Annotated in this window: 105 protein-coding genes, 3 tRNA genes and 7 pseudogenes (2 of these 115 cut by a window edge); 39 read left to right on the top strand and 76 right to left on the bottom strand. The window is 66.2% G+C overall.

Annotated elements, in window-relative coordinates; translation table 11 throughout:
- On the top strand, positions 1-445 hold the 3' portion of the coding sequence (locus M2352_RS24200; protein ID WP_264667090.1) for a hypothetical protein. Its footprint begins 1,151 nt before the window's first position; 445 of the gene's 1,596 nt are visible here — the last part of the coding sequence; its start codon lies beyond the left edge, outside the window; the stop codon is at positions 443-445.
- A 9-nt stretch (positions 446-454) separates the two neighbouring features.
- Here the strand turns inward: M2352_RS24200 and M2352_RS24205 are convergent, their stop codons facing one another.
- Together M2352_RS24205 and M2352_RS24210 are read right to left on the bottom strand one after the other, a co-directional pair.
- A complete protein-coding gene (locus M2352_RS24205; protein WP_264667091.1) occupies positions 455-817 on the bottom strand; it encodes an HVO_A0114 family putative DNA-binding protein in 363 nt (120 codons plus the stop codon).
- On the bottom strand, positions 814-1,101 hold the full coding sequence (locus M2352_RS24210) for a toxin-antitoxin system TumE family protein (protein ID WP_264667092.1): 288 nt from the start codon (positions 1,099-1,101) through the stop codon (positions 814-816). Before M2352_RS24210 ends, M2352_RS24205 begins: the two co-directional genes overlap by 4 nt.
- A gap of 128 nt (positions 1,102-1,229) precedes the next feature.
- Between M2352_RS24210 and M2352_RS24215 the strand changes: the two genes are divergently transcribed.
- The gene (locus tag M2352_RS24215) at positions 1,230-2,219 is read left to right on the top strand and encodes a glycosyl transferase family protein (protein ID WP_264667093.1); all 990 of its coding nucleotides are present in this window, start codon (positions 1,230-1,232) and stop codon (positions 2,217-2,219) included.
- A gap of 121 nt (positions 2,220-2,340) precedes the next feature.
- On the opposite strand, the gene M2352_RS24220 is transcribed toward M2352_RS24215, so the two are convergent.
- From M2352_RS24220 to M2352_RS24290, 15 genes are all read right to left on the bottom strand, one after another.
- Entirely contained in the window at positions 2,341-3,009 is a 669-nt protein-coding gene (locus M2352_RS24220) for a cytochrome c3 family protein (protein WP_264667094.1), read from the bottom strand.
- A complete protein-coding gene (locus M2352_RS24225) occupies positions 3,006-3,485 on the bottom strand; it encodes a nitrate reductase cytochrome c-type subunit (RefSeq protein ID WP_264667095.1) in 480 nt (159 codons plus the stop codon). Before M2352_RS24225 ends, M2352_RS24220 begins: the two co-directional genes overlap by 4 nt.
- Positions 3,486-3,505: 20 nt before the next feature.
- A complete protein-coding gene (gene napA, locus M2352_RS24230; protein ID WP_264667096.1) occupies positions 3,506-5,998 on the bottom strand; it encodes a periplasmic nitrate reductase subunit alpha in 2,493 nt (830 codons plus the stop codon).
- A 42-nt stretch (positions 5,999-6,040) separates the two neighbouring features.
- Positions 6,041-6,316: a chaperone NapD gene (locus tag M2352_RS24235; protein WP_264667097.1), complete on the bottom strand. Its 276-nt coding sequence runs from the start codon at positions 6,314-6,316 to the stop codon at positions 6,041-6,043.
- On the bottom strand, positions 6,313-6,843 hold the full coding sequence (gene napF / locus M2352_RS24240) for a ferredoxin-type protein NapF (protein ID WP_264667098.1): 531 nt from the start codon (positions 6,841-6,843) through the stop codon (positions 6,313-6,315). The genes M2352_RS24235 and napF overlap by 4 nt, the downstream gene beginning before the upstream one ends.
- Before the next feature lie 17 nt (positions 6,844-6,860).
- On the bottom strand, positions 6,861-7,070 hold the full coding sequence (gene napE / locus M2352_RS24245) for a periplasmic nitrate reductase, NapE protein (protein ID WP_264667099.1): 210 nt from the start codon (positions 7,068-7,070) through the stop codon (positions 6,861-6,863).
- Positions 7,071-7,366: 296 nt separating this feature from the next.
- Positions 7,367-7,933, bottom strand: a complete 567-nt coding sequence (locus M2352_RS24250) for a type 1 glutamine amidotransferase domain-containing protein (protein WP_264667100.1) — start codon at positions 7,931-7,933, stop codon at positions 7,367-7,369.
- A gap of 159 nt (positions 7,934-8,092) precedes the next feature.
- Positions 8,093-8,269 (bottom strand): hypothetical protein, encoded by a 177-nt coding sequence (locus tag M2352_RS24255; protein WP_264667101.1) that lies wholly within the window; start codon positions 8,267-8,269, stop codon positions 8,093-8,095.
- A 102-nt stretch (positions 8,270-8,371) separates the two neighbouring features.
- Positions 8,372-9,046, bottom strand: coding sequence for a deoxyribonuclease V (gene nfi / locus M2352_RS24260; RefSeq protein WP_264667102.1), 675 nt, complete (start codon positions 9,044-9,046; stop codon positions 8,372-8,374).
- On the bottom strand, positions 9,043-9,510 hold the full coding sequence (locus tag M2352_RS24265) for a DUF2948 family protein (protein WP_264667103.1): 468 nt from the start codon (positions 9,508-9,510) through the stop codon (positions 9,043-9,045). The genes nfi and M2352_RS24265 overlap by 4 nt, the downstream gene beginning before the upstream one ends.
- Before the next feature lie 17 nt (positions 9,511-9,527).
- Complete coding sequence (gene murA / locus M2352_RS24270; protein WP_264667104.1) at positions 9,528-10,814, bottom strand: UDP-N-acetylglucosamine 1-carboxyvinyltransferase; 1,287 nt, start codon at positions 10,812-10,814, stop codon at positions 9,528-9,530.
- A 46-nt stretch (positions 10,815-10,860) separates the two neighbouring features.
- Entirely contained in the window at positions 10,861-11,415 is a 555-nt protein-coding gene (gene dcd / locus M2352_RS24275) for a dCTP deaminase (RefSeq protein WP_264667105.1), read from the bottom strand.
- Between the two features lie 96 nt (positions 11,416-11,511).
- Complete coding sequence (locus tag M2352_RS24280) at positions 11,512-11,673, bottom strand: hypothetical protein (RefSeq protein WP_264667106.1); 162 nt, start codon at positions 11,671-11,673, stop codon at positions 11,512-11,514.
- A gap of 12 nt (positions 11,674-11,685) precedes the next feature.
- Positions 11,686-12,027 (bottom strand): hypothetical protein, encoded by a 342-nt coding sequence (locus tag M2352_RS24285; RefSeq protein WP_264667107.1) that lies wholly within the window; start codon positions 12,025-12,027, stop codon positions 11,686-11,688.
- Between the two features lie 85 nt (positions 12,028-12,112).
- Entirely contained in the window at positions 12,113-12,577 is a 465-nt protein-coding gene (locus M2352_RS24290; protein ID WP_264667108.1) for a low affinity iron permease family protein, read from the bottom strand.
- A 140-nt stretch (positions 12,578-12,717) separates the two neighbouring features.
- Between M2352_RS24290 and M2352_RS24295 the strand changes: the two genes are divergently transcribed.
- The 7 genes from M2352_RS24295 (at position 12,718) to M2352_RS24325 (ending at position 20,627) form a co-directional block, all read left to right on the top strand.
- Complete coding sequence (locus tag M2352_RS24295) at positions 12,718-13,704, top strand: NAD-dependent epimerase/dehydratase family protein (protein ID WP_264667109.1); 987 nt, start codon at positions 12,718-12,720, stop codon at positions 13,702-13,704.
- A 13-nt stretch (positions 13,705-13,717) separates the two neighbouring features.
- Entirely contained in the window at positions 13,718-15,928 is a 2,211-nt protein-coding gene (locus tag M2352_RS24300; protein ID WP_264667110.1) for a glycosyltransferase, read from the top strand.
- Positions 15,921-16,895, top strand: a complete 975-nt coding sequence (locus M2352_RS24305) for an NAD-dependent epimerase/dehydratase family protein (RefSeq protein WP_264667111.1) — start codon at positions 15,921-15,923, stop codon at positions 16,893-16,895. The genes M2352_RS24300 and M2352_RS24305 overlap by 8 nt, the downstream gene beginning before the upstream one ends.
- Before the next feature lie 34 nt (positions 16,896-16,929).
- Complete coding sequence (locus M2352_RS24310; RefSeq protein WP_264667112.1) at positions 16,930-18,852, top strand: polysaccharide biosynthesis protein; 1,923 nt, start codon at positions 16,930-16,932, stop codon at positions 18,850-18,852.
- A gap of 80 nt (positions 18,853-18,932) precedes the next feature.
- Positions 18,933-20,009 carry an IS5 family transposase gene (locus M2352_RS24315; RefSeq protein ID WP_264662801.1) on the top strand — a complete coding sequence of 359 codons (1,077 nt, stop codon included), beginning with the start codon at positions 18,933-18,935 and terminating at the stop codon, positions 20,007-20,009.
- 408 nt (positions 20,010-20,417) lie between these two features.
- A tRNA-Thr gene (locus tag M2352_RS24320) sits at positions 20,418-20,492 on the top strand.
- A gap of 60 nt (positions 20,493-20,552) precedes the next feature.
- Positions 20,553-20,627, top strand: a tRNA-Thr gene (locus M2352_RS24325).
- Between the two features lie 37 nt (positions 20,628-20,664).
- Here M2352_RS24325 and M2352_RS24330 read toward each other — a convergent pair.
- A complete protein-coding gene (locus M2352_RS24330) occupies positions 20,665-21,081 on the bottom strand; it encodes a hypothetical protein (protein ID WP_264667113.1) in 417 nt (138 codons plus the stop codon).
- Between the two features lie 253 nt (positions 21,082-21,334).
- Here M2352_RS24330 and M2352_RS24335 point away from each other — a divergent pair, with 253 nt between their 5' ends.
- The gene (locus M2352_RS24335; protein ID WP_264667114.1) at positions 21,335-22,756 is read left to right on the top strand and encodes a flagellar hook protein FlgE; all 1,422 of its coding nucleotides are present in this window, start codon (positions 21,335-21,337) and stop codon (positions 22,754-22,756) included.
- Positions 22,757-22,763: 7 nt separating this feature from the next.
- On the opposite strand, the gene M2352_RS24340 is transcribed toward M2352_RS24335, so the two are convergent.
- Positions 22,764-23,810 (bottom strand): asparaginase, encoded by a 1,047-nt coding sequence (locus M2352_RS24340; protein WP_264667115.1) that lies wholly within the window; start codon positions 23,808-23,810, stop codon positions 22,764-22,766.
- Positions 23,811-24,003: 193 nt separating this feature from the next.
- Between M2352_RS24340 and M2352_RS24345 the strand changes: the two genes are divergently transcribed.
- The 9 genes from M2352_RS24345 to M2352_RS24385 all read left to right on the top strand — a co-directional run bounded on the left by M2352_RS24345 (position 24,004) and on the right by M2352_RS24385 (position 32,495).
- Complete coding sequence (locus M2352_RS24345) at positions 24,004-25,179, top strand: M20 aminoacylase family protein (RefSeq protein ID WP_264667361.1); 1,176 nt, start codon at positions 24,004-24,006, stop codon at positions 25,177-25,179.
- A gap of 153 nt (positions 25,180-25,332) precedes the next feature.
- The gene (locus M2352_RS24350; protein ID WP_264667116.1) at positions 25,333-26,667 is read left to right on the top strand and encodes an NAD(P)/FAD-dependent oxidoreductase; all 1,335 of its coding nucleotides are present in this window, start codon (positions 25,333-25,335) and stop codon (positions 26,665-26,667) included.
- Positions 26,664-27,164 carry an L-2-amino-thiazoline-4-carboxylic acid hydrolase gene (locus tag M2352_RS24355; protein ID WP_264667117.1) on the top strand — a complete coding sequence of 167 codons (501 nt, stop codon included), beginning with the start codon at positions 26,664-26,666 and terminating at the stop codon, positions 27,162-27,164. Before M2352_RS24350 ends, M2352_RS24355 begins: the two co-directional genes overlap by 4 nt.
- A gap of 52 nt (positions 27,165-27,216) precedes the next feature.
- Positions 27,217-28,326 (top strand): ABC transporter substrate-binding protein, encoded by a 1,110-nt coding sequence (locus M2352_RS24360; protein WP_264667118.1) that lies wholly within the window; start codon positions 27,217-27,219, stop codon positions 28,324-28,326.
- Between the two features lie 261 nt (positions 28,327-28,587).
- Positions 28,588-29,502: a branched-chain amino acid ABC transporter permease gene (locus M2352_RS24365; RefSeq protein ID WP_264667119.1), complete on the top strand. Its 915-nt coding sequence runs from the start codon at positions 28,588-28,590 to the stop codon at positions 29,500-29,502.
- Positions 29,489-30,517 carry a branched-chain amino acid ABC transporter permease gene (locus M2352_RS24370; RefSeq protein ID WP_264667120.1) on the top strand — a complete coding sequence of 343 codons (1,029 nt, stop codon included), beginning with the start codon at positions 29,489-29,491 and terminating at the stop codon, positions 30,515-30,517. The genes M2352_RS24365 and M2352_RS24370 overlap by 14 nt, the downstream gene beginning before the upstream one ends.
- Positions 30,514-31,284, top strand: a complete 771-nt coding sequence (locus M2352_RS24375; protein ID WP_264667121.1) for an ABC transporter ATP-binding protein — start codon at positions 30,514-30,516, stop codon at positions 31,282-31,284. The genes M2352_RS24370 and M2352_RS24375 overlap by 4 nt, the downstream gene beginning before the upstream one ends.
- Positions 31,281-31,988, top strand: coding sequence for an ABC transporter ATP-binding protein (locus M2352_RS24380; protein WP_264667122.1), 708 nt, complete (start codon positions 31,281-31,283; stop codon positions 31,986-31,988). The genes M2352_RS24375 and M2352_RS24380 overlap by 4 nt, the downstream gene beginning before the upstream one ends.
- 18 nt (positions 31,989-32,006) lie before the next feature.
- The gene (locus M2352_RS24385) at positions 32,007-32,495 is read left to right on the top strand and encodes an L-2-amino-thiazoline-4-carboxylic acid hydrolase (RefSeq protein WP_264667123.1); all 489 of its coding nucleotides are present in this window, start codon (positions 32,007-32,009) and stop codon (positions 32,493-32,495) included.
- On the opposite strand, the gene M2352_RS26530 is transcribed toward M2352_RS24385, so the two are convergent.
- From M2352_RS26530 to M2352_RS24420, 8 genes are all read right to left on the bottom strand, one after another.
- A complete protein-coding gene (locus M2352_RS26530; RefSeq protein ID WP_319802068.1) occupies positions 32,456-32,704 on the bottom strand; it encodes a type II toxin-antitoxin system VapB family antitoxin in 249 nt (82 codons plus the stop codon). The two genes, M2352_RS24385 and M2352_RS26530, sit on opposite strands and share 40 nt — an antisense overlap.
- 232 nt (positions 32,705-32,936) lie before the next feature.
- A complete protein-coding gene (locus M2352_RS24390; RefSeq protein WP_264667124.1) occupies positions 32,937-34,766 on the bottom strand; it encodes a methyl-accepting chemotaxis protein in 1,830 nt (609 codons plus the stop codon).
- Entirely contained in the window at positions 34,751-37,678 is a 2,928-nt protein-coding gene (locus M2352_RS24395) for a chemotaxis protein CheA (RefSeq protein ID WP_264667125.1), read from the bottom strand. The genes M2352_RS24390 and M2352_RS24395 overlap by 16 nt, the downstream gene beginning before the upstream one ends.
- The gene (gene cheB, locus M2352_RS24400; protein WP_264667126.1) at positions 37,675-38,928 is read right to left on the bottom strand and encodes a chemotaxis-specific protein-glutamate methyltransferase CheB; all 1,254 of its coding nucleotides are present in this window, start codon (positions 38,926-38,928) and stop codon (positions 37,675-37,677) included. Before cheB ends, M2352_RS24395 begins: the two co-directional genes overlap by 4 nt.
- A complete protein-coding gene (locus tag M2352_RS24405) occupies positions 38,925-39,914 on the bottom strand; it encodes a chemotaxis protein CheW (protein WP_264667127.1) in 990 nt (329 codons plus the stop codon). Before M2352_RS24405 ends, cheB begins: the two co-directional genes overlap by 4 nt.
- Entirely contained in the window at positions 39,911-40,534 is a 624-nt protein-coding gene (locus M2352_RS24410; protein ID WP_264667128.1) for a response regulator, read from the bottom strand. The genes M2352_RS24405 and M2352_RS24410 overlap by 4 nt, the downstream gene beginning before the upstream one ends.
- 11 nt (positions 40,535-40,545) lie before the next feature.
- The gene (locus M2352_RS24415) at positions 40,546-42,171 is read right to left on the bottom strand and encodes a methyl-accepting chemotaxis protein (protein WP_264667129.1); all 1,626 of its coding nucleotides are present in this window, start codon (positions 42,169-42,171) and stop codon (positions 40,546-40,548) included.
- An 11-nt stretch (positions 42,172-42,182) separates the two neighbouring features.
- On the bottom strand, positions 42,183-42,572 hold the full coding sequence (locus M2352_RS24420) for a response regulator (protein ID WP_264667130.1): 390 nt from the start codon (positions 42,570-42,572) through the stop codon (positions 42,183-42,185).
- Positions 42,573-42,946: 374 nt separating this feature from the next.
- Here M2352_RS24420 and M2352_RS24425 point away from each other — a divergent pair.
- From M2352_RS24425 to M2352_RS24440, 4 genes are all read left to right on the top strand, one after another.
- Positions 42,947-43,020, top strand: a tRNA-Gln gene (locus M2352_RS24425).
- Positions 43,021-43,114: 94 nt separating this feature from the next.
- Positions 43,115-44,626, top strand: coding sequence for a site-specific integrase (locus M2352_RS24430; RefSeq protein WP_319802069.1), 1,512 nt, complete (start codon positions 43,115-43,117; stop codon positions 44,624-44,626).
- 513 nt (positions 44,627-45,139) lie between these two features.
- On the top strand, positions 45,140-46,267 hold the full coding sequence (locus M2352_RS24435; protein ID WP_264667132.1) for an SAVED domain-containing protein: 1,128 nt from the start codon (positions 45,140-45,142) through the stop codon (positions 46,265-46,267).
- Positions 46,268-46,272: 5 nt separating this feature from the next.
- The gene (locus M2352_RS24440) at positions 46,273-47,634 is read left to right on the top strand and encodes a nucleotide-binding domain-containing protein (protein ID WP_264667133.1); all 1,362 of its coding nucleotides are present in this window, start codon (positions 46,273-46,275) and stop codon (positions 47,632-47,634) included.
- Positions 47,635-47,847: 213 nt separating this feature from the next.
- On the opposite strand, the gene M2352_RS24445 is transcribed toward M2352_RS24440, so the two are convergent.
- From M2352_RS24445 to M2352_RS24475, 7 genes are all read right to left on the bottom strand, one after another.
- Positions 47,848-49,359, bottom strand: a complete 1,512-nt coding sequence (locus M2352_RS24445; RefSeq protein ID WP_264667134.1) for a DUF3732 domain-containing protein — start codon at positions 49,357-49,359, stop codon at positions 47,848-47,850.
- 150 nt (positions 49,360-49,509) lie between these two features.
- Positions 49,510-50,586, bottom strand: coding sequence for an IS5 family transposase (locus M2352_RS24450; RefSeq protein WP_264662801.1), 1,077 nt, complete (start codon positions 50,584-50,586; stop codon positions 49,510-49,512).
- Between the two features lie 39 nt (positions 50,587-50,625).
- Positions 50,626-51,105: a hypothetical protein gene (locus M2352_RS24455; protein ID WP_264667135.1), complete on the bottom strand. Its 480-nt coding sequence runs from the start codon at positions 51,103-51,105 to the stop codon at positions 50,626-50,628.
- Positions 51,102-51,653 carry a hypothetical protein gene (locus M2352_RS24460; RefSeq protein WP_264667136.1) on the bottom strand — a complete coding sequence of 184 codons (552 nt, stop codon included), beginning with the start codon at positions 51,651-51,653 and terminating at the stop codon, positions 51,102-51,104. Before M2352_RS24460 ends, M2352_RS24455 begins: the two co-directional genes overlap by 4 nt.
- Positions 51,650-52,906, bottom strand: a complete 1,257-nt coding sequence (locus tag M2352_RS24465; RefSeq protein ID WP_264667137.1) for a DUF4297 domain-containing protein — start codon at positions 52,904-52,906, stop codon at positions 51,650-51,652. Before M2352_RS24465 ends, M2352_RS24460 begins: the two co-directional genes overlap by 4 nt.
- A gap of 87 nt (positions 52,907-52,993) precedes the next feature.
- Positions 52,994-53,263, bottom strand: coding sequence for a sigma 54-interacting transcriptional regulator (locus tag M2352_RS24470; protein ID WP_319802072.1), 270 nt, complete (start codon positions 53,261-53,263; stop codon positions 52,994-52,996).
- Positions 53,217-53,387, bottom strand: a complete 171-nt coding sequence (locus M2352_RS24475; protein ID WP_264667138.1) for a sigma 54-interacting transcriptional regulator — start codon at positions 53,385-53,387, stop codon at positions 53,217-53,219. Before M2352_RS24475 ends, M2352_RS24470 begins: the two co-directional genes overlap by 47 nt.
- 217 nt (positions 53,388-53,604) lie before the next feature.
- Here M2352_RS24475 and M2352_RS24480 point away from each other — a divergent pair, with 217 nt between their 5' ends.
- The 3 genes and pseudogenes from M2352_RS24480 to M2352_RS24490 all read left to right on the top strand — a co-directional run.
- On the top strand, positions 53,605-53,898 hold the full coding sequence (locus M2352_RS24480) for a hypothetical protein (protein ID WP_264667139.1): 294 nt from the start codon (positions 53,605-53,607) through the stop codon (positions 53,896-53,898).
- Positions 53,899-54,017: 119 nt separating this feature from the next.
- Positions 54,018-54,452 (top strand): IS5 family transposase, encoded by a 435-nt coding sequence (locus M2352_RS24485; RefSeq protein ID WP_264663615.1) that lies wholly within the window; start codon positions 54,018-54,020, stop codon positions 54,450-54,452.
- Positions 54,392-54,808, top strand: a pseudogene (locus M2352_RS24490) (IS5 family transposase); the annotation flags it as partial. The gene M2352_RS24485 and the pseudogene M2352_RS24490, both read left to right, overlap by 61 nt.
- A gap of 228 nt (positions 54,809-55,036) precedes the next feature.
- Here the strand turns inward: M2352_RS24490 and M2352_RS24495 are convergent.
- The 8 genes and pseudogenes from M2352_RS24495 to M2352_RS24530 form a co-directional block, all read right to left on the bottom strand.
- Positions 55,037-55,723, bottom strand: a pseudogene (locus tag M2352_RS24495) (IS5 family transposase); the annotation flags it as partial.
- Between the two features lie 28 nt (positions 55,724-55,751).
- Positions 55,752-57,395, bottom strand: a complete 1,644-nt coding sequence (tnpC, locus tag M2352_RS24500; protein ID WP_264662671.1) for an IS66 family transposase — start codon at positions 57,393-57,395, stop codon at positions 55,752-55,754.
- A 79-nt stretch (positions 57,396-57,474) separates the two neighbouring features.
- Positions 57,475-57,822, bottom strand: coding sequence for an IS66 family insertion sequence element accessory protein TnpB (tnpB, locus tag M2352_RS24505; RefSeq protein ID WP_174471014.1), 348 nt, complete (start codon positions 57,820-57,822; stop codon positions 57,475-57,477).
- Positions 57,819-58,229 carry an IS66-like element accessory protein TnpA gene (gene tnpA, locus M2352_RS24510; RefSeq protein WP_264665766.1) on the bottom strand — a complete coding sequence of 137 codons (411 nt, stop codon included), beginning with the start codon at positions 58,227-58,229 and terminating at the stop codon, positions 57,819-57,821. Before tnpA ends, tnpB begins: the two co-directional genes overlap by 4 nt.
- A 272-nt stretch (positions 58,230-58,501) precedes the next feature.
- Positions 58,502-59,437, bottom strand: a complete 936-nt coding sequence (locus M2352_RS24515) for a hypothetical protein (protein ID WP_264667140.1) — start codon at positions 59,435-59,437, stop codon at positions 58,502-58,504.
- A 28-nt stretch (positions 59,438-59,465) separates the two neighbouring features.
- On the bottom strand, positions 59,466-61,013 hold the full coding sequence (locus tag M2352_RS24520) for an ATP-binding protein (RefSeq protein ID WP_264667141.1): 1,548 nt from the start codon (positions 61,011-61,013) through the stop codon (positions 59,466-59,468).
- Between the two features lie 5 nt (positions 61,014-61,018).
- Positions 61,019-62,725 carry a hypothetical protein gene (locus tag M2352_RS24525; protein ID WP_264667142.1) on the bottom strand — a complete coding sequence of 569 codons (1,707 nt, stop codon included), beginning with the start codon at positions 62,723-62,725 and terminating at the stop codon, positions 61,019-61,021.
- Between the two features lie 36 nt (positions 62,726-62,761).
- Positions 62,762-65,038, bottom strand: a complete 2,277-nt coding sequence (locus M2352_RS24530; RefSeq protein WP_264667143.1) for a DGQHR domain-containing protein — start codon at positions 65,036-65,038, stop codon at positions 62,762-62,764.
- A gap of 220 nt (positions 65,039-65,258) precedes the next feature.
- Between M2352_RS24530 and M2352_RS24535 the strand changes: the two genes are divergently transcribed.
- The 7 genes and pseudogenes from M2352_RS24535 to M2352_RS24565 all read left to right on the top strand — a co-directional run.
- Positions 65,259-65,414, top strand: a complete 156-nt coding sequence (locus M2352_RS24535) for a hypothetical protein (protein WP_264667144.1) — start codon at positions 65,259-65,261, stop codon at positions 65,412-65,414.
- Positions 65,415-65,603: 189 nt separating this feature from the next.
- Positions 65,604-66,848, top strand: a complete 1,245-nt coding sequence (locus tag M2352_RS24540) for a site-specific integrase (protein WP_264667145.1) — start codon at positions 65,604-65,606, stop codon at positions 66,846-66,848.
- Positions 66,805-67,338: a hypothetical protein gene (locus tag M2352_RS24545; protein ID WP_264667146.1), complete on the top strand. Its 534-nt coding sequence runs from the start codon at positions 66,805-66,807 to the stop codon at positions 67,336-67,338. The genes M2352_RS24540 and M2352_RS24545 overlap by 44 nt, the downstream gene beginning before the upstream one ends.
- A complete protein-coding gene (locus M2352_RS24550) occupies positions 67,319-67,543 on the top strand; it encodes a nucleotidyl transferase AbiEii/AbiGii toxin family protein (protein ID WP_264667147.1) in 225 nt (74 codons plus the stop codon). Before M2352_RS24545 ends, M2352_RS24550 begins: the two co-directional genes overlap by 20 nt.
- Positions 67,540-68,028: pseudogene (locus tag M2352_RS26650) on the top strand (nucleotidyl transferase AbiEii/AbiGii toxin family protein); the annotation flags it as partial. The gene M2352_RS24550 and the pseudogene M2352_RS26650, both read left to right, overlap by 4 nt.
- Before the next feature lie 229 nt (positions 68,029-68,257).
- Positions 68,258-69,526: pseudogene (gene tnpC, locus M2352_RS24560) on the top strand (IS66 family transposase); the annotation flags it as partial.
- A gap of 56 nt (positions 69,527-69,582) precedes the next feature.
- A pseudogene (locus M2352_RS24565) lies at positions 69,583-70,500 on the top strand (IS1380 family transposase); the annotation flags it as partial.
- Between the two features lie 30 nt (positions 70,501-70,530).
- Here the strand turns inward: M2352_RS24565 and M2352_RS24570 are convergent.
- From M2352_RS24570 to M2352_RS24580, 3 genes and pseudogenes are all read right to left on the bottom strand, one after another.
- Positions 70,531-70,949 (bottom strand): annotated as a pseudogene (locus M2352_RS24570) (transposase); the annotation flags it as partial.
- 513 nt (positions 70,950-71,462) lie between these two features.
- The gene (locus tag M2352_RS24575; RefSeq protein WP_264667149.1) at positions 71,463-71,801 is read right to left on the bottom strand and encodes a hypothetical protein; all 339 of its coding nucleotides are present in this window, start codon (positions 71,799-71,801) and stop codon (positions 71,463-71,465) included.
- Positions 71,798-75,328: a tetratricopeptide repeat protein gene (locus tag M2352_RS24580; RefSeq protein WP_264667150.1), complete on the bottom strand. Its 3,531-nt coding sequence runs from the start codon at positions 75,326-75,328 to the stop codon at positions 71,798-71,800. Before M2352_RS24580 ends, M2352_RS24575 begins: the two co-directional genes overlap by 4 nt.
- A 248-nt stretch (positions 75,329-75,576) precedes the next feature.
- Here M2352_RS24580 and M2352_RS24585 point away from each other — a divergent pair, with 248 nt between their 5' ends.
- The 4 genes and pseudogenes from M2352_RS24585 to M2352_RS24600 all read left to right on the top strand — a co-directional run bounded on the left by M2352_RS24585 (position 75,577) and on the right by M2352_RS24600 (position 78,367).
- On the top strand, positions 75,577-75,732 hold the full coding sequence (locus tag M2352_RS24585; protein ID WP_264667151.1) for a hypothetical protein: 156 nt from the start codon (positions 75,577-75,579) through the stop codon (positions 75,730-75,732).
- Between the two features lie 353 nt (positions 75,733-76,085).
- Positions 76,086-76,514 (top strand): annotated as a pseudogene (locus tag M2352_RS24590) (ISAs1 family transposase); the annotation flags it as partial.
- Between the two features lie 156 nt (positions 76,515-76,670).
- Positions 76,671-77,492, top strand: a complete 822-nt coding sequence (locus M2352_RS24595) for a type IV toxin-antitoxin system AbiEi family antitoxin domain-containing protein (RefSeq protein WP_264667153.1) — start codon at positions 76,671-76,673, stop codon at positions 77,490-77,492.
- Positions 77,489-78,367, top strand: coding sequence for a nucleotidyl transferase AbiEii/AbiGii toxin family protein (locus tag M2352_RS24600; protein ID WP_264667154.1), 879 nt, complete (start codon positions 77,489-77,491; stop codon positions 78,365-78,367). Before M2352_RS24595 ends, M2352_RS24600 begins: the two co-directional genes overlap by 4 nt.
- Before the next feature lie 284 nt (positions 78,368-78,651).
- Here M2352_RS24600 and M2352_RS24605 read toward each other — a convergent pair whose 3' ends face one another.
- The 11 genes from M2352_RS24605 to M2352_RS24660 all read right to left on the bottom strand — a co-directional run bounded on the left by M2352_RS24605 (position 78,652) and on the right by M2352_RS24660 (position 93,917).
- Complete coding sequence (locus tag M2352_RS24605; RefSeq protein ID WP_264667155.1) at positions 78,652-79,584, bottom strand: LysR family transcriptional regulator; 933 nt, start codon at positions 79,582-79,584, stop codon at positions 78,652-78,654.
- Positions 79,585-79,926: 342 nt separating this feature from the next.
- On the bottom strand, positions 79,927-80,853 hold the full coding sequence (locus M2352_RS24615) for an electron transfer flavoprotein subunit alpha/FixB family protein (RefSeq protein WP_264667156.1): 927 nt from the start codon (positions 80,851-80,853) through the stop codon (positions 79,927-79,929).
- A 1-nt stretch (position 80,854) separates the two neighbouring features.
- Entirely contained in the window at positions 80,855-81,604 is a 750-nt protein-coding gene (locus tag M2352_RS24620; protein ID WP_264667157.1) for an electron transfer flavoprotein subunit beta/FixA family protein, read from the bottom strand.
- Positions 81,605-81,816: 212 nt separating this feature from the next.
- On the bottom strand, positions 81,817-84,234 hold the full coding sequence (locus M2352_RS24625) for an efflux RND transporter permease subunit (RefSeq protein ID WP_264667158.1): 2,418 nt from the start codon (positions 84,232-84,234) through the stop codon (positions 81,817-81,819).
- Positions 84,231-85,289 carry a WD40/YVTN/BNR-like repeat-containing protein gene (locus M2352_RS24630; protein ID WP_264667159.1) on the bottom strand — a complete coding sequence of 353 codons (1,059 nt, stop codon included), beginning with the start codon at positions 85,287-85,289 and terminating at the stop codon, positions 84,231-84,233. Before M2352_RS24630 ends, M2352_RS24625 begins: the two co-directional genes overlap by 4 nt.
- Positions 85,290-85,369: 80 nt before the next feature.
- Positions 85,370-86,710 carry a DUF1329 domain-containing protein gene (locus M2352_RS24635; protein ID WP_264667160.1) on the bottom strand — a complete coding sequence of 447 codons (1,341 nt, stop codon included), beginning with the start codon at positions 86,708-86,710 and terminating at the stop codon, positions 85,370-85,372.
- A 15-nt stretch (positions 86,711-86,725) separates the two neighbouring features.
- Positions 86,726-88,411, bottom strand: a complete 1,686-nt coding sequence (locus M2352_RS24640; protein ID WP_264667161.1) for a DUF1302 domain-containing protein — start codon at positions 88,409-88,411, stop codon at positions 86,726-86,728.
- 45 nt (positions 88,412-88,456) lie between these two features.
- On the bottom strand, positions 88,457-89,578 hold the full coding sequence (locus tag M2352_RS24645; protein ID WP_264667162.1) for a DUF5938 domain-containing protein: 1,122 nt from the start codon (positions 89,576-89,578) through the stop codon (positions 88,457-88,459).
- 47 nt (positions 89,579-89,625) lie between these two features.
- A complete protein-coding gene (locus tag M2352_RS24650) occupies positions 89,626-91,242 on the bottom strand; it encodes an AMP-binding protein (protein ID WP_264667163.1) in 1,617 nt (538 codons plus the stop codon).
- A gap of 10 nt (positions 91,243-91,252) precedes the next feature.
- Complete coding sequence (locus M2352_RS24655; RefSeq protein WP_264667164.1) at positions 91,253-92,491, bottom strand: thiolase family protein; 1,239 nt, start codon at positions 92,489-92,491, stop codon at positions 91,253-91,255.
- Positions 92,492-92,612: 121 nt separating this feature from the next.
- Positions 92,613-93,917, bottom strand: a complete 1,305-nt coding sequence (locus tag M2352_RS24660) for an acyl-CoA dehydrogenase family protein (protein WP_264667165.1) — start codon at positions 93,915-93,917, stop codon at positions 92,613-92,615.
- A gap of 344 nt (positions 93,918-94,261) precedes the next feature.
- On the opposite strand from M2352_RS24660, the gene M2352_RS24665 reads away from it, so the two are divergent.
- Positions 94,262-95,038, top strand: a complete 777-nt coding sequence (locus tag M2352_RS24665) for an SDR family NAD(P)-dependent oxidoreductase (protein WP_264667166.1) — start codon at positions 94,262-94,264, stop codon at positions 95,036-95,038.
- Between the two features lie 82 nt (positions 95,039-95,120).
- Here M2352_RS24665 and M2352_RS24670 read toward each other — a convergent pair whose 3' ends face one another.
- Entirely contained in the window at positions 95,121-97,817 is a 2,697-nt protein-coding gene (locus M2352_RS24670; protein ID WP_264667167.1) for a helix-turn-helix transcriptional regulator, read from the bottom strand.
- A 70-nt stretch (positions 97,818-97,887) separates the two neighbouring features.
- Here M2352_RS24670 and M2352_RS24675 point away from each other — a divergent pair, with 70 nt between their 5' ends.
- Positions 97,888-98,775, top strand: coding sequence for an SDR family NAD(P)-dependent oxidoreductase (locus M2352_RS24675; protein WP_264667168.1), 888 nt, complete (start codon positions 97,888-97,890; stop codon positions 98,773-98,775).
- Positions 98,776-98,873: 98 nt separating this feature from the next.
- Here M2352_RS24675 and M2352_RS24680 read toward each other — a convergent pair whose 3' ends face one another.
- The 19 genes from M2352_RS24680 to M2352_RS24770 all read right to left on the bottom strand — a co-directional run.
- Positions 98,874-99,773, bottom strand: a complete 900-nt coding sequence (locus M2352_RS24680; RefSeq protein ID WP_264667169.1) for a TrbI/VirB10 family protein — start codon at positions 99,771-99,773, stop codon at positions 98,874-98,876.
- Between the two features lie 107 nt (positions 99,774-99,880).
- Positions 99,881-100,837, bottom strand: a complete 957-nt coding sequence (locus M2352_RS24685; RefSeq protein ID WP_264667170.1) for a TrbG/VirB9 family P-type conjugative transfer protein — start codon at positions 100,835-100,837, stop codon at positions 99,881-99,883.
- Positions 100,834-101,604, bottom strand: a complete 771-nt coding sequence (locus M2352_RS24690) for a hypothetical protein (protein WP_264667171.1) — start codon at positions 101,602-101,604, stop codon at positions 100,834-100,836. Before M2352_RS24690 ends, M2352_RS24685 begins: the two co-directional genes overlap by 4 nt.
- A gap of 6 nt (positions 101,605-101,610) precedes the next feature.
- Positions 101,611-102,918, bottom strand: coding sequence for a type IV secretion system protein (locus M2352_RS24695; RefSeq protein WP_264667172.1), 1,308 nt, complete (start codon positions 102,916-102,918; stop codon positions 101,611-101,613).
- 5 nt (positions 102,919-102,923) lie between these two features.
- Positions 102,924-103,100 (bottom strand): hypothetical protein, encoded by a 177-nt coding sequence (locus tag M2352_RS24700; RefSeq protein WP_264667173.1) that lies wholly within the window; start codon positions 103,098-103,100, stop codon positions 102,924-102,926.
- Between the two features lie 3 nt (positions 103,101-103,103).
- Positions 103,104-104,009, bottom strand: coding sequence for a hypothetical protein (locus M2352_RS24705; RefSeq protein ID WP_264667174.1), 906 nt, complete (start codon positions 104,007-104,009; stop codon positions 103,104-103,106).
- Positions 104,006-106,477 (bottom strand): conjugal transfer protein TrbE, encoded by a 2,472-nt coding sequence (locus tag M2352_RS24710; protein WP_264667175.1) that lies wholly within the window; start codon positions 106,475-106,477, stop codon positions 104,006-104,008. Before M2352_RS24710 ends, M2352_RS24705 begins: the two co-directional genes overlap by 4 nt.
- A gap of 3 nt (positions 106,478-106,480) precedes the next feature.
- Positions 106,481-106,801, bottom strand: coding sequence for a VirB3 family type IV secretion system protein (locus M2352_RS24715; protein WP_264667176.1), 321 nt, complete (start codon positions 106,799-106,801; stop codon positions 106,481-106,483).
- 2 nt (positions 106,802-106,803) lie between these two features.
- Positions 106,804-107,094: a hypothetical protein gene (locus tag M2352_RS24720; protein WP_264667177.1), complete on the bottom strand. Its 291-nt coding sequence runs from the start codon at positions 107,092-107,094 to the stop codon at positions 106,804-106,806.
- Positions 107,084-108,112, bottom strand: coding sequence for a CpaF/VirB11 family protein (locus tag M2352_RS24725; protein WP_264667178.1), 1,029 nt, complete (start codon positions 108,110-108,112; stop codon positions 107,084-107,086). Before M2352_RS24725 ends, M2352_RS24720 begins: the two co-directional genes overlap by 11 nt.
- On the bottom strand, positions 108,109-108,492 hold the full coding sequence (locus M2352_RS24730; protein WP_264667179.1) for a hypothetical protein: 384 nt from the start codon (positions 108,490-108,492) through the stop codon (positions 108,109-108,111). The genes M2352_RS24725 and M2352_RS24730 overlap by 4 nt, the downstream gene beginning before the upstream one ends.
- Positions 108,489-109,967 (bottom strand): type IV secretory system conjugative DNA transfer family protein, encoded by a 1,479-nt coding sequence (locus tag M2352_RS24735; protein ID WP_264667180.1) that lies wholly within the window; start codon positions 109,965-109,967, stop codon positions 108,489-108,491. Before M2352_RS24735 ends, M2352_RS24730 begins: the two co-directional genes overlap by 4 nt.
- The gene (locus M2352_RS24740; protein WP_264667181.1) at positions 109,964-110,323 is read right to left on the bottom strand and encodes a hypothetical protein; all 360 of its coding nucleotides are present in this window, start codon (positions 110,321-110,323) and stop codon (positions 109,964-109,966) included. Before M2352_RS24740 ends, M2352_RS24735 begins: the two co-directional genes overlap by 4 nt.
- A complete protein-coding gene (locus M2352_RS24745; protein WP_264667182.1) occupies positions 110,320-111,063 on the bottom strand; it encodes a hypothetical protein in 744 nt (247 codons plus the stop codon). Before M2352_RS24745 ends, M2352_RS24740 begins: the two co-directional genes overlap by 4 nt.
- Before the next feature lie 337 nt (positions 111,064-111,400).
- Positions 111,401-112,054, bottom strand: a complete 654-nt coding sequence (locus M2352_RS24750) for an AAA family ATPase (RefSeq protein ID WP_264667183.1) — start codon at positions 112,052-112,054, stop codon at positions 111,401-111,403.
- The gene (locus tag M2352_RS24755) at positions 112,051-112,284 is read right to left on the bottom strand and encodes a chromosome partitioning protein ParB (protein WP_264667184.1); all 234 of its coding nucleotides are present in this window, start codon (positions 112,282-112,284) and stop codon (positions 112,051-112,053) included. Before M2352_RS24755 ends, M2352_RS24750 begins: the two co-directional genes overlap by 4 nt.
- The gene (parA, locus tag M2352_RS24760; protein ID WP_264667185.1) at positions 112,281-112,919 is read right to left on the bottom strand and encodes a ParA family partition ATPase; all 639 of its coding nucleotides are present in this window, start codon (positions 112,917-112,919) and stop codon (positions 112,281-112,283) included. The genes M2352_RS24755 and parA overlap by 4 nt, the downstream gene beginning before the upstream one ends.
- Complete coding sequence (locus tag M2352_RS24765; RefSeq protein ID WP_264667186.1) at positions 112,916-113,932, bottom strand: replication initiator protein A; 1,017 nt, start codon at positions 113,930-113,932, stop codon at positions 112,916-112,918. Before M2352_RS24765 ends, parA begins: the two co-directional genes overlap by 4 nt.
- Before the next feature lie 12 nt (positions 113,933-113,944).
- A protein-coding gene (locus M2352_RS24770; RefSeq protein WP_264667187.1) for a helix-turn-helix transcriptional regulator crosses the window boundary here: on the bottom strand, positions 113,945-114,031 show its final stretch. 156 nt of this gene lie beyond the right edge of the window; only the last 87 of its 243 coding nucleotides appear in the window; the start codon falls outside the window, past its right edge; it ends in the stop codon at positions 113,945-113,947.

Genomic DNA, 114,031 nt, shown 5'->3' on the forward strand with positions numbered 1-114,031 from the left:
GCAGGAGTCGATGCACCTGATCGACCCCGGCAGCACCGTGCTGGTGGCCCACGCCGACCAGCCGGCGGGCAACGACATGACCAACCAGGCGCTGAGCCACGCGCCGTGCATCGCCATGATCGAACGCTCGGCGCTGGTGTCCACGGCGTTCAGCGTGCCGGGCAAGCAGATCCTGTCCATCCGCCCGGAATACCGCGGTCTGGTGGACGACAACGACGGCGACCCGCCCACCGTCAGCCAGCTCCTGGCCACGGCGGACGAGGGCGTGCCCGGCCAGCCCCGCTACTGGGATGCGTGGCCGGTGCGCTACGATTACCTTTACGTTCTGTTCACCGAGGGGAACCCCAACCCCGATCCGGCCCATCTGACCCTGCTGCACCAGGGGCCGCAGTTCCAGCTCTACAAGGTCCACCCGGACCTGAGCGACCTGCCGGAAAGCGAGTGAGCAAACGGGCTATGCTGCGTGTGGAGTGACGGAGATCGACGTCTGGATCTCGTCGTAACCGGCGCGCAGCATCCCATCCTCACGCTCGATCAGCCCCACCGCCTCCAGGGCTGTCACATCCTCGTGAACCCGCTTGACGTCCCGCCCCAGACTGCGCGCCAGGGCGCGGATGCTGGGGGAGGGGTTGCCGTGCAGATGGCACAGAAGGGCATGGCGCCGATCGGTCATCACCGACGCCAAGGATGACCACGTGAGAAAGGTGACGGTATCCCGCGGCTCGACGGCCTCCCCCCGTTCGGCCCGTTTCCACGCCTCGGCCACACGGGCGGCGGCATCGCGCAAGCTGCCGCCGACAACGATGGATTTCTTCATCGGCCCCTCCTGTACTCTTCAACGTCGGAAACGAACCGTTCCAACAGATCGTCCACCGACTGAAAGACGAACGGTTCCTCCCCGTCCACCGTGTGCCGGTGATCGCCCTTTCCACGCTCGTTGTCGTACCCCAGAACCCGCGTTCCGCCGGACACATAGACGAAACGGTATTTGAAGCCATGGGTGGTTGGCGGCACCGGGTCGGGCACACGCCACACCACCATTTCGGCCAAGTCGCCGTCGGGGTACGAAACACGTTCGCGAATCAGCAGCACGGCCTTCATGATGGCGTATCATGCCATCACGGTGAACCGCCATCAACACCCTCCCCCACGTGGCGGATGACGGGACGGCACCGGGTCTGGAATACTGCGCCGGCCATACCGTCCGCCCACCCGACAGGACCGCCGCCATGAGCCAGACCGAACATCCCTTCGCCCCGTACGTCCGCATCCTCGGCAAGGGGCCGACCCTGTCCCGCTCGCTGACGCTGGAGGAGACGGAGGCCGCGGTGGGCATGATCCTGCGCGGGGAGGTGGAGCCGATCCAGCTTGGCGCCTTCCTCTGCCTGATCCGGGTGAAGACCGAAACGCCCGACGAGCTGGCCGGTTTCACCCGCGCCTGCCGCAACGCCCTTCCCCTGCCCGCCGAACGCCCGGCGGTGGCTCTGGATTGGCCGGCCTATGCCGGGAAATCGCGGCGGCTGCCGTGGTTCATCCTGTCGGCGCTGCTGCTGGCACGCCACGGGGTGACGGTGTTCATGCACGGCACCGACGGCCACACCGCCGGGCGCCTGTTCACCGGCGCGGCATTGGAAGCGCTCGGCATCGCCCCGGCGGAGTCGCTGGAGGATGCGGCGGTGCGGCTGCGGCGGGACCGTTTCGCCTATCTGCCGCTGGCCCGGCTCAGCCCGGCCATGCAGGGGATCATCGGGCTGAAAAAGGTGCTGGGCCTGCGCAACCCCATGCACACGGTGGCGCGGATGCTCAACCCGTTCGACGCGCCGTGCCAGATCATGGGGGTGGCCCATCCCCCCTACCGCGACGCCCACCAGAAGGCCGCCGCCCTGCTGGGCCAGCCGCGGCTGGCGGTGTTCAAGGGCGAAGGGGGCGAGGCCGAACGGCGCCCGGAAAAGCCGTGCGAGGTGCTGACCGTCACGAATGGCGCCTTGGGGAGCACGGTGTGGGCACCGATGGCCCAGACACCCGCCGTGCGTCACGACACGGTGATGGATCTGGGCCGTTTCCGCGCCGTGTGGACGGGAGAGGCACGGGACGAAGAAGGCGAGGCGGTGGTGATCGCCACCGCCGCCGTCGCCTTGGTTCTGTTGGGGCGGGCGGCAGGCCAAGAGGAGGCCGAGGCGCTGGCGCGGGCTTTGTGGGAGAGCCGGCACGCCGGATGATTGGGCTACCGCCCAAACCCGTTCGGGGCGATGCCCCGAACCCCCTTTTCTTTTATCTATAAAAAAGGGGGAGGCTTGGAGGCGTCCGCCTCCAAACGGGGTCGGGGCGGTAGCCCCGCGCTCACTCCGGCGCCGCGGCCAGCCAATGCCCCAGGGTTCCCCGCGGGGTTGCCGCCGCCTCGCTCCAGCCGGGCGGGACGCCGTTCATGTCGGGCAACTGGTGGGCGATGCCCTTGTGGCAGTCGATGCAGGTGCGCTGCCCGGTGAACAGGTACTGCTGGTGGATGCGGGCCGCCCGCGCCCCCTGTTTGGTGATGTCCATGGATTCCGCCGAATGGCAGTTGCGGCATTCCAGGGAATCGTTGGCCTTCAGCCGCGCCCATTCGTGCTCGGCCAATTCGCGGCGCTTGGCGACGAACTTGTCGCGGGTGTCGATGGTGCCGAAGATCTTGCCCCACACCTCCTTCGAGGCCTGCATCTTGCGGGCGATCTTGTCGGTCCAGGGGTGGGGCACGTGGCAGTCGGGGCAGGTGGCCCGCACGCCCGAGCGGTTGGTGAAGTGAATGGTGGTCTTCAGCTCCTCATAGGGGTTGTTCTTCATCTCGTGGCAACTGATGCAGAAGGCTTCCCGGTTGGTGGCCTCCAGCGCCGTGTTGAAGCCGCCCCAGAAGATCACCCCCGCCGCAAAGCCGCCCAGCGTCAGGAACCCCAGGCTGAGCGTGCGGGCCGGGCCGGCAATGATCCGCCAGGGCCGCACAAGGAATCCCGGCAGTCTCCCCAACGGTCTCATGGCAGCCCCCCGCCGGGGGCGGGCCGGCTCAGCATGCTGTCGATGTCGGTGAAGGTGTTGGGCACCAGCGGCTGGGCCACCGTCTGCGGCACGTGGCATTGCAGGCAGAAATACCGCCGCGGCGATACCCCGCCCAGCGTCTGTCCCGCGCGGTCAACATAATGGGTGATGCTGATCATGGGGGCCTGCGACGCCGCCGTGTACTGGCGGCTGTGGCAGGTCAGGCAGCGGTTGGCGTTGATGGTGATCTGGTAATCGCGGATGTTGTGCGGAATCACCGGCGGCTGCTCGGGATAATTGCGGGCGACCCGGCGGTCGTCGGTTACGTCCGCCGGCACCGGCGGCGCCGGGTTGACGTCGGTGAAGGCCACCGGCGGGCGGAACGGGTCGTCACGCTGGGGCGTGGTCTGAGCCGTCAGCAGGGCCGGCGCGAGGAACGGCAGGACCGCAAACGCGGCATACAGGAACGGGCGCATGATGATGATCCTCCCCCTCGTCAGACCGGCACCACCTTGACGGCGCATTTCTTGAAATCGGTCTGCTTGCTGATCGGGTCGGTGGCGTCCAGCGTGCATTTGTTGATCAGGCGCGCGGAATCGAACCACGGCACGAAGACCACCCCGCGTGGCGGCTTGTTGCGCCCGCGGGTTTCGACGCGGGTGCGGATCTCGCCGCGGCGGGACACCACCGTGACCTCCGATCCGCGGCGCAGGCCGCGGGCCTGGGCGTCGTCGGGGTGCATGAACACCATGGCCATGGGCATGGCACGGTAAAGTTCGGGCACCCGCATGGTCATGGACCCGGAATGCCAGTGTTCCAGCACCCGGCCCGTCACCAGCCACAGGTCGAAATCCTTGTCCGGCGATTCCGCCGGCGGTTCATAGGGGAAGGCGAAGATGTTCGCCTTGCCGTCGGGATTGCCGTAGAATTTGACCCCCTCCCCCGCCGGAACGAAGGGGTCCAGCCCCTCGCGGTAGCGCCAGCGGGTTTCCTGCCCGTTCACCACCGGCCAGCGCAGGCCGCGCACCTCGTGATAGGTGTCGAAGGGCGCCAGGTCATGGCCGTGGCCGCGCCCGAAATCGGCGTATTCCTCGAACAGCCCCTTTTGCACGTAAAAGCCGAAATCCCTCGATTCATGGTTCCCGTACTGGGGGTTGAGTTCGGAGACGGGGAAACGGTCCACGGTGCCGTTGCGGAACAGCACGTCGAACAGCGTCTTGCCGCGGTAGCCGGGGTTGGCGTCCAGGATCTCCTTGGGCCACACCTCGTCGGTGGTGAAGCGCTTGGAGAATTCCATGATCTGCCACAGGTCCGACCGCGCCTCGCCGGGGGCGTTCACGAGCTGGTGCCAGAAATGGGTGCGGCGCTCGGCGTTGCCATAGGCGCCCTCCTTCTCCACCCACATGGCGGCGGGCAGGATCAGGTCGGCGGCCGACGCGGTGACCGTGGGATAGGCGTCCGACACCACGATGAAATTGTCGGGGTTGCGGTAGCCGGGATAGGTCTCGTTGTTGGTGTTGGGGGCCGCCTGAAGGTTGTTGTTCACCTGGATCCAGAAGGCGTTGAGCTTCCCGTCGCGCAGCATGCGGTCCATCAGCACCGCGTGATAGCCGATCTTGGCCGGCAGCAGCCCCTCGGGCAGCTTCCACGCCTTTTCGGCGTGGGCGCGGTGGGTGGGGTTGGCCACCTGCATGTCGGCCGGCAGGCGGTGGGAGAAGGTGCCCACCTCCCGCGCGGTGCCGCAGGCCGACGGCTGGCCGGTCAGGGAGAACGGGCTGTTGCCCGGCTCGGAGATTTTTCCGGTCAGCAGATGGATGTTGTAGACCATATGGTTGACCCACACGCCGCGCACGTGTTGGTTGAACCCCATGGTCCACAGCGACATGACCTTGGTCTTGGGATCGGCGTAGAGTTCGGCCAGGGCCAGCAGCCGTTCCTTCGGTATCCCGGTCAGTTCGGCGGTCTTCTCCACCGTGTATTCGCTGACGAAGGCGGCGAAGGCATCGAAGTCGATGGGTTTGGAATCGGTGGGATCCTTGGCGTTGGCCGCCCGCACCTCCAGCACGTGCTCGGGCCGCAGGCCATAACCGATGTCCTTCTGCCCCAGGCGGAAATTGCAGTGTTTGGCCACGAAGTCCCGGTTCACCCGGCCGGTCTGGATGATGTGGTTGGCGATGAAATTCAGGACAGCCAGATCCGTTCCCGGCACGAAGACCATGGGGATGTCGGCCAGCTCGAAACTGCGGTGTTCGAAGGTGGACAGCACCGCCACCTTGACGTGTGTGTGGGACAGCCGGCGGTCGGTGATACGGGTCCACAGGATGGGGTGCATCTCCGCCATGTTGGAGCCCCAGAGCACGAAGGCGTCGGCGTGCTCGAAGTCGTCATAGCAGCCCATCGGCTCGTCCATGCCGAAGGTGCGGATGAAGGCCACCGCCGCCGAGGCCATGCAGTGGCGGGCGTTGGGGTCCAGGTTGTTGGTGCGGAAGCCGGCGCGCATCAGCTTGGACGCGGCATACCCCTCCCAGATGGTCCATTGGCCGGAGCCGAACATGCCCACGGCATCCGGCCCCTTCTCCTTCAGCACCCGCTTCCACTGGCGGGCCATCTCGTCGAAGGCACGGTCCCACGACACCGGCTGGAACTCGCCGTCCTTGTGGTACTGTCCGTCGCGCATGCGCAGCAGCGGCTGGGTCAGCCGGTCCTGACCGTACATGATCTTGGACAGGAAATAGCCCTTCACGCAGTTCAGGCCGCGGTTGACCTCCGCCTGCATGTCGCCGTGGGTGGCGACCACGCGGTCGTTCTTGACCGCCACCATCACGCCGCAGCCGGTGCCGCAGAAACGGCACGGCGCCTTCGACCATGTGAGCGCCGCATCCTCGCCCGCGACCGCCGATGTCTGGGCCAGCGCCGGAAGGCTGATGCCGCCCGCCGCCGCCGCCGCCGCCACGGCCTGGGACTTCAGGAAATCCCGCCGATCCATCATGGGGACGTTTCCTTTCCTTGTTCGATTGTCTGTGGCGGCCCGTCAGGCCGCGTCCATGTGGTGAAACACCATCACCGCCGACAGCACGCCGGGCATCAGGTGGATGGCGGTCATGCGCTCGGCGATCCAGCCCTCGTGCGGGCCTTCCAGGGTCACCACCAGCTTGGAATCCTGCTCCAGATGCACTTCCACCCCGTCCAGGGCGGCCAGGGCGGCACGCACCCCGTCCACCATGCCGGGCCGCACATGGACCAGAAGGGAGGCCAGATGGATTTCCGCCGCCGCCTGGGGGATCGGGGGAACCGGGTCGATCGTCATCGTGCGAACCCCTCTTTCTGAACGGCCCGCACGGTCACCGCACCGGCGGGACAGGCGGACACGCAGGCCCCGCAGCCGGAGCAGGCATCCTGCTCCACCACAGGCAGCGCCGCCCCGCCGGGGGCGAGCCGGAAACGGATGGCCGATTGCGGGCAGACATCGCCGCAACTGCGGCAGAACACCCGCTGCACGGAGAAACAGGCCGGCTCGGCAATGAGCGCGGCCAGATCCCACGGCGCCCGCACCGCCCCTGTGGCCGGATCGGTCCGCTGGAACACCGGGTGGGAACAGGCATCGGCGCAGGCACCGCAAAAGCTGCATTCTCCCCGGCGGAAATCCACCACCGGAAAGCCGCCGTCCCCGATGGCCACGATGCCTTCGGGGCAGGCGGGAACGCAGGCGTTGCAGCGCGTGCAGGCGGCGGTAAAGCGCGTCTCAACCGCCCAGGGCGGCCGGATGGGGGATGGTCCGGGGCGGGGCCGCCCGCGCAAGAAGGCACGGCGGCCCGAATCCACGTCGTCGGGCATGGTGGCGCACCTCCCCGTCAGACCGGCGGCGGTCCCGGCGGGCCGAAGATCATCTGCCCGATCCACACGGCAAAGCCATAGCCGCCCACCACCGCCACCGCCAGAAACGGCCAGATGACGAAGGCCAGCAGCACGAACATGGACAGCTCCCGCCGCCGGTCGCCCGGTTGGGGAGACAGCGCCGAAGGGGGTACACCATTTGGGTGATGAGGAGAGGCTGTTTTCATGACGCCCACCGCACTCTGATGAAATTACAACCAACGGCACGCCTAAAGCGTGCGCGAATGGCTGTATTCTGACCAGAACCACTTTAGGAATAAGCCGAATAGGATCGTTTTTCCAGCCCAAACAATACTTTCATAAAGAAAGCTGCATTTCGATCATGTTCGAAATTATTCTGAATTCTGCGTTTTGATTTTTATCAAATCAGAAAATGCTTTTATAAAGCCATGCACATGCGGCCAGCCCCCATCGGAGGGGGCTGGCCAGAAAACAGGCAGCGGTTAAAGGGACCGATGGATGGCTATTCCGCGGCGTGGCGGTTGTGGGTGCCCTCGGCGAATTCCTCGATCATCTTTTTCACGAAGGCCGGCAGGTCGTCGGGCTTACGGGAGGTGACGAGGCCGCGGTCGGTGACCACCGGCTCATCCGCCCACATGGCCCCGGCGTTGCCCAGGTCGGCCTTCAGCGACGGCCACGAGGTCATCCGCCGCCCCGACACGCCGCCGGCGTCGATCAGGGTCCAGGGACCGTGGCAGATGGCGGCGATGGGCTTGCCCGACTGGACGAAGCTGCGCACGAAGGCGATGGCCTTCGGCTCCAGCCGCAGGGCGTCGGGGTTGATGACCCCGCCGGGCAGCACCAGCGCGTCGTAACGGCCGGGGTCGGTGGAATCGAGGGCGGCGTCCACGGGCACGGTCTCGCCCTTGTCGTGGTGGTTCCAGCCCTGGATCTGCCCCGTCTTGGGGGCGACGACGTGGACGGTGGCGCCGGCGTCCTTCAGCGCTTTCACGGGCTCGGTCAGTTCCACCTGCTCGAATCCGTCGGTGGCGAGAACGGCGACGGTCTTTCCGGTCAGCTTCTGGGCCATGGCGGTGTCTTTCACAGCGGTTGCAGGGATGCCCCGCCAACCGGACACACCGTCATCGGTTCCTGCGCACCACGGCTACGGCGAACGCATGCGCCCGCCACCGCGCCGCAGCCGCAACGGACAGGCAACGTCATCGCCCGCCGACGGAGGCCGGAGCTTCTATGCCATGTCCCGCATAAGCTGATCCGCCTCTTCGCTGGCCGCCTGAGCGTCGGCCTTGTGGGCCTCGCTCCCGTCCAGATGCTCGCAGTAATAACCATACGCCTCAGAGACCGTTGCCCGGCGCAGCCCATGGCGCGCCGATTCCAGGTGCCCGGCTTCCTTGAACGACAGCATTCCCGCCCCTTCCGCCCTTTGTGCAAGCATAAGGGATGAAGCAATCGCCGGACAAACGATTCCGCCGCCGGCAAGAATCCGCAGGAATTGCAGGCTGGCGGCTCAATGCATCCGCGACACCGCATCGGCCAGCCGGATCGGCTCCGACAGGCGCCATCTGGGGGAGAATCGCAGCACCAGCTCCACCGCGGATTCCAGCCCCACCCGGTGCCCCGCCGACACGAACACCGGCCGCGTGCCCGGCCGCGTGCGCAGAGCCACCCCCACCATCTCCTTGCGGTGGAACATGGGCGACACGGCGCCACGCTCCGGCCCCGGCTCCTCGTAGCGGCCCACCAGCCGCGATTTGGCCACGCCGATGGTCGGCAGGCCGGTCACCACCCCCAGATGGCTGGCAAGGCCGAAACGGCGCGGGTGGGCGATGCCCTGCCCGTCCACCACCACCAGATCGGGCGGGACCGGCAGCAGCGCCAGCGCCGCCGCCATGGCCGGCACCTCGCGGAACGACAGAAAACCGGGGACATAGGGAAAGCGCGTCGGCTGGACCAGCAGGACCGAGCGGGTCAACTCCAGCGTGTCCGGGTCCATCTCCGCCACCGCGGCCCAGGTGCAGCCGTCATGCTCGCTGTAATGGGCATCCACCGCGGCGATGCGGGTCAGGGGGGTGGGAAAATCGTCGCGGACCACCACCAGCCGGCGCAGGCGTTCCTGCACCGGCACCGCCTGTTCCGGGGTTTCCGGCCAGTTCTCAGGCTCGAGACCGGCGGGGCCGGTCATTCGGTGTCCGGGTGGCGGGGCTTGGCGGCGGTGGGCCAGGGATCGCCCAGATCCTCCGCCAGACAGGCCCAGCGGACCGCCTCCAGCCGGATGCCGCCGCCGCCGGCGAAATGCAGGGTCACGCCCGCGTCCCCCGGTTCCAGCGCCAGCAGTTCCAGCATCTGGTGGCGGTCGTTCAGGTCGATGCCGCGGGCCTTGACCGCCCGCACCCCCTCGAACCGCACGGCGCAGTGGGTGCGCTCGTACGGGTAGAGGCCATCGTCGTCGGCGGTGGGGCCGTTGATGGTGCGCGGCTGGTCCGCCGTTTCCCATTTGAAGCGGTTGACCACCAGAACGAACCGTTCCTCGTCCGGCTGGAAGGCCATTTCCGTCAAGGGAACGATCGCATCCTGCAAACAGGCAGAGATGACGTGCAGGCCGTCGGCATCCTCGGCCCGCAGGCGGATCGGCGTGGCAGCGGTCATGGCCCCCCTCAAAGGCATCAATCGTCGTCGGTCAACCGTTCGATGTCCGCACCGCAGGCGGCCAGCTTGGCTTCGAGCTGCTCATACCCGCGGTCCAGATGGTACACACGGGAGATAATGGTTTCTCCCGCCGCTGCAAGACCCGCCAGCACCAGCGACACCGATGCGCGCAGGTCGGTGGCCATCACCGGCGCCCCGGTCAGCCGCTCCCGTCCGCGCACCAGGGCGGACGCGCCGTGCACGGTGATGCTGGCCCCCATGCGCATCAGTTCGGGCGCGTGCATGAAGCGGTTCTCGAAGATGGTCTCGGTGATCATGGCCGCCCCCTTGGCCGTGCACATCAGCGCCATCATCTGGGCCTGGAGGTCGGTGGGGAAGCCGGGGAACGGCTCGGTCATCACGTCCACGCCGACCAGACCGCCGTTGGCCCGCGACACGATCATGCCGTCGGGGGTGGGGGAGAATTCCACGCCCGCCTGTTCCAGCACCGTCACCGCCGACTGGATCAGGCCGATGCTGGTGTTGGTGATCTCCAGCCGCCCGCCGGTGATGGCGGCGGCCATGACGTAGGTGCCGGTCTCGATGCGGTCGGACACGATGCGGTGGGTGGCGCCGTGCAGCCGTTCCACCCCGCGGATGCGCAGCGTGTCGGTGCCGATGCCGCTGATGTCGGCGCCCATGGCGACCAGGCAGTGGGCCAGATCGGTCACTTCCGGTTCACGGGCGGCGTTGATCAGCTTGGTCTCGCCCTTGGCCAGGGTGGCGGCCATCAGCAGGTTTTCCGTGGCGCCCACCGACACCTTGGGGAAGACGAACTCCGCCCCGCGCAGGCCATTGGGCGCGCGGGCGACCATGTAGCCGCCCTCCAGCTCGATCTCCGCCCCCATGGCCTGCAGACCCTTGATGTGAAGGTCCACGGGCCGGGCGCCGATGGCGCAGCCGCCGGGCAGCGACACCCGCGCCTGGCCGCAGCGGGCCACCAGCGGCCCCAGCACCAGCACGCTGGCGCGCATCTTGCGCACCAGATCATAAGGCGCGGTGGTGTTGGTGATGTCGCGGGCGGTCAGTTCCACCACCCGGCCGGCGCAATCGCCGCCGGCCCCTTCCATGCGGATGCCGACCCCGTGCTGGAGCAGCAGGTTGCACAGGGTGTTGATGTCGGCCAGGATCGGCAGGTTCTTCAGAACCAGCGTCTCGTCGGTCAGCAGGCTGGCCGTCATCAGCGGCAGGGCGGCGTTCTTCGCCCCGCCCACCGCGATGGAGCCATGAAGCGGGCGGCCGCCGCGGATGCGGATCTTGTCCATAAGGTCTGTCCCGAAGAGTGCGTGTTCTGGATAAGGAGCGTGCGGATCAGAGACGCGGCAGCGTCACGCCCTTCTGCCCCATGTATTTGCCCGATTTGTCGGCATAGGAGGTCTCGCACACCGTGTCGCCCTTGAGGAACAGGAACTGGCACAGCCCCTCGTTGGCATAGACCTTGGCCGGCAAGGGCGTGGTGTTGGAGATTTCCAGGGTGACGTGCCCCTCCCACTCCGGCTCCAGCGGCGTGACGTTGACGATCAGGCCGCAGCGGGCATAGGTGCTCTTGCCCAGGCAGATGACCAGAACGTCGCGGGGCACGCGGAAATACTCCACCGTGCGGGCCAGCGCGAAGCTGTTGGGCGGGATGATGCAGACGTCGGTCTTGCGGTCCACGAAGCTGTTCTCGGAGAACTGCTTGGGATCGACGATGGCGTTATCGACGTTGGTGAAGATCTTGAACTCGTCGGCCACCCGCGCGTCGTAGCCGTAGGAGCTGAGACCGTAGGAGATGACGCCCGAGCGTTCCTGGCGGTCCACGAACGGCTCGATCATGCCGTGAGACTCGGCCATTGCGCGAATCCAGGTATCCGGCATGATGCCCATCGCCGCACACTCCCTTTCCAAGAAAAAAGCCAAGATGAAAACGGAAAACCGCCCGCGTTTTAGCCGAGCGCGGGCGGTTACTCAAGCGGCCCGGACTCATTCCTGTCCGGCGTTTGTGCTGTCCGGTTCGGGGGGCGGGGGTGTTCCCTCCTCCTCGTCCGTCCGACGGCGGGCCTGTTCCTTGCGGCGCTTCAGGTTGGCGCGCAGTGCAGCGGCCAGGCGGTCGGCCTTGGCGTCGCTTCCCTTGCCGGCGGCCATGATCCCCGGCCCTCAGTGGTCCGAGCGGTGCAGGATGTCGTCGCGCAGGCCGGTGTCGTAGGCCATGCCGGCGGCGGTGACCACCGGGCCGCCCTCGCTGCGGGCGATCATGCCCTTGCGCTCCAGCACGGTCCAGACGGCGGGGTTGTTCAGCCCGGTGGCGTCGCGGCTCGACACCACGGCATCGCCCAGGTGGAAATGGTTGCCGTGCGCGTGCGGCAGGCTGGTGATGACGAAGGCCCCGTCACCCTCCGGCGCCGGGGTGCCGCCCAGACGCGCCACCTCCTGCAGCAGGGTCAGGGTCTTGAGCTGAAGCGGGTTCAGACCCGCCGGGTTCTTCTTGATGGGCGCCATGTCCGCAGTACCGTTCATGCGAAAGATTGGAAACGGCAGTAGATCGGTCCCGCCCGGGGGCTGTCAAGGCTTGGCGCGCGCGCCGTCACGCCTGGGGGCCGCCCTGCCCGAGGCCGCGTCTGGTCAGCGCCTGCGCCACCTCCTCCTCCACGGCCTGCTCCACCTTTTCGTCGATGGTCTTTTCCAGGCTGTGCGCGGCGGACTCGGCCAGACGGTCGAAGTCCCGTTTCACCGCATCCATTTCCTCGTCCGACCGCTCCTCCAGGTCGATCATGCCGTTGCGCGCGGTGGCAGCCACCCGGATCAGTTCGTCCAGCTTCAGGTGGATCGCCTCGGTGTCGCGGTTCTGGGCGTTCTGGATGATGAACACCATCAGAAACGTGACGATGGTGGTGCCGGTGTTGATGACCAGTTGCCAAGTGTCGGAGAAATGGAACACGGGCCCGGTTACCGCCCACACCAGAATGACGGCAAAGGCCAGGGCAAAGGCGGCGGGCCGTCCCGTCTGCCGTTCGACCCAGCGGGCGAAGCGCGAAAAAAACCGGTTCATTCTCACCTCCTGCCTCGTACCGGCCGGCGTATCCTCTGGAACAAGCGCTCTGGTGTCCTGTCCCTGAATCGGGCATAAAACGCACGCTGTTGGCGTGGTTTTCCAGACATGGGAAATCCCGGAGCATAAGGAAAACACGGATGACGATCGTCGTGACCGGGGTGGCCGGCTTCATCGGGATGCATGTGGCCGAGGCTCTGCTGGCGCGCGGGCAGCCGGTGATCGGCATCGATTCCGTCAACGATTACTACTCCGTGGCGCTGAAGGAGGCGCGGCTGGCCCGGCTGGCCGACAAGCCGGGGTTCCGGCTGGTGCGGGCCGACATCGCCGACCGCGATGCCATCCAGGCGCAGGCCCCCGCCATGGCCGATGCCACCGGGATGGTCCATCTGGCGGCCCAGGCGGGGGTGCGCTATTCGCTGGAAAACCCCTATGCCTACATCGACGCCAACGTCATGGGGCATACGGTGATGCTGGAGGCCGCCCGGCGGATGCCCAAACTGGAGCACGTGGTCTATGCCAGCAGTTCCTCGGTCTACGGCGGCAACAAGACCCTGCCCTTTTCCGTCGCCGACCGGGTGGACCGCCCGGTGTCGCTCTATGCCGCCACCAAGAAGGCGGGGGAGCTGATCGCCCACTGCTACAGCCACCTGTATGGCCTGCCGGCCACGGGCCTGCGGTTCTTCACCGTCTACGGCCCGTGGGGGCGGCCCGACATGGCCGCCTATCTGTTCGCCGACGCCATCATGGCCGGGCGCCCGATCCGGGTGTTCAACCAGGGACAGATGCAACGGGACTTCACCTACATCGACGACATCGTGGGCGGGGTTCTCGGCACCCTGGACAACCCGGCCCCGCCGGACGCGGACGGGGTGCGCCACCGGGTGTTCAACCTGGGCAACCACCGCAGCGAATCCCTGATGGATTTCATCGGCGTGCTGGAACAGGCGCTGGGCCGCAAGGCACAGATGGTGCTGGAGCCCATGCAGCCGGGCGACGTGGCCGCCACCTTCGCCGACATCGAGGCCACGCGCGCGGCCATCGGCTTCACCCCCCGCACCCCCATTGCCGACGGGCTGCCCCGCTTCGTCCAATGGTACAAGAGCTACCACGGCATCGCCGGGTAAGGATCGCCGCCTTATGCTGTCTCTGACTTCCGCCGCCGCTCCGTCGCTGGCCGTCCTGCCGCTGGTGGGGCTGATGCTGGCGGCGTTCGCCTGTTCCTGCGGCCTGACGCGGGGGGTGCTGGGCTATCTGCACCGCCGCGCCATCCTGGACCATCCCAACGACCGCAGCAGCCATTCCATCCCCACCCCGCGCGGCGGCGGCTGGGGGGTGGTGCTGACGTGGCTGCCGGCCCTGCTGATTCTGGGGGGGCTGGCCGGACGGCTGGACGCGGTGCTGCCGGTGCTGGCCGGGGCGGCGGCGCTGGTGTGGGTGTCGTGGCGCGACGACCGCGGCGGGCTGCCGGTGCGGGTGCGCTTCGGGGTGCAGGCCGCGGTGGTGACGGTGGGGCTGCTGGCCCTGCCCGATGGATTGATCTTTCAGGGCATCCTGCCGTTCTGGCTGGACCGGCTGGCGGCGGCCTTCCTCTGGCTGTGGTTCCTCAACCTGTTCAATTTCATGGACGGCATCGACGGCATCGCCGGGGGCGAGGCCGCGTCCATCGGGCTGGGGCTGGCGGCGGTGACGCTGCTGGCCGGCACCGACCCGCTGACGGCGGAACAGGGGGCGGTGGCGCTGGGGGCGGCCCTGGGGTTCCTGGTGTGGAACTGGCACCCGGCGCGGGTGTTCATGGGCGACGTGGGCAGCGTGCCGCTGGGCTATCTGTTCGCGTGGCTGCTGCTGGGGCTGGCGGCTCAAGGGCTGTGGGCGGCCGCACTGCTCATCCCGCTCTATTTCCTGGCCGACGCCACCTTCACCCTGCTGCGCCGGCTGCTGGCGGGCAAGAAGGTGTGGCAGGCCCACCGGGAACACATCTACCAGCGCGCGGTCCAGGGCGGGCGCACCCATGCGGCGGTGTCGGCCCGCGTGCTGACGCTCAATCTGGGGCTGACGGTGCTGGCGCTGGTGTCGGTGGAGGCGCCGTGGCGGGCGCTGGTGCTGGGGCTGCTGGTCACGGCGGGGCTGATGATCACCCTGTCCCGCCCGGTGGACGGTGCCGTCATCGCCCGGCCCGGCCGGCCCCGGCGGCTGTTGTACGTGGTGACCGAGGACTGGTTCTTCTGCTCCCACTTTCTGCCCATGGCACGGGCGGCGCGGGCGATGGGGCTGGACGTGGCCGTCGCCACCCGCATCAACCGCCACCGCGACCGGATCGAGGCGGAGGGAATCCGCGTCATCCCCTTCGACGCCGAACGCGGCAGCCTGTCCCCGGCGGAGGTGACGAAGGGTGTCGCCCGTCTGGTCGCCCTTTATCACGAGGAACAGCCGGACATCGTCCACCTGATCTCGCTGCGCCCGGTGATCGTCGGCGGGCTGGCGGCGCGGGTGGCCGGGGTGCCGGCGGTGGTGCTGGCGGTGACCGGCACCGGCTTCCTGGGCGTGTCGCGCCGCCTGAAGGCCCGCATCCTGCGCATGGCGATCGAGGTGCTGGTGGCCCGCGTCATCACCACCCGCCGCACCCGCTTCCTGCTGGAAAACCCCGACGACGGCGCGGCCCTGGCCCGTTGGGCGGGCGGGTGGAAGAACGCGGACGGGCTGCTGCCGTCCATGGTCATCGTCAACGGCGCCGGCATCGACCCCGATCACTTCACCCCCCTGCCCCAGCCGCCGGAAAACGGGCCGGTGCGCGCCGCCATCGTCGCCCGCATGGTGTGGAGCAAGGGCGTCGATGTGGCGGTGGACGCGGTGCGGGCGCTGCGGTCCCGCGGGGTGGACATCGAACTGCTGCTGGCCGGCGCCCCCGACCCGTCCAACCCCAACGCCATCACCGAAGAGACCCTGCGCGGCTGGTCCGCCGAACCCGGCATCCGCTGGCTTGGGCCGCAAAGCGACGTGCGCACGGTGTGGGAACAGGCGCACATCGCCCTCCTCCCCACCCGCGGCGGCGAGGGGCTGCCGCGCACGCTGCTGGAGGCGGCGGCCTGCGCCCGCCCGCTGGTCACCACCGACGTGCCCGGCTGCCGGTCGCTGGTGCGCGATGGGATCGAGGGGTTCGTGGTGCCCCCCGGCGACGCCGCCGCCCTGGCCGGGGCGCTGGAAACCCTGGCCGCCGATGCGCGCCTGCGCGCCCGCATGGGGGCCAGCGCCCGCGCGCGGGTGGAGAACGGCTACCGCGAGGCCGACGTGGCGGCCACCGTCGCCGGCCTGTACCGGGACATGCTGGCCGATGGGGCCGGTCATGGCTGACGCGCGGGTGCTGGTCACCGGGGCCACCGGCTTCGTCGGGCGGGTGCTGGTGCGCCGGCTGCTGGACCGGGGCGTGGCGGTGCGCGCCGCCGTCCGCGGCCCGGCGGAAGCCGCCCGCGCCGTGCTGCCGCCGGGAGCCGAGGTGGCGGTGGTGGGGGCCATCGGCCCGGACACCGATTGGACGAATGCCCTGGCGGGCGTGGACGCCGTGGCCCATCTGGCGGCCCGCGTCCATGTGATGCGCGACGCCGCCGCCGACCCGCTGGCGGAATTCCGCGCCGTCAACACCGCCGGCACCCGGCGTCTGGCCGAATCCGCCGCCGCCGCGGGTGCGCGCCGGCTGGTGTTCGTCAGCAGCATCAAGGCGGTGGTGGACGAGAGCCGCTCCACCCCCGTCACCGACGCCACCCCCGCCGATCCCCATTCCCCCTATGGCCGATCGAAGCGGGAGGCGGAAGAGGCGCTGGCCGCCGTGTCCGCCGCCACCGGGCTGGAAACCGTGGTGCTGCGCCCGCCGCTGGTCTATGGCCCCGGCGTGGCCGGCAACCTGCGTACGCTGCTGAAACTCTGTGCCCGGCGGGTGCCGCTGCCGCTGGCGGGCGTGCGCAACCGCCGCAGCCTGATCGGGGTGGAGAATCTGGCCGACGCCGTGGCCGCGTGCCTGTTTCACCCCGCCGCCGCCGGACATTGCTTTCTGGTGGACGACGGGGCGCCGCTGTCCACCGCCGATCTGGTCCGCGCGCTCAGCGCCGGGCTGGGGGTGAGGCCGCGGCTGCTGCCCGTCCCCCCCGCCCTGCTGGGGCTGGCGGCACGGCTGCTGGGACGGGCCGGCGCGCTGGACCGGGTGGCGGGATCGCTGGAACTGGACAGCCGCGGCATTCGCGGCACGCTGGGGTGGGCCCCCCCGCTGGATACCGCGTCCGGCTTGCGTGCCACCGCCGAATGGTTCAAAGCTTCCGGTGCTTGACGCACCACTGGTCTTTCTTCGTCAGGGTCATCCCATGCGTTTCCCGTCGCCGCGGGCGTCCATCGTCTATGTCCACGATCTCGTCATGACGGGGGCCGCCTTTGCCGCCGCCCTCTATCTGCGGGTGGGGGGACAGGCGTTTTCCACCTATGGCGAGGCGCTGCTGACCGGAACCCCGATCCTGATCGCGGTGGCGGCGGTGCTGTACCGGGTGTCGGGCCTGTACCGCGGCATCTGGCGCTACGCCTCCATGCCCGATCTGGCGCAGTTGCTGCGGGCGGTGACGGCGGTGGTGCTGGGATTCGTGCTGATCGGGTTCCTGTTCAACCGGCTGGATGCGGTGCCGCGGTCGGTGCCGCTGATCCTGTGGTTCGTGCTGGTGATCCTGCTGGGGGGGCCACGCTTCGCCTACCGCCTGATGAAGGATCAGCGCATCAGCTTCCGCGACGCCGGGGGCGGGGGCACCGGGGCCATTCCGGTGCTGCTGCTGGGGGTGGGCGACGCCGCCGACCTGTTCATCCGCTCCCAGGCCCACGGCGGGGAGGCGCTGTACCGGGTGGTGGGGCTGCTGGACGACAAGAACCGCCGCGTCGGCCACGCCGTGCGCGGGGTGCCGGTGATGGGGTCGGATGACGATCTGGCCGCCGTGGTGGCCGAACTGGACCGCCGCGGCCAGCGTCCGCAGCGGCTGATCCTGACCAAGCCCGACAACGAACTGCGCGGCGCCCCGGTGCGGGCGCTGCTGGACCGGGCGGAGTCGCTGGGGTTGACCCTCTCGCGCCTGCCGTCCATGACCGAATTCAAGTCGGCGCTGGACAACGGCAAGCTGGATCTGCGCCCCATCGCCATCGAGGATCTGCTGGGCCGCCCCCAGGCGGTGCTGGACCGCGGGGCCATCGCCGGGCTGATCGCCGGCCAGCGGGTGCTGGTCACCGGCGCCGGCGGCACCATCGGCAGCGAACTGGTCCGCCAGATCGCAGCGCTGGAGCCCGCGCTGCTGGTGCTGGTTGAGGCGTGCGAGTACAACCTCTACGCCATCGACATGGAGATCCGCGCCCGCCACCCCGGCCTGTCGGTCAGCACCGAACTGGCCGACGTGCGCGACCGCACGCGCATCCGCCGCCTGTTCGCCGGGCATCGCCCGGCCATGGTGTTCCACGCCGCAGCGCTCAAGCATGTGCCGCTGGTGGAAGCCAACCCCATGGAAGGGGCGCTGACCAACGTGGCCGGCACCCGCAACGTGGCCGACGCCGCGCGGGAGGCGGGGTGCCGCGCCATGGTGCTGATCTCCACCGACAAGGCCATCCGCCCCACCAGCGTCATGGGCGCCACCAAGCGCTTTGCCGAGACCTATTGCCAGGCGCTGGACCTGCTGCCGCCGCCCGATGGGGCCGGGACGGCGACCCGCTACATGACCGTGCGTTTCGGCAACGTGCTGGGGTCGTCGGGGTCGGTGGTGCCGCTGTTCCAGCGCCAGCTTGCCGCCGGTGGCCCGCTGACCGTCACCCACCCCGACATGCGCCGCTATTTCATGACGGTGCGCGAGGCGGTGGAGCTGGTGCTCCAGGCATCCGCCCACGGCATGGAACGGGCCGACGAGCGCGGCAAGGTACTGGTGCTGGACATGGGCGAGCCGGTGAAGATCGTCGATCTGGCCCGCCAGATGATCCGTCTGGCCGGTCTGCGGCCCGAGGTGGACATCGCCATCGACTTCACCGGCCTGCGCCCCGGCGAAAAGCTGTTCGAGGAAATCCTGTCGGCGGCGGAAGCCCCCACCCGCACCGAGGCCGACGGCGTGTTCCTGGCCGCCCCGCGGGTGGTCGATTACGCCGCCGTGAACGCCGCCGTCGCCGATCTGGAAGCCGCCGCCCGCGCCGGTGACCGGGAACGGGTGCTGGGGCTGATCACCGCCATGGTGCCCGATTACGGCGTGCCGGTGGACGCGCCGGCGCCCTAGCAGGGCGCGGAAAAAGGCTATGCCCGGCTGGCCGGTCGTGATTCTCTCATTTCGTAGAGAATGAGGCCGGCGAGGGGGCGATGCGGGGTTCGGACGAACGCAGCGAGGGTCTGTTCAGCTACGTGAGCTGTGAGGCTCGGGTTCCGGCCAACCACCCGTTGCGGGCGATCCGGGCCATCGTGGATGAAGCGCTGGAGGTGATGTCGCCAGCCTTCGAGGGTCTGTACTCGAAGATCGGGCGGCCGTCGATCGCACCGGAGAAGCTGCTGCGGGCGCTGCTGCTCCAGGCCTTCTACTCGGTGCGCTCGGAACGCCAGTTGATGGAGCAGCTTGATTACAACCTGCTGTTCCGCTGGTTCGTCGGGCTGTCGATGGACGCCCCGGTGTGGGACGTGACGGTCTTCACCAAGAACCGTGAGCGTTTGCTGGCGGGGGATGTGGCGGCCACGTTCCTGGCCACCGTGCTGGATCAGCCGCGGGTCAAGGCGCTGCTGTCGGACGAGCACTTCTCGGTGGACGGCACGCTGATCGAGGCGTGGGCCAGCGTGAAGAGCTTCCGGCCCAAAGATGGCAGCGGTGAGCCGCCGGGGCCGGGCCGCAACGGCGAGCGCGACTTTCACGGTGAGAAACGGTCCAACGAAACGCATGCCTCCACAACCGATCCCGAGGCGCGTCTCTACCGCAAGGGCAACGGGCAGCCGGCGAAGCTGGCCTTCATGGGCCACGCGCTGATGGAGAACCGCCATGCTCTGGTGGTGGATGTCCGGCTGACGGCGGCTACGGGCTTGGCCGAACGCGAGGCGGCGGTGTCGATGGTCGAGGCCATCTCCGGCTGCCACCGCATCACGCTGGGCGCCGACAAGGCTTACGACACCAAGGATTTCGTGGCGAACATGCGCCGCCTGGGCGCCACCCCGCACGTTGCCCAGAACACCAGCAACCGCCGCTCAGCCATTGATGGCCGGACCACCCGTCACCCCGGCTATGCCGTGTCCTTGCGCATCCGCAAGCGGATCGAGGAGGTCTTCGGCTGGATCAAGGGGGCGGGGCTGCGCAAGACCCGTCACCGCGGCACCGCCCGCGTCGGTTGGATGTTCACGCTGACTGCCGCCGCCTATAACCTGATCCGTCTGCCCAAGCTGCTGACAACGGCATAATCATCCCGGAGTCCGCCTGAATGGCGGCTCCAGGAGCCTGAGGGCGCGGAAAAAGGCGCCATCCAGACCAAAACAGGCCCCGAAAACACCATTTCCAAGCTTCAGCGGAGACAATGCCACCGCATCGGTCCGTTTTTCCGCGCCCTGCTAGGCTTTGTTTGGCCCTCGCCGGGCGGGCGCATCCGCGCCCTTGGCCGCGGCCTCAACGGCCGCCAGGAGCAGCGTGCCTCAGATTTGAAGCATGCCGCTCCTGGCACCAACGATGGGGGTACGGTGTGATTTCCAGCATATGTTCCTAGAAAAAGACCTTGCCAGCCCCCACGCCCTATGGCATAAACCGCGCCACCCCAGGGACGGCACGGGAACGTTGCCGCGCCGCTGATCGGAATAAAAACCGATGAAGCCGGGGCTGCTGTAGCTCAGTGGTAGAGCACTCCCTTGGTAAGGGAGAGGTCGAGAGTTCAATCCTCTCCAGCAGCACCATCCTCCCTGACGGCGCCAAGGCGCCACAGGCACCCCAGGGTGCCCATGGTGATACAGCGTGCTGCTGTAGCTCAGTGGTAGAGCACTCCCTTGGTAAGGGAGAGGTCGAGAGTTCAATCCTCTCCAGCAGCACCATCTCCCCCCTTCCCTTCAAAAACGGTCTGCAGCGGGTTCAATCCTCGCAATCCGGCTCGATCCCGGCGGCTTCGGCATGGACCAGGCGGGCCAGCAGGGTGATGCGGGCCATGGCCGCCTCGCTGGCGGCGCGCAGGCGGGCATCGCCGGAACCGTCGGCCTGATACAGGGCCGGGTCGGGCAGGCGCTGGCAGAAATCCCACACGAACCCATCGGCCCTGTGGTCCCACACCTCGAACACATCGGGGTTGGGACGGCGGGCAACCCAGGCACGGGCGCTGTTCGCTTCGGGCCGGAACCGCACGCCGAAATAACGGCAGGCGGCAAAGGCGGCCACCGTCGCCGCCTCGTCCCCCGTGGCGTCGGGCCAGCGGTGCGCCATCACCGTGCGGAAGGCGGCCAGGAAACGCTGGCGGTCGGCCAGCAGCGGAAGCCCGTCGGGATCTGTTCTCATGACAAACAGTTTATACGGCGCAGCAACCGCCGATCAACCCCGCCCCCCTGCGGCAAGAAGCGCCGGGTGACGCAGGCGCCGACCCGGCAGAGGATTCCGCCCCGCCACGGAAAAACTGCCGTTACCTCCCGCCAACTCATTGATTTTTCAAGAATGAAAGCCTTGGCACGGCGGCTGCATCGGTCGTGCCCGGATAAAGAGGGCCGCCGAAGACGGGTCAGGGCCGGCTTTGGGCGAGACGGGGGAGGCTGTCATGGGGTTCGGGCGTATCATGAGCAACGGGGTGATGGGCCTGACCGCCCAGAACCAGGCGCTCAACACCATTTCCCAAAACATCGCCAACGCCACCACCACGGGCTTCAAGCGGTCGGAAACCCAGTTCCAGGATTTCGTCGTCAACGACCGCTACGGCGTGCGCAACGACGGCGCGGGGGTACGGGCATCCGACCGGCTGCTGGCCGACCGCCAGGGCGACGTCACCAGCACCGGCATCGCGACCAACGTCGCCATCAAGGGCAACGCCTTTTTCCTGGTGCAGGAACTGGACAGCCGCACGGGCGAGGCGGTCTATGGCAACGACACCGCCGGCACCAGCGACCGCAAGCCCGAATTGACGCGGGCGGGCGATTTCCACCTGGACGCCTTCGGCCATCTGGTCAACAACGCGGGCCGCGGGCTGATGGGCATCAGCCTCGATCCCTCCCAGGCCACCCCCAACGGGCCGCTGAAGAGCACGGATCTCAAGCTGATTTCCGTCGGCGACGGCAACATGCCCAACTATTTCGAAGCGTCGAGGAGCGTCAGCCTTGCCGCCAACCTGCCCGACGACCAGACGGTCGCCACCGTCCCCAACGACCTGAACACCGTGACGCTGGGCGTCAAGGCGGTGGACACCCAGGGGCGGGAAGCCTCCATCTCCCTGGACTTCATGAAGGTGCGCAGCGGGGCCGACGGATCCGCCACCTGGCAGGTGTTCCAGAGCGGCGGCACCTATACCGACGACGGCAAGGCCATCAACGACGTCAGCCACGCCTATCCCGAAACCTGGCAATCCCTGGGCACCATCGAGATCGGAGCCAACCGGTTCCTGGCCGGGCAGGACGGAGAGGCCGTGACGCTGAATCTGAACCCCGGCGGAACGTTCCAGGACATGACGCTGAACCTGGGCACCGTGGGCAGCCCCTACAACAGCATCACCAGCGCGCCCGAATGGAGCTTCGGCGGCATCTCCACCAGCCATGACGGGATCACCAAGGGCTCCTACAAGGACATGGAGATCACCGACAGCGGGATCGTGCAGGGCGTGTTCGACAACGGGCAGCGGCGCGGCTTCTACCAGATCGTCAGCGGCACCGTGAACAACATCAACGGGCTGGACGAGGTGTCGGGCACCACGTTCCGCGCCACCGACGAATCCGGTGACGTGATCGTCAAGGCGTTCGGCGCCAACCCCGACAGCATCACGACGCCCAGCGACAAGGCCAAGAACGCCGTCAACAACGACATTCCCACCACGGGCGCGTTCCTGGTCGCCAATGCGGTGGAGAATTCCAACACCGACATCAGCAACGAATTCGTCAACCTGATCCAGACCCAGCGCGTCTATTCCGCGTCGTCCAAGATCATCACCACCGCCGACGAAATGACCCAGAACGTGATCGGCATCAAGAACTGATAGCCGCTCACACCGACCGCTCCCCGCATTGGCCGGCCAGAAAGTATGCGGCGATGTCCGGTTCCGCCACGTTGGCCAGCAGCCACATCAGCTTGGTCTGCGCCGCCTCGGTGGTCATGTCGCCGCCGGACAGCACGCCCGCCTCCGCCAGGCCGGCCCCGGCGGCGTAGAGCCCCATCTCCACCGCCCCTTCCGCGCACTGGGTCACGGTGACGATGGTCTTGCCGGCCCGCACCGCCGCGGCCAGCGTGTCCAGGAAATCCGCATCCTCCGGCGCGTTGCCGGCTCCGAACGAGCGCAGCACATATCCATGGATGTCCGGCAGCGCCAGCACCCCGGCGATCTGGTCCGCCGCCATGCCGGGATAGAGCGACAGCACCATCACGCGGCGGTTCAAGCGCCGGTGAACCGTAAACGGCTCCGGCGGCACCGGGCGGATCAGGCCGTTCTCGATGGAAATCCCCAGATCGAACCGCCCCAGCGGCGGCAGGTTGGGGCTGTCGAACGCCGCCCAGCGCGTGGCCGACACCTTGGTCGCCCGGTTGGCGCGCAGCAGCCGGTCGGCGAACGCGATGCACACCTCGGGCACGCACGGCAGCCCGGTGGCCTTGTACCCCGCCACCGACAGGGCGTTGATGAGGTTCACCACCGCGTCGGTGCGGGGGCGGAAGATGGGGATCTGCGAGCCCGTCACTACCACCGGCTTGCCCAGATGGCGCAGCAGGAACGACAGCGCCGATCCGGTGTACGCCATGGTGTCGGTGCCGTGCAGGATGACGAAGCCGTCGTAGCGGTCATAGGCCGCCGCCACCGTTTGCGCCATCCACACCCAATGTTTCGGCCCCACCGACGACGAATCCAGCGGCGGCACCGGCATGCCGGCATCGTCGGTCAATCCCACCAGATCCCACCCGATACCGTTCAGCGGGTTGGGAACGTACGCGGCCAACTGTTCAGGGTCCGCCGGGCGCAGCGGGCTCCTGGGATCGGCGGGATCGGACGGCACCGACCCGATGGTTCCCCCGGTGTAGATGACCAGCACGTTGGCCGTCATGGCCGTGTCTCCTAAGATTCCTCAGGATATCAGCCTGCCATGGCCGCGCCGTGTCCGGCAATGGGTGCCCGCCGCCGCCCGGGGGGCCGGGTTCCCCCTTTTCTTTTGGGAGTTTCCCCGGCACCCGTTTTGCGGTTTAGACTCAGACCTCTGCATTGCATCCACACGGGGAAGGACCAGGGATATGGTGATGATGGCCGAGGGGCTGGCCCAGGGGCTGGAAGCGCTGGCCGCGGACATGACCGCGTGGCGCCGCGACCTGCACGCCCATCCCGAAACCGCGTTCGAGGAACAGCGCACCAGCGATTTCGTGGCCGGGAAGCTCGCGTCGTTCGGGCTGGAGGTTCACCGCGGGCTGGCCGGCACCGGCGTGGTGGCGGTGTTGCGCAACGGCGACGGCCCGGCGGTGGCGTTCCGCGCCGACATGGACGCGCTGCACATCGCGGAGGAAACCAACCTGCCCCACGCATCGCGCCATCCGGGGCGGATGCACGCCTGCGGCCACGACGGCCACACCGCCATGCTGCTGGGGGCCGCCCGCTACCTGACCGAAACCCCCGTGTTCCAGGGCACCATCGTGTTCGTGTTCCAGCCGGCGGAAGAGAACGAGGGCGGCGGGCGCGTGATGGTGGAGGACGGGCTGTTCGACCGTTTCCCCGTGGATCAGGTGTTCGGGCTGCACAATTGGCCGGGGCTGCCGGTGGGCCGCATCGCGCTTCGCCCCGGCCCGATCATGGCGGCGTACGACGTGTTCGAGCTGACCCTGACCGGGCGCGGCACCCACGCCGCCATGCCCCATCTGGGCACCGACACCATCCTGGCCGGCACCCAGATCGTGAATGCCTGGCAGACCATCCCCAGCCGCAGCGTCCACCCGGTGGATTCCGCCGTGGTCAGCGTCACGCAATTCCACGCAGGCGATACGTGGAATGTGCTGCCCGCCACCGCCATTCTCCGCGGGACCGTGCGCACCTTCCGCGCGGAAGTCCAGGACATGGTGGAGCGGCGCATGGGCGAACTGGCCCGCGCCATCGGCACCGGCTTTGGGGTGGAGGCGGATCTGCGCTACGAGCGCCGCTACCCCGCCACCGTCAACACCGCCGAATCCACCGATCTCGCCCGCCGGGCGGCCGCGCTGGTAGTGGGCGAATCCGGGCTGGATCTCGACCCCATGCCCAGCATGGGGGCCGAGGATTTCGCCTTCATGCTGCAAAAGCGGCCCGGCTGCTACATCTGGCTCGGTGCCGGACCGTCGGACGGGGGCCGCAACCTGCACAGCCCCCATTATGACTTCAACGACGACATCCTCCCCATCGGGGTCAGCTATTGGGTGCGGCTGGCCCAGACGGTTCTTCCGCCGGCTGCATAGGGTTATTCCTGTACAAATTCCACGTACAACGGCGCGCCCTGTATAAATACGGATCTTTTTGCCGGATAAATTATGGGAATTGCGCAGCCTTTGTTTTTGCCCCATGATCCGGGCCGGATTTCACAGCCCGCAGCAGTGAGAGGCAAAGGCATCGTGGCACAGCAGACAGGCGCCGTTCCGGGGGGCAGCGTTCCGGGCCAGGGTGGTATCTGGCAACGCCCGGATTCCCTGTGGGAGGCGACGGCCCCGCCGCCGCCCGCCCTGCCGGTGCTCAATGGCGCCGTGGAAACGCCGCTGCTGGTGATCGGCGGCGGCTTCACCGGCCTGTCCGCCGCCCTGCACGCGGCGGAGGCCGGCACCCGCGCCGTGGTGCTGGAGGCGTCGGAGATCGGGCGCGGAGCGTCGGGCCGCAACAACGGGCAGGTGATCCCCACCCTGACCCGCCCCGACCCCGACGATCTGGTGGCCCGCTTCGGCGCGGATGCCGGCGAACGCTTCGTCGCCCTGGTCCGCGACAGTGCCGGCACCCTGTTCACCCTGATACGGCGGCTGGGCATCGACTGCGCCGCCGAACAGACCGGCTGGGTGCAGCCGGCCCACACGCCGGGCCGCATCAAAATCTCCGAACGGCGGGTGACGCAGTGGGGCAGCCGCGGTGCGCCCGTGGAGCTGCTCGACCGCGCGGCGGTGTCGGAGATCCTGGGCACCGACGTCTATTACGGCGGCTGGATCAACCGCAGCGGCGGCCATATCAACCCGCTGGCGCTGGCCCGCGGGTTGGCGGCGCGGGCGGTGGACGCCGGGGCGTCGGTCTATGTCAATTCCCCCGCCCTGTCGGTGGAGCGCCGGGGCGACCGCTGGGTCGCCCGCACGCCCTGCGGCACGGTGACCGCCGATGCGCTGGTGCTGGGCACCAACGGCTACGCCGCGTCCATCTTCCCCGACATCCGCACCGAGGTGGTGCCGGTGCTCTCCTGGCAGATGGCGACCGCACCGCTGCCGGAGGCGCAACGCCGCACCGTGCTGCCGGGCCGCCCGGCCATGTCGGACACCCACGGCGACCTGCGCTTCATGCGCTACAGCGCCGACAACCGGCTGGTGACCGGCGGCGGGCTGATCGTTCCCTACAACGGGGCGGAGCGGCTGAAACGCATCGTGGGGGCGAGGCTGGCGGCCATGTTCCCCGGCCTCGGCGGCATCACCTTCGATTATGTGTGGAACGGGCGCATCGCCATGACCACCGATTATGTCCCCCGCGTCCACCGGCTGGCGCCCAACGCCTTCGCCTGGGCCGGGTGCAACGGGCGCGGCGTGGCGCTGTCGGTGTCGCTGGGCCGCGAACTGGCCTATGCCGCACTGGGCCGCGACGTGACCGGTTTGGCCCTGCCCTTCAGCGATCCCACTCCCCTGCCCTTCAACGGCCTGCTCCAGCGCATCGGGCCGTTGAAGCTTCTGCAGTACCGCTGGAACGACCGACGAGAGATATGATGGCCGACACCCCCGATTACCCCACCCTGCTGCGCAACGCCTATGCCATGCGCGCCGCCTCCTACGCGCACATGTTCGACGTGCTGCGCGAACGCTACGGCACCGACACCGCGCTGGACATCGGGCGGGAAGCCACCCGCCGGCTGGGGGAAGCCATGGGCGTGAAATACGCCGCCCACGGCCCCGCCGACCTGACCGGCCTGTGCCATGCCTTCCTCGACGGCATTCCCAACCGCGATTCCATGTTCGCGCCGGAAATCACCCGCTGCGACGGCGAGGCGCTGGAAATCCATTTCCACCGCTGTCCGCTGAAGGAGGCGTGGCAGGCGCAAGGACGCTCCGAAGAAGATCTGGAGTTGCTGTGCCGCATGGCCGGCGCCATCGACGGCGGGCTGTTCGAAGCCGCCGGCTTCGTCTTTCAGGGTGAAACCTGGAAGCCGGGCGACGAGGGCTGTTGCCGGCTGAAGGTTCTGCCGGGGCCGAAGGCCGCCGGCTAAGCGCTTGACGCATTCCACAAAAAACGACACGCGAAGACAGGGATCGAGAACCATGAATCTGCGTCTGTCCGGCCTGCTGGCCGCCGCCGCGACCATCGGCCTTTCCGCCGCCGCCTTCGCCGACACGGTGAAGCTGGGCTATCAGCTTCCGCTGACCGGCGAGACCGCCCAGTACGGCCAGGATTTCCGCAAGGCCGCTGAAATCGCGCTGACCGAATTCAACGGGTCGGGCAAGCCCTTCACCGTCGAGATCATCTTCGAAGACAGCCGTTCCGACGCCAAGGAAGGCACCACGATCGCCCGCAAGTTCGTGGACAACAAGGAGATCGTCGGCGTTCTGGGCGATTTCACCTCGGGCGTGTCCATGGCCGCGGCCCAGGTCTACAAGGACGCGGGCCTGCCCCAGCTCTCCCAGACCGCCTCGCACCCCGACTACACCAAGATTTCCAAGTACCAGTTCCGCAACATCGCTACCCAGGCGCAGGAAGGCCCCTACAACGCCAAGTGGATGCTGGCCAAGGGCTATAAGACCATCGCCGTCATCGCCGAACAGACCGACTGGGGCCAGTCGGTGGTGAGCGGCTTTTCCGAGGGCGTGAAGGCCGGCGGCGGCACCGTCGTGTTCTCCGAATTCTTCAACCGCGGCCTGAAGGATTACCGCTCGCTCATCAGCAAGCTGGAGCGCGCCAAGCCCGATGCCATCTACACCGGCTTCTTCTATGAGGACGGGGCGCAGTTCCTGAAGCAGGTCCAGCAGTTGGGCATCAAGACGCCGGTCTACTCCACCTCCGCCGCCTACAGCCCCAAGCTGTTGGAACTGGCGGGCGATGCGGCGGAAGGGGTGCATCTGACCTCCAACTTCCTGCCCACCGACCCGTCGGCCGACGTGCAGCATTTCGTGACCGAGTGGAAGGCCAAGTCCGACGGCGCCGTGCCCGGTCAGTTCCCGGCCCAGGCGTACGACGCCGTGCGCATCATGCTGGCGGCGGTGGAAAAGGCCTATCCCAACCCGACCCGCGAAAAGGTGCGCGACGCGCTGGCCGAGACCAAGGATTTCCCCGGCGTGACCGGCAAGACCTCCTTCGGCCCCGACCGCGAGGCACAGAAGGAACTGGTCAAGGTGGAGGTCAAGGGCGGCGCCTTCGTGCCCGTGGCTGATTGATCCCCTCCTAGGGCAATCGCAGAGAGGACTTTATCTTCCCTATCAGGCATTATCGTCATTCCCGCGAAAGCGGGAATCCAGGTGTTGAGCCGCGGCAGCGGCGACATGAGTCTCTTGGCTCTCCAAAGTGTTGATGATGGAGATACCTTCTGGATCCCAGCTTTTGCTGGGATGACGATAAACCTAAAGAAGATCATAAGCGGCATATGCGGTTGCCCTAGCCCCCTTCCTGAACGCTGACAGGCCGGCAAAGACCTCCCCATGATTGATCCCTACTACCTCCAGCAGCTTGCCATCGGCTTATCGCTGGGCATGACCTATGCGCTGATGGCGATCGGCTTCACGCTGATCTTCGGCGTGCTGAACGTCGTCAACTTCGCCCATGGGGAGATCTACACCCTGGGGGCCTTTGCCGGTCTGGTGCTGATTTCCGCCGCGGCCCCGCCCGCCGCGGCGGTGATCTTCGCAGCCCTGGCCATCGGTGCGCTGGCCGGCTTCTCGCTGGAGCGGCTGGCCTTCAAGCCGTTCCGCCGCTTCACCGACGAGGCGTCGCTGAAATCGCGGGCCATGCGCGAATCCACCCTGCTGTCGTCGCTGGCCGTGTCCATCGTGGTGCGCGAGGGGCTGGAGATCGGGTTCGGGTCGCAGATGCAATCCATCCCCTTCGCCTATCTCATCAACACTCCCGTACGGGTGGGTCCGGTCATTCTGGTGACCGGCGACTTCATCATCTTCGGCGTGGCGGCGGCCATGCTGGTGGGTTTGCAATACCTGCTGACCCGCACGCGCACCGGGCTGGCGATCCGCGCGGTGTCCAACAACCCGCTGGGCGCCAAGTACGTGGGCATCGACACCGACCGCACCATCATCGTCACCTTTGTCGTGGGATCGATGATGGGGGCGGCGGCGGGGATCCTGACCGGGCTTTACTATGGCGCGGTGTTCCCGGCCATGGGCTTCATTCCCGGCATCAAGGCATTCGTCGCCATGGTGATGGGCGGGCTGTCGTCGATCCCCGGTGCGGTCATCTGCGCGCTGATCCTGGGCATCGCCGAGAGCATGGCGACCACCTTCGTGTCGTCGGGCTGGTCGGACATGGTGGCCTACGGCTTCCTGATCGTGACCCTGATCTTCTTCCCCAACGGATTGTTCGGAGCGCGCCGTGAACGGGTCTGAGCTTTTGCCGCTGCGGGGCGGGTGGAGCCGTCCGGTGCCGCTGCTGGCGGCACTCGTGGTGTTCGCGGTGCTGCCCTTGGTGCTGGCCGGGTTCGACCGCGGCTATCTCTACCAGATCGCCAACCTGTCGCTGATCTTCGTGCTGCTGTCGGCGTCCATGCATCTGGTGACCGGCGTGGCCGGGTTGCTGCATCTGGGGCACGCCGCCTTCTACGGGGTCGGCGCCTACACCGCGGCACTGCTGTCGTCCAAGCTCGGGCTGGGCTTCACCGCAACCTTGCCGCTGTCGGGGCTGACGGCGGCGTTGGTGGCCTTTCTGGTGGCACTGCCCACCATGCGGCTGGTCAGCATCTATTTCGCCGTCGCCACGCTCGCCATCGGGCAGATGCTCTATCTGGTCATGCTGAACTGGGTCGAACTGACCAAGGGGCCGAACGGCATCATCGTGACCAAGGGGCTGGAACTGTTCGGATTCGGCCTGTCGGGGCGGCTCGCCACCTATTACACGGTGGCGGTGGTGGTGGCGTTGTGCGTGGTCGCCATCGGGCGGCTCAGCCATTCCTACTACGGCAACACGCTGCGCTCGATCCGCGAGGACGACCAGTGCGCCGACGCCATGGGCGTGCGCACCGTGCGGCTGAAGATGGAGGCGTTCACCCTGTCGGCCTTCTTCGCCGGGGTGGCGGGCAGCCTGTGGGCGCACATGACCGGCTACATCTCGCCCGGCGACTTCAAATTCTCCGAATCCATCCTGATCCTGGCCATGGTGGTGGTGGGCGGGCTGGGCAGCCTGCCCGGTGCGGTGATCGGCGCCCTGCTGCTGATCCTGCTGCCCGAGGGGCTGCGGGGCCTGGGGGATTTCCGCAACATCATGGTGGGGCTGGTGATGTTCCTGTCGATCCTGCTGCTGCCCAAGGGGCTGTTCGGCGAGGTGTCGGCGCTGGATTTCGCCCGCCGTCACTGGGGGGCCGCGTGGCGGCGCACCCGCGGGGGTGAGGGGATCGGCTGGCAATGACCCATCTGCTTGAGATCAACCGCGTCAGCCGCCGGTTCGGCGGCGTGCTGGCGGTCAACGACGTGTCCGGCCATGTGGACGAGGGCGAACTGATCGGCCTGATCGGTCCCAACGGGGCGGGCAAGACCACGCTGTTCAACCTGATTTCCGGCTTCACGCCGCTGTCGGGGGGCACGGTCACCTTTGCCGGCGCCACCGTCAACGGGCTGAAGCCCAACCAGGTGGCGCGGCTCGGCATCAGCCGCACGTTCCAGAACCTGCGCGTCTTCCCCAACATGTCGGTGTTCGACAACGTGTCGGTGGGTGCGGCGGGCATGCGCCCACAGGGCGTGCTGGGCGCGCTGTTCGGCGGCCTCATCCCCGGCGGGTCGGCGCGGACCGACGACATCAGCCGCCGCACCTGGGACGCGCTGGACGCGGTGGGGCTGACCCATCTGGCCGGCGATCTGGCGGCAAACCTGCCCTATGGTCAGCGCAAATATCTGGAAATCGCCCGCGCGCTGGCCATGCAGCCGCGGTTCCTGATCCTGGACGAACCGGCGGCGGGGCTGAACGACACCGAAACCCGCGCGCTCGCCGATTTCATCACGCGGCTGCACGGGCGGGGCCTGACCATCATGCTGGTGGAACACGACATGACGCTGGTGATGGGCATCTGCCAGCGCATCATGGTGCTGGCCTCGGGCCGCAAGATCGCCGACGGCACGCCCGACGCCATCCGCCGCGACCCGGCGGTTCTGGAAGCCTATCTGGGGGTGGACGCATGACGGCGTTGTTGAGTATCGAGGATCTCCACGTTGCCATGGGGCCGCAGGAGATCCTGCACGGCATCCGCCTGACGGTGGACGAGGGGGCGATCGTCGCCGTCCTCGGCTCCAACGGGGTGGGCAAGACCACGCTGATGCGGGCGGTGTCGGGCATCTACCGCCCGCGCAGCGGCTCCATCACCTTCCGCGGCACGCCCATCGCCGGGCTGCCGGCCCACCGCATCGTGAAACTGGGACTGTCACAGGCGCCCGAGGGACGCCAGATCTTTTCCAACATGAGCGTGCGGGAAAATCTGGTGCTGGGCGGCGGCGACGTCGGTCTGGGCGAGCTGGAGCGCATGCTGACCCTGTTCCCCGTGCTGGGCGAGCGGCTGAAGCAGAACGCCGGCTCGCTGTCGGGCGGCGAACAGCAGATGCTGTGCATCGCGCGCGCGCTGATGCGGCGCCCGTCGCTGTTGCTGCTGGATGAACCGTCGCTGGGTCTGGCGCCCATGGTGGTGGCGCAGATCTTCGATCTGGTGCAGCGTATCCGCGGCGAGGGGGTATCGATCCTGATCGTGGAGCAGAACGCGCGCGCCGCCCTGCGCATTGCCGACCACGCCGCGGTGATGGAGGACGGGCGCATCGTCCTGAGCGGCCCCGCCGCGCAATTGCGCGACGACCCGCGCATCGCCGAAGCCTATCTCGGCGGCCACGCACATTGAGCATAAGGAGATCACGGAATGACCGAAGCCATGGGCATTCTGGAACGCCGCCGGATCGAAGCGGAAATCCTGAAGCCGGTCTATGAGGAAATGGCCGCCCGCCTGGGCGACGCCGCGGCGCAGGAGATTTTGGGTGCCGCCATCACCAAGGCCGCCCTGGCCGCCGCATCCTCCTTTGCCGCGTCGGAGCCGAACGGCACCAGCCTGCAAAGCTTCGCCGATCTTCAGCCCCTGTGGACCAAGGACGACGCGCTGCGCATCGACGTGAAGCGGCAGGACGCGACCCATTTCGATTACGACGTCACCCGCTGCCGCTATGCCGAGATGTATCGGTCCATGGGGCTGGGGCACATCGGGCACCTGCTGTCGTGCAACCGCGATGCCGCCTTCTGCACCGGCTACGACCCGCGCATCACCATGGAACGCACCCAGACCATCATGGAAGGGGCCGAGCACTGCGACTTCCGCTACACCTTCGATCCGGCGGCGGACAAGGACGCGGGGTGAGGGGAACGGCTTTCCTCCGCGTCCGGGCGCCGTGGGGGAACCGCTTCCAGAAAAGGCTCGCTACCACCCAACCGGGCGAGCCGCTTGGCGCTTTCGCGCTCGACAAGGGCCTTCAGCGCTTCCCCCACCAGCACGGACGTGTCTGTAAGGCCGGTCAACGCCTGTGCCTTGGCAAGCATCCGATCATCGAGTGCAAGCGTTATCCGCATGGGAACCTCTCTCAGGGCAGGGGCCGCATCAATCCCATATGGGAACGCGTCACGATAAACATTCACTCATCGTCATTCCCGTGAAAACGGGAATCCAGGCGCTGAGCCGCAATCAGCGGCAACATGAATCCCAAGATTTCCCCCTTGGAAACACCTTCTGGACCACAGCCTTCGCTGGGGTGACGATGAAAAATTGTTTGCCGCCGATCCACTGCAAAGATGTAAGTGCCCCCTACCCCGCCGCCTCGTCTCCGCGGGCGAGTGTCATTTCCGCGCGCTTGCGGGTGTCGTCGGTGAGCGAGGCCAGACCGTTCATGGTGGTGGCGATTTCCGCACTGGCCGCGGCGTTGGCCTGGGAAATGCGCGACAGCTCGCCCAGCGCCGCTTCCACGCGGGCGAAATCCTCCTGGCGGCGCTGCATCTCCGCCACGATGTCGCCGGCCAGACGGTCGGTGTCGCCGATGCCGTCCGACACCTCGCGCATCCGCCGTTCCACCTCGGCGGCCATGCGCAGGCCGTGGCCGATGTGGTCATCGGTGCGCCGCGCCAGATCGGCGATTTCCTTGGCCAGCGTCAGCGTCTGGTGCGCCAGCGATCCCACCGACACCGCCACCACCGAGAATCCCCGCCCGTGATCCCCCGCCCGCGACGCCTCGATGGACGCGTTCAGCGACAGGATGTTGGAATGGGCGGCCAGCTTGCCGATGGCCAGCGTCACGCGGTTGATTTCCTGGCTCATGCCGGCGATGGCGCGCACCGCCCCGGCCATGGCGTCGATGTCGGCCAGGCTTTCGGACAGCCGCTCGGCGGCCGTACGGGACCGTTCGCGCCCGTCGGCGGTCAGCGCCCCCACCTGCCCCATGGCCGCCTGCGTCTCGTGGAACGACTGGCGCAGCCGGGCCACGGATTCCGTTTCCGCCTGCACGCCGTCGGAAATGCGGCTGATGGTGGAGGCCGCCTGATCGGTGGCGACGGAAACCTGCAGCGTCGCCTCCACCACGCTTTGCGACAGGGCGCGCGATTCCTCCAGCGCCGTCTTGAACCGGCGCATGGCGTCGGCCAGTTCGGCGGTCTCGTCCTTGAAGCGGGCGGCGGGCACCTGGATGGTCATGTCGCCGTTGGCAAGCTGGCGCAGCGCCCCCGTCATCTGCCGCAACGGCACGATCACGCCGATGCGCACCAGGATCACCACCGCCAGGAACGCCACCAGCGACAGCGCCGCGCTGACCAGGATGAAGGAGGTGCGTTCCTGCTCCGCCGCCGCGATGCGCCGGGAAAGCAGCGCGGTGAACCGCGCCGACACCGCCTGGGAGAAACGGTCCGCCGCTTCCAGCGCCGGATCCATGGCGGCGGGGTCCGCCCCCTCGGTCTCCAGGGCGGCCTGAAACGTCTCCATGGCGTCGGCGAAGGGCTTGTAGATCTCCGCCAGCGGTTCCTTCAGCGCCGGGTCGCCCAGCGGCCCGCCCGCGGTCGCCACGTCGTCGGCGATGGAATTCAGCATGGCGCCGATGCGGCCGGCATAGACCGACACGTCCAAGGGCCGGGCCGAGGTGCCGGCGGAACGGGCCGGGCGCTGGCGCAGGTCGATGACCTGTTCGCGCAGGTCGGCAAGCTGGGACGCGAAGATGCTGCCCAGCGCCAGGGGTGCGATCTGCGGGTCCAGCAGGATGCCGCTGCGGGCGTGGACGTGGCGGGCGATCTGGCGCAGGGTGCGGCGGGTTTCCGCGCGCACCATGGTGCGTTCCTTGGAAATCAGCAGCGCCTCCAGCTCCTGGGCCAGCTCGGTGACGCCCATGGCGGCACCAAGACGCTGGCGCAGCGGCTCCAGCGTCTTGGCAAGCTCCACCCCGTCGATGGGGCGGTTGGTGACGATGCCGTGGCTGAGGGCGGCGTGGACGGAATCGATGGTCCGCAGATAGGCGGCCCCGTCCAATTCCACCCGCGACCGGGCGATGCGGTCGTTCAGCGATGCCACCCCCGTCCACACCCCGTACCCCACCGGCACCAGGAACAGCCCGGCGGCGCAGGCAAGCCGCGTTGCAATGCTTATCCGGCGAAACATGGCCGCTCCCCCTCTTCCCCGCCCAGCCGGTCCCCGGCCCCCCGCTCGACCACCCCCTGCTCCACCGCCAGGGCGATCAGCGCCTGGGTGTCGAGCGCGAACATGATCCCCCCGGTGCCGATCACCGCGGTGCCGGAAATCAGCGGGTTGCGTTCGATCAGCGGGTGCATCTGCTTGAAGAACACCTCGCGCCGCACCGGCTGGCTTTCGATGCGCAGGCCCAGTTCGGTTTCGCCGGTGTCCACCACCGCCACCAGAACCTTGCCCCCGTCCAGCGGCGCCGGTTCCCCCAGCCCCAGCAGCGCGGCGCAATCCACCACCGGCAGGAACCGCCCGCGCAGCGACAGCGCCATGCGCCGGCCCACCGGCTGCAGATGGCTGGCCGGCACCTCCACCACCTCGCGCACCACCCGTTCCTGCACCGCCACCGTCTGGCCGCGCAGCGTGATGGCGACCACCCGCTGCATGGCCGCCGACACCGGGAATTCGATCACCATGCGCGTGCCGGCACCGGGCCGGCTGGCGATGGTCAGATGGCCGCCCAGCTTCTTGATGGCGTTGACCACGATGTCCATGCCCACCCCGCGGCCCGAGGTGGCGGTCACCTCGTCGCGGGTGGAGAAGCCGGGCAGCAGGATCAGCCGCGTGGCCTCGTCCTCGCTCAGCCCGGCGGCTTCCGCGGCGGGGATCAACCCCTTGGCCACCGCCTTGTCCCGCACGCGGGCGGTGTCGATGCCGGCCCCGTCGTCCTCCACCTCGATCACCGCATGGCTGGTGCCCTGACGGGCGCGGATGCGGATGGTGCCTTCCCGCGGTTTGCCGGCGGCGGCGCGGCGGTCCGGGTGCTCGATGCCGTGGTCCACGCTGTTGCGCACGATGTGGGTCAAGGGATCGACCAGCATCTCGATCATCGCCTTGTCGATGCGCACATCCTCGCCGGCGGTGACCAGCGTCACCTCCTTGCCCACGGCCACGGCGGTGTCGCGGATCGGGCGCATCAGCCGGCTGAACAGCGTGCCGATGGGCACCACCCGCAGCGACAGCGCACCGTCGTAGAGCGAGCGCACCGTGCGGTCCAGCCGCCGCATGGTGTCCTGCACCATCCGCCCGGCGCCCTGCCGCCCGCCGCCCGGCCCCGCGGCCTTGCCATCCAGCAGCAGGCCCAGCGCCGTCAGCCCCAGCCGCAGTTCGCCGATCTGGTCCATGAAGGAATCGATGGCCACACTGGGCACCCGCACCACCGCGTCCGCAGCGCGCGGGGCCGTGCCCGCCGCCGGGGCGGACGGGGCGGCAGGCACGGGTTCCGCCGGCACGGGCGTGATGGGAACGGGCGCTATGGGAACGGACGGGACGGCAACCGGCGCCATGGCGGCGGAGGGCGCCGCCGCCCCGGCGGCGATGTCGGCCAGGGACGGCCCCGGTGCGTCATGCTCGGCCCCCTCCACCTGTTCCGGCCCCGCCGCCCCGCCCGGTCCGGCGGGACGCAGGGAGCGCAGGCAGCGGCGGTCCGGGTCGGCCCCGGCCAGATGACGGGCCAGGGACAGGGCGGTTTCCCCCGCATCCAGCACAACCAGATACTCGAACAGCCCGGCGCCGAGATCCAGGCGCGAGCGGTTGTGGAGGGCCGTACGGGCGAACACGGTTTCCGTCACCATGTCCACCGCGTGGGTGTCGCGTTCCAGATCCAGCAGGATCAACACCACGCCCTGTCCGGCGGCGATGACGGACCCCAGCCGCTCCAGCACGTCCGGCGGCCAGGGGCGGGCCATGTCCGTGAGGGTCAGCGGCAGCGCCCCGCCACCGGCCACCCCGATGCCGGCCCCGGCAAAGCACTGGTCGCGCAGCGCCGTGATCTCGTCGAACGGCATGTCCATGCCCGACGTAAGCGCAATGCCGATCAGGGCGAAGATGTCCGCCACCTCGTCCACCGGCCCGGCATCCTCGCCCAGCAGGCGGCGGGCGGCCACGAACTCGGCCAGTTCGGCGGCGGTGTCCAGTTCCATCCCCGCCAGCAGGCGGGCGGCGTGCAGCCACCCCGCCGGGTCGCCGGGCCGCGATTTCAAGGTGCCGGCGTGCTCCAGCAGCAACTCGGCAAAGGGGAACTCCAGCGCCGCCGTCAGCGCGAACACCCCCAGCGCCCCGCCGCTTCCCATCTCCGCCCCGCGCAGGCGGGTGATCAGGTCCAGCCAGCGCCAGCGGGGATCGCCGTCCCCCGCCGCCAGCCGGCGGGCCGCCACCACCACCCCGTCAAGCCCAGCCTGGGCCGCCGCATCCTCCAGCACCGCGGCGGCGTCGGTAACGTCGCCGTCGATGACGCCGATCAGCCCCAGCACCGCATCCTGAATCGCCAGCACCTCCTCGGCGCCGATGTCCAGCACCGACACGGCGGATGCGGGAGCCGGCGGCTCCACCGCCGGGGGCGGAGCCGGGGGCGGCAGGGGGGATGTTCCGGGGGGAACAGCCGGCGTTACGGACGGAACGTCCGCCGCCGGATCGGCCAGATGCGCCTTCAACCGGCGGACCACCGCCTCGTTCACCGGCTGGTCCTGGCGGGTGGCCATGGCGGTGTCCTGCAGCCGCCGCATCTCGTCCACCGCCTCCAGCAGCGCGCTGACCAGATCGGGCGTCAGGGTGCGGCGGCCGGCGCGCACCAGATGCAGCACGTCCTCCGCCGCGTGGGCCACGGTTTCGATGCAGCGCAGGGCCAGCGCCGCCGACCCGCCCTTGACCGAGTGGAAGGCGCGGAACAGCTCATCCACCCGCCCGGTGTCCACCGGGGAGGCCGCGAGGATGGTTTCCACCGCGGTCAGGTATTCGTCCAGTTCGACGGCGAACAGGGCCCAGAACTCGTCGAAGGGATCGTCCAGCCCCTGGTCTCCCCCCTCATGGCCCGTGGCGGTGAATCCGTTCATGGCAGCCCGCCTCCCCCGCCTTTGCCGGCCATGGCGGCCAGACGCTGGCCAAGGGCGGCGGCGCCGTGCACCTCCGACGCCAGCCCGGCGTCGATCACCGCCCGCGGCATGCCCCAGATGACCGCCGCCGCCGGATCCTGCGCCAGAACCGGGCAGCCGCGCTGGGCCAGCGCCCGCGCCCCTTCGCAGCCGTCGTTGCCCATGCCGGTCAGCACCACCCCCACCGGGCGGCGGGCGTTCAGCGCGGCGGAGCGGAACAGGATGTCGGCGTTCGGGCGATAGACCGCACCGCCGCCGTCCACCACCTTCACCGCCAGAACGCCGGGGCGCCGCCGCACCACCTCCGCGTTGTGGCCGCCGGGCAGGACATAGACGGTGCCGGCGGCCAGTTCGGCGCCGTCCGCCGCCTCCACCACCGGCACCTTCAGCAGGTCGGCCAGGGTGTCGGCCAGGCTGCGGCTGAACATGGGCGGGATGTGCTGGGCCACCACCACCGGCGCCCGGTACGGCACCATGGGGGCCAGCAGGTCGGGCAGGGTCTGCGGCCCGCCGGTGGACGCCGCCACCACCACGATGTCGGGCGGCCCGCCGTCGATGACCCGGGGGCGCGGCGGCGGGGCCACGGGCGCGGGCGGGGCCGGAGCCTTCACCGGAACCGGGGCCAAAGGCGGCACCGGCATGGGGGCCGACAGCTTGGGCGCCGGGCGCGGCACGGCGGCAGGGGACCGGGCCGCCACCGGAACCGCCGGCGGAGCCGGTGCCGGCGCCACCGCGGGCACCGGCGGCAGGGCGCTGCGCCCGGTGATGGTGGCCGCCGCCGCCAGCTTGGCCCGCAGCAGGTCGCCCACCTGGGCCAGATCCACCTGGAAATGCTCCGACGCCTTGGGCACGAAATCCATGGCCCCGGCCCGCAGCGCCGCCAGCGTCATCGCCGCCCCCTGGGTGGTGAAGGCGCTGACCATGATGAAGGCCGGCAGCGCACCGGGGCTGGGCCGGATCTCCCGCAGCACCTCGATGCCGTTCATCCGCGGCATGTCGATGTCCAGCGTCACGATATCGGGCGACAGGCGGCGGACGGTCTCCACCGCAGCCACGCCGTCGCCCGCCTCCCCCACCACCAGGAAACCGGGGGTGTTGCCGACGATGTGGCGCAGGGACGCCCGCATGAAGGCGGAATCATCGACGATCAGAACACGCAGCGGATCGGGCGATCCGGCCAGGGGCAGGCCGCTGCGGGGGGGCGTGCTCATGGAACCTCCGCGCCGATCAGGTCACGCAGCAGCGCCGGGCCGGTGACCAGCGCGATCGCCTGATCCTCCATCCGCCCCACCCCCTCGACGCCGGGGGCGGGAAACCAGCCGGGATCGGCCTCGTCCCGCCGCAGGGGCAGGGGCCGCTCGATGGTGTCCACCCGCAGCGCCAGCGGCCCCAGGGGAGAGTTCAGCACCACGAAATGCCATTGCCCGCCGTCGGCGGGCGGGGTGGCCAGATCCACCACCGGCACGATGGCCCCGCTCATTTCCACCGCGTGGCGCAGCGGCGCCGTACCGCCGGGGATGCGCACCATGGTCTGACGGTACAGGATGCGCCGCACGTCGCGGTACGACGACGCATAGGGCCGCCCGCCGATGGTGTAGACCAGAGACAGCGGCGAACCGTCCCGCACCGCCGCCGGAGCCGCCGGTCCGGTGGCCCCGGCTCCGGCGGCGGTTGCCGGCGCGGTGGCGGCCATGGCGGTGGGCACGTCATCCAACCCGTCCGCCGCCAGCAGGAACGCCCGCCCTTCCGGCTCCAGCGCGGCGGCGGCGCGGCACAGCCGGCCCGGCGGCACCCATGGGGCGGGGGAAACGCTGGCGGGGCGGCGGAACCCCAGGATGGTGTCGGCCAGAACCCCCGCCACACGGCCCAGCCCGCCCCCCAGGCCGCTGCCCCCGTCCTGGCGCTGGATCAGCAGCACGTCGCCGTCGCCGCGCGGCGCGTGGTCGAAGATGGCCGCCGGATCGACCACCGGCACGAACACCCCGCCGTGCAGAAGCACCCCCGCCACCAGCGGCGGCGCCCCCAGCGGATCGGTCAGCGCCGGAGCCTCCACGATTTCCCGCAGATCGGCGGCAGGGCAGCAGAACAACAGCCCGTTGCGCTCGAACGCCAGCACCGACCCGGAGAAATCCGGGCCGCCGACGGTGGCCGGGCCAAGGGCGGCACCGGACGGGACAAGGGATGAGCCGGCGGTCATGGCCCCTCCCCCGCCGCCGGGGCGCCGCGCAGCAGGTCTTCCAGGCTGGGGCCGCCGTCATCCCCGCCCCCGGGCGCTGGGGCGCCGTCATCCTCCCCATAGATTTCATCGCCCACGGTCAGGCCGCTGTCCAGATCGTCGGGCAGCGGCGGGGACAGCACCGCGCACATGGCGGTCAGGATCGCCTGCCCGCGGGTGCGGACCAGATCGGGGCTGATGGCGCCCGACGGTTTGGCGACCACCGCGTCGGCCCCGGCCATCAGAACCGCCCGCCGTTCCGCCGACCCCAGTTCCGCCGCCGACGACACCACGATGACCGCCGCCCGCGACACCGCACGGATGGCCGGCAGCGCCGCCAGCCCGCCCAGCACCGGCATTTCCAGATCCAGCAGGCAGACGTCGGGCTGCAGCGCGCGGGCCTGATCGATGGCCTGCCGCCCGTCGGCGGCGGTGCCGGCCACGCGAAAGCCCCCGTCCTCCCCCACCAGCCGCGTCAGCAGCGCCCGCATCATGGACGAGTCGTCCACGATCAGCACCCCCGGCAGCACCCCCGGCAGCGGGGGCGCGTGTGCGCCGGGATCATTGGTGGACGGGCCGTCGCCGGATGGGCGGTCAGTCATGGGAGCGCCCGTCAGACAGCGGCGCCGGCAACGGCATCGAACGCCGGGGCATGGCCGCTGTCGGCCCCGTTCTTGCCGAGCCGTACGGCCTCCGCCTCCCGCCGGGTGGTGTCGGCCAGCCGGGTCACTTCGACCATGGTCACGGCGATCTCCTCGCTGGCCGCGGCGTTGGCGTTGGAGATCTCGATCAGCCGCTGCAGGCTCTGTTCGATCTGGCGCAGCACCCCGCCCTGCTCCTCCATGGACCGGGCGATGTCTTCGGACAGGCTGTCGGTTTCGGTGATGGCGCTGCTCACCCGCTGCATCACCGCACCGACGTCGGTCGCGATGGTGACGCCGTTCTGGATACGCTCGCCGCTGTCGGCGGCCAGCAGGGCGATTTCCTGGGCCAGATCGGCGGTCTGCTGGGCCAGATTGCCCACCTCCTCCGCCACCACCGAGAAACCGCGGCCATGCTCGCCGGCCCGCGCCGCCTCGATGGCGGCGTTCAGGGACAGGATGTTGGAGCGGGTGGCCAGTTCGCCGATGCTCTGGGTGATGCTGTTGATGCGGGCGGCGGTGACGGCGATTTCCTGCACCGCGGCGGTCATCGCCTCGATCTGGCCGAGACCGGTGGCCAGCCGGGTCGCCGCCTCGCGCGAGCGGTCCTTGGCCGACAGGCTGACCGATGCGATGGTGCCGATGATGGACGAGGTGCGGGTGACGCTGGACGAGATGGTTTCCACCGACTGCACCTGACGCTGCGACCCGCCCGACACCTGTTCGGCCGCCGCCGCCGCCTGCCCCGTGGCGGCGGCCACCTGTTCGGCGGCGGCCACGGCACGGCGGGACAGCGCGTCGGCGTTGCGCAGCGTGGTCTTCAGCAATTCGCAGACCTGCGCCACCTGCCCGATCTCGTCCGACCGGCGCGCCCCCTCCACCGGGTGGTTCAGGTCACCGGCCAGGAGCGCCTTGGCCGTGGCGATCAGCCGGCCCAGCGGGCGCACCACGCTGGCGCGCAGATAGGCGAAGGCCAGCACGAACACCAGCGCCAGCGACCCCGCCACCGCCGCCGTCACCTGCACCGCCGCGGCGCGGGCGTTGTCGAAGGCGGCCCGGCCCCGCTGCTGCCCGCGGGCCATGGCCTCGTCGATGCGGGACGCCAGCAGGCCGTCGAACTCCTCGACCGCCGCGGCGACGGTGCGCCCGCTTTCGCGCACGCTGTCGTTGAGCGTGCCGTCGGGCTGCTCCAGCCGGGCGGCGACCAGAGCCTCCAGCCGGCGGGTCATGCGGTCGAACGCCTGGCGCAGCACCTTGTAATCGTCGCCGGCATCGCGGGCCAGCCGTTCGGATTCGGCGAGCTGGTCCAGGAAGACCCCGGTCTTTTCGCGCAGCCGGACCAGGGTCTGGCGGGCGCGGAAACCGCTGGATTCGATCAGCGCCTCGGCGGCCAGCCGGCCCACGGCGTTGGCGGTGACGCGCGAGCGCGTCATCCAGACGAGCGCCACCGAATCGCCGTTGATGACGGTGCTCAGTTCCGCCTCCGCCGTGTCCTGGATGCCGTTCATGCGGGTCAGGCCGACGGCCAGGGCCGCGGCCAGAACGGCCAGGATCACGAAAACCTTGCCGATGATGGGCACGGAACCGAACACGTTCATCCGGCGATCCTTCAGGTGAGTTTGCCGATGGCCGCCTCGACGCGGACCTTGAGATCGCGGACCGCGACGGGTTTGCGCAGGAACAGCCGGACCCCGGCGGCAATCGCCGTCTTGACCGAGCTTTCCTCGGCGTTTCCGGTGACCATGATGATGGGAAGCTTGGCGGTTTTGGGGTTCTTGCGCAATGCCTTGAACAGGGTCAGCCCGTCGGTGCCGGGCATGTTCCAGTCCAGCGTGACGAGATCATAGTCGGTGGACAGGATGAGATCCGCCGCGGCGACCGCCGAGGTGGCCACATCGACCTTGCGGATGCCGAGCTGGGCAAAGGCATAGCGGTGGATCTTCAGCATACTGTCCTGATCGTCCACACACAGAACGCGCACCTGATCGGCCTTGGGCATCGCATCATTCCTTGCGTTCGTTCCGGCCACAGCCCCGCCCCTGGATGCCGCCGCCACCCCTGCCACGGGTTGAGGACAGTCCGCGACAAATAGCATATTTCGGAAAAAAATCGATCAAATCGTTCGCATATCCCTTTTCGGGACGTGGACTTTTGCCTCACGGTCGATTTTATGGTGTGTTATCTCATTTACTGACAACCTATGATCATATCTACACTCGTATCAATGACTAATAATCGCGCTTTAGGAGCGTCAAAACAGCCGTTTCGAACAAAATGCATCAACCGTCATTTTTTCCTTCCCAAGCCAGAACGGCAGTGCTAAAAGGCGCCCACACCACGGAGCACGGCGCTTCAGCCACTCCGGTGACGGTCTGGGGGATCGTCTAGCGGTAGGACAGCGGACTCTGACTCCGCCAGCCTAGGTTCGAATCCTAGTCCCCCAACCAACCTTTTGAAATCAAAGACAGTTTCGCTGGTGACCTGAGTAGCGTGGAGCAAATGCTCCATAGGCTGCTCCACACTCGTTTGGAGTGCGTGGCCATGCAGCATGTGTGTCGGCGGGCTGGTACCTTCCATTTTCGGCGCCGCGTCCCTGGGCGCCTGCAACATCGGCTCGGCGGCTTGGCCGAGGTCTACCGGTCGCTCGAGACCTCCAGCCCGCGGGTCGCGGCCTTTCGGTCCCGTCTCCTCTATCTCGAAAGCGAACGCCTCTTCGCTGCCCTGGATGGGGATCCGGCGCTCTCGGTTGAGGATGCGCGCCGCCTGATGCGGGACATCATCGGCCCCGCAGCCTGGGTGCAGTCCGACCTGATCATCCGCCGCCCGGTCGGCGCGGGCGTCTCTCCACTGCTGTCGGTGACACCGGCACCCTGCCCTGCCCTCTGCCAAGCACAGGCGACAGCAGCGTCAGCGGTTCCCACCATCGCGTCACCGACCGTGGCTGCGCCAGTTCCGGCACCGGTGTCAGGTGCCCCTTTGTTCAGCACGCTCACAGAGGCGCACATCTCGAACATGCTCGAGACGGGCGCCTGGGGCTCGCAGCAGACCGCACTCCAGGCCCGAGGCACCTTCCGCCTCTGGATCGAGTACCACGGGGACCAGCAGGCAGACCGCTACACACGCCGCCATGCCTCGGAATTCATGAAGGCGCTGGGCAAGCTCCCTCAGTTGCACGGACGCTCGCCGCACCTGAAGGGGACGATGTGCGAGAACATCGAAGTCGCTGCCCAGCTATCCCCCCGCAGCATCAAGCGGCCGAAGCTGCTGTCGATGAAAACGATTAAGCGCCACATGAGCGCGCTGCACGGCTACTGGGACTGGCTGCGTCAGCACGGGCACTACGAGTTCGACACCAACCCCTTCTCCGGCTTCGATTACCCGATTGCGAATGGGAAGCCAGCATCCGAGCAACGCGCGATGTGGTCCGACCGCGATCTGAAGCGCCTGTTCACTTCCAGGCTCTGGGTCGGCCCCGACGCCGACCGGCGTAGTGCTAACTTCTGGCTGCCGATCATCGGCTTGCTGACCGGTATGCGGCTCGAGGAGATCGCCCAGCTGCACACCGCCGACATCAAGAAGCGGGATGGCATTGACTTCTTCCTGGTCCACGCCGACGGAGATCTGCGTGTAAAAAACGCCAACTCCGTACGGGAGGTGCCCGTCTCTGGGATGCTGGTGGCGCTCGGCTTCCTGGACCTCGTCGAGGAACGCCGTCGGGCGCACTGCAAGCGGCTGTGGCCGGACCTGCGGCCGAAGGGCCAGGACAGACGCCTGGGGGCCTACTACTCGGAGCGCTTCACCGTGTACCGGCGGGAGATCGGCGTCTACCGGCCCGGCGTCGATTTTCACAGCTTCCGTGGGACCTTCGAGACGCTGATCCTGAACGCCGGTGCGAACCCGGTGTTCGTCAAATCCATCATGGGCCACAGCACCTCCGACCTCATCGGTGAAGGCAGCCGGTACCTAAAAAACGTCACCCTGAAAAACAAGCTGGAGGCAATGAATATGCTGAAGCTCGGGGTCGACTTGGGGCATCTTATGCCCAACGTCTGAAAAACCGGTATCCATCTACTTTCTGTTGCGCAGGACCTAGATGAGAAAGGTTGCGGCGGGAGTCCGCCGGAGAGCGTGCACTCGGCCGAGGATGCTGGCCGCCACACCGGTAGCTTCGTCCTGACGCATCACGATCTCCAAGAATTGCGCGATGCCATCAAGGAGGCCTCGGAGAACGGCTGAGCCTCGAAGCAGCACTGGCCACCGGAGAGCTCGCCCACAGCGACTGGCTCCCTCGGACGAAGCGCGGCATTCCAAGATCCATCCTTACTCACACCGATGCACCGGCGCCTTGCCCACAGGCTGCGCAAAGGAGGCGCGTTGAGCGTCAGGTAGCGCATGGCAACGGCCAATTAGCTGTTGCACGGCAGAGCAGCGCAACCATATTGGGTGGCCACATCCGGCTTCGTCACACCATATGTTGAAAATAATCGCATTTGAGCTAAATTCTTTGGCGGGCTGGAGCCTGCGCTTGCGCGGCGGTGTGCCCAGCAACCGGGAAGGCGCCGCGCGATGCCCACTCTGAAGCCGCTGTTCGACTTTGTCCTTGATGTCCTCCGGATCTGGAAGGGCGACGCGCGCGCCAAGGCGGCACTGCTCTGCATCACGGGCGGCATCGGCATGCTGTCGCAGAGCATCTGGATGCCGGTGATCCAGGTCGTTGCCGTCCGGGTCACCGGACGGACCGACATCGTCACCGACATGCCCTTGTGGCTGTCCGTTCCGCTCGGCGGCGGGCTCATCGCGACTGGCCTGTGGCTGCTGTCGCGCGTGTATGGAAACCAAGCGGCGAAGCCCGCGTCCACGCTGATCGCCATCCGGCACCAGTCCCAGGAGGCGCTGGGTTCCCAGCTGACGGCGGGCGACCTTCCCGCCAGCCTGGGGAACGCCGCCATCCTGCCGCTCGACGTCGACCAGTCCTCCTTCTACCTGGATGGCCGGGTGCATGACGTCGCCGGTGCCGTCCGGGTGCAGGAACGGCTGCGGTCCAAGGTCGAAGGCATGGTTGTCGCCCACCCTGGGGCCGAGGTGGCCTACTACGGCATCGCGCACATCCCCTTCGCGTTCCTGGCGGGCGCAGAGCTGTCAACCAAGCCGCGCATCCAGCTGTTCGAGCTGGACCGGGGCTCGGGCCGCTGGCGCTGGGTCGATGCGGTGGCCCCGGGCGATGACCTCGGCGTCACCACGGCCGCCCAGGACAGTGGCGAGGGCACCCGCGACGTCGCGATCCGCATCGCCGTGAGCTTCCCCGTGCCCGAGGCGGACGTCGCCGAAGCGCTCGGCCGTCCCTTCCACGACCGGCTCATCACGGTTGCCGCGCCCGCGCGGGACATCATCCATACCACCGCCCAGATCGAGGCGGTCTGCAAGGCCTTCGACCGCGTGCTCGACGAGCTGCACAACAACCTCCCCAAGGACGTCCGGGTGCACGTCTTCTACGCCGGGCCGGTCAGCCTCGCCTTCAGCCTGGGGCGGCGCGTCACCCGCACCATCCACCACCGGATCCGGGTGCATAACTTCGAGGGCCGTTCGACGCCGAAGTACGCCTGGTCCCTCGACGTCAGCGGCGGCCTGCTGCCGCAGGCCATGGTCGAGCGCCCAGTGGTGGGCAGTGGCGCGGCCACGGCAGCGGCGGAGTGAGCAGCATGTACGACCTGTCGAAGGAGCTGGGGCGCTTCTACTGGGGCGAGGTGATTCTGGGGAAGGACGAGCGGGCGAAGCTCGCCGGGTATCGCGACACCAACCTCGAGCGGCTGTGCGGCGGGCTGAAGGACCTGGGCGCGGAGCAGGGCGTCACGTACGCCGGACCGGTCGAGGTGCTGAACCAAGGCAGCTACGCGATGCACACCCTGAACCGGCACAAGGACAACGATTACGACATCGACGTCGCGCTGATCTTCGAGAAGGACGCCCTCCCGGCAGACGCGAAGGCAGCCCGCGAGCGCGTGCGCGATGCCTTCCTGAAGCGGTCGCAGGGCTTCATCAAGGACCCAGAGGCGCGCAAGAACGCGGTGACCGTCTGGTACGCCGAGGGCTACCACATCGACTTCGCTGTGTACCGCCGGTCAACCGACTGGTTCGGTATCACCCACTACGAGCACGCCGGGGCCGAGGGCTGGGTCGAGCGCGCCCCGGACAAGGTGACGTCCTGGTTCAAGGAGCAGGTGACCAACATGAGCCCGTCGGGCTTCCTAGTCACCGTCAAGGACCAGCAGCTGCGGCGGATCGTGCGCCACATGAAATGGTTCGCGAAGTCGCGCTCCTCCTGGAGCCTGCCGGGCGGCATGATCATGAGCGCCTTGGTCGCCGAGACCTACAGGGCGAACTGGTTCCGGGACGACGAGGCGCTGTACGACACCATCGTGGCGCTGCGCGAGCGGCTGGCGCGCAGCACGACGGTGATGAACCCGATCTACCCGGACCGCGAGCTCACCGCCAAGGACGAGTGCCGCCTCCAGGTCGAGAACCTGCTGGAGAAGCTCGGAACGGCGGTCGAGAAGCTGGCGGTGCTCCAGCGGGCGGACTGCACCGCCGCCCAGGCCCGTTCGGCGTGGCGTTGGTTTTTCAACCACGACTTCTGGGCCGCCGGTCAGGAGCAGGCGGCCGCCAAGGCCGATGCCAGCCGGGCGGTGGCGCGGCCGTTCACGGTGGACATCACCTGCGGGCTGGCCAAGCGGGAGGGCGCTCCGGTGTACGGCACGCACCGCAGCGGCGTCGGCGTGCTGCCCAAGGGTGTCGCCCTGCGGTTCACCGTGGCCAACACCAACGTGCCGCCGCCGTACAGCATCCGCTGGATCGTCCAGAACGAGGGCGACGAGGCGCGGGCAGCCGGTCAGATGGACTGGCAGCAGGACAACGGCGGTGTCGAGCGCTGGACCAACACGGCGTACCGCGGCGACCACAGCATGGTGTGCCAGATCCACCGGGGCGGCGTCGTTCTGGCCGAGACGATGCACCGGGTCCGGATCCGCGACGAAGCCCGGCGCGGTTTCTTCCGGCGCCGGTGACCGTAGCCCGTGCTGGCCTGCGCCAGCCCGCGGCCTGGGAATGATCGCATCCGATCAGGATGCGGGTGCAGGCGACTCAAGATGGTCGACGAAAGGAATGTCGATCCTATTCAAAGGCTTAGCCGCCGGAATCCGGGAGAATCATTGACTCTAAAGAGAACGCCCGCGGACATGGCCACCGTCAGCCGCGCCAACCTCGAACTCCCCGCGGCGTCAGGGACCTTCGTAGTAGCCGATCAATGGTGGGTTCTCCGGGTCACCCCGGCGCATCATCCTGTCCAGCGATGGCGCGACATCGGCTGGCGGTGGCGCGAAGGTCTGGTCCACGATGATGACCTGCCAGTCGGCCAGCACGCTGCCGAGCAGGGCGTACAGGTGCGCGTAAAAATTCCTGAAGATGTCCGGATTCACGTCCGGAGTGATGTTTTTCATCGGAGAGTCGATGATGAGCACCCGTGGAACCGGCAGACGCTGCTCCGCGGCCGTCTTGTGGAGCGCCAGCGCGAAGGCAATCTTCATCAGGATCTTCTTGCCGCCGCTGCCTACGGTGAAGAAGGAGAAGGCCCGGCTTTCGTCGCCCTTTGGCCATACCACGGGGATCAGGTTGCGGCGTCCGAGCACAACCTGGTCGTTGGCCGAGAACGCCGGGAACTTGATCGCGCCGAGCACGGCTGCGTAGTTCTCCTCCAGCTTCGTCAGGTTCTGTTCGGCGCCGACGAGCTTGGCTTCCTCCTCCTCGAGCTTGCGCTGCACCGCCTCAATATCGGCCGACAGAAGGTCGGCCTGGACAAAGAGCCGGGCGATCTCGGCGGGCAGCGCCCGAATGCGCTCCAGGAATGAGGAGCGCTCCCGGATGACGGCAAGTCGCTGCTCGCCAACACGGCTTCGTGCCAGGAAGTCCGATTCATACCCTTGAAGCGACTCCGCCACGCGACCGTCCACCTCGCGCCGGGCTTGCCGTACCTCCGCGAGTTTGGCTTGCAGCGGGCCGCGTGAATTGCGGTGCCGCGACACCGAGTCCTGAAGGTCGGCGATGCGCGCATCCAGGTCCTGGCGCACGACATCCGCGGTGAGCGCCTGCCCGCGCGGCTGCTGGCTGGACGGTGTGTGGCACAGGTAGCAGGCGTCGTCCGTGTGTTCGGCTTTTACCGGGAGCCCGGACCCGCAGCGCGGGCAGCACTCGAACTCCACGCCGTCGAGGACGCGGTGGGAAATGTCCACCCGCGCCGCTTTCATCTTGAGCTGCATGAGCTCGGCCGCCAACGCCTCCTGTTCGCCGATGCGGGCGTTGACCTCGTCGATCGCGTCCTCAAGGGTCGCCACCTGGGCGGCCAGCTCCTTCAGCTTCCTGCGGTTCTCATCGGAGATCCGCGTTTCCGGCCGATACCCCGCGCGCAGCGCGGCAAGCTCCTCTTCGATCCGCCTTGCTTCGGCGTTCAGCTCCTCCAGCTCCGCGGCAATGCGCTCCTCAGAGTCGAACCCGAAGGGGGCCAGGAACGCGCGAACCTTCGTGATGGAGTCGCGTTGGGCGCGCTGCTCCTGCTTCAGGCGCTGAAGCTCGATCTGGAGTTCGTTCAGCCGCTCGCTCAGGTGGCCGACGAAGAACCGGAGGGTATCTTGGCTCTTCTCCTTCCGGATCGGCACGTCGAGCAGGAAGAAGTCCGAGTCGAGGTTGTCTTGGTCGAGATAGACGAACTTGAAGATGTCGCGGATGCTGAGGCGCACTAGCAGGGCGCGGAAAAACGGACCGATGCGGTGGCATTGTCTCCGCTGAAGCTTGGAAATGGTGTTTTCGGGGCCTGTTTTGGTCTGGATGGCGCCTTTTTCCGCGCCCTCAGGCTCCTGGAGCCGCCATTCAGGCGGACTCCGGGATGATTATGCCGTTGTCAGCAGCTTGGGCAGACGGATCAGGTTATAGGCGGCGGCAGTCAGCGTGAACATCCAACCGACGCGGGCGGTGCCGCGGTGACGGGTCTTGCGCAGCCCCGCCCCCTTGATCCAGCCGAAGACCTCCTCGATCCGCTTGCGGATGCGCAAGGACACGGCATAGCCGGGGTGACGGGTGGTCCGGCCATCAATGGCTGAGCGGCGGTTGCTGGTGTTCTGGGCAACGTGCGGGGTGGCGCCCAGGCGGCGCATGTTCGCCACGAAATCCTTGGTGTCGTAAGCCTTGTCGGCGCCCAGCGTGATGCGGTGGCAGCCGGAGATGGCCTCGACCATCGACACCGCCGCCTCGCGTTCGGCCAAGCCCGTAGCCGCCGTCAGCCGGACATCCACCACCAGAGCATGGCGGTTCTCCATCAGCGCGTGGCCCATGAAGGCCAGCTTCGCCGGCTGCCCGTTGCCCTTGCGGTAGAGACGCGCCTCGGGATCGGTTGTGGAGGCATGCGTTTCGTTGGACCGTTTCTCACCGTGAAAGTCGCGCTCGCCGTTGCGGCCCGGCCCCGGCGGCTCACCGCTGCCATCTTTGGGCCGGAAGCTCTTCACGCTGGCCCACGCCTCGATCAGCGTGCCGTCCACCGAGAAGTGCTCGTCCGACAGCAGCGCCTTGACCCGCGGCTGATCCAGCACGGTGGCCAGGAACGTGGCCGCCACATCCCCCGCCAGCAAACGCTCACGGTTCTTGGTGAAGACCGTCACGTCCCACACCGGGGCGTCCATCGACAGCCCGACGAACCAGCGGAACAGCAGGTTGTAATCAAGCTGCTCCATCAACTGGCGTTCCGAGCGCACCGAGTAGAAGGCCTGGAGCAGCAGCGCCCGCAGCAGCTTCTCCGGTGCGATCGACGGCCGCCCGATCTTCGAGTACAGACCCTCGAAGGCTGGCGACATCACCTCCAGCGCTTCATCCACGATGGCCCGGATCGCCCGCAACGGGTGGTTGGCCGGAACCCGAGCCTCACAGCTCACGTAGCTGAACAGACCCTCGCTGCGTTCGTCCGAACCCCGCATCGCCCCCTCGCCGGCCTCATTCTCTACGAAATGAGAGAATCACGACCGGCCAGCCGGGCATAGCCTTTTTCCGCGCCCTGCTAGCGGCGAGTCGCTGTCGTAGGTGCGCCGCCGGACTTTCACGACCGGGATCCCCAGGAGCCGGAGGATCAGGTCGCTGAAACTGAAGACGTCCTCACCGAAGATCGGCTCTGCCCGCGGCCTCATGGGCGCCGACACCATGTAGGTCTCGCCCGCGGCGGTCTGCCAGGTGACCTGCGCCGAACCGGCGTCCTGGGCGACCCGCTCGATGACCACCGTGTTCGTGCCCATCCGCGCCTGCAACGCGACGGAGACGAGCTCCTGCTTGAGCGCCGGGGTGGCTGGGAACCGGCCGCCGAGGCAGAAGTCGATGAGGGCCGGGATGCTGGACTTACCGGCCGACATTTCGCCATGGAAGAACGAGACCCGTTCGGCGAAGCGCACCGTCTCGACGCTCGCACGGCAACGCAGCTGGAGGTACTCAAAGCGCAGCTTCATGGCGTAATGGCCTCTTCGTAGGCGAGCGTCGCGATCTCGGGGAAGGTGGCGTAGATGAACTTCATGATGTCCGTCGCCCCGATATCGATCCTCTGGCGGAGCATGCGGGCACGGGCCGCCAACGGCTTGGTGGCGTCTTCTTCCGCCAACGCGGCCGCAACCTCCATCCCGCGCGCCGTCAAGGACAGCCGGACGGTACGGCCGTCGGTGTCGACCCGTGCCAAGCCCTTGGCGGACAGGATGTTGATGAAGCGCCGGTAGCGATGGTCCCACGGCCCAAAGCGGTACCGGACCATCGTCGCTTCGACAGTGCGGCGTTCGTAGGCCTCCACCGGCACGCGCTCGGGCGTAACCCCGCGGGCGACCATCGCGCGCTCGAAGTACGACGGGTACCTGAGCAGGAAATCCAATTTGGCGAGTTTGGTGATGCCGTGGATCGCCGCGTCATCCGGCCTGCTGAACGCCAGCAGGAGGACGAGCATGCGGGCCAGGTGAACCGGCTCGTCGCGGTCGAGGCTGGTCACGATGTCGGCAAGCGTGAGCCTCATCGAACAGCCTTCAGATCGAACCGGTCACTCCACCAGACCGTACACTCCTCGGTCAGAATCCCGGCCGTACCAAGCAGGTGCTCCCGTGCGCAATCGAACATCGGCAAGGTACTCGTACGCAGCCGATCTTCCAGCATCTGTCGAAGGGCTGTGTACATCGCGCTCGCATACTTCTGGCCCGGCTGCTCAACGGACAGCTGAGCCTCTACGCAATCGTCCCTGACCAAGGTTTTCAGATGCTGCAAACGCCGGTTGGCCTCGTCGAGGCCGTAGCGGTAAACCCATTTGACATACAGTGTCTCCATGGACTTCTTGAAGTCCTTCAACGAGTCGACACGCGCCATCTGGAGGCCACCGTGCTCGAGCTTCTCGACCATGACGTCGAACCCTGGCGGAAGTGCGTCTGCCGAGACGCCTCCTGACGAGACCAGAAGGTTGTCCGCCCCTTCGACCAGGGACTGCCGGATGACCTCTTCCACCCGGTCCGCGGTGATCGTCTTGCCCGCCAGCAGCAGGGCGTCCCGCTGGGCTTCGAAATCCATCACCAAGCTGTACAGGTCCGCGACGCTGCCGCCGAGAACGCAGCTGGAGGCCTGTTGGCAAAGGTAGATGAGGTTGTCGGCAACCCTGGTGAGGGTGTGGAACGTCTGCGTTCGCCGGTAGTCCCGGACGTCGCCGACGTTCTCGCGCAGATCCTTGTACGGTCGCTCCAGGTCCGTTTGCTGACCGAGAAGAAGCAGCTTGAGCACGACGGCAACGACGTGTGCCTCGTCACAGCCATGCTCACCGCACAGGCCGGACACAAACTTCTTGAGCAGGTGCGCCTTGGTCAAGCCATCGAGGTTGCCACGCTCACAGATTTGGGCGCGAATGTAGGCAAGGTTATTTCCGTTCTCCTTCTCACCCCAAAACCCGTGGTTGGTGATGAAATGGAAGTTATCAAACCGAGCCGGATAGTCTTTTTCAAGTTTGGCAAACCGGCCTATGCTGTTCTTGACAGCATCATCATTGGCCTTGAAGGGTTCCAAGTCGAAGCGGCGTGTCTTGACCTGGAGAGCATCATAGGTCCCCCCCGGCTTCCTGAGCAGGATGTCTTCGTGATTCTCGCAATAGACGGCTTCCAGCTGGCCGGACAGCAGCCGCAGACACTGAAGAGCTGCGAAACAATGCTGGTACGAGAACCGCGCTTGGGTGTCAGCGCCGGGATCCGTCTTGTCGAGCACCGCGCCTGGGTCCGGCGACGCCGTCGTCACGCACAACTCCTCACCATTGCGCTCGATGGTTTGTTCAGCCTTTAAGGCTCAGTCTCGACCAATAGGTATGCAGCAGGAAATCTGAGTTCACAAGAACTTCTTTTTCAGGTGGTAGGTGGTGACGCCGATGTGACCGGCTTCTCGAATCCGCTGCGCCAGTTCTGCATTTTTCGCACGGACTTGCAGAGACGCGAACGGCAGCGACTTCTCGCTGCCAACTCGGAAGAACACCCCCTCCTGAACCAAGCCGAGGGGCAAGGCCTGCACCGGTAACGGAAGCTCTCCGACCTCGTGGAGGAAGAGCGCGCCGTCAGCCGCACGCCCGGCGTAGCTGCGGCGCAGCGCGTTGGCCCCAATGAATGCCCCCCTTCGCGTGCACGAACACCTCGCTGCCGATCAGGTTTGCCGGGGTGGCGGCACAGTTCACCGCCATGAAGGGTGCCTCGACGCGCTGCGAAATCCGTTGGAGGAAGCTGGTCACCACCTCCTTACCTCATGGTGGGAGGATAGCTAACCGCCGGATCCTGCGCTCCACCATCAGCCAGTCATGCAAAACGCCCCGGCATAGCCATGTAAATTATTCCGGAGGAACTATGGAGTTTTCCACCCCGAAATCACGCATTGCATAGCGACAGTCCACGCTTCAGATGGCAGGTTTGTGCTGCCTGACGAAAGCATGGAGGCGGCGAATGGGGGTGATGACGACCAAGCACTCCGAGAAGCGGGTGCGCCAACGCGGGGTAACGGACGACGTCCTCGATACCCTCGTTGGCTGGGCGGACATCGCCGTCCCGGTAGGCGGGGGTGACACCAGTCTTTGGCTGAGCCGGGAAGGAGCCGAGGAGCTTGCCGCCGAGGGGATCTCACGGCACCACCTCGACCGCTTGAAGGGCTTGGCCGCGGTGGTCACCGGGGACGGCGTGGTCAAGACGGTGCTGGTGGTGCGCAAGTCGGGCCGGGGGAAGCGGCGCTACCGCCGCGGGGCCAAATGAGGAAGGCGTGATGAGCGACAAGCAGAAGCAAACCGTCAGCGAACTAGGCTCTGTGGACAAAGGGGCTTCCCAACGGAGGGAGAATCTGATTCAAGACTTCATTTGGATGGGAGGTCTTGATGGAGCGCGGGGAGATATCGGATGGCGAATGGGCGGTGATTGGCCCGCTTTTGCCTTCGGAGCGCGGGCGAGGCTGCCGGCCAGCCCATGACAATCGCCGTTTTTTCAACGGGATAAACTATGTTTTGCGTACTGGTATTCCCTGGCGGGACTTGCCGGAGCGCTATGGAAACTGGAATTCGATCTTTCGACGGTTCCGGCGCTGGTGTGTCCAAGGGGTCTTCGACGAGATCCTCGAAACGCTGGTCGAGTTGGGCATTACCGACGACTGGAAGGATCAGATGGTCGATAGCACGACGGTTCGGGGTCACAGCCAAGCCGCGGGCGCAAAAGGGGGACCTGCGCGGCGGGATTTGGTCGTTCGCGCGGCGGCTTTACGAGCAAGATCCACGCACGGTGCGATCGGACCGGGCGGCCCCTGGCCTTCATCGTGACCGGGGGCGAGGCATCCGACAGCAAGCAATTGATCCCTTTGATGGAAATCCCGCTGGAGATCCCCTCTCCCAAGGCCCTGCTCGCCGATGCCGGTTATGATAGCGATGCCAACCGTGAGCATTTGCTGATCCGGGCTATCCGTCCGATCATCAAGCCGAACCCAACCCGCAAGACAATGCCCGCTTTTGACAAGGAGGCCTACAAGGCTCGCAACAAAATCGAAAGAATGTTCAACAAACTCAAACAGATGAGGCGGGTCGCAACCCGTTATGACAAGACCCGCTCTTCCTTCATCGCCTTCGTCAAGCTCGCCGCTATTCGTATTTGGATACCAACCTTTGTCCACAGAGCCTAGGGCGTGGAACGGCTTCAGGGTCAAAGACGGTGGAACCTGTCGCGGGCCAACAGTCAGCGTACCGTCCTCGAGGAGTTCTAGCAGGGCGCGGAAAAACGGACCGATGCGGTGGCATTGTCTCCGCTGAAGCTTGGAAATGGTGTTTTCGGGGCCTGTTTTGGTCTGGATGGCGCCTTTTTCCGCGCCCTCAGGCTCCTGGAGCCGCCATTCAGGCGGACTCCGGGATGATTATGCCGTTGTCAGCAGCTTGGGCAGACGGATCAGGTTATAGGCGGCGGCAGTCAGCGTGAACATCCAACCGACGCGGGCGGTGCCGCGGTGGCGGGTCTTGCGCAGCCCCGCCCCCTTGATCCAGCCGAAGACCTCCTCGATCCGCTTGCGGATGCGCAAGGACACGGCATAGCCGGGGTGACGGGTGGTCCGGCCATCAATGGCTGAGCGGCGGTTGCTGGTGTTCTGGGCAACGTGCGGGGTGGCGCCCAGGCGGCGCATGTTCGCCACGAAATCCTTGGTGTCGTAAGCCTTGTCGGCGCCCAGCGTGATGCGGTGGCAGCCGGAGATGGCCTCGACCATCGACACCGCCGCCTCGCGTTCGGCCAAGCCCGTAGCCGCCGTCAGCCGGACATCCACCACCAGAGCATGGCGGTTCTCCATCAGCGCGTGGCCCATGAAGGCCAGCTTCGCCGGCTGCCCGTTGCCCTTGCGGTAGAGACGCGCCTCGGGATCGGTTGTGGAGGCATGCGTTTCGTTGGACCGTTTCTCACCGTGAAAGTCGCGCTCGCCGTTGCGGCCCGGCCCCGGCGGCTCACCGCTGCCATCTTTGGGCCGGAAGCTCTTCACGCTGGCCCACGCCTCGATCAGCGTGCCGTCCACCGAGAAGTGCTCGTCCGACAGCAGCGCCTTGACCCGCGGCTGATCCGTAAGCATCCGCTGAGTACCGCGGTCAGGCAGCTTTTGCCTGCTCGCGCATCGCCTTCCACTCCCAGGGCAGGAGTTCGTGCAGGCGGTTTTGTGGCATGTCGTTGATGCGCGCCAGCACGTCGGCGAGCCAGGCCTGCGGGTCAACGTTGTTCAGCTTGGCGGTGGTGATCAGGCCATACATGATCGCCGCCCGCTGGCCGCCGCGATCGGAGCCGCAGAACAGCCACGCCTTCCTCCCGAGGGCGATCCCGCGCAGGCCGCGTTCGGCGGCGTTGCTCGTCAGGCACAGCCGGCCATCGCCGAGGAAGCGGGTGAAGCCGTCCCAGCGCGTCAGCATGTAGTCCATCGCCTTGGCCACGGGGGCATGGCGGGAGAGCCGGGCCCGCTCCGTCCGCATCCAGCCCTCCAGCGCGGCTACCAGGGTGACGCCATGCTCCTGGCGTGCCGCCAGCCGCTCGGCCGCCGGCTTGCCGTTCAAGGCACGCTCGAGATCGAAGAGGGCGTCGATGCGCGTCACGGCCTCCAGCGCCAGCGGCGAGATCGGCGGGGCATCCTTGCCGCGCCTGGTGTTCGTAGCGATGTCGGCCAGCTTGAAGAAGCCGCGCCGGGCATGCGCCCAGCACAGCACGTCGCTGATCGGCCCCGGCTGTCGCTCGGGTTCGTACAGCCGGTTGTAGCCGGCGAACGCATCGGCCTGCAGCCAGCCTTTGAAGCCGGCCAGGTGCCGTTCGGGATGTTCGCCTTTGCGGTCGCGGGAATAGTGGAACAGCGCCACCGGTGGGGCTTGGCCGGCGAACGGCCGGTCATCGCGCACATACACCCACAGGCGCCCGGTATCGGTCTTGCCCTTGGCCAGCACGGGCACCGGGGTGTCGTCCCCATGCAACCGCTCAGCCGCCATCACATGCGCCGCGATCAGGTCGTGCAGCGGCTTCAGCACCGCGGCGGCGGTGCCCACCTGGTCGGCCAGGGTGGACAGGCTGAGCGGCACGCCCTCCCGCGCGAAGCGTTCGGCCTGCCGGTTCAGCGGCTGATGCTGGCCGAACTTCTCGAACAGGATGGTGGCCAGCAGGTTGGGGCCGGCCCAGCCCCGCGGGGTGGTGTGGAACGGTGCCGGCGGCTGGCTGATCGTCTCGCAGGCCCGGCAGGAGAACCGCTCGCGCACCGTCTGGATCACCTTCCACTGGCGCGGGATCACCTCCAGCGTCTCGGTAATCGTTTCGCCCAGCTTGCACAGCTTGTCCGAGCCGCAGCACGGGCAGGTCGCGGGGGCCGGCACAACGACGCGCTCGCGCGGCAGGTGGCCGGGAAAGGGCTGGCGCGAGGGCCGCTTGCGGGTGAAGGCCGTCACCCCGGTGGTTCGGGCAGCGGCCTGCTCGGCTGCCAACTCGTCCTCACTGGCCGTCGCTTCCAGCTCTTCAAGCTGGAACTCCAACTGGTCCAGCAGGCGTGCCTTGCGCTCGGAGCGCGTGCCGTAGAGCTCGCGCCGGAGCTTCTCGATTTCCAGCTTCAGGCTGGCGATCAGCGCCTCGGTGTTCGAAGCCATCGCCCTGGCCCGCGCCGCTTCGGCTTCCGCCGCGTCCGCCCGCGCCTCGGCCTGCGCCAAGGCGGCGCGCAAGCTGGCGATGTCGTCGGCCACGGCGGCAGGGGGCGGGGCGGCGGTCATGGCGCCAGTTTACCTGGGATCACGCCTTCGAGCCGTCGCAATCTCCCCTGAACCGGCCCGTCGATTCACCGTGTCGCAGTCACCCTGCGGTCTCGGGACGCCAAGTCTTCTGCGGGTTGCGCCAGTCGATGCCTTCGAGCAGATAGCCCATCTGCCCAACCGAGATCGACACCGCGCCGTCCGCCGGCGTGGGCCAGATGAAACGGCCCCGCTCCAGCCTCTTCATGAACAGGCAACTGCCCTGGCCGTCATACCAGATGATCTTCACCAGATCGCCGCGGCGCCCGCGGAAGATGAAGAGATGGCCGCTGTGCGGGTCTTGGGCGAAGCGTTCCTGCACCAGCAACGCCAGGCTCGCCCAGCCCTTGCGCATGTCGGTGTGCCCGCTGGCCAGCCACACCCGCACCCCGCTCGGCACCGGGATCATGCCAGGGCACCGATGACGGCCGCCGCCAGGGCCGGGTTGACCGGCCCTTCCAGACGCAGGCGTGCCCCGCTGGGCAGGATGACCTCGAGGATCGCCGGGCTCGTGGCCGACGTCGCCGGAGGCGGCAATGGCGCACGGGGCTCCACGACCGGCAGTTCCGTGACGGTCGGCTCCGGCGTGATGGTCACCGCAGTGAAGCTGGGCGGTTCGCCCACGGCGATCCCCGTGGCCTTCATCAGCCCCCGCCAGCGATACAGCAGGCTTTCGTGCACGCCCAGCCGGCGGGCCACCTCCGTCACCACCACGCCGGGGCGGAACGCCTCCTCGACCATCCGGACCTTCTCCGCCGGCGTGTAGTTCCGCCGCCGCTCCGTCCCCGTCAGAACCTCGACCCGCTGGTAAGCCATGACGTTTGCCACTCGTTTGCGTCCGCGCGATGACGCGCCACGCAAAACTCAGACGTCGGACCCTACTTTGCCAAGGCGGCGCTTACCGGATGCGTACCTTCATGTCGCTTCTCCTTGCAGAAAGGATCACGCCCCTCCGCAATTGTGCGACAGAGTTCTGCAAGGCACGAACCCGCGCGCCGCCGTCGGCCCAGGGGCGTTGCGGAATTGGTCGATTAAGCCAGCACTCAATAAATGCACCGCCCCACCCTTTAACACTAGCTGCTGCTAAATCATACTCGACAAGCAGCAAGCCACTTCCCGACGTCAAGCATTTGGATTTCCCAGAAAATCAGGTAAGTCAAATAACTAATGCTAGCCAAGCTGATGGCGTACGCAACCCACAAGTGGTCTGTAACGATCCGTATCGGGAGCACAGCCTTCTTTTCTCGGATGTGGCTTGGAACTGGGTAAATGTATCGCCAAGCGAAGACATAATCCAGGATATCACGAGCAACAGCCACAACGCCGAAAGCATAAAGAAACTTACTCGGATCTCCATTCGTTGGGCATGCATTACCGCTATCCAATTGCCAATCGAACAACTTCATAACGACGATGAGCGCAACGCAGTTCATTACGAACCAAAACGATCTCAGGCGACGATCACGGCTTAGCTCATTTTGGCTGAGCCTTTCATGAAAAACTCGCTCTCGGATGACGGGCAAGTGCCGAATCTCGGCCAAAACCAAGAGGAGAAGCCCCACATAAATCAAGGTCGAGTACGACCAGAAATACATGGTGTAGCCGACTTTATGTGTGATATCCGACCGCAGCGAATGTGCCATGAAATAGAACGGCACCATCGTCAGCACCAAGGTGATAAAGTCAAGCGCAAAGCCAATTGGGTGCGCTTCGGACCACGGCTTGCTTGCATAGCGGTGATCCAGGAATTTTGCGCCATGATGGTAGAAGATGGCCGCAGTGGCTGTAAACACCACCAGCATCTCAAGGTTCAAAAGGAGAAGAGGCCGCCCAATGTTGAGCGGCCCATTCGATGATAGAACGGCCTCGATCCTGCCGATAACTGAGGCGCCTGCGATTCCGAAGCTAAGCGCGAAGATTACCGCGAACAGACGCTTTAGATTATCAACAGTTCTCTCGCCCTGCCGAACGAGATCGGCCTCTTCATCTTTAGTTAATCCATCAGCCATTTCGTCTTTGATCATCCTGCACTTCCTAGTCAGCAAACGTCGATCACGAATCTCCGAGACGCGCAAGGATGCGGTCAACCAGTGACTTCGCTGCAACCCTATTTTGAGAACACTCGTAAATGAGCGTAATCATGCGCTGAATCACGGCGCGGTCGCCCTCAGGAAGCATGCCAAGGACATCAACACCACCCAAAGCCTGTGCGCTCGCTTTGACCAACCGGTCCTCCAGCTGCGTATAGCGTTCGGACAGAGTAGCGCGATCGTACTCGGCCAGCACACCTGCCTCCGCGACGCGCTTGATCTCGAACATCTCGCTGCGGATGTCCTCGACAATGTTCTCCGCCGTCGAACCGTCAATGGCTCCTTGTTCAAGGATCTTCAGCTGCTGTTCGACCTTTAAGGCACCAATGTCGAAAGCCTTGATGCGGTTGCGAACTACCGAACTCGACCGGCACATGCGGCCGATCTGGTCACCAACCTCGCCCAAGCGGCTGAGGAGATGATCCAAGTGGACGTTCTGCTCGAAATTGTCGCGACGGCCATTGGGTACCAACCGCTCATCAAGGATATGGATTTCGCCTACCGTCCAGCTCGCGAAGCGAGACTCCGGAAAGACCTCCGCAAATATGCGATGGTCGCCAACTTGGATATTGCCCTTGCGCGCACGCAAGCCATTGATGCCCTCACCGCTCGGGATGGCACCAAAATATCCATGGTGCAGTAGCCACCCGACGGCACCAACTCCGCCATCCCGCCCCTCTATGGTTATGGGTTTAAAGCCAGCGAAGACATCACGCCGACCCTCGCCGTAAGCGTAGTCATCTCGGTACGGCCGAAAAATTGGTGTTTTCGCGTCATTGATGTGGATATGGATTTCGCCAAGACTACCGAGGTGCTGAAGCAAGTGCTCGCAAATCTGCTCGCGAAACTTAAATTCGGGAGCAAACGGCACCGGAGCGACCTGCGCCAAGTAATGGGCAATGGCGTCCTGGTTCAGCAGCGTGTCCTTGCCGATGCGAATCGGCTTGACCAATTCAACCTCGTAGAAGTGTTCGGGCCAACCTTCAGGATCAATCTCGACGACCTTGGCCACCGCCTGAATAAGGTCGTGAAGCCCTCCCTGGTAGGACGGGTCGGATAGCAGCTTTTTGAAAACCCGACAGTCCCATCGAAGCTCCTGCACTACGGAGTCGTTCACTGCTCGCGAGCGAAATATCAATTCCTGGCAGTAACCGAGACCGGCCAAACGCCCAACACCACGGAAGCCACGCGCTGATGTGCCGCGCTTGCGGCTGCCTCCAATCGCCGTCAGGCGCTTCGCAAACTCACCGTTGGGTACACCGGCACCGTTGTCGCGAATTTTTACTGAGCGGGTTGGCTGGTTAAGGTCCAGGGTGATGTCAACTCGCCCGACCCTGTCGGCGCCCAGCACCCCAGTAGCACGCGCCACATCGATGGAATCAGCGGCATTCTGGATGTACTCCCGATAGATCGTCAGTGGATCGACGTACATGGCTGAACTGACGAGTTCCAGCACATCCTTGCCGATAACGATTTCGGCAGGGAGTGAGATGTTGGTGTGTTTGCTCATGATCCCTAAGCGACCTGCTTTTCAGATGTCTCAGCCTCGTCGGCAAGCTCCTGCAGTCCGGCGTCTTCCACCACCTCATCTTCGGCGAGGCCGAAATCGACATCAACCTTCATTCGGACAACCTTCTGCAGCTCCCAAATTCGACGTTCCTCCTTCTTCGTCGGTGGGATGTAAAACTCAAGCACCCTGCGCAAGATATCATCTTGCTCCTGGGTAAAACGGTCGCGCAGTTGTTCACGGCTCAGGCGGGGTTTTCCGGGCAGATCAAACATCACCTCAGAAAGCAGGCTCAAAAGATTCGTCTTCTGAGACTCAGTCATCCTGTTGAATGCTGCTTGGTACTCAGCGAACTCGGCTTCGCCACCGCCCCCCGGTTTGTACCAGAAGCGGTTAAAAATCATGTGATGCGGCCTCATGAGCAAGCTCATGAACTCATCGACCGAATCGCCGAAAGCCTCGCGAAAGAAGTCAGGAGTGCCAGAAACGATACCGTGGGTGGCTTGTAGGATGACCTGGACTGACCGCAATTGGTGGCGGGTCCACTTCGGGCCAACATGCGAACGGTCAGTGAGGTCCACAGGTTGGTAGCGCATGGGGAAACTGAAGATGCGGATACCCAACTCCTCGTTAAGGCGGACGTTCAGGTACATGCGCTCGAACAGGTCAGCCGGAGCTTCCTTGAAGTTGTATAGCATGTAGTTTGACAAGTCCTTCAGGCCATTGGCCTCGGCTTGTCGGATGGCTGTTTCATAGTCGTCCCGAAAGCCCAAATGGTCGAAGGCAATTCGGAGGGGGCTGACACAGACCCGCGCCAATTGCTTCATAAGCTCCGGATTCTTCGCCAGCTCCCTTGCGTCCACGCCTTGGTTAAAGTCGACGCGACGCTGGATGGCGACGCCCCTGCGGGTGATAGTAGCTCCCCGGCCGAAGCCTAGGTCTACCACTTCATCCATAATGTCCTTTAGCTTGGGCGAGGCAGTGATGTTATTGTCCATGAAGATGAGATCTTTCTTCTCGCCGTAACGGCGCTCAATCTCACGGACAACGGCGGTGATAGACGGCGTTTCCCGCAGACCGCCCTCCAGTTTTGGAACGCCGCAGAAACTACATGTGCGGATGCAGCCTCGGGAGGCATAGAGGAAGTAGCCATCACGAACGGGGTACTTGTAGTCCACCTGATCGAGAATGCTGTAGTCTGGCACCAGTGACTCAATGGGGGTCCCGCTCGTGTCCTCGGCGTAAAGTTCCTCCTCAAATTCATCCAGCTGCAAGGAAACGGCAGGCGGCTTGTCGAGCAGGCCGGAGATGAACCGGATGCCGCGCCAGCGCGGTTCCGATATAAAGCGGCCGTTCATCAGCGACGCAGCGATGCCGCCAACGAAAACCTTGTTGGCTTGGCCACGCACGACATCGAGGGCAAAATCGATTGCCCGAGAGATGCGATCGTACTCGAACGAGAACAGCGTGGTGACGTAGACGCGATCCCATGCGGTACCGAGGACTGACTTATCCTCCCCCTTGATGAAGCGCACGTTGTCGCCCTTGCCATGCGGCCCATGGTAGGACGCAATTTTCATCAGCCCCAGGGGCGGATACTTGTTCCGGTATCCCGGCTCGATGAGCAGGATATTCTTACTAGGCATTCGACGCTCGCTGCGACCTCGTTCGTCCACAATATAGCCGTCCGGCCTCGGCTTGTCGATCCGCTCCAAACCGCCCTGTGCCAGAATCCATTAGCGCTACCGGCGTCACGCCGATTCCAGAGCCTTCTCGCCGACGATGTGCGCTTTGACCTTGATGTAGATGGACCTCACCCAGGCCACCTCGTCCTTCGATAAAACGCCCTTTTCCGGATGTGCTGTGGTTTGGCGCGCCTTAGACAGCTTCGCAATCCACCGAACGGCATCGCCCTTTTTCACTTTCTCCCCGAGCGCGTAGCTGTCCTGGAATATGTCCCAGTTGTGGACCGCGATGCTCTGGTAGGTTGCCAGCGACAGATACTGCCACAGCGGCTTCTCGCCATTGTCATTGTTAGCTCGCTCAAAGCACTCCTTACGGATGGGCTGCGGCACACCCTGCCACCACCATGCATCGTTTTCGGTGCCAAACTTCTGCTTCAATCGCGCAATGACGTCGTTGTAGAGGATCTTGTTGATATCCTTGATAATAAGGTCGGCTTCCTGAGTCCCCTTCTCATCCCTGTCCTTCAGGTACTCCGTGAGGTCCTTGCTCGTGAATTGCGGTATGGCGTCGTGGATGATACCCATCATCGACAGATAGTTCTTTTTCACACCGTCGAGGGCCTGTCGGTCACGGAAGGCCTTCACCTGGGTGGCGTCGGCCGTGCGGAAGAAGTTGATGATGGGCTGTACCAACGGGGCCACGCGCTCGACGAGGTCGTCGGCGTCCAAGTGGATTGCCTTCACCTGTTGGCTATCTTCGACATAGGCAATCAACTCTTTCAGGAGACGCATCAAGGCGCGTAAGCCGTTGTTGGTGCACAGAAAACCGCCTTTAGCATCGCCGAGATCCCAGTTGGCCGGTACGCCTTTGGCAAACAGTGCAAAGTACGCAACCAACACGTCGGCCGCTTTCTCGGCCGTCTCCTCGTAGTCACCGGAAAGGGCGCTGAGTTGCCCAAGTTGATAAACGTGCGGATTCGGCGGGGCGTGCGTGACCGTACCGAGAAATCGATTCTCCTTAATCCCATCAGCCAGGGAGGTCAGCGTCAAGCAACGGAAGTGGTCTTTATCCTTGTCAACGGTCAACACCCGATTGCGGATGGGCGACTTGGCCATAGCTCCAAGGCGTAGCGCAACCCGTGGGTACAGCGCCTCGAATTGCTTCACTGGGTCCTCCGACCCGTAATTCAAGTTCGAGTACAGCTCGTTCAGGAGCCCCCGCGACACCTTCACCTGCTTAGAGTTAATATCAATAAACAGCTCCATTTCGTCGGCCGCATCCATGTTCTCATAAGCAAGAACCGGAACGACGTGATTTTTCCCCTTTTCTGCAAAAGAAAAGCCATAAAGTCGATGCTGGCCGTCGATGACCCACGCGGAGCCATAGAGCCCCGGGAGCTTTAGCGTTCCGAAAGTACTGTTTTCGAAGCTCTCATGCTTTTCAAACTGAAGCGGGCTCTTGACTTTAAAGTTGATAACGATATTAGTAGGAAACTGCCCACCCTCGTCGATGTAAGCGGCAATACTCTTAAGCCGTGCAGGTTTCACCATACGTTGGTATGTGTCGAGGTCGGCCGACTTGTGGCTGATATAAGCAATCTTCATCAGGTCATAAGGCGATATCAGGAAATTGTAGAAGGTTGTGCCTCCCATTTTGCCGCGCGTCGCGGGCACCTCAAGACGCAGCCCATCGACACCTTCGCCCTCCAGGTAGCGGGCGAGGAATTGGAAACGAGCAGCGCCCTTCACATAGTCGATGAGCCTACCATAGTAGGCCAAATCTTGCTCGGTGATGACCGCTATGTTGGACTTAGCCGCCCGCTCTTTGTCGGCCTTACGCCAATCCACATTACGGGTTGCAATCGCAAACTTAATTTTCAGCTTTGGAGTCTTGCCATAGTGAGAGTGGATGGCGTGTATGACATCCTGAGCGTTTGCATTAATCTTGTCGATCAGCCCCTTGACGGGCTTGGAACCTTCCTCTTCCGCGTGAGTGCATTCGACGACGAAGACAGTATCTTCGTCTTTGGCAAAGACGTCGAACTGGCGCCCCTTGAAGGTCAGGAGCCGATCCTCGTTTAACTCATTGAAACCGAGGCGATAAAGCAGGCTCCAAACGTCGTCTTCTAGCTGGCGGTCATCGGGCTTCCGCTTGCGCACACGAACAGAGGTTTTGTTCCACTTCGCGACCTCCCAACCGTCGGCCTCCTCGCCCTTGACCTTGATAACCAAGGCCTCCTTTTTGGCGGCCGTGACCGTCTTCTCGTCGTGCTCCTTAGAGCGCCGCACGAAAACCGCCTTCGCAGCTTCACCGTTGACGATGCCGTTAGGAAACTCAGCCATTGCCCCCCCAGACTGCGCGCCTCAAGGCTGCGTGCCTACGCCAACAGCCCTACCCCAAATGATGGGAAAGGCTACCATACGGTTGAGATGGGAGAAAGCTCCGCACGTCGTCTGAGCACCACACTTTGTACCGGATTATAACGCGACTTCCAAATCCTGCTCTTTCCCCAGCGCTCGGGCTTAGGCCAGACGCTCCTTCGCGTTCCAACAGGTACAGAACATGCGCGACATCGTCGGCCACTCGATGTCTGGACACAATGCGGACACAGATGGACCATACCGATTCGCCGGACACGAAAAAGCCAGCAACCCCTTGGGATTGCTGGCTGATTTGGATGCGGGGGCCGGATTTGAACCTGCGACCTTCAGGTTATGAGTTCGTTTTCCGGCCCCTGCACGCACGTTTCCGGCACTACGACAGAGTATCCGATTGCACTATAATACCTTGTTTCCATTGATATTTTTCGGCGACCAAACTACGCTTCAGTTTCATCGGAAGCGCGCTCTTTTCCTCCCAAGTGATTCCGATTTGATTCCGGAGATTCCGGCGCTCGTGGGGTGCTCCATGGCCAAGATCACGAAACGGTCCGTCGATGCCGCCGTCCCCGGCCAGGAAGAGTTCTTCCTCTGGGACGAAGAGCTGAAGGGCTTCGGACTGCGCGTCTATCCCTCGGGCCGGAAAATGTATCTGGCCCAGTTCCGGGCCGGCGGCCGCCTGCGCCGCGTCAACATCGGCCCCCATGGCGTCCTGACACCCGATGTCGCCCGGACCGAAGCCATGAAGCATCTATCCGATGTCCGGCGCGGCAGCGACCCGGCGTCCGAACGCGACCGGCGCAAGGCCTCCCCCACCATGAAGGAGTTCGGCAAGCGCTTCCTGGAGGACCACGTCGCCTCCCACTGCAAGCCGACCACCCGGGCCGAATACAAACGCTCCATCGACCTGTTCATCAACCCCAAGCTCGGCAGCCATCGCATCATCGACGTCAGCCGCGCCGACGTGGTCGAGCTTCACCAATCCTTGAAAGCGACCCCCTATCAGGCCAACCGCACCTTGGGCGTTCTCTCCGTCATGTTCACCGTCGCCCACACCTGGGGCGTCCGGACCGATGGCATCAACCCGTGCTGGAAGGTGAAGCGCTACAAGGAGGTCAAACGCGAACGCTACCTCACGCCGGACGAACTCGCCCGCATCGGCAAGGTGCTGCGCGACTCCACTTCCGAACCGGAAGCGGTCAATTGCATCCACCTCCTCCTTCTGACGGGCTGCCGCCTCAGCGAAATCCAGAAGCTCAAATGGGAGCACGTCGATCTCAGGGCTGGCGTGCTCCGACTGCCGGATTCCAAGACCGGGGCGAAACTGGTGACGGTCGGGAAGGCCGCCGTTGAAGTGCTCAAGGGCATCACCAGGATGGTGGACAACCCCTATGTCATCACCGGCCAGGTCGAAGGCCAGCATCTGACCGACATGCAGCGTCCCTGGCGCCGGCTGCGCAAGCGCGCCGGGCTGGACGACCTGCGCATCCACGACCTGCGGCATTCCTTCGCCTCCGACGCGCTCCAGCTCGGCGAAGACCTGCCGATGATCGGCCGCCTGCTCGGGCACACCCAGGTCCAGACGACCGCCCGCTACGCCCACCTCAAGACCGATCCGATCAGGGTGGCCGCCGACAAGGTGGCGGAGGCCATTGCGGTCGCCCTCACCCGCCCGCCCAAGAAGGACGATGCATCGAAAGCGACGGCCGGCCCCCAGGACGACCGGCCGGATGAAGACGCCCACCTCTACCAGGAACATATTGATATTTTTTGATATTCTGCCTTTGGTGTCGTATCTTGACAGGAAGCGCATGGAGATTTTGATGTCAGCCCGACCGAAGCGCAACCCGGTCAAGCTGGTGCCGCTGGCCAACCGCATGGAACGTCGGATCGACGACCTGGACGGCAACGTCGTGTTGCGTCAGGACTTCAAGGGCATGGCCGATGACGATCAGATCGGCCGCGGCATGCGGACGCTCGTCCGGAAGGGAAAGATCGTCCGGATCGGTCAGGGCATCTATGCCAAGGCGACCGTCGGCCCCTTGAGCGGGAAGATCCTCCCCCGGAAGGACATCACCGACCTGGCCCGCGAGGCCATGAGCCGGCTCGGCTATGAGGTGGTGCCAACCCGGTGGGAACGGGATTACGCGCAGCGCAAGACCGAGCAGGTTCCTCTCGGCCGGATGGTCGGCGTCACCAAGAGGGTCAGGCGCACGATCTCCTGGGAGGGACGCAGCGTTGAATTTGAGCGCCGTCGCGGATAACGGCTTCATCGACGCGGTCGCCGTCGACCTCGGGATCCCTACGGCGCTGGTCGAGAAGGACTGGTACGTCGTCCAGGTTCCGCGCGTCATCGCCGGGCACACGGAACTTGCCGGCCATGTGCCGGTGTTCGATGGCGGGACGTCGCTGTCGAAGGGGTTCGGCATCATCAAGCGGCTGTCGGAGGACATCGACTTCTCAAGGTGATCGTTCCGGAAGCGGCGAGCAAAAGCGCCCGCTCCAAGGGCTTCAGCGATTGCCGCAAGGCCATCCTCGACGCGCTCCGACAGCAGGGCTTCACCTGGGACGACAAGACCCTGCTGGTCGGAAAGAACAGCGCGTTTTTCCAGGCGCTGCTCACCTATCCGCGCGAGTTTCCCATGCCTTACGGCTTCCGGCCGGAACTCAAGATCGAAGTGACCTTCGAGCCGCCCCGGCTGGCCACCATCAGCCATCCGGTTTCCTCGTTCGTCGTCACGGGCAAGCGTTTCGATCCCGAGGTGCCCATGATCGCCTGCGTGGACCCGCTGAAGATCGCCGCCGACAAGGTATCGGCGTTCGCGTGGCGGGCGAAGGCGATGCTCGACGCAGCCAAGCGGAAGGAGGCCAGGGACCGCGACGGCACCTTGGTGCGCCACCTGCACGACCTCGCCGCACTGGAGCCGCGGATTGTGGAAGCGGCAGACTTCGCAGCCGGTGCGCATGCTCTGATGGAAAAGGACATTGATGGACCGCTGCGTCGCCTACGCCAAGGCGCACCGCCATCCCGAGTTGCGCGAGCAGACCGTCTGGGAGGCCTTCGAGGCGGAGCGGCCGAGCCTGGTTCCCTACGCTGGCCGCTTCGACGGCTTCCACGCCGTTCCGGCCTCGGTCTCCAAGACCTGCCTGGTGCGCTTCGACACCAACCGCTACTCCGTGGCGGCGAACCGCGGCAACCTGCCGGCCGATCTGCCGCGCGAGGAGATCCTCATCGACGTCGCCGACAAGACCTGCCGGTGCTGCGGCGGCGCGCTGCATCCCATCGGCGAGGATGTCTCACAACGCCTGGATCTCGTCCCGGCCCGCTTCCGGGTGCTGGTGACCCGCCGGCCCAGGTACGCCTGCCGCCGCTGCGAAGAGGGCGTCGTACAGGCCCCGGCGCCGGCGCGCATCGTGGAGGCCGGCATCCCCACCGAGGCGCTGATCGCCCACGTGCTGGTGTCCAAGTATGCCGACCATTTGCCGTTGTACCGCCAAGCTCAGATCTACGCGCGTCAGGGCGTCGATCTCGACCGCTCGACGCTGGCCGACTGGGTTGGACGGGCTGCCTGGTACCTGCGGCCCCTGCACGAGCGGTTGCTGGCCAACCTGAAAGCCTCGGGCAAGCTGTTCGCCGACGAGACGACGGCGCCGGTGCTCGATCCCGGACGGGGCAGCACCAAGACCGGCCAGCTCTGGGCGTACGCGCGCGATGATCGCCCCTGGGGCGGGCCGGAGCCGCCGGCGGTGGCCTACGTCTATGCCCCGGATCGCAAGGCGGAACGCCCGGTGGCGCACCTGCAGGGATTCGCCGGCGTGCTCCAGGTCGACGGCTATGCCGGTTATCGCAAGCTGGCCGAGGGCGGGGCTGTGCGCCTCGCGTTCTGCTGGTCGCATGTCCGCCGGGGCTTCTACGATCTCCAGACCGGCGGCTCCGCGCCGGTCGCCAGCGAAGCCCTGCTGCGCATCGCCAAGCTGTACGCGGTGGAGGCGGAGATCCGCGGCCGTGACGCCGAAGCGCGCCGCCGGGAGCGGCAGGCCCGCACGGCGCCGCTGATTGCGGAGCTGAAGGCGTGGCTGGAGAAGCAGCTCGCAACGGTGTCGCGCAAATCGACGCTGGCCGAGGCGATCCGCTACGCGCTCAGCCGCTGGGAGGGGCTGACGCTGTTCCTCGACGACGGGCGGCTGGAGATCGATAGCAACAGCGTGGAGCGCTGCATCCGCCCGCTGGCCCTGACGCGCAAGAATGCACTGTTCGCTGGCAGCGACGGCGGCGGTGAGCACTGGGCGACGATCGCGTCGCTGGTGGAAACCTGCAAGCTGAACGGCGCCGATCCGCAGGCTTGGTTCGCCGAGGTGCTGACCAAGCTCGCCAGCGGCCATCCGATCACCAAGCTCGATGAACTCCTGCCCTGGGGCCATACCCGGCAGGCGGAACCCGCCGTGGCCTGAGAACACCGCTTACGCTGATCGCCGCCGGCTACCCGGATGCCAATGACTGCGACACCCTGCGCAGCGATCCGGCCTTCAAGATGGCGGTCGGCCGCCTGCCGGAGAGCGGAGGCGACCTCTGCTCGCAGCCGACCATCAGCCGGCTGGAGAACCTGCCCGGTCCGGTGGCGCTCAAACGCATGATGGCGGCCATGGTGGAGCTGTTCTGCGACAGCTTCGCCACGGTGCCGCGCCGCCTCGTGCTGGACATCGACGACACCGAGGATCGCGTCCACGGCGCCCAGCAGCTCTCACTGTTCCACGCCCATTACGATGGGCGCTGCTTTTTGCCGATGCACATCTACGAGGCGACCACCGGCAAGCCGGTCGCCGTCATCCTGCGCCCCGGCAAGACGCCGGACGGCGCCGAGGTGGCGTTGGTGCTGCGCCACGTCGTGCGGACCATCCGCGCCCGCTGGCCGCGCGTCGATATCCTGGTGCGCGGCGACAGCCATTACGGCCGCCACGAGGCGATGAACTGGTGCGAGCGCAACCGCGTCGGTTACGTCTTCGGCCTGGGCGGCAACAAAGTCCTGCTCGGGCGCGTCACCGATCTGGCCGAAGACGCCGCGATGGGCCGGCTTGCCGGGGAGGCGGACAAGGTCCGGCGTTTCCGCGAGTTCCGTTACGCCGCCCGCACGTGGAAGGTCGAGCGGCGGGTCATCGCCCGGATCGAGGCGTCGGCCCAGGGCACCGATACCCGGTTCATCGTCACCAACCTGACCGGCACGCCCCAGGCGCTGTACGAGACCATCTACTGCGCCCGCGGCCAGATGGAGAACCTGATCAAGGCGCACAAGCTGCACCTCGCCTCCGACCGGACGTCGTGCAGCAAGGCGACCGCCAACCAGTTCCGGCTGCTCATCCACACCGCCGCCTATTGGCTGCTGCACACCGTGCGCGGCTTGGCGCCGAAGACGTCGTTCTGGCGCGAGGCGCAGTTCGACACGCTGCGCCTCGGCCTCATCAAGGTGGCGGCGCGGGTCGCCCTTCACCGGCTCGTAATAGCTGGAGCGGCTGAGCGACACCAGAGCGCACTGCCGGGTGATCGACAGGCGCGGATGCTCCGGCTCGATCATCTCCCGCCTCCGGCCGACGCTCATCGACCGGAGGCCTTGCGCAAAAAATCGCGTTCCACGACCAGTTGCCCGATCATGGCGTGCAGCTTTTCCACCTCACCCTGATGGCTGGCCTCGGCCGCCTCCGCCTTGCCGGAAAACACCCCGGCCATCCCCTCGACGGCCTGCTTCTTCCAGGCGTTGATCAGCGTCTGGTGCACCCCGTGCTTGGCCACGAGCTGCGACACCGTCAGCTCGCCCCGGATCGCCTCCAGCGCCACCTTCGCCTTGAACTCCGCCGAATACCGCTTCCGTTTTCCCGTCATCGGGTCCGTCCTTCCTGATGGGCGAACCAAGCTTATCCAACTGTCCGGGGAACGGGGACCACCTCAGATCTCCCGGCCGTCGATCAGGCACTCGCCGACCGTTGCTGCGCGCTGGCCAATGATCCCGATTACCTCAAGGCCGTCACGTGGTTCCATTGGTGGCCGCAATTCGCATGAAATCTCATCAATGGAACCCTTCAGGCGCCGGCCGTATGAGACGCGGGAGGAAGGAGACAGAGATGACCGGCTTGACAGCGCCGAAAACCCCATACAAGCAATTACCAAATTTTGCGACAAGGTCTTGGGCCGCCCATCCGGCTGCCATGAAACATTCCGATTACATAAGTATTAATCGTCAAATCACCAAATAATAAAGATTCACACAAAAAAATAATGGTTCGCCGACGCTCAGCTTGTCATCGGGGGATCTCTGTAAAATTCCTGGCATCTGGTGGCAAATACCAAATCGGATAGCGGACGCTTTCGTATCCGAGCCAGCTCTGAGCGCGGACTTCACTCCTGCGACTTCAAGGCTTCAGCAACTGCAGCAGTGACAATTTTAGCTATCGTACCTTCAGAAATCCCTTGTGGTGGTACGAGCTCAAGAATTACCCGGCGTTCGACATCCGTCTGCTTCGGCTTTACACCCGATTGCCGAAGCACGTTGATAACGCTGCAGGTCATGCTGACGGTCGCTACAATCAACGCAGCAATGGCAACGACAAAGCCGGGCTCAATAGCGAAATGCCGAGATGTACTTCCCCCCTTGATCAGTCGCTCTACCTGCTGTTGAACCGTAAAATCGAATTGACTCGCGACGATTCGGATTAGGTTTGCCGTTTGTTCGTTCATTGAGGTGCCCTTTGGTTGCAATTACGTACATCGTGAGCTTCAATTCGAGCAATCAGACGCCGGGTCATCGTGACCTTACCGGCAGCCTGATCACCAAGAGTTTCATAGAAAGCCAACGCTACGCGCGCGTAATCGAGAGCGTCTTCAAAGCGATGAGATTCGCAAAAGACAATGGCAAGGTTGTAGCGAGACTCCGCTACAAAATAATAATTACCTTCCAATTCGCGATAGTATATAGATTTCTGAAAATGATTGATTGCTGCGTCATGATCGCCCAGGGTGGAAAAGATTGCCCCCAAAAAACTATGCGTCACTGCTCGACCGATATGGGCATCAGAGGGGAATAGGATGAGCGCTTGGTGATGACTATTAACAGCTGCGCGCAATTGGCCCACTTGGATGTTCCAGTCGACGCCTGCACGACGCATGATTTCAAAGCGCCTCCAGGCAACAATACCCAACTGACCGTAGCATTTTGCTCGACCGAGACGGTCGTCTTCAACGTGCCGTTCGAGACTTTCCCGGTATGCAGCTTCTGCAGCGGCGAGATCCTGGGTTGTCGTTCCGCTCAGCAGGTAGGCTTGTCCGATATTAAAGGCGTTGAGTGCAACTTCACGGCGCCTGCCAAGGCGCTCAAACAACGTTTTCGCCTCCTGCAGGGCGGTGATACAGGACGAGTCGCCAGTACGGGACTGAAGGCGGCCAAACTCTTGCAAACTAACCGCCAAGTGCCCAATGGAACGTTGATTGCAGTCATCCGAGCTGATTGGATCGGTAATGAGGGCGTGGCCGGCGAGACGTCGATCTACCGTCACTTGCTTCGCCAAAAAAGCGATGGCTGTGTCGAAGTCTCGGTTGCGTTCAGCGAGCCGCGCCCGGAAACCCATTGTTAGCGACCACTTGGCCTCGCGGCCAAGCAAAGGATCACCTGTGGTCCGGTCTTCCACCAAGGGGATGACGGGGGCGACAAGTTCTTCCCAAGCGGCCCAGCGGCCATCACTGGTGAGAAAGTGCTCCAATCCTCCCGTCACGCTTACTGCCGGTTCCCACCAACCATGCTGCAAGGCTAGGGAGCGGGCGCGGAACAGATTGCTCCCTTGAGTCCTCAGCACGTCGAGGGCGGCGTAGTCGCCGTGAGAAAAACTATCCGACCAGACCTCAGCCAAGTGCCCGATCGCTTCGCTCCAGGCGCGGACGGGCAAAGTGGAGTCGGGGAACGACTGGTCGAAACGGGACTTGAGAAACCAGGGCAGGACAGGATGAACACCGTAATATACCTTGCCCCAAGCCGTAAGCAGACCAAGTTCAGCCGCACGGTTGAGAAGTTCGGTCCAGACAGGGTATCCGAGCCCGGCATAGGGCGCGGCCCGTCCTGGATTCCAGTCCTCGCCCATCATGACCAGTACACCGGTATCAACCACTCCCTGGAACAGGTGAAGCAGGGAAAGCAAGATCCGTTCGTCGGTGCTGAAACCCTCATTAAAGCCGTAGTCGAGGGAAGCGCCCAGAGAGCGCCCGCGACCCTGGCTGACGTCGTCGTCGAAAGATTGTTCTCCGGCCCTAAGACGCTCGATATAGGCTGCGACGCAGTCCTCGGTAATGAGGTTATCGCGCAGCGCCTGCCCTACAACCACGGTGAGGGTCATAGGATTACCTTCAGTCCACTCCAACAACGGCCGAAGCGTTGCGGTTGCCCCTTTTCCACGCTGGTGATGGTCCGCCATCTTCGCCGCCATCTCCAGCCGCTCGCGCATAGGCATGCGACCCAACGACACCCGTACCGGCAAGGCGCCAAGCCAGCCCTGCTCGTCCTGACGTGAGGTTAGCAGGATGCGAGCCTGGGTGCCGCACAAGTGCGTGAGGAACTCCCGCAGTTCAGACTGTTCCGCAGCGCTCCAGTTCGAGGGCGAGCCGGTGGGGAAACCCGTGACCGTTTCAACATTGTCCCAAATCCACAGCACCGGTATCTGTCGAAGGATGTCGAGTGCGACAGCGGCACGTTCGGCAACGCTACGCGCAGCCCAGTTGATGCCTCTGGCTACTAACACTTCGCCAAAGGCTTCTTCAACACGATCAAGCACTCGAGCGAGCGGCTTATAGGTTTCAAAGCTTTCGAACCACACATCTGTTATGTTGCCGCCGGTGTCACGGTACCAGCGGGCAAACTCGATGGCGGTGGTAGTCTTGCCACTGCCAGCATATGCGTGGAGCAGCACGATTTTGTGCGCATCAAAGGCACGATCCAGGGCCAGAAGGGTATTATCGCGCCCGATAAAGCCGATAACGGGCGAGGCCGGCAGCGCATCATGCCTTAAGCCACCGTCCCGGACGGGGATCGTCTTCTCCTTACGCATCGGCAGCAGCGAGAGTGACTGCGATTCAAACGCTACCGGCACCGACCAATCGTGAAATTCGACATTTTCTCCGCCGATCTCGCGCACGCGCTGAGCGGACAGCGTCTCACGCGCAGCAGTAGCCGCATCACCAAAGCTTCTTCCGCTCCCCAGCAGCTCATAAAACCGCCGGACATAGCGGGCTGCTGTGTCGACATAAATGGAATAACGCATAGCAAGAACAGCGTTAAGGCCCGCATTCACCGCTTCCTGCGCCAACGAGCCTTGTGTGTTGGCCTGATCGGCGTCGGCTGCATCGGCTGACTGGCAAGCGTTTAGCACCAATCCTGCCACGCCGTTCCGACGCAATAACGTCCCCAGTTCATGGCCGTTAACGAACTTCTTCCATCCGACGGCCGTCTGATCTTCAAAGATAATATAACCACGCGGAGTGGTGGCGCCCTCACCCAAGAGGCCATAAGTACCGTGGCCGTCGAAATGCACAAGGTGGAATGGTTTGCCTGCCGCCTGAGCTTTCGCCAGCACCTCGCCGAAATGAGAGTAGGTCGGAGGGCGTAGAAGGGTAAGTTCGGCCTGTTGACTACCAGCCTCTCTTAATTCCTTGACCAATCCGCTTGCCACCGAACGGAAAGGTACATCAATAGGCCCGTCCGGCCGACAAATAACCAACAGGATGCGTAGTTTCTGCTCGTCATGTAGATCAACTCCGTGATGTCCGATAGCGTCTTCAGAAGAAACCCGCACGAACGCACGGACACTTAATGCCAACGGCTTCTTGGAGTTTGGATCCTGTAGAAACTCCCAGGGAAGCGCCATTGCATCCGGCACGCCCGTCGCAATCTCGATACGGGTATCCGCAAGAAGGGTATGAATGCGTGACCATAGGCTGGAGGCACCGTCCTTTGTCGAGAAGAGTTCGCAGAACAATGCTTCACCGAGGTCCGCCATGCGCTTTTCCAGGCGCAATGCGCGCAGACGAGTGGGGCTGTCGTACAGTTGGTCCAAGAAATTCTCGAAATACCACCGCAGTTCCTTGCGTATGGCGCGGTCGATTTCAGCGGCGCTCAGACCGATCACATGGGTAATTTGGCTATCTTCCTCGCACCATGTAACATTAATCGGAAAGCGCCCATCTTCTCGCCTGGATAGCTGCTGAAGACGCAGTATGTGCATAGGACACCTCTGGCGACGTTGTACGAGAGTAGCAGATCACCCCCCATGAAGCTGGAAAAATTGCGTCCTTTCGAACTCTTCACGCCATCATGGTGCCGCGCCCCAACGTCATCATGGTGCGCCTGCAACGGATCGTGGTCGAGTAGCTCAGGCATATAGCCGCCGTCCCGGCCCTGGAGCAGGAGGACGCCAAGCGGCCGAGTCGCGAGCAAGCCCTGGTCGGGGAGCGCACGCGGATCGTCAATCGCATGAAGACAACCCTGGTCCGCCTGGGCGTCCGCGGTTTCAACCCGTCGCTCAAGAAGGCGCCGGAGCGGCTGGAGAATGTCCGGACTCCCGGAGGGGGGACCATCCCGCCCAACGCCTTGGCTGAACTGCGCCGCGATATGGCCTGCCTGGGCTAGTCCGGGAGGAAATCGAGGCCATCGAGCGGGGGCGCGCCTGGAACGGCTGGAGCGGGCGCTGGCGACCGGCCCTCAGGCCGTGGTGCGCCTGCTGGCCCAAGCCGTTGGTGTCGGGGGTGAAACCGCCGACATGCTTGTCCACGAGGTGCTCTTGCATGATCTACGGGATCGGCGTGCGGTGGCACGCTACGCGGGGCTCGCCCGCTCGGGCAACGCCCGGGCCCTCCTATGGATTCCGGGGACGCCCTCAACTTCGGCATGAGCAGGGGAATCGCATTTGAAAAAATCGTGTAGCGTGTGGGGCTGAAAAGGATTCAGTAGGAGGCTTGTCCGGCTGGTGATGGAGCCCCCCGATGATGTCGTGGTTTGAGACAGCGTTCGAAGTGTTGCCGGACCCGCGGACAGGCAACGCCAAGCGGCACGATCTGCTGGAGATCCTGACGATCGCGTTGACGGCGACGGTGTGCGGGGCGGAGAGCTGCGCGGACTTTGCCGACTTTGCGGTGGACCGCGAGGCGCTGTTTCGGTCGTTCCTGCGGCTGGAGAACGGGGTGCCCAGCCACGACACCTTCTCGCGCGTTTTCCGGCTCCTGGACCCGGCGGCCTTTGCCGCCTGCTTCGGCCGCTTCCTGGAGGGGCTGGGAGCGGCTGGGGCGGGGGTGATCGCCATCGACGGCAAGACGCTGCGGCGCTCCTTCGACGACGCGGCACGCTCCAACCCGCTGGCGGTGGTGACGGCGTTCGCCTCGGAGCGCGGCTCCAGCTTCGGCATGCGCGATGTCTGATACACCGCGCCTTGCGCCTGGAGCGCACGAGACGGGAGTGACTCTCACCTATCATATCGTAAAGTCCGCTGTAAGAGCGGACATCCTCATATGAGGGCTTGCGCTGTGATGGCTTCATATTATAAATTCCGCACCAAAGGCGGACGTTAGGATATGATTCTGGAAAGACCGTCGTCCCTGGCCAGCTATGCCCAGGAGTTGCTGTCCAGGGGACGAATCGTTTTCTCCCGCGAGGACGCGATGCAAGCCCTGGGAGTCAGCCACGGTGCGTTCCTGGACGCCGCAGAGCGGCTGCAACGCCGACGGCACCTCATCAGTCCGCGGCGGGGCTTCTATGTGGTCGTGCCACCGCAATTCCTGAACTGGGGAGCCCCACCGCCCCCCTGGTACATTGACGACCTCATGCGCCACGCCGGACAGCCCTATTACGTCGCCCTGCTTAAGGCGGCAGAGCTGCACGGCGCGTCGCACCAGGCGGTGATGGAGTTCCAGGTCGTCACCGACAAGCAGATGCCGCCAACCAAGGCGGGCCGCTCGGTGATCGCCTACTACTACCGGAAAGACATGGATGCGGTGTCGGCCGGCATCGAAGAGCGCAAGACCGATACCGGCCGCATGCACGTGTCGTCCCCCGAGCTGACCGCGCTCGATCTCATCCGCTATCCTCGTGCCGGCGGCGGGCTGGACAACATCGCGACGGTGCTGAACGAACTCGGCGAGCGGCTCGACGCCGGGAGGCTCGCCGACCTCGCCGCCGCGTTCGAGCGATCGGTCCTGCAACGGCTCGGCTATCTCCTTGAGCGGGTCGGCCGCCCCAACGTGGCCGCGGGCCTGCACGAACAGGTGTCGGACACCGCGTCCTGGGTCGAGCTTGATCCGGCGGAAGCCGCCGATCCGGACTTCGCCCCGGAACCGGTCGAACGCAACAGGCGCTGGCATGTGATTGCCCGACGCACGCCCGAGGTGGACGAATGATCCCGCAACTCAACATCACAGCGTGGAGCACCATCGTGCCGTGGGGAGACCCGCGGCAGGTGGAGCAGGATCTCATCATCGCCCGCGCGCTTGCCGAGCTGTTCTCAGATCCGGTGCTGAAGGAGGAGCTTCGCTTTCGCGGCGGCACCGCGCTCAACAAGCTGCACTTCCCAGCGCCGCTGCGTTACTCCGAGGACATCGACCTCGTCCGGACGACCGCGGGGCCGATCGGTCCGATCCTCGACCGCACCCGCACTGTCCTTGAGCCCTGGTTGGGCCATGCCAATTTCGATCAGAGCCCGGTCGCCCCGAAGCTGCGTTTCCGGGTGCCGGCCGAGAACGATCCGGGCGTGCAGATCCGTCTCAAGGTCGAGATCAACACCTATGAGATCGAGGCTTACGATCCACCGCTCATATTGCCCTACAGCGTCGAGAACCCCTGGTTCGCGGGGCAGGCGGAAATCGCTACGTTCTCGCGCGAGGAGATGCTCGCGACGAAGCTGCGCGCCCTCCTGCAACGCGATAAGGGACGCGATCTCTTCGACCTCTCCCATGCACTCGATGTGTTCCATGGCCTGAACGTTGCCCGGGTGGTCGAGTGTTTTGGCCTCTACCTTGCGCGTGCGGATCAACGTATCCCTCGGGCCGAAGCGGAACGGCGGATGTTCGGCAAGTTGAGCAAGCCGACCTTCTTGCGCGACATGCGCCCGCTGCTGCCGCCATCCTTAGCGGATCACCTGGACGAGGAAAGCATCAAACGAGCATTCGCTTATGTGTTCAGCACCTTCATCCAGAAGCTGCCCGGCGATGCCTGGAGCAAAACCGACGAGATGACGGAGCGCTTTGGGATCAGGATCGAAACAGGGCACGTCTGAAGCGACGCGAGGAACAGCACGGCAGCCAAGGCGCTGCGGGCAACACCGATCTGTTGGAAGCGCCATGTCCCCTGCCCATAAATGCTGGGAAAGCGCTGACGCTCGAAGAAGGTGGCCCAGTCGAAAACCTGGATTTCCCGCGCCCACGGAAGTCGTCGGCCTTGAGGCCGCCGCGCAACAACAGTAACCCCAATTCTCCGGCGTGCAGAGTGGTGACGGACGCCCGGTCGAGCAAGGCCTTGGCCCCTTGTCGAACGGGCGGTCCATGGCGTACGGCTTCTGCCTCACTTACTGAGAGATGGTTTTGTTAGGTCGTCTGAAGCCACCCTCATAACGGTTGGAGAATTTGGTAAACGCACAAGCTCAATGAACTGCTGCGCCAGCGGTGTCATACCTGATTCCGGCCACACAGCGGCAATGGTAAGACTTAACCGTGGTATCAGGGGACGAGCAACAAGCCCTGATATGCCCAGAAATTGCTGAATAGATGCAGGTTGTACAGCCACGCCGATACCTGCGACAATCAGTGCCAATCGAGTTTCCTGATGAAAAACAGATGCACAAACACGCGGCTCAACACCAATATCCCGAAGTGCATCAAGAAACATTGCGGTGACGCCAACGGCAATACTCTGCTGCTCAACAATTATAAGCTCTTCAGAAAGTCTATGGAGATCGATAGCAGTTTCCACCGTTAGCGGGTGGGAAGACGATAGCACAAGATGTATATCCTCCTGCCATATCAGCTCACAGCTAACATTACTTTGAAAAACAGGAAGCGGTACAAGCAATAGATCAAGTCTTCTATCGCCAAGCATAGAAAGTAGGTGTGATGGAGAGCCATCATTAACAGTAATTTTTTGACTATATTTATCAGAAAATATTTGCAATACTCTCATTAGCCGGCCAGTAGCGGCTTCAGCAGCAATGCCGAGACGTAACGGCCCCACTCCTTCATTCGCTACGGATCGGGCGATCAGGACAGCTGAATTGAGATCGGTAAGAATACGGTCAACTTCGGCCAGAAACACACTGCCAGCTTGCGTCAAGCGGCTGCCAGAGTGGGTGCGCGATACAAGTTGCACACCGACTTCCGCTTCGAGCGACCGGATCGATTGGCTGAGGGCCGGTTGACGCAAACCGAGTCGGCGAGCCGCACGATGAAAGCTGCCTGTTTCCGCCAGAACATTCAGATGACGTAAATGCCGCAATTCCATCAGGCACCTCAATCGGAATTCTGCATCACACCATCAACCCTGCTATTCCTAAGGCCATTAGCAGCGCCGCCGGTAGAAATATTACTTATCCGCTAATTTTAGCTGCTTTCATTTTTCTCCATACACCAACAGATAGACACAGAATGCTGTATCAGCGAGAGCACGGCGATCCGGTAGGCGCAACGCTTACGCACGGAGGAGCACGCCGAGGCACGACGATGGACGGAGGCCAACGTTCACGTCTCAGCAGACATTGGGACGCAACCCTGACGCTAGCCGCCCACCAGCCTGACTTGATGCTGAAGGAGATCCGTGCCGAATCCGAATTGGCCAAAGCCGAGTTCAGAGCGCGTCTTTCAATTCCGGCACCGCCTTGAAAAGGTCGGCGACGAGGCCGTAGTCGGCAACCTGGAAGATCGGTGCCTCCTCGTCCTTGTTGATGGCGACGATCACCTTGCTGTCCTTCATGCCGGCGAGGTGCTGGATCGCCCCGGAGATGCCGACGGCGATGTACAGCTCCGGCGCCACGATCTTGCCGGTCTGCCCGACCTGGTAGTCGTTCGGCACGTACCCGGCGTCCACTGCCGCGCGGCTCGCCCCCACCGCGGCCCCCAGCTTGTCGGCCACCGCCTCCAACAGGTGGAAGTTCTCCCCCGACTGCAGGCCGCGACCGCCGGAGATCACCACCCGCGCCGACGTCAGCTCCGGACGCTCCGACGTGGACAGTTCCGCCGACACGAACGACGATACCCCCGGATCAGCCGCCGCCGCGAGCGCCTCCACCGGTGCCGAACCGGTCTCGGTGACCGGCTCGAAGGCGGTGGTGCGCACCGTGATCACCTTCACGCCGTCCGACGACCGGACCGTGGCGATCGCGTTGCCAGCGTAGATCGGCCGCTCGAAGGTGTCCGCCGCCACCACCGCGGTGATCTCCGAGATCTGTGCAACGTCGAGCAGCGCCGCCACTCGTGGCAGCACGTTCTTGCCCATCGAGGTCGCTGCCGCCAGCACATGGCTGTACTGCGGGGCGAGGCTGACCAGCAGCGCCGCCAGCGGCTCGGCCAGCTGGTGCGTGTACACCGCGTCGTCGGCCAACAGCACCTTGACCACACCCGTAGCCCTGGCGGTCGCCTCGGCGACGGCACCGGCGCCCTGCCCGGCGACCAGGACGTGGATCTCGCCGCCGATCTTTTGCGCGGCGGCGATGACGGACAAAGTGACGCGCTTGAGCGTCGCGCTGTCGTGTTCGGCAAGGATCAGGATCGCCATGTCAGATCACCCGCGCTTCGGTCTTGAGCTTGTCGACGAGGGAGGCCACGTCGGCCACCTTGATGCCGGCCTTGCGCTTCGGCGGCTCGGCCACCTTCTGCGTCGTCAGGCGCGGCGCCACATCCACGCCCAGGCTGTCCGGCGTGACGGTGTCGAGCGGCTTCTTCTTCGCCTTCATGATGTTCGGCAGCGAGGCGTAGCGCGGCTCGTTCAGGCGCAGGTCGGTGGTGACCACCGCCGGCAGCGTCAGCTCGATGGTCTCCAGGCCGCCGTCGATCTCGCGCGTCACCGTCAGCACGGCGTCACCGGGCGCCACCTTAGAGGCGAAAGTGCCCTGCGGCCAGCCCAAGAGGGCGGCGAGCATCTGGCCGGTCTGGTTGCAGTCGTCGTCGATCGCCTGCTTGCCGAGGAGCACCAGCTGCGGGGCTTCCTTCTCGACCAGCGCCTTCAGGGCCTTGGCGACGCCGAGGGGCTGCACCTCAGCATCGGTCTGAACCAGGATGGCGCGATCCGCACCCATGGCGAGTGCGGTGCGCAGCGTCTCCTGGGCGGCGGCGGGGCCGATGGAGACGGCAATGATCTCAGTGGCCATGCCGGCCTCCTTCAGGCGCACCGCCTCTTCGACGGCGATCTCGTCGAAAGGGTTCATCGACATCTTGACGTTGGCAGTCTCCACGCCCGAGCCGTCCGCCTTCACGCGGACCTTCACGTTGTAGTCGATCACCCGCTTAGCCGGAACCAATACTTTCATCGCAAAAAAACTCCCATCTTCAAGTGATCACCTTGATTCGGTGAATTATGCTCCAATGCCCATGATGCTGATGCAGGCGGCTCAGTTGGCGTTGCTTCCACAGAGCCTTCACATGACATCATTGCGCCACGTCTTCTTTCCGGTACGGGCAGAAGCGCGCCCAGGACGGCGGCTGCCATTGCTGAATCTTGTTGACGCCATACGCTGGCTTCCTATCTGACCGGCGCTACAGCCGCCTGCGGCTCCGCCCCAGAACGAAGGAGAAAAAAGCCAAGCGCCGGAATGAGAATCAGCGCACCCAACATGTTCCAGATGAACATGAAAGCCAGCAATATACCCATGTCTGCCTGGAACTTGATCGGAGAGAAGGCCCAAGTGGCGACCGCGACGCCCAGAGTGATTCCTGTCAGCACAACCACTCGTCCGGTAAACAGCAGCGCCCGGTAGTAGGCATCCGAAAGACTCATCCCCTCGCGCAACCGCGCCAGCGTGACGGTCAACACATACAGCGCATAGTCGACTCCGATCCCCACGCCGAGCGCGATTACCGGCAACGTCGCCACTTTTACCCCGATGCCCAGCCAAACCATCAGCGCTTCGCACAGCACCGACGTCAGCATCAGCGGGAAAATGGCGCAGACCACCGCCCGCCAGGACCTGAAGGTGATGTAGGCGAGGATGGTGACCGCGACGTAGACCAGCGCCAGCATTTCGGTGTTGGCCTTCTTCACGACGATGTTGGTCGCCGCCTCCACCCCGGCGTTGCCAGCCGCTTGCATGAAGCGCGCGCCAGGGGAATTGTTTTCGGCCGCGAATGCCTCGACCGCCGCCACCACGGACGCGAGCGTGTCCGCCTTGTGGTCCTTGAGGTACGCATAGACCGTCAGAAGGTCACAGTTCTGGTTGAACAACTCACGGGGTGCGCGGGTGACGATCGCATTCAGCACATCCTGCGACCGAACGACGTCATACCATTTGAGGTTTCCCTCGTTCATGCCGACGACCGACCGCTTGGCGACCACGGCCAGGGAATTCGTGGACTCCACGCCGTCCAACTGTTGCAGCCGCCATTCCAGCGCATCAAGCTTGATCAGCGTCGGATAGAGCGCGCACTGATATTCGGGCGTCCGGACCATGACCACGAAGATGTCGCTGCTGGCCGCGTAATTCGCGGTGACGAAGGCATTGTCGCGATTGTAGCGGGACTCCTTGAGCAGTTCCGGTGCGCCGGGGTCCAAGTCCCCGATCTTCAGATTCAGGCTGACGGCAAAGCCCATGACGCCGGTGGCCAGCGCCGCACCGACGCCCAGGGCGGCCACAGGTCGACGGGTGAAGCTGTCGAGGAAGGCCCAGAAGGCATGGCGCTTGTGGGCGGGGTCACCGAGATCCGCGGCTTCGGCCGCGATGGAGCGCATGGCGCCCTTGGCGCTCACCCCGGTGTAGGACAGCAGGATCGGCAGGAGAATGAGGTTGGTGAAGATCAGCACGGCGACGCCGATGCTCGCGGCGACGGCGAGTTCCTGGATGACGCGGATCTCGATCACCATCAGGACCGCGAAGCCCACCGCGTCGGCCAGGAGCGCGGTCAGTCCGGCCAGGAACAGGCGCCGGAACGTATAACGTGCCGCGACGAGCTTGTGGGTGCCACGGCCGATATCCTGCATCACGCCATTCATCTTCTGGGCGCCGTGGCTCATGCCGATGGCAAACACCAGAAACGGGACCAGGATCGAGTAGGGATCGAGCTGGTAGCCCAAGGTCGGCAGCAACCCCAGGAGCCACACCACGGCCACGATGGAGCAGGCCATGACGATCAAGGTGCTGCGCAGGCAGCGCGTGTACCAGAACAGGACAGCCGCACAGATCCCCATGGCCAGGCCGAAGAACGTGACGACCTGCTTCAGGCCGGAGATCAGATCGCCGACGATCTTGCCGAACCCCGTGATGTAGATGTTGACGTTTTCGGCCTGATACGTGTCGCGCAGCGCCTCCAGCCGCTGGGAAAGCTGGTGGTAGTCGAGCCGTTCCCCGGTTTGCGCGTTGACCTCCAGCAACGGCACGAAGAGCACCGACGAGCGGTGGTTGGCGGCGACCAGTTGCCCGATCTCACCAGACCGCTCGACGTTGCGGCGCACCTGCTCCAGGGATGCCGCCGAACCGTCGTAATCGTCGGGCATCACCGGGCCGCCGTCCAGCCCCTCCTCCGTCACGCCGGTCCAGCGGGTGGCAGGCGTCCAGAGGGATTTCATGTACGGCCGCTCGACGCCCGGCAGCAGGAAGACCGCGTCGTTGAGCCGGCGCAGGGTGTCGAGATAGGCCGCGTCGAAGATGGAGCCGGAACGGTTCTCGACGACGATGCGCAGCGCATTCCCCTGCCCGGCCAAGTCCGACTTGTTGGCCAGGTAATTGGCGATGAACGGATGCTTGGTGGGAATCATCTTTTCGAAGCTGGCGCCCAGCTCAAGCCGCGTCGCCTGAAACCCGAGGAATGCGGTCAGCAGCAGGCACAAAGCGATGATGAAAGTCCGGTTGTTGAACAGCAACCGCTCCCCAAACGAGCCGGACTGATGATCGAAATCCTTGATGTCGCGGATCACCGGCGCTTCCGAAAGATCGACGCTCGATTTCACTTACCGTCCTCCGCTGATGCTGCACCAACCGACAGACGCGCACTGCCCCTCAATCCAACCACGATCAGGTGCCCGTCCGCCGCGAGGGCGACATCCGCAGGGGGAAATGGGCTGATCTCAGGCAGCTTTTGGAAATTCTTCCCGTTGTCGACGCTGCGGTACGAACTGCCGAGCTCGTCCATGAGCACGAACGAACCGTCGCCGAGTTGCGTTTCGGCGGTGAACGACACCGGCGGCATGGGGACCGGCTCCCAGGACCGCCCTCCGTCGCCGGAGCGGCAGACCGTTCCCCGCAGACCGAAGGCAATCAGCACATCGCCGCCGGACATGGCCGCGACGCCGAAAAACGTTCCCTTAGCGGGCATCGAAATCACGTCGAAACGGTGGCCGCCATCGGTGGACCGGAACATTCCTCCCTGTTCCGCCGCGACGTGCAAGACGCCGCGGGCCGACAGGATGGCGTAGAGGTGCCGGCCCTGCGGATTATCGAACGCCCCGATCATTGACGACCACGTGCGCCCGCCGTCCGTGGTCCGGAACGCCAGCCCATAGGCCCCGACGACCAAAACCGTCTGCTCATCCATGGCGTGGACCGCCAGGAACGGCTTGTCCGCACCGTCCCTCACCAGCCGATCCGCCTCGGCGAGGCGGCGGGGGGAGCCCTCGTCGGCCGCCGCGGTACGCTCAATCGCCGCCGCCATGACCCCGTCCAACTGCTTGGTCCAGGTTTCCCCTCCGTCCCCCGTCGCCAGCACGACGCCGCTGTGCCCCACCGCCCATCCGCGGCGGGGAGTCGCGAAGGACACGGCGGTCAGGGTCACACTGACCGGAACCCGTGCTTGGCGCCACCGGACACCATGATCGTCGGACAGGAGGATCGTTCCCCGCTCGCCCACCGACACCAACCGATCGCCCGCCCGCGTGGCCGACGCCATCATCAGCTGGACGCTACGCTTCGAGACCGTTGCTTCGGCCTCCAGAGGGTCGCCGGCCGGCGCGGCGCACACCGCACCGACCGATCCCAGCACCGTCGAAAGGACCAGCAAGGCTGACATTGCGAGCGGCCATCGCCGGCGGGGGCATGGGGGCACCGCCGGCGATGGCCGGACATGCCCCTTGCCTTTACGACAGGGCGTCATCGAACCCCCTGCGAGGCGAGCGAATCGCCCGTGAAGAAAGCATTCGGCTTGGGCGGCACCGCCCGCCAGTACTCACCGTTCAGGAACTGAATGACGCTGTAAGTTCCGGCCTGGAGATTATAGACGATCGTCGGATCCGAGTTGATCGCCGGCACCTCGGGCGCCGCGATCGAGAACGACTGCGACGTGCGCCACAGCTTGCCGTCGGCGTCGTAGCCGTCGATCATGGTGATGGCCCACGTGTCCTCATCGAAATAGAAGGTCCGCCGGGGAACGACGTGGCGCTTGCCCGGCGTGAGCGTCGCCTCCACCACCCACACGCGATGCAATTCCCATCGCGTCTTGTCGGGATTGGTGTGATAGGGGACGAAAGCCTCGTCGGCCGGAGTGTTGAAGTAGCGGTTGTTGTTGTAAGGGATGAACATCTCCTTCTTGCCGACCAACTTCCATTCGTAGCGGTCGGGGCCTCCCCAGAAGCCGTTCACCTCGTCGAAGTAATTGGCGCCGGACGCCACGAAATCCGGCGTGTCGTAGCCGACCGTGGGAGCGCGGCGGACGCGCCGCTGGCCCACGAGGTACTGCCAGGCCTGGCGGGCATCGTCCGGGTCGGCACGGTCACGGACCACCAGGGACTCGCCGGCCTTGAAGGACGGTTCGGTGGAGACGAAGCGGGCCAGCAGATAGTCGCCGTTCCAGCTCTGCGCCGAGCCGTCCGGAAGATAATACGGCATCTGGTTGTTGTTGTCGGCCCGGTTGGCCATGGTCCGCCGTCCGTCGGCGGAACCGACCCAGTTGACGAAGCCGAACTCGACCGACGACGGCTTCACGCGCAGGGTGTGGTTCCAGTACAGCTCGATTCCAGTCTTCGGGATCGGGAACGGGATGCCGCCGTACGCGCCTTTGATCGCCAGCCCGCCCTTCTCCAGCGTGGCCGACGTCGCGTTCCTGAACGTGTTGTCGTACACGTATTGCGGCGCGGCCGCGGTCCGGTGGGCAGGGTAGACGTCGATCCGGTAGCTCGGATATCTGGTCAGGAGGGCCTTGACGCCTTCGCCGAGCTTGTCGGCGTACTGGCCCATGTTCTTGGCGGTGATCTGAAACAGCGGCTTCTCGCCGGGAAACGGATCGGCGGGCAGGTTGGAGGTGCGGCTGCCGGGCGTCGTCAGTCCGCCGTTCCAGGCCGGAATGCTCCCGTCCTTGTTGCCGGCCTTCTCCGCCCCCAGGGGCGTCAGCGTCGATTTGAGCTTTGCCGCTTCATCGGCGGTGACCGCAGCGTGCGACAGTCCGCCGGACAACAGCAGGACAACGACGCTTGCGAGTGACAAATTCTTGATCATCTTCTTCCCCACGGATCAGAAGGTGGTCTGAAGAGACAGGGAGACGTAGTCGCGATCGGCCAGCGTCTGCTTGTATGAATACTCGCGCTGGACCGGATCCAGGGTCAGCGGTCCCTTGGCGCCGAAGTACTTCACATACTGGAGGCTCATCCGCCACCGCTTCTCGTATTCCGCGGTCAGGCCGATGGTGATGTCGCCGCCCTTCTCCGGCCCGAAGACGGCGGGCCCCAGGGAGGAGCGTCCGCCGAAGGCGTAGCCCACGCTGATCGGCACGGTGAGATCGACCTGCGGCAGGACCTGGAAATAGTTGGCTTCGAAGCTGATCCGCGTGCCCCAAGCGCCACGGGTCACGCGCGGATCGAGCGGCCTGTCGTTGTCCACCGTCAGGCGGTGGTTGTACCCCAACTCCCCGATCAGTGATGCGCCATCCCAAAGGGAGTTTCCGTTCAGGACGGAAATGGCGGAAATGTTGACGTGCGCGCTCTTGCCCACCGGATACAGGCGACGGCCGCTTCCATTCGCGAGCCCGGTCGGATCGACGAACACATCGCCGTTCGCGCCGGCAAACGGCTGGTTGTTGCGCACGGAGAACTCGCCGGAGATGTTCGTGTCGCCAACCACCGTGGCGAAGCTGGCGCCGTAAACCTGGATGTTCTCCGGATAGACGAGGACGTAATCGCCGATGCTGGTGCCGAACGACGTCTGACCTTGCGCGTTCACACCAGGGCGGACATAGATTTTCGGCGTCTTGTCGTGGAAATTGGCACCGTACAGTCCGAATTCCCAGTTCGGCGACACCTTGTAGCGGATCTGCAGGCCGCCCTGGCCGGAGTTCTTCGCCTTGATGTCGCTGCCGCGGCCGAAATACAGGCCGCCCGGGCCAAACATCGGACCAGAGGCGTAGAGCACCTCGCCGCCCTCGTCGAGAATGTCGGCGACGCTGAAATAGCTGCCGGAGGCCGGCAACCGATACTTGCGCCACTCGAGCTGATAGTAGGCGCCGAGGGTGAGGTCGTCGGTCGCCTGAAACTGGCCGGAAACCTGGCCGATGGGGCGGCCGATCTCCTTGAACTGGGAATTGGGGACCGACAGCGCCTTGACCACGTCGATGGACGACTGCGCCGCGGCGATGCCGTTGGCCCCGAGGAAGAGGCTCTCGCCATACAGCAGCGTGTAGCGGCCGGCACGGAGCGACAGGTTCTTGTCGCCGATGTCGAAATTGCCGTAGGCGAACGCATCGAGAAGTTCGGCGTTGCGCCCGTGCAGACGCCGGGTGTCGCGGGTGAACTCGTTGTAGGCAGTGCTGGAATGATTGATCGTTCCCGGAGAATCGTTGTCGTTCTTCCGATTATAGACGCTGTCGTACCAAGCCGCTCCGGAAAGACGAACGCCGTATTTCCTCGCGTAGGCGACGTCCAGCTCGGACAGAAGGTCGAATCGGTTTGAAATCAGGCCGCGGCCGAAATTCAGGTCGCCGTCGTCAAGGTTGGAGTTCGGAATGCTTCCGGCCACGGCCGGGTCGCGGGAGGCGACACGTGCCGCTGCACTGTATTTGACCGTGTTGTCCCAACGGAGGGTGACATCCGGATTTCCGGTGTCGAAGCTGCCGGCGACCGCGGTTCCCGCCGTCCCCGCAATCGTGCCCGAGACCACCCCAGCAAGGGTGAGCGCCGCACGTCTTTTCGAAGGCTTGCAAACCAATTTTTCCTCCCATCGCTGACGTTATTTCTTGTCATGCGTCCGCAATCAGGCGATCAGGTCGATGGGTTTTCCGACGACGCCGTCCTCCTGCATGCCCGCCAGCAGATGGCGATGACCGACCACGGTGATGGCGGCCGAGAACCCGGCCGCCCGCTGACGGCGGCGCAAAAGGTTGTCGATGGTGATGCCGGCGATGGACCCCGTCATCATGTACCCGGTGACGCCGTGCAGCACGACGGAGCGGGCGTTCAGCCGGCCGCGGCCATGGGCGGTGAACATCACCCGGTGCAGGTTGAGATCCTCGCGCGGCGGCTCCCCTTGAGGCGCGATCTCCATCGCCCACGCATTGGTGATCCGTTCCTGCTCCTCCGGCGACTTGGACTGATGGTGATCGCGGAATTCCTGCATCCGGCCGCTCACCATGTTCATGAACGCCGGGTTGCCGAAGGTCACGACGGTTATGCAGTGGCGCACGCGCGGATCACCGGCGTACCAGACGGACTCGCCGCCGCCGCTCCACGGCAGCGCGATCTGCTCCTGGTGGATGCCGGGCACGGCGATGCGTACGCCGTCGGCTGCGGAATCCCAGGGCGTGAGCCTGTTGTCGTAAAGATAATACTGCGGCTGACAGACCATCCGCATGAACGACAGCGTCGAGGCGACGGACGGAATGCCGCGAAGGGTGTAGCTGATGTCGAGGGAATCGATTCCCGGTGTCTCCAGAACCAGTTCGGACACCAGCGCTCCGGCGTTCCACATCGAGGAGGTTGCTGGAGCAAGCACCAGGTCGCGCGCTTCGAACGCGGCCCCATACTCGCGCTGGAGATGCAACATCCAGTCCTGTTCACCGGTGGCGTCGAGATAATGGCAGCCGGCAGCAAGGGCGGCGCGCACCACCGGACCACCCAGTTGCATGAACGGACCCACCAGATTGAAGACGACCTGCCGCCCCTCCAGCAGGGCCGTCAGTGCCTGTTCGGTATGCTCCACCTGCACGACGCGGTAATCGGCCCCCTGCAGCTCGGGGAACTTTCCCAGCTGTTCTTCCAGGCGAGCCTTGCTGCGGCCGGCGGCGATGAAAGGGATCTTGCGCATTCCAAGCATGGCGGACACCCACTTGCCGGTGTATCCGCTTGCCCCGTAGACGACGACTCGGGGTTCGCTCATCTTACTCTCCCAGATGGATCAGAATTTTCGGGACGGGCTTGCGCCGTTCAGGCGACCTTGACAGCGTTCGACACCGGCCGGCGGAACACGCAGTTCGGATCGTCGCGGAAGCGCTCGAACAGAAAGCGCGGCTGCACCTTTTCGGAGGCCGTCTTCGGCAACTCCGCCAGGAGCTGTAGGAAGCCCGGAATCATGTTCGGTTCCAGGCGCGTGCGGCACCACTCGAAGAGTTCACCAGGGTCGAGGACGCAGCCGTCCATCGGCGTGACGGCCGCCACCACGTCGTGTTCGCCGGGAGCCCCGGATTCCGCCGGCACACCATAGACGAAGACGTCGTCCACCGCCGGATGCTCGGCCAGGACCTTTTCCACGAAGGCCGGGCTGATGAACTCGCCGTTGCGCCGGATGCCGCCGCCCTTTCGGCACTGGAAGAACACCCACCCATCGGCGTCCATGATCACCACATCGCCGGAATGCAGCCAGCCGCCTTCGGTCTTCAGGCGCGCCGCCTCCGGATTGTTGAAATACTCGACTTTCGCCGGAGAGCCGTCGGCGGAACGGAACCAGATTTCGCCGGGTGTTCCCGGGGGGACTTCGTTTCCGTCCTCGTCCACCACCTTGGCGACCAGCCCCGGCGCCACGCGCCCGCAACTGCCGACCGGCCCTTGACCGGCGGGGTTGATGGTCATGCCGCCTTCCATGGCGCCGTAGAACTCGGTGATTTCGACGTTGAAGCGCCTTGCGAAATCCTCCCAGATCGCCGCCGGCATGCCGGCGCTGACGACCAGCCGGAGCGGATTGTCGGCGTCGTCCGGGCGCCGCGGTTCGCTGTAGATCGCCGTGATCATCCCGCCCAGCAGCGAGAAGCTGGTGCAGCCGTAGCGGCGGACGACCTCCCACAGGCGGGATTTCGTGAATTTGCGGCTGAACACAGCGCGCAGCCCCATGTTCAAGGACGGCGCCAGCGTCACGAATTGAGCGTTCCCATGGGTCAGGGACAACCCGGTGTAGGGACGGTCGCCCGGCCGATAGCCGAACACGGCTTCACCATGGCCGGCGACCAGGGCGAAACGGGCATGCCGCACGACGACCCCTTTGGGATCTCCGGTGGTGCCCGACGTGTACATGATCTGCATCGGGAGAGTTTCGCTGTCGGTCGCGATGGCCAGCGACCGGGCCGGCGCGGCCAGGACGTTGCGCATCGCCTCGATGTGCAGCCCACCGGAATTGGCAAACACCGGACCGTCGCCGACGACGATGCCCCAGCCGAGGTTGGGGACCGAGGCGGTGGCACCGGCCAGCGCCTCTGACGCGTCGTCGCCGCAAACCGCGCCCACACAGCCGGAGTCCCGCAGCATGAACGCCAGCTTGGCATCCCGCGTGCGTGGGTCGATCGGCACGAAGACGGCACCGACGATGGCGGCGGCGATCATCGTTTCAACGAACTCCGGATGATTCTGTAGAAGCAGCGCGAAGCGGTCCCCCTTCCGCACCCCGCGCGCTGACAGCGCCGCGGCGATACGGCAGCCGTTGTTCCACAGTTGGCTGTAGGTGCGGACCTCCTCCGCTCCGTTGTTCTCGAACGTAAGGACGTCGAGGTCCGGCTGGATTCGGGCTTTCTCTGCTACAAGATGAGCAATACTCAAGGGGTTCATATCAGACATTTCAAGTTCCTTAGCTGCTCAGAATTGTGACGACCAAAGCAGCCACGCTGTCCTTGACAAAACCGCCGCCGTTCTCCGCCAAGCCGACTTTGGCGCCCTGCACCTGGCGCGCTCCGGCCCGGCCTTGGAGTTGCTCGGTCAGTTCCACGATCTGGGCGATTCCGGTCGCGCCGATGGGATGGCCCTTGCGCAGCAGGCCGCCGGAGGTGTTGACGGGAATGCGGCCGCCCAGGCGCGTCTCGCCGGACTCCACGAGGCGTCCCCCCTCTCCCTTCGCGCAAAGCCCGAGGTACTCGGTGTGGATGATCTCGGACGGTGCGGACGCGTCATGCAGTTCCACACACCCGAGATCCCCCGGGCCGACACCGGCCTCCTCGTACGCCATGGCGATGGTGGTTTCGAAGACGGTCGCCTCGTCCTCGCCCGGCGCGAAGTTCCAGCCGGTCTGAAAGGCCGAAGACCGGATGCGCACCGGCCGCTGCAGGCCCAGTTCCCGCGCCTTGCGTTCGCTGACCAACACAACCGCCGCCGCGCCGTCACCGATCGGGGAGCACATGGGCAAGGTCAGCGGCCAAGCGATCTCCCGTGCCGCCAGGACCTGCTCCACCGTCAGGACATCGCTGAACTGGGCGCGCTCGTTCAGGCTGCCATGATAGGAGTTCTTGGCCGAGACGGCGGCGAACTGCTCGCGCGTCGTGCCATATTTCTGCATGTGCTCGACCGCCATGGTCGCGTAGATGTCCATGAACAGAGACCGGTTGGCGCCGGCCCCATCGATGTCCGGCGACAGCCCCACCGCCCGCATCTTCGTGTCGATGGAGGCGACCAGTTCGCCCATCCGCTCGATGTCGGTCGCGCCGCTGAAGACGGCGAAGCTTTTGCTCTTGTCCGCGTGCACCAGCTTCTCGTAGCCGCAGGCGAGCACCACGTCGTAGGCGCCGAGCGTGACCATGGTCGCCGCTTGGTTGAGCGCCGTCGAAGCGGTGGCGCAGGCGTTCTCGACGTTGACGACCGGAATTCGGCCGATTCCCACTTCGCGCAGAACGATCTCGCCGGGAACACACACCTGGCCGGTGATGACGCCCGCCGCGGCGTTGCCCATGTAGGCCGCCTGGATGTCCGAGGCATCGACGCCGGCGTCCCTGATCGCCGCGAGCATGGCCTTCGACGCCAGTGATCGCAATGAAAGGTTGAGGTGACGGCCGAATGGCGTCATGCCGACGCCCGCGATGAAGGCGTTTTGTTTCATGGAAGCCTCTAAAGGCCCGCGTCCGCGGAATCTGCGGTGTAGGCAGGGAATGGAAAATTCTCCTCCCCCGGTCGGAAGACTACGGGGGAGGAGGCGAGTGAGACGCGGGGGGAAGGAAACGTTACCACGCGTCCGGATGGATGAGATTGAAGCCGCCCTTCAGGGCAAGGAGCTCATTGCACCCGTCTTCGATCAGCGACGCCCGTGCGTCACGGAAGATCTTCTCGATGGGGTATTCACGGGCGAGGCCGTTGCCCCCGAAGATCTGGATGGCATCGCTGGCGACCTCGAACGCCGTCTGGGTACCGGTGATCTTGCAGGTCATCGCCGCGTGCAGAGCGGGCACCGGCGCGCAGGCGTTGAACAGTGACACCCGCTGCACCAGAGCCCGCGATGCCTCGATCTTGCGGTACATATGGAACAGACGATACGCGACGTTCTGATGGCGGACGATGGGAACGCCGCCCTGCTTGCGCTCATGGGCGTACGCATGCGCCAATTCGAAGGCGGCCCGCGCCACGCCGGTGAACACCGCCCCCATCTGGCAATTCGCCTCGCAATGGATGGCATGCACCGCGCGCTGGAAATCGTCGGGGCCGGCAACGACGTAGCTGAGCGGCAGGGTGACGTTGTCGAAGAAGATCTCGCCTTGCGGAAGCGGACGCTGGCCGATCTTGTCCAGCACCTTGCCGCGGGAGACGCCCGGCGCCTCCATCGGAACCAGGATCGTGCAGCCGCGCTTCGGGTCGGGGCCGTTGCCGCTGTCGGCCGCACAGTAAAGAACGCACACCTCGGCGATCGGGCCGTTCGAAACCCAGGCCGCCTTCTGCCCGTTGATGACCACCTCGTCTCCCTTGATGGTCGCGATGCAGTTCGGACGGCCATAGACGCCCTGGGCGTGGAAAGCCTGACCGCTGACGTCGAGGCTGTCGCTGCCGTGATCGGGTTCCGTGATCGCCCAGCAGCCGATCGACTCCGGAGGGAACCGCTCGATGAGGAAGCTGTTGCCGGACAGGAGCGCCATCATCGATGGCAGCTGGCACGCACCGATGGTGATCGACAGCCCGGCGTCTCCCCAGCCGAACTCCTCCATGATGATCGGCAGAAGGCGGCCGCGCTCTTCGTTGCTGAGTGCGCCCAACGAGTGAGGATTGAGGCCCAGCTTGAGATATTCCTTGCGGAAATCCCAATAGGGGGAGTCCTTTGCGATCCCCTGCTCCGGCGTCATCCGGTCCAGCGCGATTCCCACCGGCCGCATCACCTTCTCGGCAAAGGTGCGCACGCTGCGCTGCATCTCGCGCTCGGTTTCGCTCAGCACTGGTTCAGCGCCGGTCACACCCAACTTAACATGGGGCTTGGCCGGCCACGTGGCCATCGGTGAGCCGGGGTCCAGGGACAAGGATGCGCCAACGACCGTGCCGGGCATGTCTTTCCTCCTTGAATTGCTGCTCGCAGGATCGCTCCAAGGCGACAGCATTTTTGTTTTCGCGTGTTTATTGTGTGTCAGACTGACTGTTACCGTCACAATCCCGGAAAACCGTGAGACCGCCCAGGACCACCGGCGCCGGGATTCCCAGAGCGAATTGGCTCTATTGACGGTTACGCAGCAACACGTTGAAAATTCAGGAATCTACAAAGGCGCGCATGACGCGCAGGGACGGCAATCTGGTTTAGGCCGACCGGACCCCGGATATCCGTGATGGTCAAGCACCTACCCTTCGGATCAGCCTTGGAGCTCAAGTGCTGTCGGATTTACTCGGGAAGCGATTCATGGAACTGGAAGGTAAGGTTGCCATCGTCACGGGCGCTACCGGCACGTTGGGACGTGGCATCTGTTCGGCGCTGGCTCGGCGCGGCATGCGTCTCATCATTGCCGATCTTGATCAGGAGCGCTGTGATGATTTCGCCGCCGAAATTGCGGCATCCGGTCCTGGCTCGCTGGGGGTCCGCATCGACGTGACGTCCGCCGCCTCCTGTACGGCAATGGTCCGGCGCTGCATCGAAGTCTTCGGACAAATCGATGCGCTGATCAACAACGCCGGGGTCATCGAAGTGGCGCCGATGACGGAGTTGAGCGAGACAAGCTGGGATCGCGTGATCGACGTCAACCTCAAAGGCACCTTCCTCTGCACGCAGGCGGTCGTCCCGCATATGATCGCGCGCAAGACCGGCCGGATCGTGAACGTCGCCTCGGTGGCCGCCAAGAGGCCGGCCCCCCTGCAAACCGCCTATGCCGCATCGAAGCACGGCATCGTCGGCCTCAGCCAAGTATGGTGCCAGGAACTGGCTCCTCATGACATTACCGTGAACACCCTTTGTCCCGGCTTCATCGACTCCCCGATGTGGCACGATCATCTCGGCCCGGCCCTGGCGAAGACGACCGGCGCCGATCCCGCCGACATGGCGACAACACTTGCGCGCACACTCATGCCATTGGGCCGCCCGCAGACACCGCGCGACATGGGCGAGGCCGTCGCTTATCTGTGCACCGCCGACAACGTGACCGGCCAGACACTGACGGTCGATGGCGGCCTCACCATGTACTGACGTCCTTTCGGGCGCCGCCCCGAGGAGAGCGGCGCATCGGGGCGGACGTCGGTCATTGGCCGGTCCCCTGCTTGACGGGTCTTCAATCGAGCAGCCCAAACTCCCTCAGCCTTGCGACGGCCTGGGTCCGGCTGTGAACGTCAAGCTTCTGGTTTATCTTTCTCAGATGTGTTTCCACCGTATTTTCCGATATGTACAGCAGGCGAGCGATTTCCTTGTTCGATTTGCCCGCGGCGATCAACCGCATGATCTCCGTTTCCTTGGCCGTCAGCATGGCCGCGGTCCGCTTGCGCACGTCCGTATCGGCACGATAGCCGAGGGAGGCGCAGGCGGCGGCCACCTGCTCCAGGTGGGTAGGGCAGGTGTTTTTCGGCTGGCGGGCGAGGTCTTCCAGCACATTGGTGAGATACCACGGTTCATCGGCGACAACGCGCACCAGACCGGCCTTGGAGCATTCAGCCAACACCTTTTCCATCACCGTCACGGCCTGGGGTTGGTACCCGGCGGCGGCGAATGCCTGCGCCAGCAGGTTCCGCAATCTGAGCTGCCGCCATTTGCGTCCGCTGTCTCCCGCACATCTGGCCGCCAGCTCCAGTTCTGGAATGATGGATTCCGCTTTGCCGGTCACCAGCTTAAGCCGCAGCGCGGCGATCTGCGGATCATCAATTTCGTGCGGGAAAAGGCGAAACTCGCGAAGCGGTTCCCATATTTCCTTGCGCCCTCCGAGCTTCAGAAACCGTTCCGCGACGTCATGGCGCCCGGCCAGCAAAGCCAAGCGCGACTTTTCGATCCATGCCGCGGCCTTGAGGCGGGGAATTTCCCGGATATCGCCGATGTCGCCGAGTTCCGTCAGCAGCGCTTCCGCCTGTTCGCCGCGTCCGTCGAGAAAGGCCGTACGGGCGGCCGAGCGGTACCCCAGAATGATGGCATCCGGGTTGCCGACATCGCGGACGAGAGGCAGATGCACGCGTGCCAAAGTGCCTGTCCTGACCGTCTCGTTCATTTCATAGAGAGCTTCCGCCAAATAGGCGCTGGCAACGGCCAGACCGGCGCCGGAAGCGTGGCGAAAAGCGGTTTCATAGCGTTCGAACGCATCCCTGAGATTACCCTGCACCAGTTCGATCACCCCTTCGAAGCATAGGGTGAAGGTGAAGGTCCATAGACCGAGCCGCATCTTCTGATAGGCCGCCTTGGCCGAACCCAGCAGTTGTTGCGCCTCGTCGAATTCGCCGGCGAGAATATGCAGCCACGCCAGGATATTCTGGCTGGTGCCGAAAACAACCCCGTCGCCGGGTCCGATACGCCCGGCCACCCGTGAAATGACCGAGCGGGTCAATTCATGCTGTCCCGACCACTCGCACAGCAGCGCAAACTGCACGTCCACTTCGGGCGCTACCTCCTGGCCCACGGCCAGGGCGGCCTGTCGCAGGGTCGTGAGCGCCTCGCGTGCGTCATGGAAGCGGTGCAGCGCAATCATCGCGTAGGCGCGAGCGCGCAGGAGGGTCGGCCGGCGTCGGACCTCCTCGGCTGGAATCCGGTCGGTCCAGTTGGCAACGGTTTCCAACTGCGACGCCTGAACGAACTCCATCGCGCAGTCCGTCATCAGGTCCGCGGCGAGCGTCGGATCATCGGCCAGAAGCGCATGACGGATCGCCTGCGCGTGGAGACCGGCAGCGGCGTGCCAGACCGCGGCACGCTGATGAAGGCGCAATATGGCCGCCGGATCCTGCTTCTTCAGTTCAGCACAGAGGAATTCACGGAAAAGCGCGTGAAAGCGGAACCATTCCGAACCGGTTCCAACCGGGCTCAGGAAGAGGTTGGCACGTGAAATCTCGTCCAGAAGACGGGCGCTGTCCGTTCGCTCCAACACGTCATCGCAGCATTGTGCGCTCAGTTCCTCCAGGATGCTGGAGTGCAGCAGGAACCGGCGAAGGTCACCGGGCTGGCGCGTCAGAACCGTTTCCGCAAGATAGGTGGCGATATCGTCGGATACCCCCGACAGGGATTCCAGCCAATCGGCGCGGCTTTCCTGCCCAGGCAGCGCCAGCGTCGCCAACCGCAAGCCGGCCGGCCAGCCTTCGGTGCGATCGCGCAACAGCGACGTCTGATCTCCGGACAGCACCAGCGTCCCATGGTTGGCCATGAAGGCGGAGGTTTCCTCCAGATCGAAGCGCAACCGCTCGGCATCGATGCGGATGGCGCGCCCTTGCAGGATCAGTTCGGTGAATGGCAGCATCCGCATCGTACGGGAACCGAAAACGATGCGCTGCCCAGCCGTCAGTGACGCGGCGAGGTCACTGATGAACTGCAGTGCTTCTTGCGAATGCAAGCTTTCGAACTCGTCGATGAAGACGGTGAAGGGGAGTGGCGACCGGGCGATCGCATCGGCGAGCGACAACGCGACTCCCTGCAGGGCTGAAAATGCCAGGGGAGCCCCCGGTGGCGGCCACTCGGCGATACCGTCCAGCGGAATGACCTTGGCGAATGCCGCGTGGACGTAGCTCAGAAGGCGCCCAAAGTCGTTGTCCCTTTCATCCAAGGTCAACCAAGCCACCGGCGTTTCGGTCCTGCCCACGGCGTCGAAGGTCTGCCTCATGACGGTAGATTTTCCGAAGCCCGGTGGAGCCACCAGCGCAACTACATTTGCGGAAGACAACAAAATATCCTTGGTAACCCTTTCTCTAGGAACGCTATCGGCAGATGGTGTTATCGGCGTAGTCTTGATAATGTCCATAGGCATCATCGAGGTGATGCCATACTCCTTGCTGGCGTTTCCCATGTCTTCCCTCTAGCATCATTCTTGCCCGACGGGCCGTGCTTTATCGATACTGTATCAAAGAATTTGACCGATGCCATCGGCAGCACTGTCATCACGGGAATCCAGTATTGCCAATTCACCGCCGGTTGCCGAGCTTTCCGCCGGCCGTGACGCCGCGAATGGTGCCGCGCCGAACATACGGAAATTGCAGGGACGGAGTGGGACGATGGGAGGTCGACTTGACGGTAAAGTGGCGCTGGTGACCGGTGGTGGTACAGGAATCGGTGCGGCGATCTGTATCCGACTGGCGGGGGAAGGTTCTACCGTGGCCATTCTGGACATTGATTTCGGACAAGCGAGCCAGTTGGCAGATGCCATCCGAATCAAGGGCGGCAAGGCGCAGGCGTTTCAGGCGGACGTCACGGACGCCGCCCAGACGGACGCTGCGGTTGCCGCCTGCGTGGAGGCTTTCGGCGGGCTCGACATTGCGGTCAACAACGCAGCGGTGAACGTGGAGCACGCTCCCATCGCCGAATTTCCTCCGGAGGGCTGGCGCCGGGTCATCGACGTCAACCTGACCGGCGTCTTCCACTGCATGCGCAGTGAGATTCCGCACTTGGTCGCTCGAGGTGGCGGCTCAATCGTCAATGTCTCATCCATCATGGGAACATTGGCGATGCCAACCATCTCGGCCTATGTGGCGGCCAAACACGGAGTGGTTGGTCTGACCAAAGCCGGAGCCCTTGAATACGGCCATAGCGGCGTACGAGTGAATGCCGTCGGCCCGAGTTTCATCAAGACGGCTCTGACCAGGGGCCTGTCCGACGACCAATGGGCAGCGATTGCCGCCGGTCACGCTTTGGGTCGCTGTGCCGAACCGGACGACATCGCGGCCGTAGTCGTGTTCCTGGCCTCGCTCGACGCCCAATTCATGACCGGCCAGCTTTATCTGATAGACGGCGGTTATTCCATTGCCTGATCTGGAGGGCCACGGCAATGCAGCAACGAACCAGACGGCCTTGTCGCCGGCCCGTGGAATGTCTATGGGATCCGTGGAATGTTTACGGAAACAGTTGCTCAGCGAGCCCGACCGAAGTCGTCGGCCTTCAGGCCGCCCCGCAACAGCAGCAGCACTGGCTCTCCGGCGTCGAGCGTGATGACGGGCGCCCGGTCGAGCAGGTCCTTGGCCGCCTTGTCGAGCGGACGGTCGATGCCGTGCCCGAGGATGCCGCCGATCAGGCTGCCGCCCCCGGTCAGCGCCGCCGCCGCGACATCCACCGCGGTGCTGGCGGCGATCAGCAGCCCGGTCTGGAGCCACGGCACCTGCACCGACCCGGCCAGCCCGGCCGCACCGGTGGCGTCCGCTCCGACCGCCGCCACGCGCACCGTGTCGTTGCGCGGCCAGGGCCGGGTGATCACCGGGTTGGCCACCTCGATGCGCTTCTGCCCTTTGGTGACGCCGCTGCCGACGTCCAGCGTCACCACCGAGCCGGCCGGCACCGCCAGGCAGGAGAAGCCGGCGTCCCAGACGTCCTGCGTCACCCGCGCGGTGACGATCCCGCCGCGCTCGGTCACCACCCGGTTCACCGTCAGCAGGGGGATCGGCGTGCCAGGCGGTACGAGGCAATCGGACCCGGCGGCGGCGAAGTCCGACGCCCCGGCCTGGGCAGCGGAGGCGACGGCCGTGCCCTCCTCCTTACGGCTCCAGCCGCCGACACCGGCCTCCATTGCCTTCTTGCGCAGGTCGTCCTCCTTCGGGGCCGCCTTGGCCTGCGGCCGGGGTGGCGGCGGGGCCAGCTCCCTCTTCTCGATGCGGGGAGCCGGCGGCGGGGCCGGCGCCGGCCGGGGTGCCATGTCCTCGTAGCTGGGCAGCCGCGGCTCCGGCTGCGTCGGACCGAGGGCGGCGGACAGTTTCGGCAGGCCCCCGGCCCCCTGGCTGCGCCCCAGCATGTAGGCGGCCAACCCGAGCCCGATCACGACGGCCGCCACCAGCAGGATGCGGACGACGTGCGGACCGGAAGTGATCACCCGGTGGCGGGCCAGCGGATCGGGCGGCAGCGGCGGCGGCGTGTCGTTGGTCGCGGTCACGGGCGGGTCCTCCGGATGTGGACTTCCTGGGCGCCGATCGCCAGCAGCAGGTGGTCGTGGATGCCGGCGACGCGGTAGGTGGCGTTCATCCGGCCGTACTGGACGGGGATGCGGGTGCCGTCGGCGCCGATGCGCCAGAGGATCGGCGCCCCGTAGGCGCCGAGCGCGCCGGGGGTGAAGTTGATGATCGTCACCTCGCCGTCGTCGCACACCGGCGGCTGGCCGTCGGGGGTCGGCACCGGCCGCCACTCCGGCGTGTCGCCCTCCAGCGTGTAGGTGCAGCGGCGGTCGCGGGTGGCCAGCTCGGTGGTGCGGTCGCGCCGGTCGCCGGCGGCGGTGGGGAGGACGGCCGCCTGCCCGTTCAAGGTGGCGAGGTAGTCCTCGGGGTAGCGCCAGCGCACCTCGACGTGGTGGGTGCGCGTGTGGGTCTCGACGTTGAGGTCGTACTTGCGTTCGCTGGTGAAGAGGGAGATCTGCTGGTTGAGGCCGGCGCGGCGCGGCATGAAGGCGATGCACTCGGTGCGCTGTGCCCCCTTGCCGAAGCTGTAGGGCTGGTGGGGAATCCACACCTGGGCGCCGGGCGCCACGATGTCGCGCACCACCTCGCCCGGTTTCAGGCAGACCAGCGTCTGGTTCCCCTCGGCCATGTAGACGAGGTATTGCAGGTCGGGCTGGTACCAGTACTCGCAGCTCTTGCCCTTGAAGCAGGTCAGCGTCGGCAGGTCGAGCGCCGCCTCGTTGGCCTGCCCGACCCAGCTGCGGGTCTGCGCCCGCGACGGCCGCGGTGCCGCCTTCTCCTTCGGCTCCCGCTCCATCGCCGTCGGCGGAATGTGCAGGTCGGCCAGGGTGTAGGGGCGCTGCGGGGGGACGGGGCCGGCGGCCGGTGCTAAGGGCGGCTCGGTGGCGCAGGCGGCGAGCAGCGGCAGCGCCAGCAGGGAAACCGGGAGTCTCATGGCTGGGGCTCCATCGTCTCGGACGGGGGAATGGGGTGGGCTTTGGACGGCTCTTTCGCTTCGGCCTTCAGCGGCGTGCCGCTGGGCTCGGAGAAGCCGGAGATCGACACGCCGTCGAGCGCGCCGTCGCGCGAGGGGCCGTCCACGGTGACCACGGCGGCGCTCATCAGCGTCTTCGCGCGCGGCTTGAAGTCCCGGTACACCGTCTCGGTCCAGACGACGTAGAAGGCGGCGGTGCCGGTCTTCGGGTCGGCCTCGCGCTCCTGGACGCGGACGTCGGCGACGTCGCGGGTCCAGCCCTCGGCCGGGGCGAGGTCGGCCGCCAGCAGGGCGTCCCACTTGCGCTCGGTGCCGCCGGTCAGCCGGGCGCGGGCGGCGGCGCGGTCCCTGGCCAGCATCACCGGGTCGGTGCCGATCTGCCGCTGCCAGCGGACGAACCACGTCACCGCGTTGATCCGGGCGCCCTTGGTCACGGTGATGGTGTTGTCCAGCAGCACAAGGCGCTGGTGGCCGTCCATCGCCTGCTCGACGCGGTACACGGGCTTGTACTTGGCGATCTCCACCAGCTTGCCGGCGATGCGCAGGTTGTCCCAGGTCATCAGCGAGCCCCAGGACAGGCCGAGCACGGCCAGGGCGAAGGTCCAGCGCTTCAACCGCAGCGCCTTGGCCTCGCGGCTGGCGCGGTAGGTCATGGCGGCGAGGTACTTCGCGCTGTCGGGCACGGCCGCCGGCGGCGGGTCGTAGACGTTGACGACGCGCTCCTTCATCACGGATCAGTCTCCCTTGTCGCCGGCCGGACGGTCCGGGCCGGGCGGTTTGCCGGGCGGGTCCTGCGGCCGTTCGGTCGCGTTGGAGGCGGTGCGGCGCAGCCACGACTCTTCGCCGCCCCAGCGTTCGATGAGCCGGCTGGCCTGCCCGCGGGTGAGGGTGGGATCGACGGTGCGGCCGGCGGCGAGGCGGTCGAGTTCGCCACGCTGGGCATCGGTCATCGGCTTGTCCCAGCCGCTGCCACGCGGGGCCGAAGCCCGGGAGCCACCGAAGCGGCCGGCCGGATAGCGGCGCCCGGCCGAGGTGCCGGCAGGATCACTGCCGCTGCCGCCGGTGCTCGAACCGCCGGTGCTGCCGACGGATGAGGTCGCCCCGGCCATGGCGTGGCGCAGGCCACCCCACACCGCCGAGGCACCGACGGCGAGGCTGCCGGGCGCCCCGGTGGTGGCGGCCGCCGCACCGGCCATGGTGCGCATGCCCAGCCAGCCGGCCGTCCACAGGGCGGCCAGCGCCGTCATGCCGTCCATCACCGGGCCGCCGTTGACCAGGCCGGCGGCGGCGCGCGGCGCCTTGATGGCGAGCACGAAGATCGCCGCCGCCAGCACCGCCACCCCGAACGCCTGGGCCAGCGTCGGCGTGCCCTGGAAGGTCAGCGCCAACAGGGTGGCGCTGCACATCGCAATGACGCAGCCGAGCACCAGCAGCTTGAGCGCGGTAGCCGCGATGTAGCCGATGGCGCGCTCGGCCACGAAGCTGGTCGGTCCCAGCACAGCGAAGGGGATGGCGAGGTAGGCGGCCAGCGACAGCAGCCGGTATTCCAGGAAGGCGAGGAAGACCTGGATGGCCAGGATGCAGAAGCTGACGATCACCACCAGGGCGGCCAGCAGGAAGATAACGATCTCGACGAAGTTCAGGAAGAAATCGACCGGCCCCAGCATCTCCTTGACGCGCTGCATCAGCGGGATCACCGCCTGGATGCCGAGGTGCGCGATGTAGCCGGGGTCGTCGAGGGAGAAGCCGCCGCCGGGCACGAGGTTGAGCCCCTGCTGGGCGGCGGCCTGCATCAGCGCCGCCGAGCCGGTGGGGAACCATTCGACCAGGGCGCCGATGGCGGCGAACTTCAGCAGCATGCGCAGGAAGGGGCCGTGCACCGCCGCCTTGCCCTCGAACAGCCAGAGCAGCAGCGCCAGCGTGTAGGAGAGCGTCATCAGCAGGCGCAGCGCCGTTTGCACGTCCGGCCCGAGCAGGCCGAGGCCGGTGACCACGGCGGCGGTGAGCTGGTGCAGGACGACCGAGAGGGCGCTGACGTCCATGGCGGTCACCTTTCCGGTGCGGTGTAGGTGCCGATGCCCTGCCAGGCCGGGTTGCTGCGCTCCAGCCGCTCCAGGGCCGAGGCTCCCGTGTCGGAGCGGACGTAGAGGACCAGGGCCACGGCGCCGATGATGCTGACGACCAGCATGGCGCCGAGGGCGAGGAGAATGTGCCGGAGTCCCATGGCTCAGCTCCCCGGTGCGCCGTAAGTGTCGAGGCCCTGCCAGTTGATGCGCGTGTGCTGGCGGGCCCGCTCGACGGCGGCCTGCTCGTAGTCGAGCTGGGCTTCCGCCGCCCGGTGATGCGCCGCCTGCATCATCAGGAGCTGGCCGGCGACCTCGGCGTTGAGCAGCGTCGCCTGGGTGCCGGCATCGATGGCGCAGGTCTGGCCGTCGCAGGCCTTCAGCGCCGCCATCAGCGCCTGGGCGCGGGCCGGGTAGTCCTCGATGCCGGTCATGACGTCGGCCGAGACCAGCTTGCTGGCGCGGCTGGCGTCACGGGCGAGCCGAGCCTGCTCGGCTTGGTGCTCGGCAAGCGCCGCGGCGCTCATCCCCTCCGGCAAGGCGTCGGGGTAGAGGTCGGCGAACTGCTGCCCCACACCGTCCAGGCTCCACAGCACCCGGTCCACCAGGCCGGCGGCACGGCGGGCATCGCCAAGCCGGACCGCCACCGTGACGCGGGTGTCGAGGTCCGACAGCCGGCGCATGCGGATCATGTTGTCGATCTGGGTGAGCATGTGCGCGGTCTGGGCGATGATCTCGACCTCCTGGCGCTGCACCATCTCCTCGACGATGCGGGGCCGGCTCTCCACGATCGGGCAGCCGGGCGCCTGGGTGCCGCCGCTCCCCGTCACGCCCGATGCGGCCCCCATGACGGCTCCGGCGGCTCCGCCGGTGACATAACCGGCGACGACGGACAGCGCGGTGCCGAACAGCCCGTCGCCCTCCTCGGAGAAGCAGCCGCCTCCGCCACCACCGCCGAAGACGCTGTTCAGGAGCCCGCCCAGGAAGGCATGGGCCGGGGGCGGGCCGGCGGTCAGGCCGACCGTAAGGGCGAGCGCCGCCGTGGCGGCGCGCAGGGTGCGGGTCCTCATGGGGTTTCTCCTTCATGAAGCGTCTCCAGGGTGTCGGCGGCCTCGGCCAAGCCGTGACGGCGCAGCCATTCCGCGGCGAAGCGCTGCGGCCCGACCTCAGTCCTCAGCTCGAAGGCCCGGCGCTTGTGGGCCGCCCCGCCGCAGCCGCAGACGGCGAGCGCCGCCGGATCGAGGGTGAGCTGGCCGAGCCGGCTGCCCTCGGGCGTCTTGAAGAAGACGTCGCGGCGCGGCATGGCGCGGGCGACCTGAGCGGCCTGGGTGGCGTTCAGCCCCCAGGCGCGCAGGATGGAGCGCTTGGCGGCGTTGGGGTCGGCGAGCAGCACCAGGACCTGGATGGTCTTCAGCATCGCCGCGATGGCCGAGCCCTCGATGTCGTCGAGCTGGTGGGTGGCCAGCACCAGGGCGACGTTCTTCTTCGGCCCGCGCCGGCGCAGTTCGTCCAGCTCGGCCGGCTGGTGCTTGAGCGCCTTGAACGCCTCGTCGACCAGGAACAGGGTCGGCCGACCGTCCTCGAACAGGCGGTAGAAGCGGCGGAACAGCGCCTTGATCACCGGCGCCGCACCGGGGCCGCGGTCGATCAGCGCGCCGATGTCCACCGTGGTCCAGGCCGAGCCGAGGAAACGGTCCTCCGCCGCATCGACGAGATCGCCGTAGGGGCCGCCGCGGCAATAGGGTTCCAGCGCGATGCGGACGATGTTGTCCTGCACCAGATGGGCAAGGTGCGACAGCGTGCGTTCGGCTGGCGGCGAGACAGCCAGCAGGTGCAGGGCGGCGTCCACCGCGTCGCCGGCCTCGGCCGCCGAGAGGTTCCCCGGTCCCAGCACGCCCTGAAGGCGCAGCAGGTCCATGACGAAGCCATGGCCCCAGGCGAAGCCGTTGGGGGTGTCGACGTCGGCCAGCGGCTGCAAGGCGAGGTCGCCCAATACCGCGTCGCCGGAGCCCATGGACAGGAACTCGCCGCCGGCCGCCCAGGTCGCCACCAGCGACGTGCTCTCCGTGGCATCGACGTCGATCCACACCACGCGCCCGTTCGGCACCCGAGCGAGGAACTGATGCCCCATGAAGGCGAGCACGGTGGACTTGCCGGTGCGCGGCGGGCCGATCACCAGCGCCGCCCCGTCCTGGCCCTGATGAATATCGATCATCAACGGGGTTCCGCCCTCGGCCTCCAACTGCATCAGCGGATCGCATTTCAGATGCGGGTTGCGCTCCGGCCCGCCCCAGGCCGAGGAGAGGATGAGGAAGTCGGCGAGTTGGACCTGGGTCAGCGGCACCTTGCGTGGGTTGGGGCGCACGTGGCCAGGCAACGTGCCGTACCACGCCCGCTCGGCCCCCCAGGTCTCCTCGATGACGGTGAAGCCCAGCGTGCGCAGCGCCTTGACCAGTTCGTCGCGGCGCTCCTCCACCTCCTCGACCGAGCGGCCCCACAGCACGGCGGTGGGGGTCATCCAGCCCGAGCTGGTGCCGGCCTGCTCGGCCTCCAGCCGGGCGGCTTCCGCTTCCAGCGCCTCCATGACGCCGACCGGGTCGTGGCGCAGGGCGGCGTAGCCGCCCACCGCGCGCAGCAGAACGGAGCGCCAGTCGTAGGAGGTGTCGTCGTGCTTGCGCCACAGCGCGGCGAAGACGCCGCGCGCCTGGACGTGGTCCATCGCCTCGAAGCGTACCGACCAGCGGAACTCGAAGGGCAGCTTATCCAGCACGTTGAGCAGGCCGGGGTGGCTGACCTTGGGGTAGCCGCCGATGCCGATCATCCGGACGGGCCATTCCGTCCCGCCGTTGCTCCAGGCCGGGAACGAGCCGGGCTTGAAGCCGACGTCCACGAGGTTGGCCTTGATCGGGAAGCCCGGAAGGTCGGGGGCGGTGACGTGGCGCTGGTACAGGGGCGAGACGCAGTTGTGCAGCAGGGTCTGCACGCCATCGTCGTCCAGCATGCGCGCCCAGCCGACGGCACGGCCGAGCAGGCTGGCGAACTGAAGCACGAGCTGACGGAAGGGCTCGACGTGGTCGCGCATGACGTCCGGCCGGGCGCGCTCCGGCGGGTTGCGGGTGAACCAGGAGGCCACGGTGCGCATGGTGGGCCGGGCCGGCGTGTACGTGATCGCCACGAAGGTGCGGGTGCGCAACTGCCGGCCAGCGGCGTCGAGGCGGTCACGCCGCTCCCGGTCGATCAGCTCGGAGACGGGGTGTGTACCCGTGCTGCGGGGATAGCCGGCAACGGACCGGCGCTGCATCTCGAAATGGAAGGTCCAGCCGCCGGTGAAGGGGAACAGCACGTTGCCGGCGGCCAGCGCCGTCTGCATCCGCTCGGCCGGGTCCTGGCCGTCCTGGTCGCGGCCGCCGTACTCGACGACGGCCATCAGCGCGCCGTCCTCCTCCAGCAGCACCACGCCGGGCCAGACGAAGCAGTCCCACGGCAGGTGCCGGGACAGGGAATCGAAGCCGTCATCGAAGGCGGTCAGGTCGAGCATGCCTCACCTCGGGGCGCGGTAGGATGAGAGGGACAGCGAGCGGCCGCCGGTGCGCAGCGCCCGCAGCAACCAGGCCGAGGCGTTCTGGCGGACGATCTCCAACCACCAGGGATCGCGGCGCGTCAGGGTGCGCGCCGTCAGGAAGACCAGCAGGAACCCCACCACCGCCTGCGGGATGGCGCCCAGCGCCAGCCACAGCTCCGCGGCCAGCCAGATCGCGATGGCCAGCAGCTCCATGGGCACGCCGAGCGGCATCTTGGTCGGCCGCACCGAGGTGCGGCGCACCGGCTTCTCCCATCCCTCGGGCAGCGGCGGGGCCTGCATGGTCACACCCCCGCCAGCGCGACGATGGCGTCGCGCGCGCCGTAGGCGGCCGCTCCGGCCACGGTGAAGACGAACACCACCACCCCGGCGATGCGGGAGAACATCGCGGCGACCAGCGCCAGCAGCAGCCCGGCGGTCACCGCGATCGGCACGAAGTTGGCGTCGAACACCGCCTGCCAGGACAGCAGCTCCGCGCCGAGATTGGCGATCACCTGCGCCCGTGCCGGCCCGCTCAGGGCGGCCAGCGTCAACGCCAGGGCCAGCCCCCGGCGCGCGTTTCCGTTACGTTGCATCCTCACCTCCACCGTCAAGCTCCCCCGCCCCCAGCGGGCGGAGGACGAAGCCGTGCTCCGGATCGAAGCGCTCGACCCGGACGATCTCGTTCACGAAGCGCTTGCCCGTGCCGTCCCGGGCGAGGTGCACCACCGCGTGCACCGCCTTGGCGATCCAGCGCATCTGCAGGGCGTCCATGGCGATGCCGCCCAGCCCGACCATCTGGGCGATGCGGTCGAGGGCGTCCCAGGCCGAGCCGGCGTGCACGGTGCACAACCCCGGATGCCCGGTGGTCCAGCCGACCACCATCTGCCGCGCCTCGGCGCGGCGGACCTCGCCGAGCACCAGATGCGTCATCGGCACGCGCAGCGCGTTGGCGACCAGCGTCTCCAGGGTGACCGGCGGGTCGGCCCACGGGTCGGCGACCATGGCGTAGGCGTGCGGGCACGGCGGCTCGAACTCGTAGGGATCCTGCAACACCGCCGGCAGGCCGTCCCGAAAGGCGGGTTCCTCCAGGCAGGCGCGCAGCAGCGTGGTCTTGCCGGTGTCGACGTCGCCGGCGATCACCACCGTGCGGCGCCCGTCAATCAGCCGGCGGAGGATCCGCGCCTGGAGCGGTGTCGCGGCGCCGGAGAGCACCCAGTCGTCGAGGGTGATGCGGCCGCGATAGGGCTTGCGGATCGAGCAGGCCGGGCCGGTGGTGACCGGCTCGACGTCGGCGTGGATGCGCTCGCCGGTCTCCGGCAGGGTGACGTCGAGGGTCGGGCGGTCGCGGCGCAGCTCCTTGCGCTGGAAGCCGGCGACGTAGGCGAGGAAGCGGCGGACCTGATCGGGATCGGCCTCCCGGACGAACTCCGGCGACGGGCCGTTCTTGACCAGCACCCGGCAGGCCCCCTGCCCGCGCAACGGCGGCAGCACCAGGACGTTGGCGACGTCCTCGCGGGACAGCAGGTCGCCGAACAGGTCTTCCCGCAGCCGGCCCAGCGACGCCAGCAGCAGGGCCTGACGGTCGGGATCGGACGCCGCCGGCCCGGTCATGATGCCCCCTCGGCGCCGGCCTCCTTCGGGTGGAAGCCGTCGCGCACGCTGGGCGCCCTGCGGCGGGGATGGCCGAGCCGTTCGTGGATCGCCGCCTTGGTCTCGGCGACCACCGCCGGGTCGAGATCGTGCACGAGGTTGAGCACCGCCACCACGGTGATCAGCAGGTCGTCGATGCGGGCGACGGTGGCCTCCAGCCGCTCGGTCTTCGCCCGCTCGTTGGCGATGGCGTCCAGCCCCTTGTCGAGCACATGGATCAGGGCATCGCTCAGCGTGCGCAGCCCCTGTCGGGTCTGCACCAGGGCGAGCTGGTCGGCGAGCAGCGCCGGGATGCGGGCGGAGATCGGCCGGGTGGCCGGATCGCCGGAAGTGTCGGTCATGTCCAGAGCCTCGGGAGTGTGCCGGGACGGTGCGGCGGCGCGGGCGGATCGGGGGCGCGGGCGGCCGTGTCGGCGGGGTGGCCGGTGCCGAACCAGCGGTTGGCGTCCGGGTTGGGAGTCCAGGCCGCCGCAGCGCGGCCGTAGAGCGGGCGCCACAGCGGATCGGCGTAGGGGTGCAGGCGTGTGGCGCGGATCGGCTTGCCGTAGCCGAAGACGATCAGGTCGTTGCCGTCCATCTCCAGCGCCGCGTGCATCGGCATCACCGGCCGGCGGTCCACCCGCACGCCGCGGCTGACGGTGGGGAAGAGGTCGAGCAGCCCCTTGGAGGTCGAGCGCGTCGGCACCTCCTCGATCGCCTCGCCGACCATGCGGCTGATCCGCTCGGCCTCGTCCGAGGAGTTGGGGCGGAAGACCACCAGCCGGCAATTGGCGGTGAGGCCGCGGCCGTACTCCTCCTCCACCTCCGACAGGCTCTGGGCCAGCAGCAGGAGGCGGATGCCGTACTCGCGGACGTACTTGATCCACTCCGCCGCCTCGCGCAGGTGGAACTGCAGGAACTCGTCGAGCGCCACCAGCAGCCGCCAGCGCCGCGCCCGGCCGTCGTCGGCCAGGATGCGGTCGATGGTGAGGAAATCCACCATCTGCGTCAGGATCAGCTTGAACACCCGGCGCAAGCGCCGGGCGTCGAGCGGGCGGGCGACGATGTAGAGGGTGACCGGCCGCTCCCCCGCCACGAGGTCGGAAATCGAAAAGTCGCTGACGGCGGTCTGCGCCTCCAGCACCGGGTCCTCGAACTCGGCGAGCAGCACCGAGGCGGTGACGTAGACCGACTTGCGGTAGTGCAGGCTCTTGTCGGCGCCGCCGCCCCGCCCGCCCTTGGGCTTGCCAGCGGCCTCGTCGCGCTCGGCGGTGTCGGCGGCGGCGAGGCTCTTGTCCCACAGCTCCTGGGCGGCGCGCTGGGCGGTCGGGTGGACGCCCTCGGCCAGCATCAGCGCCAGCCCGTCGTCGCCGAGCAGGATGTGCCGGCGCGCACCCGCCAGGGACTTCTCGGAATCCGCCGCCGCTGTGAGCAGGAAGACGAAGACGCCGGTGAGGTAGGAGAAGGCGGCGTTGCGCCAGTGCCCCTCCTGCTCGCCCTCGGTGAGGATGCGCGCGGCGTGCTGGCAGTCGGGGACGAGGTAGGGCTCGGGCCGCACCGCCATCAGCGGGTTGTAGCGCGGCCCGCCGGACCGGGCGAGATCGAGCACGATGACGTCGCCGAAGCGGGTGCGGGCGCGGCTGGTGTCCTCGGTGACGGAACCCTTGAAGTCCCATACCACCGCGCTCTCGCGCCACGCCGCCAGCAGCGTCGGATGGACGACCGTCGTGGTCTTGCCCGAGCCGGTCGGCCCGATGACAAGGACCGGCTGCAGGGTGCGCTCGCGCAGCGGCTCCCGGCCGTAGGCGCCGAGGATGATGGAGGAGGGTTCGGTCATCGTCCGCTCCGTCCCAGCAGGCCGCTGCGCCGGACGTCGGTGCGCGTGGCCCAGCGGCCGGCGCCGAACCCGTGAGCCTGCTTGCCCCGGAGGTCGAGGGCGGCGCGCACCGCCAGGGCCAGCGCGCAGGCGCCCGACACCAGCGTGGCGCCATCGACGATCCAGCGGTGGCCGGGGGCCAGCAGCCCACGCCAAGCCAGGAACTGGCCGGGCCCGTACAGCGCGACGGAACCGACGCGCAGCCCGCCGAAGGCGGCGGGCCAGGCAAACAGCCAGCCGGTCAACTCGGTGATGGCGAAGACGGCGGCGAGCCAGACCAGCAGCAGGGTTCCGAAGCGGACGATGGGAGCGGTCACAGCTCGCGCCCTCCCAAGTCCTGGAGATCATCGCGTCCAGCCTCGCGGCCGCGCTGCTGGTCGCGCAGCCGCTGCATCTCGACGAGCTGGCGGTCGAAATCCTGGCGCTCGCGCTCGGTCATGTAGCCGAGGCGGTCGGTGGTGACCTCGATGGCGTCATGGCGCAGCCAGCGCGAGACGACGTCCGGGTCGAGGTAGAGGTCGCGGTCGTTCTGCACGCCGCGCAGCATGATGTGCAGGTGCTGGTTGCCGTCCGGGTGGGCCATGTCGGGCTTGCGCTCGACCGAGGCCACCCACTCCAGCGGGCCGACCCGGCGCTCCCAGGCGGCGACGACGTCGCGGCCGTAGGACACCATGTCGTCGATGCGATGGCCGTCGTTGGGGCTGACGATGACGTGGAAGACGCGGCGGTCGGCCGACCAGGCGTCCACGATCTCGGCGGTGTCGATGCTCAGACGGTCGCGGTCGAACAGCGGCCCCTCCTTGGCCAGGTAGTTGGCCAGGACCGCGACGGTGTTGGGGTAAGCGCCGCGGGCGCGGTCGTGGTAGAGCACCTTGACGGTGACCGGGCGGGCGTAGGCGCCGGTCGCGGGCGGCGCGCCCTTGACGCGGACCTTCTGCATCGGCCGGCGGGTGTAGGCGCGGGCGAGGCGGCGGCCACGGTCGGCCAGCGCCTTCATGCGCGCCTTGAAGCCGTCGTCGTCGAGGATGCCGCCGAAGAGGCCGAAACGCTGCCCCATGCCCTGCCCTCCCATGCCGCCGTCACGTCACGGCGTGGCAAGAACTATCACCACCGGCAAGAAATCATCAATTATTCTGAGGGGTTATCGGGATATCGGAGCCTGCATGCACCGGTATACCATAGATACCCCTGTATACAGCCAACTCATTGAAAATAGATGACGGACGATCCCGCTGCATACGCTCTTTTATCTTGCTGACCGTTGATTTCTCTTCTTCCGCACGCGCTCACGAAAGCCCGCCGAAGCTTGGACACACTGTCCGATTTCCTGTCTTTGCGCGCCGTAGTGCGATCGGCGTTCCTTCGCGGGCGAAGCGGGCCGCCGCCCTGCCCGATCAGCCCGCCACTGGGACCGATCCCAGGCCGAAGACCTCCGAGACGAGGTGGCGGACATCGGCCTCGGCCCGCCCGGCCATCTCCAGCTCCGGCACCAGCAGCCCGGTGCTCCGGCTCGTCGCGAAGGCCAGCCGTTGCCGCACCACCGCCGCCGCCACCGGCAGGCGCAGACCCAGCGCCCCCGCCTCGGTGCCCAGTTCCACCAACAGCCCCTCCGGCGCCCGGGTCAGCACCAGCGCCGCCGCCAGCATCGGCTCGGCCGCCAGCGCCTCGACGACCAGCTGCATCGTGGCGGCACAGCGCCCCACCGCCTCCCGGTCCGGCAGGGTCGGCACCAGCACGGTCTCCGCCGCCAGCAGGGCCGCCCGCACCGCTGCCGGCGAACGGGCCGGGGTGTCGATGACCACGTGATCGAAGCTGGTGCCCAGCCCCCACAACCCGCAGCGCAGCTGGGCGCTGGTGATCGTGACGGTGTCGAACAGGGCCGGCAGGTCGTTGCGCCGCCGCATCCCCGCCCAGTCCCGCGCACCCGAAGCGCCGTCCACGTCCATCAGCGCCACCCGCTTGCCTTGCAGGGCCAGCTCGCCGGCCAGGTTGACCGCCAGCGTGGTACGCCCCACCCCCGGCGTCAGGTTGACCAGGGCGGCGATCATGCCCCCTCCTCCCCGGCGAAGCGGGCTTCCAGCAGCTCGCGCAGCAGCGCCGCCATGGTGACGCCCCGGCGGAAGGCGGCGATCCTGATTCGCCCGCGCAGCTCCGGCGTGATGTCCACCGTCAGCCGCGCGGTGTAGACCTCCGCCTTGGCCGGCCCGCCCTCGCCCCGGCGCACCCAGGCGTCGGGCGCACCCGGGCGGGCGCCGAAGCCGATCCGTTCCGCGCTCATGGCCCGGTCCCCAGCAGCTCGGCGGCCAGGGCCGCGATCTCCTGCGCCGCCGTGGAGTCCGGTTCGCTCTCGAAGGCCAGCCGGCCGGAGCGCACGCAGCGGGCGAAGACGACGCGCTGGCCGACCGATGCCGCCATCGCCGGCGGCACCACCCCAGCCAACTCGCGGCGGGCGTCACGGAGCAGCCGGGTGCGGGCGATGCAGCGGTTGAGCAGGAAACGGGCGGACAGGTCCGGTTTCCAGCCGCGCGCCTCGTCGAGCAGGCGCAGCAACTCGGCCGAGGCCCAGGCGTCGAACGGGCTGGGCTGCACCGGAATCAGCACCCGCTCGGCCGTCAGGATCGCCGAGCGCGCCAGCGCCGTCACCCGCGGCGGCCCGTCGATGACCACGTGCTCGACCCCGGAGGCCAGGTCGGGCACCTCGCGGTGCAGGGTCTCGCGCGCCAGCCCGACCATGGCGAACAGCCGCGGCAGCCCCTCGCGGTTGCGCTGTTCCGCCCAGTCGAGCGCCGAGCCCTGGGGATCGGCGTCGATCAGCAGCACGCGATGGCCACGCCGGGTCAGCTCCCCGGCGAGGTGGAGAGCGAGCGTCGTCTTGCCGACACCCCCCTTCTGGTTGAGGAAGGCCACGATCATCGCGGCGCCCTCCCCGCTCCGGACGACTTATCCACAGGCGGAGGAGTCGAGGAGTCAGCCGCCAAGAGTCTGTTATTGTTTAAGTTATATAAGTTATAGGGGCGAATCGGTGAAGCGGGCCAAGGACTTGACTCCGAGTCGGGGTGGTGTTCCCCCGCGAGTCGGCATGGTGATATCCCGTTTTCCGATAGATACGATGTCCCGACGTCATTCACAGGCTGTCCACAGGGGGCTGTGGACAGGTTCGCCAAGGGTCGCGCTCGGGAGAACAGCAGCCGCTCCTCGCCACCGCCCCGCTCGATGGACAGCCGGTAGCCCGGCAGGCCGATGGACGCGATCCGCCGGATGTGGCGGGCGAACTCGGCCGAGCGCACCGGACTGCCGCTGCGGGCGTGCAGGCGGCGCACCCCGATGGCGCCGCCGCCGCGCTGCCGGCCGCCCATCTTGCGCACCAGCCGGTACAGCCAGCGCGCCACTCCGCCGGTGAGGTCGAAATAGCCGGGATCCAGCGTCAGCACGCGGCGCTCGCACACCGCCACGAACAACCAGTCCGGCAGCGTCAGGCGGACGCCGGCCGCGGTCGGCTCCCACCCGTCCAGCCAGCGGAAGCGGGCCGGTCCCTGCGGCCCGGCGCGCAGCGTGGTCTCGACGCGGGTGGCCGCCAGACGGTCGAAGGCGGCGTGCAGCAGCGCGTAGTCGTGCCGGCCGACGCCGCGGCCGAGGAAGCGCAGAAGCGGATACGCCGGGGTTTCCAGATGCCGGGTGGGCGTCCGGCCGGCGTCGAGGGCCTCGGTCAGCTGGCTGGCCGCCCAGACCAGCACGTCGGCGTCCCAGAGGGTGGCGATGCCGAGGCCGCCGGCCGGCTCAACCCGGATGCACACCGCGCCCTGTTCGAAGACAATGGGCGCGCGGCGTGGGGATTTGGCGAGGCTGAACCACGGCCAGACCATCAGGTCGGCCACGTCGCGCACCGCGATGTCGGTGCGGCGGGCGGAAAAGCGGGGGTCGTCCATGCTCCCCTCCCCTCAGCGGCGGGCCGGCCGCACGGTGGCGGCGCCGGGGTCGGAGGTCGAGGTGCGCAGGCCGCGATCGGCCCAGGCCTTCAGGTCGTC

The organism is Azospirillum fermentarium (assembly GCF_025961205.1).
GTDB classification, from domain to species: domain Bacteria; phylum Pseudomonadota; class Alphaproteobacteria; order Azospirillales; family Azospirillaceae; genus Azospirillum; species Azospirillum fermentarium.

Coding starts and splice junctions, on each gene's coding strand:
- M2352_RS24630 (WP_264667159.1), bottom strand. CDS start 85,289: ATGTCAGCCTTGCTGGTCCTTTCGACGGTGCTGGGATCGGTCGGTGCG.
- M2352_RS26530 (WP_319802068.1), bottom strand. CDS start 32,704: ATGCGGATAACGCTTGCACTCGATGATCGGATGCTTGCCAAGGCACAG.
- M2352_RS24575 (WP_264667149.1), bottom strand. CDS start 71,801: ATGAACGAACAAACGGCAAACCTAATCCGAATCGTCGCGAGTCAATTC.
- M2352_RS24300 (WP_264667110.1), top strand. CDS start 13,718: ATGCTGTCTCTGACTTCCGCCGCCGCTCCGTCGCTGGCCGTCCTGCCG.
- M2352_RS24595 (WP_264667153.1), top strand. CDS start 76,671: ATGATTCTGGAAAGACCGTCGTCCCTGGCCAGCTATGCCCAGGAGTTG.
- M2352_RS24420 (WP_264667130.1), bottom strand. CDS start 42,572: ATGCCCAAGGCCGATCAGGTGCGCGTTCTGTGTGTGGACGATCAGGAC.
- M2352_RS24580 (WP_264667150.1), bottom strand. CDS start 75,328: ATGCACATACTGCGTCTTCAGCAGCTATCCAGGCGAGAAGATGGGCGC.
- M2352_RS24750 (WP_264667183.1), bottom strand. CDS start 112,054: ATGATCGCCGCCCTGGTCAACCTGACGCCGGGGGTGGGGCGTACCACG.
- M2352_RS24675 (WP_264667168.1), top strand. CDS start 97,888: ATGCCATCGGCAGCACTGTCATCACGGGAATCCAGTATTGCCAATTCA.
- M2352_RS24365 (WP_264667119.1), top strand. CDS start 28,588: ATGATTGATCCCTACTACCTCCAGCAGCTTGCCATCGGCTTATCGCTG.
- M2352_RS24455 (WP_264667135.1), bottom strand. CDS start 51,105: ATGAAGCTGCGCTTTGAGTACCTCCAGCTGCGTTGCCGTGCGAGCGTC.
- dcd (WP_264667105.1), bottom strand. CDS start 11,415: ATGGGCATCATGCCGGATACCTGGATTCGCGCAATGGCCGAGTCTCAC.
- M2352_RS24755 (WP_264667184.1), bottom strand. CDS start 112,284: ATGAGCGCGGAACGGATCGGCTTCGGCGCCCGCCCGGGTGCGCCCGAC.
- M2352_RS24705 (WP_264667174.1), bottom strand. CDS start 104,009: ATGAGGACCCGCACCCTGCGCGCCGCCACGGCGGCGCTCGCCCTTACG.
- M2352_RS24485 (WP_264663615.1), top strand. CDS start 54,018: ATGGAGCGCGGGGAGATATCGGATGGCGAATGGGCGGTGATTGGCCCG.
- murA (WP_264667104.1), bottom strand. CDS start 10,814: ATGGACAAGATCCGCATCCGCGGCGGCCGCCCGCTTCATGGCTCCATC.
- M2352_RS24335 (WP_264667114.1), top strand. CDS start 21,335: ATGGGGTTCGGGCGTATCATGAGCAACGGGGTGATGGGCCTGACCGCC.
- M2352_RS24345 (WP_264667361.1), top strand. CDS start 24,004: ATGGCCGAGGGGCTGGCCCAGGGGCTGGAAGCGCTGGCCGCGGACATG.
- M2352_RS24310 (WP_264667112.1), top strand. CDS start 16,930: ATGCGTTTCCCGTCGCCGCGGGCGTCCATCGTCTATGTCCACGATCTC.
- M2352_RS24355 (WP_264667117.1), top strand. CDS start 26,664: ATGATGGCCGACACCCCCGATTACCCCACCCTGCTGCGCAACGCCTAT.
- M2352_RS24295 (WP_264667109.1), top strand. CDS start 12,718: ATGACGATCGTCGTGACCGGGGTGGCCGGCTTCATCGGGATGCATGTG.
- napE (WP_264667099.1), bottom strand. CDS start 7,070: ATGAAAACAGCCTCTCCTCATCACCCAAATGGTGTACCCCCTTCGGCG.
- M2352_RS24225 (WP_264667095.1), bottom strand. CDS start 3,485: ATGCGCCCGTTCCTGTATGCCGCGTTTGCGGTCCTGCCGTTCCTCGCG.
- M2352_RS24730 (WP_264667179.1), bottom strand. CDS start 108,492: ATGACCGACACTTCCGGCGATCCGGCCACCCGGCCGATCTCCGCCCGC.
- M2352_RS24585 (WP_264667151.1), top strand. CDS start 75,577: ATGAAGACAACCCTGGTCCGCCTGGGCGTCCGCGGTTTCAACCCGTCG.
- M2352_RS24660 (WP_264667165.1), bottom strand. CDS start 93,917: ATGCCCGGCACGGTCGTTGGCGCATCCTTGTCCCTGGACCCCGGCTCA.
- tnpB (WP_174471014.1), bottom strand. CDS start 57,822: ATGATCCCGGTGCCGAGCGGGGTGCGGGTGTGGCTGGCCAGCGGGCAC.
- M2352_RS24460 (WP_264667136.1), bottom strand. CDS start 51,653: ATGAGGCTCACGCTTGCCGACATCGTGACCAGCCTCGACCGCGACGAG.
- M2352_RS24700 (WP_264667173.1), bottom strand. CDS start 103,100: ATGGGACTCCGGCACATTCTCCTCGCCCTCGGCGCCATGCTGGTCGTC.
- M2352_RS24235 (WP_264667097.1), bottom strand. CDS start 6,316: ATGACGATCGACCCGGTTCCCCCGATCCCCCAGGCGGCGGCGGAAATC.
- M2352_RS24600 (WP_264667154.1), top strand. CDS start 77,489: ATGATCCCGCAACTCAACATCACAGCGTGGAGCACCATCGTGCCGTGG.
- M2352_RS24395 (WP_264667125.1), bottom strand. CDS start 37,678: ATGAACGGATTCACCGCCACGGGCCATGAGGGGGGAGACCAGGGGCTG.
- M2352_RS24330 (WP_264667113.1), bottom strand. CDS start 21,081: ATGAGAACAGATCCCGACGGGCTTCCGCTGCTGGCCGACCGCCAGCGT.
- M2352_RS24515 (WP_264667140.1), bottom strand. CDS start 59,437: ATGATCAAAGACGAAATGGCTGATGGATTAACTAAAGATGAAGAGGCC.
- M2352_RS24440 (WP_264667133.1), top strand. CDS start 46,273: ATGTACGACCTGTCGAAGGAGCTGGGGCGCTTCTACTGGGGCGAGGTG.
- M2352_RS24695 (WP_264667172.1), bottom strand. CDS start 102,918: ATGGACGTCAGCGCCCTCTCGGTCGTCCTGCACCAGCTCACCGCCGCC.
- M2352_RS24605 (WP_264667155.1), bottom strand. CDS start 79,584: ATGGAATTGCGGCATTTACGTCATCTGAATGTTCTGGCGGAAACAGGC.
- M2352_RS24280 (WP_264667106.1), bottom strand. CDS start 11,673: ATGGCCGCCGGCAAGGGAAGCGACGCCAAGGCCGACCGCCTGGCCGCT.
- M2352_RS24385 (WP_264667123.1), top strand. CDS start 32,007: ATGACCGAAGCCATGGGCATTCTGGAACGCCGCCGGATCGAAGCGGAA.
- M2352_RS24690 (WP_264667171.1), bottom strand. CDS start 101,604: ATGAAGGAGCGCGTCGTCAACGTCTACGACCCGCCGCCGGCGGCCGTG.
- M2352_RS24545 (WP_264667146.1), top strand. CDS start 66,805: ATGAAGACGCCCACCTCTACCAGGAACATATTGATATTTTTTGATATT.
- M2352_RS24255 (WP_264667101.1), bottom strand. CDS start 8,269: ATGCTGTCGTTCAAGGAAGCCGGGCACCTGGAATCGGCGCGCCATGGG.
- tnpC (WP_264662671.1), bottom strand. CDS start 57,395: ATGACCGCCGCCCCGCCCCCTGCCGCCGTGGCCGACGACATCGCCAGC.
- M2352_RS24380 (WP_264667122.1), top strand. CDS start 31,281: ATGACGGCGTTGTTGAGTATCGAGGATCTCCACGTTGCCATGGGGCCG.
- M2352_RS24710 (WP_264667175.1), bottom strand. CDS start 106,477: ATGCTCGACCTGACCGCCTTCGATGACGGCTTCGATTCCCTGTCCCGG.
- M2352_RS24360 (WP_264667118.1), top strand. CDS start 27,217: ATGAATCTGCGTCTGTCCGGCCTGCTGGCCGCCGCCGCGACCATCGGC.
- M2352_RS24340 (WP_264667115.1), bottom strand. CDS start 23,810: ATGACGGCCAACGTGCTGGTCATCTACACCGGGGGAACCATCGGGTCG.
- M2352_RS24745 (WP_264667182.1), bottom strand. CDS start 111,063: ATGGGGCAGCGTTTCGGCCTCTTCGGCGGCATCCTCGACGACGACGGC.
- M2352_RS24410 (WP_264667128.1), bottom strand. CDS start 40,534: ATGACTGACCGCCCATCCGGCGACGGCCCGTCCACCAATGATCCCGGC.
- M2352_RS24665 (WP_264667166.1), top strand. CDS start 94,262: ATGGAACTGGAAGGTAAGGTTGCCATCGTCACGGGCGCTACCGGCACG.
- M2352_RS24205 (WP_264667091.1), bottom strand. CDS start 817: ATGAAGAAATCCATCGTTGTCGGCGGCAGCTTGCGCGATGCCGCCGCC.
- M2352_RS24285 (WP_264667107.1), bottom strand. CDS start 12,027: ATGGCGCCCATCAAGAAGAACCCGGCGGGTCTGAACCCGCTTCAGCTC.
- M2352_RS24535 (WP_264667144.1), top strand. CDS start 65,259: ATGCGCGACATCGTCGGCCACTCGATGTCTGGACACAATGCGGACACA.
- M2352_RS24540 (WP_264667145.1), top strand. CDS start 65,604: ATGGCCAAGATCACGAAACGGTCCGTCGATGCCGCCGTCCCCGGCCAG.
- M2352_RS24415 (WP_264667129.1), bottom strand. CDS start 42,171: ATGAACGTGTTCGGTTCCGTGCCCATCATCGGCAAGGTTTTCGTGATC.
- M2352_RS24210 (WP_264667092.1), bottom strand. CDS start 1,101: ATGAAGGCCGTGCTGCTGATTCGCGAACGTGTTTCGTACCCCGACGGC.
- M2352_RS24265 (WP_264667103.1), bottom strand. CDS start 9,510: ATGACCGCTGCCACGCCGATCCGCCTGCGGGCCGAGGATGCCGACGGC.
- M2352_RS24650 (WP_264667163.1), bottom strand. CDS start 91,242: ATGTCTGATATGAACCCCTTGAGTATTGCTCATCTTGTAGCAGAGAAA.
- napF (WP_264667098.1), bottom strand. CDS start 6,843: ATGCCCGACGACGTGGATTCGGGCCGCCGTGCCTTCTTGCGCGGGCGG.
- M2352_RS24520 (WP_264667141.1), bottom strand. CDS start 61,013: ATGAGCAAACACACCAACATCTCACTCCCTGCCGAAATCGTTATCGGC.
- M2352_RS24315 (WP_264662801.1), top strand. CDS start 18,933: ATGCGGGGTTCGGACGAACGCAGCGAGGGTCTGTTCAGCTACGTGAGC.
- cheB (WP_264667126.1), bottom strand. CDS start 38,928: ATGAGCACGCCCCCCCGCAGCGGCCTGCCCCTGGCCGGATCGCCCGAT.
- M2352_RS24735 (WP_264667180.1), bottom strand. CDS start 109,967: ATGACCGAACCCTCCTCCATCATCCTCGGCGCCTACGGCCGGGAGCCG.
- M2352_RS24250 (WP_264667100.1), bottom strand. CDS start 7,933: ATGGCCCAGAAGCTGACCGGAAAGACCGTCGCCGTTCTCGCCACCGAC.
- M2352_RS24620 (WP_264667157.1), bottom strand. CDS start 81,604: ATGAAAGTATTGGTTCCGGCTAAGCGGGTGATCGACTACAACGTGAAG.
- M2352_RS24655 (WP_264667164.1), bottom strand. CDS start 92,491: ATGAAACAAAACGCCTTCATCGCGGGCGTCGGCATGACGCCATTCGGC.
- M2352_RS24375 (WP_264667121.1), top strand. CDS start 30,514: ATGACCCATCTGCTTGAGATCAACCGCGTCAGCCGCCGGTTCGGCGGC.
- M2352_RS24715 (WP_264667176.1), bottom strand. CDS start 106,801: ATGCAGGCCCCGCCGCTGCCCGAGGGATGGGAGAAGCCGGTGCGCCGC.
- M2352_RS24645 (WP_264667162.1), bottom strand. CDS start 89,578: ATGAGCGAACCCCGAGTCGTCGTCTACGGGGCAAGCGGATACACCGGC.
- M2352_RS24290 (WP_264667108.1), bottom strand. CDS start 12,577: ATGAACCGGTTTTTTTCGCGCTTCGCCCGCTGGGTCGAACGGCAGACG.
- M2352_RS24430 (WP_319802069.1), top strand. CDS start 43,115: ATGCAGCATGTGTGTCGGCGGGCTGGTACCTTCCATTTTCGGCGCCGC.
- M2352_RS24215 (WP_264667093.1), top strand. CDS start 1,230: ATGAGCCAGACCGAACATCCCTTCGCCCCGTACGTCCGCATCCTCGGC.
- M2352_RS24480 (WP_264667139.1), top strand. CDS start 53,605: ATGACGACCAAGCACTCCGAGAAGCGGGTGCGCCAACGCGGGGTAACG.
- M2352_RS24450 (WP_264662801.1), bottom strand. CDS start 50,586: ATGCGGGGTTCGGACGAACGCAGCGAGGGTCTGTTCAGCTACGTGAGC.
- M2352_RS24435 (WP_264667132.1), top strand. CDS start 45,140: ATGCCCACTCTGAAGCCGCTGTTCGACTTTGTCCTTGATGTCCTCCGG.
- M2352_RS24305 (WP_264667111.1), top strand. CDS start 15,921: ATGGCTGACGCGCGGGTGCTGGTCACCGGGGCCACCGGCTTCGTCGGG.
- M2352_RS24390 (WP_264667124.1), bottom strand. CDS start 34,766: ATGTTTCGCCGGATAAGCATTGCAACGCGGCTTGCCTGCGCCGCCGGG.
- M2352_RS24685 (WP_264667170.1), bottom strand. CDS start 100,837: ATGAGACTCCCGGTTTCCCTGCTGGCGCTGCCGCTGCTCGCCGCCTGC.
- M2352_RS24220 (WP_264667094.1), bottom strand. CDS start 3,009: ATGAGACCGTTGGGGAGACTGCCGGGATTCCTTGTGCGGCCCTGGCGG.
- M2352_RS24615 (WP_264667156.1), bottom strand. CDS start 80,853: ATGGCGATCCTGATCCTTGCCGAACACGACAGCGCGACGCTCAAGCGC.
- tnpA (WP_264665766.1), bottom strand. CDS start 58,229: ATGGCTTACCAGCGGGTCGAGGTTCTGACGGGGACGGAGCGGCGGCGG.
- M2352_RS24405 (WP_264667127.1), bottom strand. CDS start 39,914: ATGACCGCCGGCTCATCCCTTGTCCCGTCCGGTGCCGCCCTTGGCCCG.
- napA (WP_264667096.1), bottom strand. CDS start 5,998: ATGATGGATCGGCGGGATTTCCTGAAGTCCCAGGCCGTGGCGGCGGCG.
- M2352_RS24670 (WP_264667167.1), bottom strand. CDS start 97,817: ATGGGAAACGCCAGCAAGGAGTATGGCATCACCTCGATGATGCCTATG.
- M2352_RS24765 (WP_264667186.1), bottom strand. CDS start 113,932: ATGGACGACCCCCGCTTTTCCGCCCGCCGCACCGACATCGCGGTGCGC.
- M2352_RS24725 (WP_264667178.1), bottom strand. CDS start 108,112: ATGACCGGGCCGGCGGCGTCCGATCCCGACCGTCAGGCCCTGCTGCTG.
- M2352_RS24720 (WP_264667177.1), bottom strand. CDS start 107,094: ATGCAACGTAACGGAAACGCGCGCCGGGGGCTGGCCCTGGCGTTGACG.
- nfi (WP_264667102.1), bottom strand. CDS start 9,046: ATGACCGGCCCCGCCGGTCTCGAGCCTGAGAACTGGCCGGAAACCCCG.
- M2352_RS24530 (WP_264667143.1), bottom strand. CDS start 65,038: ATGGCTGAGTTTCCTAACGGCATCGTCAACGGTGAAGCTGCGAAGGCG.
- M2352_RS24635 (WP_264667160.1), bottom strand. CDS start 86,710: ATGATCAAGAATTTGTCACTCGCAAGCGTCGTTGTCCTGCTGTTGTCC.
- parA (WP_264667185.1), bottom strand. CDS start 112,919: ATGATCGTGGCCTTCCTCAACCAGAAGGGGGGTGTCGGCAAGACGACG.